This is a genomic window from Luteipulveratus mongoliensis (assembly GCF_001190945.1).
Classification (GTDB): Bacteria; Actinomycetota; Actinomycetes; order Actinomycetales; family Dermatophilaceae; genus Luteipulveratus; species Luteipulveratus mongoliensis.
Map to the genome: position 1 here is coordinate 4538897 of NZ_CP011112.1, position 112164 is coordinate 4651060.

General features: G+C 68.7%; 116 protein-coding genes, 3 tRNA genes, 1 pseudogene and 1 riboswitch (2 of these 121 only partly in view). Of the genes and pseudogenes, 54 read left to right on the top strand and 66 right to left on the bottom strand.

Translation table 11 applies throughout. From position 1 onward, the window contains the following. Both VV02_RS21495 and VV02_RS21500 read left to right on the top strand, forming a co-directional pair. Positions 1-393, top strand: the 3' portion of a protein-coding gene (locus VV02_RS21495) for a DUF5709 domain-containing protein (protein WP_342667851.1). 174 nt of this gene lie to the left of the window's left edge; the window shows 393 of its 567 coding nt (coding positions 175-567); the start codon falls outside the window, past its left edge; it ends in the stop codon at positions 391-393. Next, positions 390-1424 carry an adenosine deaminase gene (locus VV02_RS21500; protein ID WP_052594931.1) on the top strand — a complete coding sequence of 345 codons (1035 nt, stop codon included), beginning with the start codon at positions 390-392 and terminating at the stop codon, positions 1422-1424. The genes VV02_RS21495 and VV02_RS21500 overlap by 4 nt, the downstream gene beginning before the upstream one ends. Positions 1425-1443: 19 nt before the next feature. Here VV02_RS21500 and VV02_RS21505 read toward each other — a convergent pair whose 3' ends face one another. The 10 genes from VV02_RS21505 to VV02_RS21550 form a co-directional block, all read right to left on the bottom strand. Beyond that, entirely contained in the window at positions 1444-2124 is a 681-nt protein-coding gene (locus VV02_RS21505) for a hypothetical protein (RefSeq protein WP_052594933.1), read from the bottom strand. A gap of 170 nt (positions 2125-2294) precedes the next feature. Further along, positions 2295-3371, bottom strand: coding sequence for a UDP-N-acetylmuramate dehydrogenase (locus VV02_RS21510; RefSeq protein WP_052594935.1), 1077 nt, complete (start codon positions 3369-3371; stop codon positions 2295-2297). A gap of 2 nt (positions 3372-3373) precedes the next feature. Beyond that, positions 3374-3793, bottom strand: a complete 420-nt coding sequence (locus VV02_RS21515) for a MaoC family dehydratase (protein ID WP_052594937.1) — start codon at positions 3791-3793, stop codon at positions 3374-3376. Further along, complete coding sequence (locus VV02_RS21520) at positions 3793-4239, bottom strand: MaoC family dehydratase N-terminal domain-containing protein (protein WP_052594939.1); 447 nt, start codon at positions 4237-4239, stop codon at positions 3793-3795. Before VV02_RS21520 ends, VV02_RS21515 begins: the two co-directional genes overlap by 1 nt. 96 nt (positions 4240-4335) lie before the next feature. Then, positions 4336-4506, bottom strand: coding sequence for a 50S ribosomal protein L33 (gene rpmG, locus VV02_RS21525; protein WP_050668591.1), 171 nt, complete (start codon positions 4504-4506; stop codon positions 4336-4338). A 77-nt stretch (positions 4507-4583) separates the two neighbouring features. Further along, positions 4584-4660: transfer RNA gene (locus VV02_RS21530), tRNA-Met, on the bottom strand. Positions 4661-4726: 66 nt separating this feature from the next. Next, a tRNA-Thr gene (locus VV02_RS21535) sits at positions 4727-4799 on the bottom strand. A 102-nt stretch (positions 4800-4901) separates the two neighbouring features. Continuing rightward, positions 4902-5771, bottom strand: coding sequence for a MaoC/PaaZ C-terminal domain-containing protein (locus VV02_RS21540; RefSeq protein ID WP_052594941.1), 870 nt, complete (start codon positions 5769-5771; stop codon positions 4902-4904). Continuing rightward, on the bottom strand, positions 5771-7135 hold the full coding sequence (locus tag VV02_RS21545) for a 3-oxoacyl-ACP reductase (protein ID WP_052594944.1): 1365 nt from the start codon (positions 7133-7135) through the stop codon (positions 5771-5773). Before VV02_RS21545 ends, VV02_RS21540 begins: the two co-directional genes overlap by 1 nt. Further along, entirely contained in the window at positions 7132-8415 is a 1284-nt protein-coding gene (locus tag VV02_RS21550) for an acetyl-CoA C-acetyltransferase (protein ID WP_052594945.1), read from the bottom strand. Before VV02_RS21550 ends, VV02_RS21545 begins: the two co-directional genes overlap by 4 nt. 112 nt (positions 8416-8527) lie before the next feature. Here VV02_RS21550 and VV02_RS21555 point away from each other — a divergent pair, with 112 nt between their 5' ends. Continuing rightward, a complete protein-coding gene (locus VV02_RS21555) occupies positions 8528-9208 on the top strand; it encodes a TetR/AcrR family transcriptional regulator (RefSeq protein WP_052594948.1) in 681 nt (226 codons plus the stop codon). A gap of 4 nt (positions 9209-9212) precedes the next feature. Here the strand turns inward: VV02_RS21555 and VV02_RS21560 are convergent, their stop codons facing one another. Further along, positions 9213-11846 (bottom strand): glycoside hydrolase family 31 protein, encoded by a 2634-nt coding sequence (locus tag VV02_RS21560; RefSeq protein WP_218917452.1) that lies wholly within the window; start codon positions 11844-11846, stop codon positions 9213-9215. A 156-nt stretch (positions 11847-12002) separates the two neighbouring features. Between VV02_RS21560 and VV02_RS21565 the strand changes: the two genes are divergently transcribed. Then, a complete protein-coding gene (locus VV02_RS21565) occupies positions 12003-13922 on the top strand; it encodes an acyl-CoA dehydrogenase family protein (protein WP_052594952.1) in 1920 nt (639 codons plus the stop codon). Here VV02_RS21565 and VV02_RS26535 read toward each other — a convergent pair. The 4 genes from VV02_RS26535 to VV02_RS21580 form a co-directional block, all read right to left on the bottom strand. After that, positions 13888-14064 (bottom strand): hypothetical protein, encoded by a 177-nt coding sequence (locus VV02_RS26535; RefSeq protein WP_157063496.1) that lies wholly within the window; start codon positions 14062-14064, stop codon positions 13888-13890. The genes VV02_RS21565 and VV02_RS26535 overlap by 35 nt on opposite strands. Positions 14065-14099: 35 nt before the next feature. After that, positions 14100-14921: a DUF4097 family beta strand repeat-containing protein gene (locus VV02_RS21570; RefSeq protein WP_052594954.1), complete on the bottom strand. Its 822-nt coding sequence runs from the start codon at positions 14919-14921 to the stop codon at positions 14100-14102. An 81-nt stretch (positions 14922-15002) separates the two neighbouring features. Then, entirely contained in the window at positions 15003-15524 is a 522-nt protein-coding gene (locus tag VV02_RS21575) for a hypothetical protein (protein WP_052594956.1), read from the bottom strand. A 49-nt stretch (positions 15525-15573) separates the two neighbouring features. Beyond that, on the bottom strand, positions 15574-17013 hold the full coding sequence (locus VV02_RS21580; protein ID WP_245633159.1) for an MFS transporter: 1440 nt from the start codon (positions 17011-17013) through the stop codon (positions 15574-15576). Between the two features lie 65 nt (positions 17014-17078). Here VV02_RS21580 and VV02_RS21585 point away from each other — a divergent pair, with 65 nt between their 5' ends. Both VV02_RS21585 and VV02_RS21590 read left to right on the top strand, forming a co-directional pair. Then, complete coding sequence (locus VV02_RS21585; RefSeq protein WP_052594958.1) at positions 17079-17942, top strand: EamA family transporter; 864 nt, start codon at positions 17079-17081, stop codon at positions 17940-17942. 85 nt (positions 17943-18027) lie between these two features. Further along, entirely contained in the window at positions 18028-18465 is a 438-nt protein-coding gene (locus tag VV02_RS21590; protein ID WP_052594960.1) for an SPW repeat protein, read from the top strand. A gap of 54 nt (positions 18466-18519) precedes the next feature. Here the strand turns inward: VV02_RS21590 and VV02_RS21595 are convergent, their stop codons facing one another. After that, entirely contained in the window at positions 18520-20304 is a 1785-nt protein-coding gene (locus VV02_RS21595) for a CocE/NonD family hydrolase (protein WP_052594962.1), read from the bottom strand. Between the two features lie 97 nt (positions 20305-20401). Then, a tRNA-Tyr gene (locus VV02_RS21600) sits at positions 20402-20482 on the bottom strand. 127 nt (positions 20483-20609) lie between these two features. Between VV02_RS21600 and VV02_RS21605 the strand changes: the two genes are divergently transcribed. Then, complete coding sequence (locus VV02_RS21605) at positions 20610-21107, top strand: YajQ family cyclic di-GMP-binding protein (protein ID WP_052594964.1); 498 nt, start codon at positions 20610-20612, stop codon at positions 21105-21107. A gap of 14 nt (positions 21108-21121) precedes the next feature. Here VV02_RS21605 and VV02_RS21610 read toward each other — a convergent pair whose 3' ends face one another. Next, on the bottom strand, positions 21122-21889 hold the full coding sequence (locus VV02_RS21610) for a GAF and ANTAR domain-containing protein (RefSeq protein WP_052594966.1): 768 nt from the start codon (positions 21887-21889) through the stop codon (positions 21122-21124). A gap of 60 nt (positions 21890-21949) precedes the next feature. Continuing rightward, entirely contained in the window at positions 21950-22684 is a 735-nt protein-coding gene (locus VV02_RS21615; RefSeq protein ID WP_052594968.1) for a GAF and ANTAR domain-containing protein, read from the bottom strand. Between the two features lie 382 nt (positions 22685-23066). On the opposite strand from VV02_RS21615, the gene VV02_RS21620 reads away from it, so the two are divergent. Continuing rightward, complete coding sequence (locus tag VV02_RS21620) at positions 23067-23447, top strand: response regulator transcription factor (RefSeq protein WP_052594970.1); 381 nt, start codon at positions 23067-23069, stop codon at positions 23445-23447. Positions 23448-23458: 11 nt separating this feature from the next. After that, on the top strand, positions 23459-23899 hold the full coding sequence (locus VV02_RS21625; protein ID WP_052594972.1) for a nuclear transport factor 2 family protein: 441 nt from the start codon (positions 23459-23461) through the stop codon (positions 23897-23899). A gap of 6 nt (positions 23900-23905) precedes the next feature. Here VV02_RS21625 and VV02_RS21630 read toward each other — a convergent pair whose 3' ends face one another. Together VV02_RS21630 and VV02_RS21635 are read right to left on the bottom strand one after the other, a co-directional pair. Next, positions 23906-24490 (bottom strand): helix-turn-helix domain-containing protein, encoded by a 585-nt coding sequence (locus VV02_RS21630; RefSeq protein ID WP_052594974.1) that lies wholly within the window; start codon positions 24488-24490, stop codon positions 23906-23908. Between the two features lie 2 nt (positions 24491-24492). Next, positions 24493-25386: a DsbA family oxidoreductase gene (locus tag VV02_RS21635; protein WP_245633160.1), complete on the bottom strand. Its 894-nt coding sequence runs from the start codon at positions 25384-25386 to the stop codon at positions 24493-24495. On the opposite strand from VV02_RS21635, the gene VV02_RS21640 reads away from it, so the two are divergent. Next, positions 25361-25672: a VOC family protein gene (locus tag VV02_RS21640; RefSeq protein ID WP_052597385.1), complete on the top strand. Its 312-nt coding sequence runs from the start codon at positions 25361-25363 to the stop codon at positions 25670-25672. The two genes, VV02_RS21635 and VV02_RS21640, sit on opposite strands and share 26 nt — an antisense overlap. Here VV02_RS21640 and VV02_RS21645 read toward each other — a convergent pair. Beyond that, the gene (locus tag VV02_RS21645; RefSeq protein ID WP_083450342.1) at positions 25669-26289 is read right to left on the bottom strand and encodes a TetR/AcrR family transcriptional regulator; all 621 of its coding nucleotides are present in this window, start codon (positions 26287-26289) and stop codon (positions 25669-25671) included. The two genes, VV02_RS21640 and VV02_RS21645, sit on opposite strands and share 4 nt — an antisense overlap. Before the next feature lie 153 nt (positions 26290-26442). Between VV02_RS21645 and VV02_RS21650 the strand changes: the two genes are divergently transcribed. From VV02_RS21650 to VV02_RS21670, 5 genes are read left to right on the top strand one after another with little or no spacing between them, the layout of a single operon-like run. Continuing rightward, positions 26443-27588, top strand: coding sequence for an acyl-CoA dehydrogenase family protein (locus VV02_RS21650; RefSeq protein WP_052594978.1), 1146 nt, complete (start codon positions 26443-26445; stop codon positions 27586-27588). Continuing rightward, positions 27585-28337, top strand: coding sequence for an SDR family oxidoreductase (locus VV02_RS21655; protein ID WP_052594981.1), 753 nt, complete (start codon positions 27585-27587; stop codon positions 28335-28337). Before VV02_RS21650 ends, VV02_RS21655 begins: the two co-directional genes overlap by 4 nt. Before the next feature lies 1 nt (position 28338). Then, a complete protein-coding gene (locus VV02_RS21660; RefSeq protein WP_052594983.1) occupies positions 28339-29157 on the top strand; it encodes an SDR family oxidoreductase in 819 nt (272 codons plus the stop codon). Next, on the top strand, positions 29158-29913 hold the full coding sequence (fabG, locus tag VV02_RS21665) for a 3-oxoacyl-ACP reductase FabG (RefSeq protein WP_052594985.1): 756 nt from the start codon (positions 29158-29160) through the stop codon (positions 29911-29913). A gap of 8 nt (positions 29914-29921) precedes the next feature. Next, positions 29922-30377 carry a MaoC family dehydratase gene (locus VV02_RS21670; protein ID WP_342667854.1) on the top strand — a complete coding sequence of 152 codons (456 nt, stop codon included), beginning with the start codon at positions 29922-29924 and terminating at the stop codon, positions 30375-30377. Positions 30378-30442: 65 nt separating this feature from the next. Here the strand turns inward: VV02_RS21670 and VV02_RS21675 are convergent, their stop codons facing one another. From VV02_RS21675 to VV02_RS21725, 11 genes are all read right to left on the bottom strand, one after another. Further along, positions 30443-30925: an HIT family protein gene (locus tag VV02_RS21675; protein WP_245633161.1), complete on the bottom strand. Its 483-nt coding sequence runs from the start codon at positions 30923-30925 to the stop codon at positions 30443-30445. Positions 30926-30929: 4 nt separating this feature from the next. Further along, positions 30930-31784, bottom strand: coding sequence for a serine hydrolase (locus tag VV02_RS21680; protein ID WP_083450343.1), 855 nt, complete (start codon positions 31782-31784; stop codon positions 30930-30932). Next, a complete protein-coding gene (gene pepN, locus VV02_RS21685; protein WP_052594989.1) occupies positions 31781-34273 on the bottom strand; it encodes an aminopeptidase N in 2493 nt (830 codons plus the stop codon). The genes VV02_RS21680 and pepN (VV02_RS21685) overlap by 4 nt, the downstream gene beginning before the upstream one ends. Positions 34274-34277: 4 nt before the next feature. Beyond that, positions 34278-36800, bottom strand: a complete 2523-nt coding sequence (gene pepN / locus VV02_RS21690; RefSeq protein ID WP_052594992.1) for an aminopeptidase N — start codon at positions 36798-36800, stop codon at positions 34278-34280. Positions 36801-36862: 62 nt separating this feature from the next. After that, positions 36863-37732: a zinc metalloprotease HtpX gene (gene htpX / locus VV02_RS21695; protein WP_052594994.1), complete on the bottom strand. Its 870-nt coding sequence runs from the start codon at positions 37730-37732 to the stop codon at positions 36863-36865. A 75-nt stretch (positions 37733-37807) separates the two neighbouring features. Next, entirely contained in the window at positions 37808-39253 is a 1446-nt protein-coding gene (locus tag VV02_RS21700; RefSeq protein WP_052594996.1) for an NADH-quinone oxidoreductase subunit N, read from the bottom strand. Further along, complete coding sequence (locus tag VV02_RS21705) at positions 39250-40806, bottom strand: complex I subunit 4 family protein (RefSeq protein WP_052594998.1); 1557 nt, start codon at positions 40804-40806, stop codon at positions 39250-39252. Before VV02_RS21705 ends, VV02_RS21700 begins: the two co-directional genes overlap by 4 nt. Beyond that, positions 40800-42815, bottom strand: a complete 2016-nt coding sequence (locus VV02_RS21710) for an NADH-quinone oxidoreductase subunit 5 family protein (RefSeq protein WP_052594999.1) — start codon at positions 42813-42815, stop codon at positions 40800-40802. Before VV02_RS21710 ends, VV02_RS21705 begins: the two co-directional genes overlap by 7 nt. Beyond that, on the bottom strand, positions 42812-43120 hold the full coding sequence (nuoK, locus tag VV02_RS21715; RefSeq protein ID WP_052595001.1) for an NADH-quinone oxidoreductase subunit NuoK: 309 nt from the start codon (positions 43118-43120) through the stop codon (positions 42812-42814). Before nuoK (VV02_RS21715) ends, VV02_RS21710 begins: the two co-directional genes overlap by 4 nt. Then, complete coding sequence (locus VV02_RS21720; RefSeq protein ID WP_052595003.1) at positions 43117-43668, bottom strand: NADH-quinone oxidoreductase subunit J family protein; 552 nt, start codon at positions 43666-43668, stop codon at positions 43117-43119. The genes nuoK (VV02_RS21715) and VV02_RS21720 overlap by 4 nt, the downstream gene beginning before the upstream one ends. After that, positions 43665-44258: a NuoI/complex I 23 kDa subunit family protein gene (locus VV02_RS21725; RefSeq protein ID WP_052595006.1), complete on the bottom strand. Its 594-nt coding sequence runs from the start codon at positions 44256-44258 to the stop codon at positions 43665-43667. Before VV02_RS21725 ends, VV02_RS21720 begins: the two co-directional genes overlap by 4 nt. A gap of 130 nt (positions 44259-44388) precedes the next feature. Between VV02_RS21725 and VV02_RS21730 the strand changes: the two genes are divergently transcribed. The 12 genes from VV02_RS21730 (at position 44389) to VV02_RS21785 (ending at position 53390) form a co-directional block, all read left to right on the top strand. Then, positions 44389-45135: a dienelactone hydrolase family protein gene (locus VV02_RS21730; RefSeq protein ID WP_169787733.1), complete on the top strand. Its 747-nt coding sequence runs from the start codon at positions 44389-44391 to the stop codon at positions 45133-45135. Positions 45136-45266: 131 nt separating this feature from the next. Beyond that, a complete protein-coding gene (locus VV02_RS21735; protein WP_052595010.1) occupies positions 45267-46817 on the top strand; it encodes an alkaline phosphatase family protein in 1551 nt (516 codons plus the stop codon). 85 nt (positions 46818-46902) lie between these two features. Next, positions 46903-47292 (top strand): nuclear transport factor 2 family protein, encoded by a 390-nt coding sequence (locus VV02_RS21740; RefSeq protein ID WP_052595012.1) that lies wholly within the window; start codon positions 46903-46905, stop codon positions 47290-47292. A gap of 22 nt (positions 47293-47314) precedes the next feature. Continuing rightward, complete coding sequence (locus tag VV02_RS21745) at positions 47315-47683, top strand: nuclear transport factor 2 family protein (RefSeq protein ID WP_052595015.1); 369 nt, start codon at positions 47315-47317, stop codon at positions 47681-47683. Between the two features lie 180 nt (positions 47684-47863). Next, positions 47864-49642, top strand: a complete 1779-nt coding sequence (locus tag VV02_RS21750) for an HNH endonuclease signature motif containing protein (RefSeq protein ID WP_052595017.1) — start codon at positions 47864-47866, stop codon at positions 49640-49642. 19 nt (positions 49643-49661) lie between these two features. Continuing rightward, entirely contained in the window at positions 49662-50186 is a 525-nt protein-coding gene (locus VV02_RS21755) for a ribonuclease FAU-1 family protein (RefSeq protein ID WP_083450345.1), read from the top strand. A 28-nt stretch (positions 50187-50214) separates the two neighbouring features. Further along, on the top strand, positions 50215-50838 hold the full coding sequence (locus tag VV02_RS21760; protein ID WP_052595020.1) for a histidine phosphatase family protein: 624 nt from the start codon (positions 50215-50217) through the stop codon (positions 50836-50838). 60 nt (positions 50839-50898) lie between these two features. Then, positions 50899-51456, top strand: a complete 558-nt coding sequence (locus tag VV02_RS21765; protein ID WP_052595022.1) for an isochorismatase family protein — start codon at positions 50899-50901, stop codon at positions 51454-51456. A gap of 9 nt (positions 51457-51465) precedes the next feature. Beyond that, positions 51466-51693, top strand: coding sequence for a hypothetical protein (locus VV02_RS21770; protein WP_157063498.1), 228 nt, complete (start codon positions 51466-51468; stop codon positions 51691-51693). After that, positions 51666-52163, top strand: a complete 498-nt coding sequence (locus VV02_RS21775; protein ID WP_083450346.1) for a GNAT family N-acetyltransferase — start codon at positions 51666-51668, stop codon at positions 52161-52163. Before VV02_RS21770 ends, VV02_RS21775 begins: the two co-directional genes overlap by 28 nt. Positions 52164-52252: 89 nt before the next feature. Beyond that, positions 52253-53020, top strand: a complete 768-nt coding sequence (locus VV02_RS21780) for a class I SAM-dependent DNA methyltransferase (protein ID WP_052595026.1) — start codon at positions 52253-52255, stop codon at positions 53018-53020. Positions 53021-53024: 4 nt separating this feature from the next. Beyond that, positions 53025-53390 carry an MmcQ/YjbR family DNA-binding protein gene (locus VV02_RS21785; protein WP_052595029.1) on the top strand — a complete coding sequence of 122 codons (366 nt, stop codon included), beginning with the start codon at positions 53025-53027 and terminating at the stop codon, positions 53388-53390. 12 nt (positions 53391-53402) lie between these two features. Here VV02_RS21785 and nuoH (VV02_RS21790) read toward each other — a convergent pair whose 3' ends face one another. The 5 genes and pseudogenes from nuoH (VV02_RS21790) to VV02_RS21810 form a co-directional block, all read right to left on the bottom strand. Further along, positions 53403-54404, bottom strand: coding sequence for an NADH-quinone oxidoreductase subunit NuoH (gene nuoH / locus VV02_RS21790; protein WP_052595031.1), 1002 nt, complete (start codon positions 54402-54404; stop codon positions 53403-53405). Next, entirely contained in the window at positions 54389-54916 is a 528-nt protein-coding gene (locus tag VV02_RS21795; RefSeq protein WP_052595033.1) for an NADH-quinone oxidoreductase subunit C, read from the bottom strand. Before VV02_RS21795 ends, nuoH (VV02_RS21790) begins: the two co-directional genes overlap by 16 nt. Further along, positions 54913-55471: pseudogene (locus tag VV02_RS21800) on the bottom strand (NADH-quinone oxidoreductase subunit B). The gene VV02_RS21795 and the pseudogene VV02_RS21800 overlap by 4 nt, the downstream one beginning before the upstream one ends. Next, positions 55468-55842 (bottom strand): NADH-quinone oxidoreductase subunit A, encoded by a 375-nt coding sequence (locus tag VV02_RS21805; RefSeq protein ID WP_245633162.1) that lies wholly within the window; start codon positions 55840-55842, stop codon positions 55468-55470. Before VV02_RS21805 ends, VV02_RS21800 begins: the two are co-directional and overlap by 4 nt. After that, complete coding sequence (locus VV02_RS21810) at positions 55809-57131, bottom strand: glycosyltransferase 87 family protein (protein ID WP_169787734.1); 1323 nt, start codon at positions 57129-57131, stop codon at positions 55809-55811. The genes VV02_RS21805 and VV02_RS21810 overlap by 34 nt, the downstream gene beginning before the upstream one ends. Positions 57132-57232: 101 nt before the next feature. Here VV02_RS21810 and VV02_RS21815 point away from each other — a divergent pair, with 101 nt between their 5' ends. Together VV02_RS21815 and VV02_RS21820 are read left to right on the top strand one after the other, a co-directional pair. Further along, complete coding sequence (locus VV02_RS21815) at positions 57233-58381, top strand: molybdopterin-dependent oxidoreductase (RefSeq protein WP_218917454.1); 1149 nt, start codon at positions 57233-57235, stop codon at positions 58379-58381. After that, positions 58378-58797, top strand: coding sequence for a hypothetical protein (locus tag VV02_RS21820; protein ID WP_157063499.1), 420 nt, complete (start codon positions 58378-58380; stop codon positions 58795-58797). Before VV02_RS21815 ends, VV02_RS21820 begins: the two co-directional genes overlap by 4 nt. Here VV02_RS21820 and VV02_RS21825 read toward each other — a convergent pair. Genes VV02_RS21825 through VV02_RS21835 form a run of 3 tightly spaced genes read right to left on the bottom strand, consistent with a single transcriptional unit; the run spans position 58778 to position 60674 of the window. Continuing rightward, positions 58778-59419 carry a class I SAM-dependent methyltransferase gene (locus VV02_RS21825; protein WP_157063500.1) on the bottom strand — a complete coding sequence of 214 codons (642 nt, stop codon included), beginning with the start codon at positions 59417-59419 and terminating at the stop codon, positions 58778-58780. The two genes, VV02_RS21820 and VV02_RS21825, sit on opposite strands and share 20 nt — an antisense overlap. After that, the gene (locus tag VV02_RS21830) at positions 59416-60033 is read right to left on the bottom strand and encodes a TIGR04282 family arsenosugar biosynthesis glycosyltransferase (RefSeq protein ID WP_245633163.1); all 618 of its coding nucleotides are present in this window, start codon (positions 60031-60033) and stop codon (positions 59416-59418) included. Before VV02_RS21830 ends, VV02_RS21825 begins: the two co-directional genes overlap by 4 nt. After that, entirely contained in the window at positions 60027-60674 is a 648-nt protein-coding gene (locus VV02_RS21835) for a glycosyltransferase family 2 protein (RefSeq protein ID WP_218917455.1), read from the bottom strand. Before VV02_RS21835 ends, VV02_RS21830 begins: the two co-directional genes overlap by 7 nt. Positions 60675-60786: 112 nt before the next feature. Between VV02_RS21835 and VV02_RS21840 the strand changes: the two genes are divergently transcribed. Together VV02_RS21840 and VV02_RS21845 are read left to right on the top strand one after the other, a co-directional pair. After that, positions 60787-61497 (top strand): response regulator transcription factor, encoded by a 711-nt coding sequence (locus VV02_RS21840; protein WP_052595046.1) that lies wholly within the window; start codon positions 60787-60789, stop codon positions 61495-61497. After that, positions 61494-62621, top strand: a complete 1128-nt coding sequence (locus VV02_RS21845; RefSeq protein WP_052595048.1) for a sensor histidine kinase — start codon at positions 61494-61496, stop codon at positions 62619-62621. Before VV02_RS21840 ends, VV02_RS21845 begins: the two co-directional genes overlap by 4 nt. Here VV02_RS21845 and VV02_RS21850 read toward each other — a convergent pair. Continuing rightward, the gene (locus VV02_RS21850) at positions 62593-63654 is read right to left on the bottom strand and encodes an NAD-dependent epimerase/dehydratase family protein (protein ID WP_052595050.1); all 1062 of its coding nucleotides are present in this window, start codon (positions 63652-63654) and stop codon (positions 62593-62595) included. The two genes, VV02_RS21845 and VV02_RS21850, sit on opposite strands and share 29 nt — an antisense overlap. Positions 63655-63882: 228 nt before the next feature. Next, positions 63883-63994, top strand: a riboswitch (SAM riboswitch). A gap of 207 nt (positions 63995-64201) precedes the next feature. On the opposite strand from VV02_RS21850, the gene VV02_RS21855 reads away from it, so the two are divergent. Genes VV02_RS21855 through VV02_RS21865 form a run of 3 tightly spaced genes read left to right on the top strand, consistent with a single transcriptional unit; the run spans position 64202 to position 66839 of the window. Further along, positions 64202-65158 carry a MetQ/NlpA family ABC transporter substrate-binding protein gene (locus VV02_RS21855; RefSeq protein WP_052595052.1) on the top strand — a complete coding sequence of 319 codons (957 nt, stop codon included), beginning with the start codon at positions 64202-64204 and terminating at the stop codon, positions 65156-65158. After that, a complete protein-coding gene (locus tag VV02_RS21860; RefSeq protein ID WP_052595054.1) occupies positions 65155-66180 on the top strand; it encodes a methionine ABC transporter ATP-binding protein in 1026 nt (341 codons plus the stop codon). The genes VV02_RS21855 and VV02_RS21860 overlap by 4 nt, the downstream gene beginning before the upstream one ends. Positions 66181-66239: 59 nt before the next feature. After that, positions 66240-66839, top strand: coding sequence for a methionine ABC transporter permease (locus tag VV02_RS21865; RefSeq protein WP_179945388.1), 600 nt, complete (start codon positions 66240-66242; stop codon positions 66837-66839). Here the strand turns inward: VV02_RS21865 and VV02_RS21870 are convergent. Beyond that, entirely contained in the window at positions 66836-67024 is a 189-nt protein-coding gene (locus VV02_RS21870) for a hypothetical protein (RefSeq protein WP_052595058.1), read from the bottom strand. The genes VV02_RS21865 and VV02_RS21870 overlap by 4 nt on opposite strands. 149 nt (positions 67025-67173) lie before the next feature. Between VV02_RS21870 and VV02_RS21875 the strand changes: the two genes are divergently transcribed. Next, the gene (locus VV02_RS21875) at positions 67174-67920 is read left to right on the top strand and encodes an SDR family oxidoreductase (RefSeq protein WP_052595059.1); all 747 of its coding nucleotides are present in this window, start codon (positions 67174-67176) and stop codon (positions 67918-67920) included. A gap of 44 nt (positions 67921-67964) precedes the next feature. Continuing rightward, positions 67965-68471 (top strand): mycothiol transferase, encoded by a 507-nt coding sequence (locus tag VV02_RS21880; RefSeq protein ID WP_052595061.1) that lies wholly within the window; start codon positions 67965-67967, stop codon positions 68469-68471. 5 nt (positions 68472-68476) lie between these two features. On the opposite strand, the gene VV02_RS21885 is transcribed toward VV02_RS21880, so the two are convergent. Both VV02_RS21885 and VV02_RS21890 read right to left on the bottom strand, forming a co-directional pair. Further along, the gene (locus tag VV02_RS21885; RefSeq protein ID WP_052595063.1) at positions 68477-68779 is read right to left on the bottom strand and encodes a type II toxin-antitoxin system PemK/MazF family toxin; all 303 of its coding nucleotides are present in this window, start codon (positions 68777-68779) and stop codon (positions 68477-68479) included. Further along, entirely contained in the window at positions 68779-69021 is a 243-nt protein-coding gene (locus VV02_RS21890) for a ribbon-helix-helix domain-containing protein (protein WP_052595065.1), read from the bottom strand. The genes VV02_RS21885 and VV02_RS21890 overlap by 1 nt, the downstream gene beginning before the upstream one ends. 106 nt (positions 69022-69127) lie before the next feature. Here VV02_RS21890 and VV02_RS21895 point away from each other — a divergent pair, with 106 nt between their 5' ends. The 12 genes from VV02_RS21895 (at position 69128) to VV02_RS21950 (ending at position 80715) form a co-directional block, all read left to right on the top strand. Next, on the top strand, positions 69128-69430 hold the full coding sequence (locus VV02_RS21895) for an urease subunit gamma (RefSeq protein WP_052595066.1): 303 nt from the start codon (positions 69128-69130) through the stop codon (positions 69428-69430). Positions 69431-69441: 11 nt separating this feature from the next. Next, the gene (gene ureB, locus VV02_RS21900) at positions 69442-69768 is read left to right on the top strand and encodes an urease subunit beta (protein ID WP_052595069.1); all 327 of its coding nucleotides are present in this window, start codon (positions 69442-69444) and stop codon (positions 69766-69768) included. Continuing rightward, positions 69761-71464: an urease subunit alpha gene (locus tag VV02_RS21905; RefSeq protein ID WP_052595071.1), complete on the top strand. Its 1704-nt coding sequence runs from the start codon at positions 69761-69763 to the stop codon at positions 71462-71464. The genes ureB and VV02_RS21905 overlap by 8 nt, the downstream gene beginning before the upstream one ends. 1 nt (position 71465) lies before the next feature. Further along, positions 71466-72116, top strand: a complete 651-nt coding sequence (locus VV02_RS21910) for an urease accessory protein UreF (protein ID WP_052595073.1) — start codon at positions 71466-71468, stop codon at positions 72114-72116. Further along, positions 72082-72810: an urease accessory protein UreG gene (ureG, locus tag VV02_RS21915; protein ID WP_083450349.1), complete on the top strand. Its 729-nt coding sequence runs from the start codon at positions 72082-72084 to the stop codon at positions 72808-72810. Before VV02_RS21910 ends, ureG begins: the two co-directional genes overlap by 35 nt. Beyond that, positions 72807-73508: an urease accessory protein UreD gene (locus VV02_RS21920; protein WP_169787735.1), complete on the top strand. Its 702-nt coding sequence runs from the start codon at positions 72807-72809 to the stop codon at positions 73506-73508. Before ureG ends, VV02_RS21920 begins: the two co-directional genes overlap by 4 nt. Before the next feature lie 99 nt (positions 73509-73607). Continuing rightward, on the top strand, positions 73608-73817 hold the full coding sequence (locus VV02_RS21925) for a hypothetical protein (protein ID WP_052595079.1): 210 nt from the start codon (positions 73608-73610) through the stop codon (positions 73815-73817). Between the two features lie 96 nt (positions 73818-73913). After that, on the top strand, positions 73914-75776 hold the full coding sequence (locus VV02_RS21930) for a 2-oxoacid:acceptor oxidoreductase subunit alpha (protein ID WP_052595081.1): 1863 nt from the start codon (positions 73914-73916) through the stop codon (positions 75774-75776). Then, positions 75773-76855 carry a 2-oxoacid:ferredoxin oxidoreductase subunit beta gene (locus VV02_RS21935; RefSeq protein WP_052595083.1) on the top strand — a complete coding sequence of 361 codons (1083 nt, stop codon included), beginning with the start codon at positions 75773-75775 and terminating at the stop codon, positions 76853-76855. The genes VV02_RS21930 and VV02_RS21935 overlap by 4 nt, the downstream gene beginning before the upstream one ends. A 107-nt stretch (positions 76856-76962) precedes the next feature. Next, complete coding sequence (locus VV02_RS21940; RefSeq protein ID WP_052595085.1) at positions 76963-78483, top strand: M1 family metallopeptidase; 1521 nt, start codon at positions 76963-76965, stop codon at positions 78481-78483. 65 nt (positions 78484-78548) lie between these two features. Continuing rightward, positions 78549-79505, top strand: coding sequence for an EamA family transporter RarD (gene rarD, locus VV02_RS21945; RefSeq protein WP_052595087.1), 957 nt, complete (start codon positions 78549-78551; stop codon positions 79503-79505). A 49-nt stretch (positions 79506-79554) separates the two neighbouring features. Further along, positions 79555-80715: an acyl-CoA dehydrogenase family protein gene (locus tag VV02_RS21950; protein ID WP_052595089.1), complete on the top strand. Its 1161-nt coding sequence runs from the start codon at positions 79555-79557 to the stop codon at positions 80713-80715. On the opposite strand, the gene VV02_RS21955 is transcribed toward VV02_RS21950, so the two are convergent. Further along, entirely contained in the window at positions 80694-82046 is a 1353-nt protein-coding gene (locus tag VV02_RS21955; RefSeq protein WP_218917456.1) for an MFS transporter, read from the bottom strand. The two genes, VV02_RS21950 and VV02_RS21955, sit on opposite strands and share 22 nt — an antisense overlap. Positions 82047-82129: 83 nt before the next feature. Here VV02_RS21955 and VV02_RS21960 point away from each other — a divergent pair, with 83 nt between their 5' ends. Beyond that, entirely contained in the window at positions 82130-82672 is a 543-nt protein-coding gene (locus tag VV02_RS21960; protein WP_052595094.1) for a TetR/AcrR family transcriptional regulator, read from the top strand. On the opposite strand, the gene VV02_RS21965 is transcribed toward VV02_RS21960, so the two are convergent. Together VV02_RS21965 and VV02_RS21970 are read right to left on the bottom strand one after the other, a co-directional pair. Next, the gene (locus VV02_RS21965) at positions 82669-84015 is read right to left on the bottom strand and encodes a D-arabinono-1,4-lactone oxidase (protein WP_052595096.1); all 1347 of its coding nucleotides are present in this window, start codon (positions 84013-84015) and stop codon (positions 82669-82671) included. The two genes, VV02_RS21960 and VV02_RS21965, sit on opposite strands and share 4 nt — an antisense overlap. Next, positions 84008-85189: an alanine racemase gene (locus VV02_RS21970; protein ID WP_157063502.1), complete on the bottom strand. Its 1182-nt coding sequence runs from the start codon at positions 85187-85189 to the stop codon at positions 84008-84010. Before VV02_RS21970 ends, VV02_RS21965 begins: the two co-directional genes overlap by 8 nt. A gap of 277 nt (positions 85190-85466) precedes the next feature. On the opposite strand from VV02_RS21970, the gene VV02_RS21975 reads away from it, so the two are divergent. Continuing rightward, positions 85467-87389 (top strand): PhoX family protein, encoded by a 1923-nt coding sequence (locus VV02_RS21975; RefSeq protein WP_083450598.1) that lies wholly within the window; start codon positions 85467-85469, stop codon positions 87387-87389. Between the two features lie 104 nt (positions 87390-87493). Here VV02_RS21975 and VV02_RS21980 read toward each other — a convergent pair whose 3' ends face one another. The 17 genes from VV02_RS21980 to VV02_RS22060 form a co-directional block, all read right to left on the bottom strand. Next, positions 87494-88489 carry a polyprenyl synthetase family protein gene (locus tag VV02_RS21980; RefSeq protein ID WP_052595098.1) on the bottom strand — a complete coding sequence of 332 codons (996 nt, stop codon included), beginning with the start codon at positions 88487-88489 and terminating at the stop codon, positions 87494-87496. Continuing rightward, entirely contained in the window at positions 88486-90048 is a 1563-nt protein-coding gene (nuoN, locus tag VV02_RS21985) for an NADH-quinone oxidoreductase subunit NuoN (protein WP_052595100.1), read from the bottom strand. Before nuoN ends, VV02_RS21980 begins: the two co-directional genes overlap by 4 nt. Continuing rightward, entirely contained in the window at positions 90045-91604 is a 1560-nt protein-coding gene (locus tag VV02_RS21990; RefSeq protein WP_052595102.1) for an NADH-quinone oxidoreductase subunit M, read from the bottom strand. Before VV02_RS21990 ends, nuoN begins: the two co-directional genes overlap by 4 nt. Then, the gene (gene nuoL / locus VV02_RS21995; protein WP_083450599.1) at positions 91604-93481 is read right to left on the bottom strand and encodes an NADH-quinone oxidoreductase subunit L; all 1878 of its coding nucleotides are present in this window, start codon (positions 93479-93481) and stop codon (positions 91604-91606) included. Before nuoL ends, VV02_RS21990 begins: the two co-directional genes overlap by 1 nt. A 79-nt stretch (positions 93482-93560) precedes the next feature. After that, the gene (gene nuoK, locus VV02_RS22000) at positions 93561-93860 is read right to left on the bottom strand and encodes an NADH-quinone oxidoreductase subunit NuoK (protein WP_052595104.1); all 300 of its coding nucleotides are present in this window, start codon (positions 93858-93860) and stop codon (positions 93561-93563) included. Further along, complete coding sequence (locus VV02_RS22005; protein WP_052595106.1) at positions 93857-94657, bottom strand: NADH-quinone oxidoreductase subunit J; 801 nt, start codon at positions 94655-94657, stop codon at positions 93857-93859. The genes nuoK (VV02_RS22000) and VV02_RS22005 overlap by 4 nt, the downstream gene beginning before the upstream one ends. Next, a complete protein-coding gene (gene nuoI, locus VV02_RS22010) occupies positions 94654-95280 on the bottom strand; it encodes an NADH-quinone oxidoreductase subunit NuoI (protein ID WP_052595108.1) in 627 nt (208 codons plus the stop codon). Before nuoI ends, VV02_RS22005 begins: the two co-directional genes overlap by 4 nt. After that, complete coding sequence (gene nuoH, locus VV02_RS22015) at positions 95273-96658, bottom strand: NADH-quinone oxidoreductase subunit NuoH (protein ID WP_052595110.1); 1386 nt, start codon at positions 96656-96658, stop codon at positions 95273-95275. Before nuoH (VV02_RS22015) ends, nuoI begins: the two co-directional genes overlap by 8 nt. Beyond that, positions 96655-99147, bottom strand: a complete 2493-nt coding sequence (locus VV02_RS22020) for an NADH-quinone oxidoreductase subunit G (protein ID WP_052595111.1) — start codon at positions 99145-99147, stop codon at positions 96655-96657. Before VV02_RS22020 ends, nuoH (VV02_RS22015) begins: the two co-directional genes overlap by 4 nt. Beyond that, a complete protein-coding gene (gene nuoF, locus VV02_RS22025) occupies positions 99144-100463 on the bottom strand; it encodes an NADH-quinone oxidoreductase subunit NuoF (protein WP_052595114.1) in 1320 nt (439 codons plus the stop codon). Before nuoF ends, VV02_RS22020 begins: the two co-directional genes overlap by 4 nt. Further along, positions 100460-101215 (bottom strand): NADH-quinone oxidoreductase subunit NuoE, encoded by a 756-nt coding sequence (gene nuoE / locus VV02_RS22030; protein WP_083450351.1) that lies wholly within the window; start codon positions 101213-101215, stop codon positions 100460-100462. Before nuoE ends, nuoF begins: the two co-directional genes overlap by 4 nt. Continuing rightward, the gene (locus tag VV02_RS22035; protein WP_052595116.1) at positions 101212-102567 is read right to left on the bottom strand and encodes an NADH-quinone oxidoreductase subunit D; all 1356 of its coding nucleotides are present in this window, start codon (positions 102565-102567) and stop codon (positions 101212-101214) included. Before VV02_RS22035 ends, nuoE begins: the two co-directional genes overlap by 4 nt. Next, the gene (locus tag VV02_RS22040; RefSeq protein WP_083450352.1) at positions 102567-103376 is read right to left on the bottom strand and encodes an NADH-quinone oxidoreductase subunit C; all 810 of its coding nucleotides are present in this window, start codon (positions 103374-103376) and stop codon (positions 102567-102569) included. Before VV02_RS22040 ends, VV02_RS22035 begins: the two co-directional genes overlap by 1 nt. Then, positions 103376-103930 (bottom strand): NuoB/complex I 20 kDa subunit family protein, encoded by a 555-nt coding sequence (locus VV02_RS22045; RefSeq protein ID WP_052595118.1) that lies wholly within the window; start codon positions 103928-103930, stop codon positions 103376-103378. The genes VV02_RS22040 and VV02_RS22045 overlap by 1 nt, the downstream gene beginning before the upstream one ends. 135 nt (positions 103931-104065) lie before the next feature. Then, complete coding sequence (locus VV02_RS22050; protein ID WP_052595120.1) at positions 104066-104434, bottom strand: NADH-quinone oxidoreductase subunit A; 369 nt, start codon at positions 104432-104434, stop codon at positions 104066-104068. A gap of 71 nt (positions 104435-104505) precedes the next feature. Then, a complete protein-coding gene (locus VV02_RS22055) occupies positions 104506-105825 on the bottom strand; it encodes a geranylgeranyl reductase family protein (RefSeq protein WP_052595122.1) in 1320 nt (439 codons plus the stop codon). A gap of 127 nt (positions 105826-105952) precedes the next feature. Next, complete coding sequence (locus VV02_RS22060; protein WP_052597409.1) at positions 105953-106645, bottom strand: demethylmenaquinone methyltransferase; 693 nt, start codon at positions 106643-106645, stop codon at positions 105953-105955. A gap of 135 nt (positions 106646-106780) precedes the next feature. On the opposite strand from VV02_RS22060, the gene VV02_RS22065 reads away from it, so the two are divergent. The 3 genes from VV02_RS22065 (at position 106781) to VV02_RS22075 (ending at position 109864) form a co-directional block, all read left to right on the top strand. After that, complete coding sequence (locus VV02_RS22065) at positions 106781-108064, top strand: isochorismate synthase (protein ID WP_052595124.1); 1284 nt, start codon at positions 106781-106783, stop codon at positions 108062-108064. A gap of 13 nt (positions 108065-108077) precedes the next feature. Then, complete coding sequence (locus VV02_RS22070; protein ID WP_052595126.1) at positions 108078-108527, top strand: flavodoxin family protein; 450 nt, start codon at positions 108078-108080, stop codon at positions 108525-108527. 74 nt (positions 108528-108601) lie between these two features. Continuing rightward, the gene (locus VV02_RS22075) at positions 108602-109864 is read left to right on the top strand and encodes a GNAT family N-acetyltransferase (RefSeq protein ID WP_052595128.1); all 1263 of its coding nucleotides are present in this window, start codon (positions 108602-108604) and stop codon (positions 109862-109864) included. Here the strand turns inward: VV02_RS22075 and menD are convergent. Further along, a complete protein-coding gene (menD, locus tag VV02_RS22080) occupies positions 109861-111594 on the bottom strand; it encodes a 2-succinyl-5-enolpyruvyl-6-hydroxy-3-cyclohexene-1-carboxylic-acid synthase (protein WP_052595130.1) in 1734 nt (577 codons plus the stop codon). The two genes, VV02_RS22075 and menD, sit on opposite strands and share 4 nt — an antisense overlap. An 11-nt stretch (positions 111595-111605) precedes the next feature. Between menD and nagA the strand changes: the two genes are divergently transcribed. Beyond that, positions 111606-112164: the start of an N-acetylglucosamine-6-phosphate deacetylase gene (gene nagA / locus VV02_RS22085; protein WP_052595133.1), read on the top strand. The gene runs 599 nt beyond the window's last position; the window shows 559 of its 1158 coding nt (coding positions 1-559); its start codon is at positions 111606-111608; the stop codon falls past the right edge of the window.

Sequence of the window (112164 nt, forward strand, 5' to 3'; positions counted from 1 at the left end):
GTCGAGGACGCGCTCGACGAGGGCTACGCCGCGGCCGACCGTCCCAGCCCGAGCTACGGCAACACCGCCGCCGAGCAGGCTCAGGGCGAGACCATCGAGCAGCGGATCGGCCAGGAAGAGTCTGACCCGAGCTCGGCGTACGGCGCCCCGGACAACGAGAGCGGGCTCGACGAGCCCCGCATCGGCGGCGACGACCCGGACTCCATTGATGCCGACAGCGACTTCCTGGGTGATCCGGAGGTCGGCGACCAGCGCGCCGGCCGACTGGTCGCGAGCGATGAAGGCGCCCACGAGGACACCGAGAAGGACCTGATCGCCAGCGACGCCGGGATCGACGGCGCGGGCGCGTCCGCCGAGGAAGCCGCCGTTCACGTCGTCCCTGATCAGGAGTGAGCGGCCCCGACGAGCCTCGCTCGACCACGACTCTCCCCAAGGCGCACCTGCACCTTCACTTCACCGGCTCCATGCGCATCAGCACGCTGCGCGACCTGGCCGACAAGCACGGGCTGCGGCTGCCTGAGGCGCTGCTCGCCGCCTGGCCACCTCACCTGTCGGGCATGGACGAGCGCGGGTGGTTCAGGTTCCAGCGGCTGTACGACGCCGCCCGCGCCTGCGTGCGCGACGAGGACGACATGCGTCGCATCGTCCGGGAAGCCGCCGAGGACGACGCGGCTGAGGGCTCGCGGTGGCTGGAGATCCAGGTCGACCCGACGTCGTACGCACCGCACCTGGGCGGGCTCACGCCCACCTTGGAGATCGTGCTCGACGAGGCGGAGCAGGCCAGCAAGGACACCGGCACGGGAGTCGGGGTCGTGGTCGCCGCGTCGCGGCTGCGCCACCCGCTCGACGCCCGCGTGCTGGCCCGGCTCGCGGTCAAGCACGCCGGCGAGGCCCCTGGCTCGGTCGTCGGCTTCGGTCTCAGCAATGACGAACGCCGAGGGATCACCGAGGAGTTCGGCAAGGCGTTCGACATCGCGCGGCATGGCGGACTCGCCTCGGTGCCGCACGCGGGTGAGCTGCTCGGCCCGGCGGCTGTGAGCGGCACGCTGGACTCCTTGGCGCCCGACCGGATCGGTCACGGCGTCCGCAGTGTCGAGTCGGACGTCGTACTGCAGCGCGTCGTCGACTCCGGCGTCGCCCTTGAGGTCTGCCCTGGCAGCAACGTTGCGCTCGGCGTCTACCGCGAGCCCGACGAAGTGCCGCTGGAGCGTCTGCTCGACGCGGGCGCCCAGATCGCGCTCGGCGCCGACGACCCCTTGCTGTTCGGGTCCCGCCTGGTCGCCCAGTACGACTCCGCGCGCGACGATCACGGGCTGTCCGACCGGCAGCTCGCCGACCTGGCACGATCCTCGATCCGAGCCTCGCGGGCGCCGTCAGACGTCAAGAAGCGGACGCTCGCCGACATCGACGACTGGGCGTCCTGACGCCCAGTCGTCGATGGTCCTACTTGACCGCGCTCGGGCTGGTGGCCGCCCAGATCGTCGGCTGTCCGTCGATCACGACGCGATAGGTCCGCGACGTGGACCGGGTGTAGGACCAGCTGGCCTGGCCCGCGCTGTTGAGCGTGACGCTCCTCAGGTTGGCCCAGGTCCCGTCGGAGTTGCGGTACTGGATCCACCCGGTGGCGCCTTCCCACGCGATGTTGCGGTTCAGCGAGGTCGCGTAGCGGACCGCCTGCGCCGTCAGCGTGACCGTCGAACCGGAGCGGCTCGGGTAGATCCCCGCCCACGATCCGACGCGCACCGCGATCGGGAACTCGTTCTGCGTGAATGTGCTGTTGCCGTCTCCGGACTGGGCGCCGCCCGCCGACCAGGTGAACTCGCCGAGCCGCACACTGTCGGTGATCGACCAGCTGGAGGTCGGGTCGTCCCCGTAGTACATGTGGTTCACGATCGCCTGGCTCGACGTCCGCAGATGCCACGTCGCGAACGAGTTGGCGACGATCACGCAGCCGCCGTCGAAGGTGGTGTAGATGTTCTGCGTGGGCTGCACGACGCGGACCTGGTCGGTCATGTGCATCTTGCAGGTCCCGATGACGCCCGCGCTGGCACTCGGTATCCCGGTGGCCAGGAGCGCTCCTCCGATACCGACTGCGGCCAGGCTCGCGTAAGCACGACGAATCATGATGGTTCCCCCTTGCGATGAGCGGCCCGGGTGGCAGCTCCCCACTGCACAGTCCGCGCCGGCGCGCTCATGCTAGGCAGCACCGTGGTCGTACCGATAGGGGTCTTTCCGAGGTCGATCAGGTTGAGAACAAAGGCAACCCGAGGCATCTCCCAGACGTCAGCGGCGGCTCAGAGGTCGTGGCCGACGAAGATCGGCTCGTTGACCAGCCGTACGCCGAAGGCGGCCTCCACGCCGTCTCGCACCTCGCGCGCCAGCGCGGCCACGTCGGCTGCGGTCGCCGAACCGCGGTTGGTCACCGCGAGCGTGTGCTTGGTGGACAGGGCCGCCGGTCCGGGCAAGCCGTAACCCTTGGTGAAGCCGGCCTTGTCGATCAGCCAGGCCGCGCTGGTCTTGACCAGGCTCGCCGCTCCGCCAGGGAACTCCGGCGGCGTCGGCCCGTCGGCGCCCAGCCGCTCGACGGCGGTCTGGCGCAGCACCGCGAGGTCGGCCACGGTCATGATCGGGTTCTGGAAGAACGAGCCGCACGACCAGGTGTCGTGGTCGGTCGAGTCGAGCACCATCCCGCGCTTGCGACGTTGCGCGAGGACGCCCTCACGCGCCGCTTCCAACGGGACCCGGGCGCCGGCCTCGACGCCGAGCTGCCGGGCCAGGTCGGCGTACGCGATGGGCTGGGAGCGGTCGGACAGGTGCAGCTGGAAGAGCACGTCGAGCACGACGTAGCGGTCGGCGCCCTTGAAGAGTGAGTGGCGGTAGGTGAACCGGCACTCATCGGCCGACAGCGTGTGCACCTGCTGGTCGGTGCGGTCGTACACCCGCACCGACGCGATGGTCTGCGCGACCTCCTGGCCGTACGCGCCGACGTTCTGCACGGGGGTCGCGCCGGCCAGACCGGGGATGCCCGAGAGGCACTCCACTCCGGACCAGCCCTCGAGGACCGTACGTGCCACGAACCCGTCCCAGTCCTCACCGGCCGCGACGCGCACCGAGACGCCCGAGCAGTCGTCCGCGGACTCCACGCTGATGCCGCTGGTCGCGACCCGGACGACCGAGCCCGCGAAGCCTTGGTCGCTGATCACCACGTTGGACCCGCCGGAGAGGATCAGCAGCGGCTCGTCGGCGTCGTCGACCTCTCGTACGGCGTCGACCAGCTCATCCGTCGTCTCGACCTCGACCAGGCGCTCGGCCGGGCCGCCGACCCGCATCGTCGTGAGCGGCGCCAGGGCCGCTTCGGTGGACTCCTTCATGGTCAGTCGAGGGCGACGGTGGCCAGGGCGCGCGTCAGGACCTTCGACCCGTCGTACGTCGCGGTCAGCTCGACCACCGCTCGCTGGGTGTCGGCGTCGACGGACTTCACCACGCCCGAGACCTCGATGTCGGAGCCTCCCTCGTAAGGGACCGGGACCGGAGCACTGAACCGGACGGAGTAGTCCAGCACCTTGCCGGCGTCGCCCGCCCAGTCGACGACGACCTGGACGGCGGCGCCCATCGTGAACATGCCGTGCGCGATGACGTCCGGCAGACCGACGGAGGTGGCGAAGCGCTCGTCCCAGTGGATGGGGTTGAAGTCGCCGCTGGCTCCGGCGTAGCGCACGAGGGTGGCGCGGTCGACGTGCACCGTGCGGCCCGGCAGCTGCTGGCCGACCTCGACCTGGTCCTGCGACACCATCAGTCCTCTCCTCGGATGACCATGAGCGAGGTGGCTGTGCAGATCGCCTCGCCGTGCGCGTCGGTGATGCTGGTCGTCAACGTCACCATCGAGTGACCGCCGGCCTGGCGGATCCGGTCGATCGTGGTTGCGGCGGTGATCTCGTCACCGGCGACGGCTGGACGGTGGTGGATGAACTTCTGCTCGCCGTGCACGAGCCGGCTGAAGTCGATACCGGCCTCAGGGTCGATGATCGCGGCGCCCTCGCCCTGCTGCGCCACGCTGACCAGGAACGTCGGCGGGGCGACGACATCGGCGTAGCCCTTGGCACGGGCCGCGTCGACATCGCGGTGCACGGGATCCTGGGCGCCGACCGCATCGGCGAACTCTCGGATCTTGGCGCGGGAGACGACGTAGGGAGGGGTCGGCGGGTAGGCGCGGCCCTCCACCTCAGCATTCACGGGCATGCGCAGAACACTAGAGGCCCGGGCATGCGAACGGCCGCCCGGATCCGAAGACCTGGGCGGCCGAGGCACAGAGCGGTCGGCTGAGGCCGACTCGGCTCAGCGAGTCTCGCGGTGCTCGGTGTGCTTGCCGCAGCGCGGGCAGAACTTCGCCAGCTCCAACCGGTCAGGGTCGTTGCGGCGGTTCTTCTTGGTGATGTAGTTGCGCTCCTTGCACTCCGTGCACGCCATCGTGATCTTGGGGCGGACGTCTGCGCTCTTGCTGGCCATCGGGGCAACCTGCTCTCGGAAGTACGTGTGCGGTCCTGCTCGGCTGCTGCGGACCGGTCCTGCTCTGGTATCTGACTTGGTAGCGGGAGCGGGGCTCGATCCCGCGACCTCACGATTATGAGTCGTGCGCTCTAACCAGCTGAGCTACCCCGCCTTGGGGCTGAGAGCCGGCTGCACAGTGCCTCGACCTTGAGTCACCGTGCTGCCGGCGGACAACCTGAGCCCCCAAACGGAATCGAACCGTTGACCTTCTCCTTACCATGGAGACGCTCTACCGACTGAGCTATAGGGGCCTGCGACCAGCTGAGAGGGAGCGCGACTCAATGGTCGCGCCTCGCAGCAGCGCAGCGACGAGATTACACGTAGTCCTCGCCGAACACGAAATCGAGACGGACCTAGCCGCCCGACCCCGCGGTGATGCGGCCACGGGCGTGCTCCGTGCCCTTCTTGTTGTTGCGCAGCGCGAGCTCCCAGTCGCCGCTGGAGGCGTCCTGACGAGCCACGAAACGCACCGTGGAAGGGATGAGCACCGGCTTACGGAAGGACACCTCGTAGGTGTACGCCGACGGCAGCCGGTTCTCCAGCGCCGCCAGCATGCGCGCCATGCTCCACGCCCCGTGCGCGATCGTCGTCGGGAAGCCCAACGCCTTGGCCGCGAACGGGTTCATGTGGATCGGGTTGACGTCGCCGCTCACGCCGGCGAACCGGCGACCGAGGTCACCTGACAGTCGCCAGATCGAACCCGTGCCATCGACGGCGTCCGACTCCTCAGCCGGCTCCTCCACCTCGCCGGGAGCCTTCTGGCCCCGGTAGAGGTAGGTGCTGACACCTTCCCAGACGAGCTCCTCGCCGACCCGCGCCTCACCGAGCACGTCCACCATCGCGCCGCGACGATGCGGGCGGGCGTTGGCCGTGCTCACGGTGATCGTGACCGGCTCCCCCAGGAGCACCGGGCGGTGCTGGGTGATCCGGTTGCTCAGGTGCACGCTGCCGGTGAGCGGGTACGGGTAGGACCGGTCGGCGAACAACGTCACCTGCAGGGGGAACGACAGGTTGTGCAGGTAGGTAGACGGCACCTCGTTGCGCAACGGAAAGCCGCTGACCTGGTTGTACGCCGCAAGGTGACTCGGATCCACCTGGATGTCGCGCCGGACGACGTCGAGCACCGGCAGCGCCTTGCCCGACTTCAGCCGGGACGTGGCGACGGCCTTGGCGAAGACCGGCGCGAGGTTCGGGTTGGACGTGACCTCGATCGTCCTGGTCATCAGGCCCCCAGCTGGCTCTGCCCGCAGACCCGCAGGACCTGGCCGGTGACGCCGGCGCTGCCGGGCTCGGCGAAGAACGCGATGGCCTCGCCGACGTCGATCGGCTGACCACCCTGCAGCAGGGAGTTCAACCGGCGGCCGACCTCACGGGTCGCCACGGGGATCTTGGCGGTCATCTCGGTCTCGATGAACCCGGGCGCCACCGCGTTGACCGTGATGCGTCGCGCGGCGAGCTCCTGGGACAGCGAGCGCACCATGCCGATGACACCGGCCTTGGACGCGGCGTAGTTGGACTGGCCGCGGTTGCCACCGATACCGCTGATGGAGGCGACACCGATGATCCGGCCGCCGTCCTTGAGCCCGCCCTTGACCTTCGGGTCCAGCAGCACCTTGTTGATGCGGAACTGCGACTGCAGGTTGACGTTGAGCACGCTGCCCCACCGCGCCTCGTCGGTGTTGACGAAGAGCTTGTCGCGGGTGATGCCGGCGTTGTGCACGATGATGTCGAGCCCGCCGCCCTGCTGCGCGACCGCGGCGGCGATGCGCTCGCCGGCATCCGCAGCCGTGACGTCCAGCTGCAGCGCGGTGGCACCGATGTTGTTGGCGACCTTGCTCAGCGAGTCGCCGGCAGCCGGGATGTCGACCGCGATGACCTTGGCGCCCGCGCGAGCGAACACCTTGGCGATCTCGGCTCCGATGCCGCGGGCAGCACCGGTGATGACAGCCGTCTCGCCGAGCAGTGGCTTGTGCCAGTCGTCGACGTCCGGGACCTCGCCCTCGCGGACCAGCACCGGCTGGCCGGAGACGTAGGCCGACCGGCTGGACAGGAAGAACCGCAGCGGGGCTGCGAGCACGGCCGAGTCACCCTGAGCCTCCAGCGCCACCCACAGGAGGTTGGCCGTGCCACCGGCACGCATCTCCTTGCCGAGCGAGCGAGTGATGCCCTCGAGCGCCTGCTGCGTCGCAGCGGCCTCAGGGTCGGTGAGCTCGGCCGGCGGGGTGCCGATGACGACGAGGCGACCGTTCTTGCCGAGTGCCTTCAGCGCCGGGCCGAGCGCGCCGCGCAGCTGCTCGAGGTCGTCGAGGCCGCGGGCAGCCGAGGCGTCGAAGACGACGGCAGCCAGCTTGTCGGCGTACGTCGAATCAGCCTGTGCTGCAACGACATCCGCGCCCGAGGCCTTGATGATGGCGGTCGCCGACTTGGCGACCATGCCCGAACCGATCGCGCCGACGGCGGCCTGGCCCTCGATGAGGTCCTGGCCGTCCTTGTAGCGACGCAGCAGCGCCGGACGGGGCAGACCGAGCTTGGTGGTGAGGGTCTTGCCGATGCCCTCGTTGGCGAACTTGGTCAGGGCGTCGGTCACTTGGTTGCCTCCAGGATGGCGACGACACCCTGGCCGCCAGCAGCACAGATCGAGATCAGGCCACGGCCCGAGCCCTTCTCGTGCAGCTGCTTGGCCAGGGAGGCGACGATGCGGCCACCAGTGGCCGCGAACGGGTGGCCGGCCGCGAGGGACGAGCCGTTGACGTTGAGCTTGGCGCGGTCGATGGAGCCCAGCGGGGCGTCCAGGCCGAGCTTGCCCTTGCAGAACTCCTCGCTCTCCCACGCGGCGAGCGTGGCGAGCACCGTGGAGGCGAAGGCCTCGTGGATCTCGTAGAAGTCGAAGTCCTGCAGGGTCAGGTTGTTGCGGGCGAGCAGGCGCGGCACGGCGTACGCCGGAGCCATCAGCAGGCCCTCGTCGCCGTTGACGTAGTCGACGGCGGCCGTCTCGGCGTCCACGAAGCGCGCCAGGATCGGCAGGTTGCGCTCGGTCGCCCACTCCTTGGTGCTGAGCAGCACGGCGGCGGCGCCGTCGGTCAGCGGAGTGGAGTTGCCGGCGGTCATCGTCGGGTTGTCGCCGCTCTTGCCGTAGACCGGCTTGAGCTTGGCGAGCTTCTCGAGCGAGGTGTCGCCCCGCATGTTCTGGTCCTTGGTCAGGCCGAGGTAAGGCGTGACCAGGTCATCGAAGAAGCCACGGTCGTACGCCGCGGAGAGGTTCTGGTGGCTGCGCAGGGTGAGCTCGTCCTGCGCCTCACGCGTGATGCCCCACTCGGCGGCGGTCAGGGCCTGGTGCTCACCCATCGACAGGCCGGTACGCGGCTCGGAGTTCTCCGGCTGCTCCGGCGCCAGCTGGGTGGGGCGGATCTTGGTCAGCGCCTTGAGCCGCTGCTGCGGGGTCTTGGCGTAGTTGACCTCCATCAGCGTCTTGCGCAGGTTGTCGTTGAGCGCGAGGGGCGCGTCGCTGGTGGTGTCCGAGCCGGCGGCGATACCGGAGTCGATCTGGCCGAGCGCGATCTTGTTGGCGACCAGGATGGCCGTCTCCAGACCGGTGCCGCAGGCCTGCTGCACGTCATAGGCCGGAGTGGTCGGCGCCAGGTGCGAGCCGAGAACGGCCTCACGGGTCAGGTTGAAGTCACGCGCGTGCTTGATGACAGCACCTGCGGCGACCTCGCCCAGGCGCTCGCCCTGCAGGCCGAAGCGCGAGACCAGACCGTCGATCGCGGCCGTGAGCATGTCCTGGTTGGAGGCCTTGAGGTACTTGCCGCCGGAACGGGCGAAGGGGATGCGGTTGCCCCCGACGATGACGACGTCGCGAGTGGTCATGCGTGCTCCTGCGTGTGCGAGGGAGGACGGCCGCCCGTGTCGAGCGCACCATCAACTAACTTACCGATACGGAGAGTAGCAGGTACGAGCCGTAGCGGGTACTGTCGCCCCTATGACTTCATCCCCACGGACCGGTGCGGCCCGGCCCGACGGCCGACACAGCCGTTGGGAGCAGCACCGTCTGGCCCGCCGACGTGAGCTTGTCGAGGCCGCGATCAAGGCGATCCGACACCACGGCGCGACCATCGGGATGGATGAGATCGCGGCCGAGGCCGGCACCAGCAAGACGGTGATCTACCGCCACCTGGGCGACCGGCTCGGGCTCTATCTCGCGGTGTGCGAGGCCGTCGACAGCCTGATTATCAAGGACTTCAGCAAGGCCCTCGAGTCGTCGGTCGACCGCGACTCCCTCGATGCCCTACGACGCGACCCGCGAGAGGCGCTGGTCGCCGTCATCGACAGCTATCTGAGCCTCGTCGAGCGCGATCCGGAGCTCTACCGGTTCGTCACCCGTCGCCCTCTGCTCGACGTGCCCGTTGAGCAGGACCCGGTCACGGGGCTGTCCGACACCATTGCCACGACGCTCGCCGCGCTGTTCGAGGGACCGGTGGCCGAGTCCGGGCACGACGCCACGGCCGCGCTGACGTGGGCGCACGGCTTGGTGGGGTTCGTCCGCGAGTCAGCCGACCGCTGGCTCGTCGACCCCGACCGGCTGCCTCGCGAAGCCGTCGTCCATCAGCTCGCCGACTTCGCGGCGTACGGCTTGACCGGCGTCCTGGCCAAGGACTCCTGAGCCCTCAGGTGATCCCGCCCGCCCCTGCGAGCACGACCGTGAACGCCTTGGCCGTCGACACCTTCGGTGTGCTCAGGCGTACGACCTTCTTGGCTGCGTCGTAGGTCCAGGCGCCCGCCGCCAGAGGCCTGCCGTCGACCACCACGACCTTCGGCTTGGCCCCCACGTGCACGGTCAGGCCGTAGGACCGGGAGACCGGCTTGCCGGCGTACGTGCCCGTGCTCGCGCCGACCTTGATGACCGTCGCACCGGCACCCTGACCGGCCGCGGTCACCTCGACCTGCTGGGTCGCCGACTTGCCGGCGGCGAACTGCCGCGTCACGCCGTCGTCCTCGTACACCGTGAAGGAGGAGCGCCCGCGGGCGTAGATGTCGTAGTCGAGCGTGGACGTGTCGCGGGTCTTGTACGACAGGGTGCCCTGCGGCCACATGGGTACGACCGCACCCGCCCGGACGAACATCGGCAGCGTGTCGAGCGGCGCCTTGTAGCCGTTGATCGTCGTCGGCCCCTGGAAGGTCTTGCCGCTCCAGTAGTCCACCCACGTGCCCTTCGGCAGGTAGATGCCGTCGCGGACCGAGGTGTCGGAGGAGACCGGCGCCACCAGGAAGTCCTGGCCCACCAGGAACTCCTGCTTGACCGCATCGGTCGCGGTGACCGGATCGTTCGGGTACTCCAGCGCCAGCGGCCGGATCGCGCCGACCCCGGTGCGCGCCGCCTGCGCCGACAGGCTGTACATGAACGGGATCAGCCGTTCCTTCAGCTGCAGGTACTTGCGGTTGATCGAGGTGTAGGGCTCACCGAAGACCCACGGCTGCTTGTCGATCGGCTTGCCGGCCGCGTCGCTGGCCCACCCGTCCATCGTCATGATGGTCGGCGTCATCGACTTCCACTGCAGGTCGCGGGTGTGCATCTTGGGGTCGCTGCCGAAGATCGCGCCGACGTCGCCGGTGTTGTACGCGATACCGGACATCGTCGAGCCGGCGTACGTCGGGATCTGCCAGCGCACGTAGTCCCAGCTCAGCTTCTGGTCGCCACTCCACAGCACGCCGCACCGCTGGATCCCGGCCCACGAGTTGGGCAACCAGACGAAGCCGCGCGCATCACTGTTGTCCTCGATCCCGGACTTGGCCTGCTGGCAGGCGTCCAGGGCGAAGTCGTAGCCGTTGCCGACCCAGGCCACGTCCAGCTTGCGGACCCGGACGCCGGCCTTGACCTCATCGGCTTGGTTGGGCAGCCCGTTCTGGGTCCACAGGCCGAGCTGCATGTTGGTCTTCAGCAGGCCCGTGCCCGTCTGCGGGAGGTTCTCGTAGCCGCAGCCGTAGCCGTCGTTGACGAGCATCCAGCCGTTCGGCATCTGGTGGGTGTTGAAGTTCTCGGCGACCTTGAGTGCGTCCAGGGTGTGCCGCTCGCCCCGGTTGGCGTTGTGCAGGTAGCAGTCGGAGTCACCGGACTCCAGACCGTAGATCGGTGGCATGAACGGCTTGCCGACCAGGGCGGTGTAGTCGCCGATCACCTTCTTGGCGTCGCCGATGAAGTAGTACGCGTCCAGCCGCTTCTCGCGAGCGCCGGTACGCACGGGGTCGCCGAAGTTGTAGAGGCCCGGGGCGAAGGTGTTGCGGAAGGCGCCGTAGCCCGCGGTCGAGAGGTAGAAGGGCTGGGAGTTGTTGTAGCCGCCCTCGTTCCAGTCGAAGCTGTTGGCGACGTTGATCTTCTTGTCGCGGTGGCTGAACGAACCGTTCTGCTCGCCGCCACCGAAGAACTGCTCGGTCGCGCCGCGCTTCAGGCTCTGCCGCAGCCCGCCCTGGGTCCAGCGCAGACCCTTGGACTCTTCCCAGATGACCGTCCGGTTGTCCGCCTTGTAGAGGCCAAAACGCAACGGGGACTTATAGATTCGCAGCACGGCTTGCTTGCTGGCGAGCGCGTAGTAGGTGCCGGCGTCCCAGCTGCGGGTGGCCTTCAACGGCTGCGGTGTCGTACGCACGATCTTGGTGCCCGTGGGTTCGGTGAACTTCCCGTCGGGCGCGAACTGCAGACGGAGCTGGTCCTGCGCGGTGAACGCAGCCTTCCCCTGGGCCGTCCCGGCGGCGAACGACGCGACACCGTCCTTGGCCGAGAAGTGTGTGAGGGCACCGACATCCGTGGGTTCCGGCAGGTAGGCGGTGCCGGTGTAGCTGACGTTCGTGACGGCGTACGGCACGACGACGATCTCGTAGGTGCCGTCCGCGTCGGGGATGACTGTCTGCTCGGGGTTGGCCGTGCCGGCCGACGAGGCGACCTGCTTGCCGCTGGCGTCCAGGATGAACATGTCGAAGTCGTTGTCGTTGCCGACCCAGCCGATCGAGACGGGTACGCCGCCCTCGGGGTTGTCCGCCCAGTAGCCGTCCGGCGCATCGACCGTCAGGAAGAAGTGGTCGCACACCTTGTTCTCGGGGTCGGCATCAGCCTTGGGGCAGTCCTTGAGACCGCCTTCGTTGCCCTTGGGATAGACCGGGCTCTCCCAGGTGACGGACGTGCTGCCGGACACCGACAACGTGCCTTTACCCGGTGTCGCAGCACGCGCCGAGACGGTGTTCAGCCCGAGCCCGAGCGTGACGAGCGCTGCGATCACCATGGCCAGCAGCAGACGAGGACGTGTCACGGCGAACTCCGATCGGCGAGCGGGTACAGCACGGTGGCCCGACATTACTGCGCTTGATCGGTACCTATGACCTTAAACGTCAAAGCAATCACTACTGATCATTAGCCACGGCCCCACCTCGTTGACCTCGCTGCGCCGGGCCGCGAGGCTGTCGCCATGACAGCTGTCAGCGATGAGATCCGGGTTGTACTCGACGGCGCTTGGGGAGACCTACGACAGCGCGTACGGCACGAGCTCAAGCCGGAGCAGATCCTCGGCGAGCCCGGGCAGAGCGTCGCCGAGCAGCGCGCACGGGTGACCCGACAGCTGCTCGCGCTGGCCGACGCCGGCTATGGCCGTATCGGCTTCCCGGCTCAGTACGGCGGCGAGCTCGACTACGGCGCCTCGTGCGTCGCGTTCGAGATGCAGGCGTACGGCGACCTCTCGTTGCTCGTCAAGCTCGGCGTGCAGTTCGGTCTGTTCGGCGGCGCCGTCACGCGACTCGGCACCGAGCGGCACCACTCGGCCTACCTCGCGGACATCATGAGCGGCAAGCTCCTCGGCTCCTTCGGCATGACCGAGGTCGGGCACGGGAGCAACGTGCAACGCCTCGAGACCACCGCGACGTACGACCCTGCCACCAGTGAGATCGTCATCCACACCCCGACGGCGTCGGCCGTCAAGACCTACATCGGCAACGCCGCCCAAGACGCCCAGATGGCAGTCGTTTTCGCGCAGTTGATCACCAACGAGGGCGGGCACGGTGTCCACGCGCTGCTCGTGCCCGTGCGCGATGAGGCGGGCAACGCGTTGCCCGGCGTCACCATCGGCGACAACGGCGTGAAGGCGGGGCTGCCCGGCGTCGACAACGGGACGTTCGCGTTCGACCAGGTGCGAGTGCCAAAAGCCAACCTGCTCAACGCCTTTGGCGACATCGACGACAGCGGCACGTACGTCTCCGACATCGACAACGAGAACCGCCGCTTCTTCACGATGCTCGGCACCCTCGTACGCGGTCGGGTATGTGTCGGCGGCGGGTCCGGCTCGTCCGCCAAGAAGGCTCTCGCCATCGCGATCCGCTACGGCGACCACCGCCGCCAGTTCGAGGCGCCGGGCGACGAGCAGGAGGTCGTCGTCCTGGACTACCTCGCCCACCAGCGCAAGCTGCTCCCCCGGCTGGCGAAGTCGTACGCCCTGTCCCTCGCCCAGAACATCGTGACCGAGCGCCTCGAGGAGCTGCACGGCGCCGGCGCGGCCGGTGGCGAGAAGGATCAGGAGGCCCAGCGCGAGCTCGAGACGCGCGTCGCCGGGCTGAAGGCCGTCACCACCTGGCATGCCCTGGAGACGATTCAGGTCTGCCGTGAAGCGTGTGGTGGAGCGGGTTACATGGCCGAGAACCAGCTGGGTCAGATGCGGGCCGACGTCGACGTCTTCACGACGTTCGAGGGCGACAACACGGTGCTGCTGCAGCTGGTCGCCAAGGGCCTGCTGACCGAGTACAAGGAGTTGTGGGGCGATCTCGACCCGGCCGCGATGGTTGGCATGGTCAGCAAGCAGATCGCCGAAGGTGCAGTGGAGCGGACGACGGGCCGCGCCCGCCTGCAGAAGATGCTCGACCTGGCCAAGGGTCGTGATGACGACTCTGCGCTGGACGACCGAGGCTGGCAGCTCTCGATGTTCGAGCAGCGGGCTGACCACACTCTTGAGACGGTGGCCAAGCGGCTACGAAAAGCCACCAAGGACAATGCTTTTCAGTTGTTCAACGGTGCGCAGGACCATGTGCTGCTCGCGGCCCGGACACACATCGACCGGATCGTCATGGAGGCCTTCGCCGAGGCCGTTGATGCCATGGAGGACGGGCCGGCCAAGGCCCTGATGGACCGGGTCTGCAGCCTGTACGCGCTGGCCTCCATCGAGGAGGACAAGGCGTGGTTCCTGGAGCACGGGCGGCTGACGACGACGCGCTCTCGCGCGGTGACCGCGCAGGTCAACCAGCTGTGCGCCGACCTGCGGCCACATGTGCTGACCCTGGTCGACGCGCTGGGCATCCCGGACGGTTTGATCACCGCGCCGATCGCGGCGTCCCCGGGTGCATGAGCCAGCCGATGATCAGCCGGGGCGAATGGGCTTCGTGCTGTTGACGACTCGGCTTGTCGACCTCGTCGTAGGTCGGCCGTAGGACCTTGGCGTTGCGCTCGGCACAGATCTGGGTGGCGAGCTGCTCCTGGAGGTGTGACATGACGTGTTCCTTTCACGTGGGTGATGCAGTGGGATTCAGAGCTGACGGAGGTGGATGTCACCGCTGACGGTGGTGACGCGGAGCTCGACGAAGGGCTCGCCCTCGGCGGGCTGTCCTGCGCTGGGCAAGTCGTTGTCGACATCGCCGCTGAGCGTGCTGACCTCGGTCCAGACGGGCGTGCCGCTCGGGATCGCGACCTCCACGTCGCCCGAGGCGGCCTTGACCTTCAGGGCGCCGGCGCGCAGGGCCTGGACATCCAGGTCGCCGCTGCCGGTCGTGAGCGAGGTGTCGGCGCCGGCTTCCTTGATCGTGGTGTCGCCGGACCCGGTCTTGAGCGAGGCAGCCTCGCCGACCGAGCCGAGCTCGATGTCACCCGAGCCGGTCGAGATGCTGCATGACGCGGCGACCCGGTCGACCTCGACGTCTCCGGAGCCGCTCTTGATGCGGAGGTCTCCGAGGACTTCCTTGAGCGTGACCTCGCCGGAACCGGTGTTCACGACGACATCACCGGTGAAGGTGCCGCCCTCGACCTGGCCGGACCCGGACTGGATCTGCGCCTGACCGAACCGCCCCTCGGCCGATATGTCGGCGGAGCCGGTCTTGGTGGCCAGGTCACTGCCGGTCGGCACCGTGACGGTGGCGGTGATGCTGTGGCTGCGACCGAAGACGCCGCGCTGCTTGGGGCCGACAATGCTGATGGTCCGGCCCTTCTGCGTCACCATGACGTCATCGGCGTCAGATCCTTCGATCCGGACCTGCGTGGTGGCCACCTCGTCGGCCGTGACGGCGATCTCGCCGCTGCCGATCTCGGCGAACAGCTCGACGGGCTCGGGTGTCTCGAACGTGTACTCCTGCATGACTTCCTGCTTCCTGGTCGAGGGTGTGTGGGATCGCGGGACGTCGGTCGACATCCCTGGTGAGTTGAATCAGATGTGGGTCTAGAGCCAGCCGCTCATCCGGCGATTGCCGCGACGTCCGGCGAAGGGGTCATTGCTGAACGGCTGTGAACCGGGTCCCTCGCCGCTCGTCGCGGCGCGGACGGTGCTCACCAGCCAGGTGTTGAGCGACTGTCCCGCCTGGGCAGCGAGCTCCTCGGCCCGCTTCTTGACCGGCTCAGGCAGCCGCAGTGTCACGCGGGCCAGGTTGGTGTCGTCGCCGTCCTCGGGAGCTGTCGGCGGCGCCGGCGGGAGCGGAGGAGTCGGCGGGGCGGGTACGGCCGCGGGCGCCTCGACGACGAAGTCCAGCTCGCGTCCGTTGAGTCGCACATCGACCGAGCCGGCCGGCATCTCGGAGGTGATCTCGGCCGCCGCCTGTGAGATGGCTTCCATCAGGGCGAGCCGGGCCGACGGGTCGAGCGCGATCAGCAGCCGCTCGGCGGTGGCTCGGCCGCTGGCCTCGCCGACCTCTGCAGCGTTCTGCAGGTCTCGGCGAAGGAGTTCGACGTAGGGCGTGATGTCCATGTGCACCACAATGACATCACTTTGACGTCACGTCAACACTTTGATGACATCACGTGGCGTCAGAGGTGGCTGCAGATGCTCCAGCGGCCACTTCTGGCCGGTTGCAGTGGCGCTGCAGACCGACCGCGGTGAGCAGTGCGCCGACGGCCACGAGACCGACGCACCACCACATCGAGGCCCGGAAGGCATCAGCCACTGCCGCCGGCTGCTCGTACTCCCGACCGGACAGCCCCACCACCAAGGGCAGGCCGGCAATCGCGATCAGGCCGGCGGTGCGAGAGACGGCGTTGTTGATGCCGCTGGCGATCCCGGAGCGCTCCTCGGGAGCCGCGGCCAGCACCGTGCCGGTGAGCGGGGCGACCAGCATGGAGAGTCCGAAGCCCATCAGCGTGATGCCCGGCAGGATCTGGGTGACGTACGACGGCCGGTCCGGCGCCATCGCGAGGAGTGCGAGTCCGAGCCCGAGGACGAGCGAGCCCGACAGCATCGGCAACCGGGCGCCGTACCGCGTCGCGACACCACCGAAGCGGGAGGCGAGGAACAGCATGACGACACTCACCGGCACGGTGGCCGCACCGGCCGCGAGCGGCGACCACCCGGCGCTGACCTGGAGATAGACCGCGAGCAGGAAAAAGCTGCCCGACAGCGCCGCGTAGACCGCCAGCGTGACCAGGTTGATGACGCTGAACGTGCGGTTGGCGAAGAGGCCGAGCGGCACCATCGGCGCGTGCTCACGCCGCTCCGCGACGACGAACGCCACGGCCGCGAGCACGCCGATGACCAGGCTCAGCAACGTCGTACCGGACAGCCCGGTGTCGGGCCAGGCGGTCAGCGCCCAGGTAATGCCGGCGAGCGCGAGGGGTGCGAGCAGCAGGGCAGGTATGTCGACGTGGTGCTCGGCGTGCGGGTCGAGGGTCTCGGGCGCGTACCGCAGCAGGAACAGGATCGCGACGGCGATCGGGACGTTGATCCAGAACGCGAGCCGCCAGTCGATGCCGACGAGCCAGCCGCCGAGCACCGGGCCGCCGGCCGTCGCGATGCCGAGCATGCCGGTCCAGGCGCCGATGGCTCGCATGCGGTCGTCCGGGTGAAAGCTGGCCTGCAGCATCGCCAGGCTGCCGGGCGTCAGCAGGGCGGCGGCGACCCCTTGCAGCAGCCGTGCACCGACCAGGATCTCGATGGTCGGGCTCACCGCGCACAGCACGGATGCAACCGCGAATCCCGCTATGCCCCAGCCATATACGCGTTTGCGACCCAGTCGGTCACCGAGTGAGCCACCGACCAGGATCAGCGCGGCGAGCGTCAGCGTGTAGCCGTTGACGACCCACTGCAGACCGGCGAGATCGGTGTCCAGGTCGCGGCCGATACGCGGCAGCGCGACGTTGACGATCGTGCCGTCCAGGAACGCCATCCCCGACCCGAGAATGGTCGTCAGCAGCAGGAGGCGACCCTGCCGCTCGTTCATCCGCAGTCCCGCTGAGACCTCCACGTTGCTCACCCTGCCGTAACGGGGCCTGCGGCGGGAGCATTCCGCGCCTTGGTTGGATAGGACCAGTGAGTGGCCATGCGTTGATCCTCGTTCTTGTCGCCGCGCTGTGCCATGCCCTGTGGAACATCGCCGCCAAGTACGTCGACGGCGACCGCTTCGTCTTCGTGTGGTCGTACGAGTTCTTGTCCACCGTGCTCTGGCTGCCGGTCGGCCTTGTCGTCCTGGCGCGTGAGGGCTGGCCGATGTCCTGGGGACTCCTGGTCGGACCGCTGGTCTCGGCCGTGCTGCACATTGCCTACAGCCTCACGCTGCAGACGGGGTACGACCGCGCGGCGCTCGGTGTCGTCTATCCCGTCGCCCGCGGCACCGGTCCGCTGCTGAGCATGATCGTCGGCATCTTGGTGCTGCAGGAACGACCCGGTTGGCACGCGGTCATCGGCGGCCTGGTCGTCATCGCCGGAGTGGCGGTCGTAGCCACTCACCGCGTCGCCGACAGCCGCGGGCTGTCGCGAGAGGGGCTGGCGTACGGCGCGGCTACTGGTTTCTGGATCGCCGGCTACACCCTCTGGGACAGTCACGCCGTCGGCGAGCTCTCACTGAACCCGTTGCCGTACTTCGCCCTCACCGTGATGTGGCAGGCCGTGCTGCTCGCTCCCGCTCTGGTCACCAGACGCGCCGCGTTCCGATCGACCGTACGACGGTCGTGGCGGCCGAGCCTGGCCATCGCCGTGCTCTCGCCGGTCGCGTACATCCTCGTGCTGGAGGTCATGCAGACCACCCCGGTCTCCCTGGTTGCACCTGCGCGGGAGTCGAGCATCATCGTCGGTTCGCTGCTCGCGTGGTGGTTGTTCCGCGAGCCCGGACCGGTGCGCAAGGTGGCCGGCTCGATCGTGGTGATCGCAGGGATCACGCTGATCGCGTGGACCTGACGCTGGGCCTGTTCTTCCGGTCAACCGGGGCGCATGATGGAAGCAGACGGGATCGCACTTCTGAGCACGATGAGAGGTGGATGCCATGGCCGCTTCGGCACACGACATCGACAAGCACCCTGACGTTCTTGAGATGCGTCATCGGTACGACGAGATCTCCGAGAAGCCCATCGCACAGTGGGCCGACGGAGTGATGTTCCTGGCCGGGATCTTCCTGGCCATGTCTCCCTGGGTGATCGGTTTCTCCGGTCAGGCCAGCATGACCGCCAGCTGTCTGATCACCGGGCTCGCTGTCGCCCTCCTGGGTGTCGGCTTCTCGGTCGCCTACGGACACTTCCACGGACTCGCGTGGGTGACCGGGGTGCTCGGGCTGTGGGCGATCGTCTCCCCCTGGGCCGTGGACGGCCCGACACCGGACAACAAGGCGATCGTGTGGACCGTGATCGCCGGTGCGTTGTGCGTGCTGTGCACGCTGGCGCTGATGTCGACCAGCATGGAGCGGCTGCGCATGGGGCGCCGCTGACCCTCACCGGCCGCGGTGGCGTACGCGATCCCGCGCCACTGCGGCCGTGTCATGTCAGGGCCGCAGCGTGAACGTGCCCGGGCCGGGTGTCACCGGCGACGTGGAGGCGTACGAGTCGAGGTACTCATCGAGGTACGGCGCTCGGTCGCCCTGCGTCGCGACATCCGTAGTCGGGTTCTGCAGCGGAAGGGTGAGGCGCGCGGTCCACACCTTCACCGCGGCCTTGCTCGAGCTCGGCTCCCAGTAGCCGTCAGCATGATTGGTGCCGACCCGGACGGCCAGCCGGTGTCCGGGCTGCAGGGTCCAGTCCATCCCTCGCAGGTTGAGGTGCGTGACTCCCACGGCCGGCACGACCGTGATCATGTCGTTCAGCTGCACCGCCGACCCGTCCGCGGCGACGTCCCACAGCTCGGCGACCAGGTTGCCTCGACCCTTGGTGATGAGATCGACCGAGGGCGTACCGGTGAGGCGGACCTTCGCCGTCACGGGCGTCGAGTACGTCGTCAGCGAGCCCGCTGCCGTCTTCGCGAACGAGCGCACCGAGGGCCGCGGCGCGACGCTGCCCAGGTGCTCCATGTCGTACTGACCGGACGCCTGAGCTCGCTTCTCCGGGTTGAACCCACCAGCGGCGCCGGTGTCGACGTACGTGCCCGTGGCGAGCCCGACATTTGTGTGCCGGCTCGTCAGCGGCCAGGTCTTCTGGCCGCGCCAGGTGCCACTGTTGTCCTGCACGGCGAAGGTCGGGTCCTTGACTGTGGGCTTGTCGCCCTTGAGGTAGCGGTCGTAGAACCGCATGACCTCGTCGAACCATCCGGCCCGGCCCATCAGCAGGGTGCCGTCGACGGCGTCGTTGCCGCGGACGTGCGGCCACGGACCGACCCAACCGCGTTGCGGCCCATGGTGATTCGCGAGGAACTGCTGTACGTCCTCGGCCTTGGTGTTGTCCTCGATGGTGCCCTGGGTGACGAAGAGGGGCGTGTGGGAACCGGTCACCTTGGCCGCCAGGTCACGGGCGCGCCAGTACGACGACCGCGGGCTGGGGTTCTGGGTGTCCGTGAGGTTGTCCTTCAGACACTTCGGGTTCTGGGTCTCGTAGTCGGCGGCCTTCTTGTACTGCGCGCTGTCGTCCGACATGCCCGAGATGGTCGCGATCTCGTTGTAGGCCTCGGGCGTGCCGAGGTGGTTGAACCGCGGGACGCCGTTGTTGAAGAGGTAGTTGTACATGTCCCAGACCGGCTCCTGGGCAACCACTGCATCCGGCCCACGCTTCTTGAGCGTCGCACCGACCAGCCCGGTGGAGGCGTCGTACGACTTGCCGTACATGCCGACCTTGCCGGTCGACCAGGGCTGAGTACGCGCCCACGTCACTGCCGCTGCGACGTCGGCCTGCTCGCCCGGACCGACCCAGTCGAGGCAACCCGTGGATCCGCCGAAGCCGCGCAGATCCACCATGACGACGGTGTAGCCGCGCGCCATGAGCTTCGCGCCGTCGACGAAGTCGTTGAACCGTTCGGACGGCCCGGTGTGGGTGAAGCCGTCGTCGCCGGTCTGTCCACGGTGGCTGAAGTAGGGCCCCGCCGACAGGATGACCGGCGTACGGGTCCCGGCGGGCAGGTTGGCCGGGCGAAGCACGTCGGCGTGCAGGGTGACCCCGCCGCTGGAGGGGAAGTAGGACTCCGTCCATGCAGCGCCCTCGGGCACGCGGTCGTTCTGGTCGTGCGTGGTGCCGCCCGCCTTCACGGTGGTCGGCTCCGTGGCATGGGATGGCGGCGCGGGCGCGGCGAGACTGACCGCCGCGGCGGCGACAGCGCCGACAGCAAGAAGGGAACGTCCGGTCATGGTCGGGACGTTAGCCGACAGAACCAGCACGGTGCCCTTCTACGAGGAGCGGGCATGAGTGAGGGCCCCGAGACGATGTCTCGGGGCCCTCGGCACGTGCCAGGTGAAGGATTCGAACCTTCGTAGCTTTCGCGATGGATTTACAGTCCACTCCCATTGGCCGCTCGGGCAACCTGGCGCGAGTGCATGAGGAGGATAGCAACGAGAACCGGTGCGCTCCAATCCGAGTCGCGCGCGCCCGTCGTACCGGCGGCCCGGCATACTCGGACGTCGGACCGCACCACACGCAACCCGCAGGAGAAGCCATGGCCGACTCATCGTTCGACGTCGTCAGCAAGACGGACAAGCAAGAGGTCAGCAACGCGCTGAACCAGGCGGCCAAGGAGATCTCGACCCGCTTCGACTTCCGCGGCGTGGGTGCGTCGCTGGAGTGGTCCGGCGAGAAGATCCTGATGAAGGCCAATGCGCCTGAGCGGGTGCTCGCCGTGCTGGACGTCTTCCAGACCAAGCTGGTCAAGCGGGGCGTCTCGCTGAAGTCACTCGAGTACTCCGACGACGGCGAGCCACAGCTGTCCGGCAAGGAGTACCGCCTGGAGGCCACGCTGAAGGACGGCATCGCTCAGGAGGACGCCAAGAAGATCTCCAAGCTGATCCGCGACGAGGGGCCCAAGTCGGTCAAGGCGCGCATCGAGGGCGACGAGCTGCGAGTGAGCTCCAAGTCACGCGATGACCTGCAGGCCGTCCAGGCGCTGCTCAAAGGTGCGGACCTCGACGTGGCGCTCCAGTTCACCAACCGCCGCTAGAGCGGGAGCTCGTCTCAGGGCGTACGGCCGCGATACGGGCGGTGGGCCAGGACCGTGCTGACCCTCAGGTCACTGGTGGTCAGGCGGGCGGCCACCTCGGAGAGCCGCAGCTGGTGGTAGCGGCTGTAGGTGCGCAGCACGGTGAAGGCCTGGTCCATCGGCAGGTGGCCCGCATGGGCGATCATGCCCTTGGCCTGCTCGATCGTGACGCGGTTGTTGAGCGCGGTCTGCAGCTGCTCGGTGAGGACCTCGTGGTTGCGGACGGTGCGTTCGTGCAGGATCCCGATCGTGGCGGTGTGCGCCAGTGACTGGGCGACTTTGAGATCGGGTGCGGGCAGTACGCCCGGCTGCTCGCCGAACATGTTGAGCGCGCCGATGACCTCATGGCGCAGTCGCATGGGTATGGCGTGGACCGACGCAAAACCGGCTTGAGTCGCTTGGGGCGCGAAGAGCGGCCATCGCTCCGTCTGCGCGGTCAGGTCATCGACCAGGACCGGCTCTCCGGTGTGGAACGCGTCCAGGCAGGGACCCTGGTCGGCCTGCAGCTCGATGAGCTCCAGGACCCGGACGTGCTCCGACGAAGCGGCCACGACCTGAATACCGCCCCGCTGGTCCGCCAGCATCAGACCTGCAGCAGCCAACCCGAGCAGGTCGACGCAGCGTTCGACCAGGCGATGCAACAGCTCGACCATGTCGTAGTCGTCGACGAGGGTGTCTGCGAGATCGGCGAACGCATCGATGAGGGCGGACTCACGCGTGGACGCCGAGGAAGAGTCATCCATCGGTAGACCTCTCTCTGGACGTGTGTTCAGGATATCGAGGCAGGGTGTTCGGTCGGCTCGTCATCGGGCGAGCTCCCGAGGATAGAGGCGCCGTTCGACCAGGTCGGCGGCGACCTGGTCCACCAAACGGCCGGTGGCGAAGGCATGGCCACGAAGGCGCGCCAGCGCCTGGTCGGCCGGGATCGCGAACTCGGCCATCACCATCCCCGTCGCCTGGTGGACTCGCGTCCGCGCCTGCGGCAGGGACCACCAGTCGTCAGGCCCGTACCCGTCCTGTCCGTCGGGCGGCCCGATGAGCAGCGCCGTCGCCAGGTCCACGATCTGGAGGGCCATCCTCAGCTGGTCAGGGGTGAGCCCACCGGAGGTCGTGCGATAGAGAGTCAGCGTGCCCGTACGCAGCTGGCCGTACTGCAGAGGGAAGGCGAAGATCGCCGAGATGGGTTCATCCGCCAGCTGAGCTGCCAGGAAGGGCCAGTTCACCGCGGGGTGCGCGGCCAGGTCCGGTATCAGCACCGGCCTCCCGGTGCTGTAGGCCTGATGGCCCGGCCCCTCGCCCAGGGTGAACTCGGTGTGCTCGATGTGGGCGATCGTGGCGTCGCTGGCGCAGAGCGTGTCGCGAGCGCCGGTCGGGGTGGAGACGGAGATCGCAGCGCCGCTCACCTGCAGCAGCGAAGGACAACCGCCACAGAGCACGGCCAGCGGTGCCTCTGCGGCCGCGGAGCCGGCGATCGCGGCCGCTTTCACTGCATCGCGCAGCGCGATCATCGTCTGGATCGGTGCCTCGCTGTCGACCATGCGCGGACACCCCTACCTGTGAAGGCCTTCAGCATAGGCCCGGGCAGCCGGGGTCAAACCGGTGAATCGACCCCGGAACACCGACTGTGTATGGAGGACTTCCGCCCGTCACAGTGAGGTGCTATAAAAAGTTGATCGTGTCCAGAACACGGCACCTGCACGGGCCGGTCAGAGACCGGTGAGACACGCCGCCCCTGACCCTGGCCGCACACATTTTGCGCTCTCCGGGAAGGGACTCATGGCACACCTGCAGGCCCCCTCTTCCACGCCCTGGCCAGCTGCCGATGGCCACAGCCGAGCCACGAGCCGCTGACGCGGAGGTTCACTCTTGTCCAGGGGGACAAGAGAGGACCTCCGTGCCAGCCCTCAAGAAGGGACAGCGATGAGCGAGCCGTCCCGGATCCTCCTGGTCGATGACGACCTGACGATCGCCGAGCCACTGTCTCGGGCGTTGCGACGTGAGGGATTCACGGTCGACGCGGCGGGCACCGGCGCCGAGGCGCTGGAGGCGCTCGGCTCTCGACCTCACCTCGTGATCCTGGATCTCGGGCTGCCGGACATGGATGGCCTGGACATCTGCCGACAGCTGCGCCGGGGCGGACATCACATGCCGGTGCTGATCCTGTCCGCCCGGTCTGCGGCCATGGACATCATTGTCGGACTGGATGCCGGGGCCGACGAGTACGTGACCAAGCCGTTCCGGTTCTCCGAGCTCATGGCGCGGGTCCACGGGCTGCTGCACCGACCATCTGCCGCTGGTTAGGGTCCTGTGGCATGACGCCACGACCAGCAGCCGACGTCGCTCAGATCGAGCAGATCGTCGACACCTTCTTCGCCGCCTTCGTCAGCGGCCCGGAGTCCACCGCCCGGCTCGATGCCCTGCGCAGCCTCTTCATCCCCGAGGCCGTGATCGTGGCGACCTGTGGTCAGCCGCCCAGGGTCTACGACGTCGACGGGTTCATCGCGCCGCGAGCCGAGCTGCTCACCAGTGGTGCACTCGAGGACTTCACGGAGTGGAAGGAAGCCGGGCGTACTGACGTCTTCGGTGACATCGCGCACTGGTTCGGCAGCTACGGCAAGGCAGGTACGCACAACGGGGCTGACGCCGGCGGGCGGGGAATGAAGTCGATGCAGCTGATCCGGACACCCGAGGGGTGGCGAATCAGCGCGGCCGCCTGGGACGACGAGCGAGAGGGCCTGACGATCGAGGACTGAGGTCGCTCAGCTCTTCGCCTTGGGGCGGGCGCGCAGGTGCGCGCGCTCTCCCTGCCGCCCGAACAGGCTGAGCAGCTCCGCCGAGCGGCCGTCGGCCGGGCTGAACCAGTGCGGCACCCGGGTGTCGAACTCGGCGGCCTCGCCCGGCTCGAGCACCAGGTCGTGCTCGCCGAGGACGAGACGCAGCCGGCCGTTGAGGACGTACAGCCACTCGTAACCCTCGTGCGTCTGCGGGTCCGGCTCCTGCCGCGCGCCCGCCGGGATGATGAGCTTGTACGCCTGGATCCCGCCTGCGCGTCGGGTGAGCGGCAGCATGGTCATGCCGTTGGCAGAGACCGGCTGAAGGTGCACCCGAGGGTCGCCGGTCGGCGGTGCACCGACGAGCTCATCGAGGGTGACTCCGTGCGCGCGAGCCAGCGGCAGCAACAGCTCCAATGTTGGTCTGCGAGAACCGGATTCGAGCCTTGAGAGAGTGCTGACCGAGATCCCGGTCTCCGTGGAGAGGTCGGCCAGCGTGGTCTCGCGCTGCTTGCGGAGCGCGCGCAGGCGGGGTCCCGCGGCAGCGAGTGCTGCGTCGAGATCGTCGTCCATGGTCAGCCGGCGTCTCGGCCGCAGACGTCGGCGCTGCCGCCTCCGCCGCCGCAGCCGCCACCACCGCAGGCACAGCCCGACTCACGTGGGGTCGGCGCGGTGCCGCGGTCGTCGTACGCCTGCTGCAGGCCGGCGAGGAACGTCTCGACGGGCTGCGCACCGGAGACGAGGTACTTGCGGTCGAGCACGAACGCCGGCACGGCCTGGATGCCGATCTGCCGCGCGGTCGCCTCGTCGGTGCGGACGTCGATGCCGAAGTCATCCGAGTCGAGCATCGCGAGGACCTTGTCGCGGTCGAGGCCGCCGTCTGCTGCGAGGTCGGCCAGCGTCTCGCGGTCACCGATGGCCCTGCCCTCGGAGTACCAGCCACGCATGATCCGCTCGGTCACCGGCCGCTCGAGGTCGAGGCTGCGCGCGTAGTGGATGACGCGGTGCGCGTCGTGCGAGCTGCCGCCGCGCAGTCGCTCCCACTGGAAGTCCAGGCCGACCTCGGCCGCCTGCTCGGCCATCGTGCGGTGCTGCGCCCTGATCTCGTCGAGACCGACGCCGTACTTGCGTCCCACGACTTCGATCACCGGCTCGTCGAGGACGGCCGGCGCCTGCGGGTCGAGCTCGTAGCTGTGCCACGTCACCTCGACCTCGTCGGCGTGCTCGAACTGCTCGAGCGCGAGCTCCAGGTGGCGTCGCCCCACGTGGCAGAACGGGCAGACGAGGTCGCTCCAGGCGTCGATGATCACCGAACCACGATAAGCGTCGGCGCCGGCATCGTTGAAAAGCGCTTGCTGCGCCGCGGCTGCCGCTGCGAGTCTGCGCTGCGTGAGCCGGTCCTCGATCTTGAACGTGACGTTCGACTGCGCGGACTCCGCGTCGATGGCGCGCTTCTGGAGCGCGGTCACGGGTTGGCCGTGCGCCAAGGTGGAGATGCCGGGTAACCCGTTCTGGGTGGTCGCTCCCGACGATGACGCTCCACCGCACCTCGTCTTCGTCGAGGTGCCGGAGTCCAAGCGCAGCAAGAACCGGGTCCACTTCGATCTGCTGCCGGACGGCGCGTCTCAGGATCAGGAAGTTGCCCGGTTCGAGTCGTTGGGCGCCCGCATCGTCGACGACCGCCGGCAAGCCGACCCTGGCGGGTGGGTTGTCATGGCCGATCCCGAAGGCAACGAGTTCTGCCTCGAGGGCTAGCCCGCACCGACCATGCGGAGGGCGGTCTGGGCCTGATGGTCGGCGATCTGCTCGGGTGTCCACGAGCCGGTGTCGTCGTACCAGCGGGCGACATCGACGCCCATGCCAGCGATCGAACGGCCGGCGAGAGCCACGTCGTCGCAGCTGAACTCCCCCGCCGCAATGCCGGCTCGCAGCACGCCGAGCACGACCTCGGAGATCTCGGTCGCCAGCGCGTCGGTCTGGGCACGGTGCTCCGGGGTGAGCGCGGCCGCTTCGTAATAGACGATCCGGGCCGATGTGTGGTGCGCGGCGTGTCGCTGCGCGAACGTCCAGACCAGTGCGCGCAGCTGGTCGGTCGGCGTCTCGTGCTCATCGACAGCCGCGCGGATCGAGTCGAGGATCGCGCGGTGACCGTGCTCGGAGATCTGGAAGAGCAGCGACTCCTTGGTCGGGTGATGGACGTAGACCGCGGCAGGGCTCATACCTGCGGCGGACGCGATGTCTCGCGTCGTCGTACCGTGAAAACCCTTTTCGGCAAAGGCGTTTCGGGCTGCCTCGACCAGTCCGGCACCGGCCGCCCGAGGCTCACCAGAGGGCGTACGACGACCAGCACCTGTCCGTGCGACCTGCGCCACGACGACCCTCCGACACCTTGATGAACCGCGGCCGCCGCATGACGACCATCGGGCAATTCTGCACTGCTCGTTGACGAGGGTGCCCTGGTGAGGGACGCTAAGCAAGCGCTTAGCGCTGAGCGCTTGCTTACCTGCCACGAAGGAGACCGACGTATGCCCCGCAATATCTACTCCGAGGACCACGAGGCGTTCCGCGCATCCGTGCGCGAGTTCGTCGACCGGACCCTGGCTCCGCGAGCCGAGGAGATGATCCGCGAGCACGTCATCCCGCGTGACATCTGGCAGGAAGCCGGCAAGCAAGGCTTCCTCGGCCTGGACATCCCGGAGGAGTATGGCGGCGCCGGCGCGGAGGACTACCGCTTCAACGCGGTCTTCGCCGAGGAGGTCGGCGGGTTCACCGCGGCTGTGTCGAGCTGTTTCGGCATCCACGCCGACGTCTGCCCGCCCTACATCGTCGACCTCGGCACGGACGAGCAGAAGCAGCGCTGGCTGCCGGGCATCGCCTCTGGTGAGCTGATCTGCTCGATCGGTATGACCGAGCCCTCCGGCGGCTCTGACCTCGCAGCCCTCAAGACCACAGCCGTACGCGACGGCGACGACTGGATCATCAACGGCTCCAAGACCTTCATCACCAACGGCCATCAGTGCGACCTCGCGATCGTCGCCACCCGCACCGACCCGAGCAAGGGCGCCAAGGGCATCACGCTGTTCGTGCTGGAGACCGGCACCGACGGCTACTCCAAGGGCAACAAGCTGGACAAGGTCGGCCAGGTCGAGTCCGACACCTCCGAGCTGTTCTTCGACAACGTGCGCGTCCCGGACGCCAACCGGCTCGGCCCCGAGGGCCAGGGCTTCATCGCGATGATGCAGCGCCTGCCGCAGGAGCGCGTCGGTGCGGCTGTCTCCAACGTCGCGCACGCCGCGAAGATCCTCGAGGAGACGATCGACTACACCAAGGAGCGCAAGGCGTTCGGCCAGGCGATCGGTTCCTTCCAGCACAACAAGTTCAAGATCGCCGAGCTGGTGACGAAGATCGAGGTGACTCAGGCGTACGTCGACGACTGCATCACCGCGCACGCCGAGGGCGGGCTCTCCCCCGTGGACGCGGCCAAGGCGAAGTGGTTCTCCGCCCAGGTCCAGAACGACGTGCTCGATGAGTGCGTGCAGCTCTACGGCGGCTACGGATTCATGAACGAGTACCGCGTGGCCCGCGCCTGGCGTGACGCCCGCGTCACCAAGATCTGGGCGGGCTCGAACGAGATCATGAAGGAGCTCATCGGCCGGGACCTCGGCCTGTGACCCGGCTCGCCGGCAAGGTCGCGATCGTCACGGGCGCGAGCCGAGGCATCGGGTACGCCGCCGCCGAGCGGCTCGTGGCCGAGGGCGCCAAGGTGTGCATCACCGCGCGCAAGCAGGAGGCTCTCGACGAGGCCGCGGCTGCGCTCGGCGGCCCGTCGGTCGCCATCGCGGTCGCCGGTCGTGCGGACGATGGAGAGCACCAGGCGGACGCGATCGCCCGCACGCTCGAGGCCTTCGGCAGCGTGGACGTGCTGGTCAACAACACCGGCATCAACCCGGCCTACGGCCCGCTGCTGGAGCTCGACCCGGGCGCTGCGCGCAAGATGTTCGAGGTCAACGTGCTGTCGGCGCTCGCGTGGACCCAGCAGGTTCACCAGGCGTGGATGAAGGCGCACGGCGGCTCGGTCGTCAACGTCGCCTCGATCGCCGGGATCCGGCCGGCGCCGGGCATCGGGATGTACGGCGTGACCAAGGCCGCGCTGATCCACCTCACCGAAGAGCTCGCGATGGAGCTCGGCCCGGACATCCGCGTCAACGCCGTCGCACCGGCTGTCGTGAAGACGAAGTTCGCGACTGCGTTGTACGAGGGCCGCGAGGAGCAGGTGTCCGCGGAGTATCCGTTGAAGCGGCTCGGCGTCCCGGAGGACATCGGCTCGGCCGTCGCCTTCCTCGCTTCCGACGACTCGTCCTGGGTGACCGGACAGACGCTGGTGCTCGACGGCGGCATCACGCTGCGCGGAGGAGTCTGACATGGCGCTTTGGGACGACAAGGGCGTCGTCGTCACGGGTGCGGCTCGCGGCATCGGACGTGCGATCGCGACGCGGTTGCACGCTGAGGGTGCGCGGCTGGTGCTGGCCGACGTCCTCGAGGAGCCGCTCGCCGAGACCGCTGCGTCGCTGAATGCCGTTGCCGTTGCTGGTGATTGCGCATCCGAGGCCGGTGCGGCGCGTCTGGTCGACGCAGCCCGTGCTGAGCTCGGAACGATCGACGTGTGGGTCGGCAACGCCGGCGTGCTGCGCGGTCTTGACCTCGACGGCACGGACGAGGCCGACTGGGCGCTGTCATGGGACGTCAACGTCATGGCTCACGTCCGCGCCGCTCGCCTGCTCCTGCCCGACTGGCTGGAGCGTGGGGAGGGCCGCTATGTGGTGACCGCGTCGGCAGCCGGCCTGCTCACGATGCTGGGCGCACCGGCGTACAGCGTGACCAAGCACGCGACCGAGTCGTTCGCGGAGTGGTTGGCGGCGACGTACGGCCACCGCGGTGTCAAGGTGCACGCGATCTGTCCCCAGGGCGTACGCACCGATATGTACGACCAGCCGGGCAGCACGGTGCTGGCCGACATCGTCGGGCACGACGGGGCGCTGTCGCCGGATGATGTCGCGGATGCGCTCGTGAATGCCGTTGCGGCAGAACAGTTCTTGGTGCTGCCACATGAAGAGGTCGGGGGCTACTTCGCCTTCCGCGCCAACCAGACCGACAAGTGGCTCGCCGGGATGCAGACGCTCCAGGCTCGCGTCGACGACGCATCTGCCACGATCAAGAACCCCGAACAAGGAGCGCACTGAATGTCTGACACCCGTACCGCCGTCGTCACCGGAGCCGCCCGCGGCATCGGCGCGGCCGTTGCCAAGCGTCTGGCCAAGGACGGCCTGCAGGTCGCCGTGCTCGACCTGGACGAGGCTGCCTCGCAAAAGGTCGCCGACGAGATCAACGCCGACGGCGGCAAGGCCATCGGCGTTGGCTGCGACGTCAGCAACGAGGAGGCTGTCGCGACCGCCGTCGAGCGCGTGGCGAACGAGCTCGGTGCGCCGACCGTCCTGGTCAACAACGCCGGCATCCTGCGCGACAACCTCATCTTCAAGATGTCGGCCGACGACTGGGATGCCGTGCTCAACGTGCACCTTCGTGGTGCCTTCCTGATGACGCGCGCCGCACAGGCGTACATGACGAAGGCGAAGTTCGGCCGCATCATCAACCTGTCGTCCACCTCGGCGCAGGGCAACCGCGGTCAGGTGAACTACTCGGCGGCCAAGGCCGGCATGCAGGGCTTCACCAAGACGCTGGCCATCGAGCTCGGCAAGTTCGGTGTGACCGCCAACGCGATCGCACCCGGGTTCATCGCCACCGACATGACCGCTGCGACGGCCGAGCGGGTGGGCATGGAGTTCGAGGCGTTCAAGGCTGCGGCTGCACAGGCCATTCCGGTACAGCGAGTCGGCACTCCCGACGACATCGCCGCGATGGCGTCGTTCTTCGCCAGCGACGAGGCCGGCTTCGTGTCCGGTCAGGTCGTCTACGTCGCCGGTGGACCCGAGGACTGAGAGGCTGAATGATGAGGATCTTCAACGGAATTGAGGAAGCCAAAGCTGCTGTGGGTGAGCACCTCGGCTACAGCGAGTGGCACCAGGTCACGCAGGAGGCGGTCAACCAGTTCGCCGAGGCGACGGGTGACCACCAGTGGATCCACGTCGATGTCGAGAAGGCCAAGTCCGGGCCGTTCGGTGGTCCGATCGCGCACGGCTACCTGACGCTGTCACTGATCCCGATGCTGGTCGGACAGGTCTACACCGTCGAAGGTGTCTCGATGGGCGTCAACTACGGCGCCAACAAGGTGCGCTTCCCCACCCCGGTGCCGGTCGGCTCGAAGGTCCGCGCGGGCGTTGAGCTGCAGTCGATCGACCAGGCGTCGCTGGGCTACCAGGCCACGATCAAGGTCACGGTCGAGCTCGAGGGCGCCGACAAGCCGGCGTGCGTCGCGGAGAACCTCTTCCTGATTGTCCCGTAGCCGCTTGAGCCGCAAGGTCCTGGGCAGCGCGCGCTCCACCGCGCGCCACCCAGGATCTTGCTGTGTCAGACGAGACGGTCGCCGATCGCCGCACGCAGCTGGTCGTGCTGCGGACCGAGCGCCGTGGACGGGTCGCTCCAGCGATCACGCGAGTACCACCACACAGGACCGCCGATGAGATCGGCCGGCTCCCACTCGTACCGCGGAAAGATGTGCGTGTGGAGGTACGGGTCGGTGTTGCCGAGGATCTCAATATTGACCCGGCGAAACCCGGGATCGCTTGCGGCACAGGCTTCTTCGACCGCAGTTGACAATCGCTCGACACTCTCGAGATAGGACAGCCGACGCGCACGCGGCAGATCGGTGAGCCGACCGACGGCCGAATCGTCTGTCAGCAGTACGCAGTAGCCGGGCAGCCACTGCACGTCACCCATCACGGCGAACGCCTCCGGAAGACGCCCGATGACGGTCGGGTTGTCACCACGATGCGCGGCGCCAATGCGATCAGCTCGCCAGTCCACGTCGTCAGCATTGGTCTCGATACGCACCCCGCTAGCGCTCCGTTGCTACTCGACCGGCGGTCAGGCCGGTGCGGATGTCGTCGCCGATCTCGCGCATGCGGGAGAGCACCTCGTCGCGTGAATCGCCTTGCGTTCTGTCCCAGTTGGCGAGAACGGCGTACGCGATCGTGCGGGTGCCGCTGCTCACGAGACCGACGTCGGCACGCACGCTGCTGTCGGTGCCGGTCTTGTTGACCAGCAGCACCCCGCGGTCCTCCTCGGCGTGTGCCAATGGGTCGAGACCGAAGGCTGAAGCGACCATCGACAGGTCGCTGCCGAGAACCAGCCAGTCCTTGACCATAGGGTCGATGGTGCCGTCGTGCAGCAGCTTGAGGTAGCGCACGACCGACGCCGCCGATGCGCGCGACAACGTGTCGGCGACGCCTGCCTGCGACGGGTCGCGCCCGTTGCGGATGCGGTCGAGCAGGACCATCGGCGCCAGCTGGTGCCGATCAGCGTAAGTGTGCACTGCGTCCAGTCCGACGTGCCGCAGGAGGACGTTGGTCGCGAGGTTGTCGCTGACCGCTCCGACGAGCCGGCACGCGTCGACGACCGAGAGGTCACGCTGGCCGAGGGCATGCCAGAGACCGGAGTCCTGCACGAATTCGTCCTGCTCCCAACGGATTCGCTCCGCAGGATCTTGCTCGCCGGACGCGATGCGCTCGGCGACGAGGGCCAGCAGGATGAGCTTGCCGACCGACGCTGTGCGCAGCACCTCGTCGGGAGCCTCACGTGCCCAGACCTCGCCGCTCCCGTCGAGCGGCTCGATGTGGATGCTCCACGTCACCTTGGTCTCGATACGACCTCCGCTAGCGCTCCGGTCTACTCGACCAGCGGTCTGGCTCATCGTGCGTACTTCTCGAGAGAGCGCAGCGCGTTGTCGAGCGTCGACCGCTGGTCGACGATGGCCCGGCGTACGGCGGGGGTCAGGTCTTCGCGCTGCAGTGCGGTGTCCGCAGCCGCCCGCGTCTCAGGCGTGACGACCGGCCACGGGAACGACAGCGTGGCGACCTGCTGCAACGCGTTCTGTCCGACCCAGTCGGCCATCGGCGGGACGTCCTCGAAGTAGCGGTCGACGTAAGGCGTCAGCAGCTCGATCTGGCTCAGCGGCCAGAAGCCTTCGCTCAGGGAGTTGAGCTCGTAGTTGGATCGGCCCGAGCGCGTGGTGAGCTGGGTCCATGCCCACGACTTCGCCGCGGCCGTCGGCTGGGCTGCCTTGGCGCGCAACGCATTCTGGTCGCCTGCCATCGTGCGGTCCTGGACGTGCACGGCGTCGATCTCGGCCTCGCCGGCTGCTCCCAGGACGACCAGGCGAGTCACCGCTGACCAGCGGAACTCGTCGTCGGACTCCAGACCTTGGGGCAGACGCTCGCCACGGGTCCACGCCCGCAACAGGTCCTCGTCCTCGGTCGTCTGCGCGATCAGCCGCGCCGCCACGACCGAGTGGGGCGAGCCCGGCTCGAACGAGTCGGCCGCCTGGCGCGCGGCCGACTCGCGGTCACGGAGCGCGCTCGGTCGCTCGTCCGGCCGCAGCGCCCGGTCGATCAGGGCGCCCAGGATCAGAGGGACTCGCTCGAAGATCGGCAGCGACGTCTCGCTCGGCCACGCCTGCATCATGATTCGGTGCGCGTGACGCGGGTCGACCGTGGCGCTACGAACGCCGTACATGAGAGCCGACCAGGTCACGGCGCGAGCCTGCTCATCAGGCACCGACGCCAGCTGGTCGGGCAGCGCCGCCAGCGTCGCGTCATCGAGCTCGACGGTCGCCCAGGTCAGATCGCCGGCGTTGGGGATCACGAGGTCCGGGACATCACCACCGACCAGGTCAGCGAGATCGGCATGCGCCCCCTCGACGGTGAGCTGCGCTGCGAGCACTCGCTCGCCGGCCCGATAACCCGCCACGTCGAGACGGTGCGGCCGGTCCGCAGGGTGAGCCTCCGGCGTACGCCGCGAGATGCCGGCTCCGCGCACGACACCGTCGGCGGCCTCAAGCTGAACCTTGAAGGTGTCCGCGCCTGCTGTGCGCAGCCAAGCCTCCGCCCACGACTGGAGATCTCGTCCGGACGCCTTCTCCATCGCCGCGAGGAAGTCCGCGAATGTCGCGTTGCCCCAACGGTGCTCGGCCAGGTAGGCGCCGATGCCGGCGAGGAACGCTTCGTCCCCGATGAACGCGATCAGCTGACGCAGCGCTGATGCGCCCTTGGCGTAGGAGATGCCGTCGAAGTTCATCAGGGCGGATGCTGCGTCAACCGCCTCTCCCCCGGCGATCGGATGGGTCGACGGGCTGTGGTCGACGCCGTAGCCCCACACCTTGCGACTCACACCGAAGTCGACCCAGATCTCGTCGAACTCCGTTGCAGCAGAGAGGGTTCGGAAGGACATGTATTCGGCGAACGACTCGTTGAGCCACAGGTCGTCCCACCACTGCAGCGTCACCATGTCGCCGAACCACATGTGCGCCAGCTCGTGCGCGATGGTGTTGCTGCGGGTCATCACGTCGTTGCGGGTGAACGCGCCACGGAAGAGGTACTGGTCGCGGAACGTCACGCAGCCAGGATTTTCCATCGCCCCGGCGTTGAACTCGGGCACGAACACCTGGTGGTACTCCCCGTACTCGTAGGGAACGCCGAACAGCTTGTCGTAGTAGTCGTACGACTGCTTGGTGATCTCGAAGATCTGGCCCACCTGGGCGCGCAGCTCGGGCTCCAACGACGCGCGCGCGTGCACTCCCAGCGGCACGCCTCGGTGCTCGTCGTACGCCGACACGTAGGGCCCGGCGCACACCGTCACGAAGTACGTCGCGAGAGGGCGGGTCGTCGACAGTCGCCACTGCCCAGGTGCCGTGCGCGACGGGTCGCCGTTGCCGAGCACGATCCAGTCCTCAGGCGCGCGGACGGCGACGTCGTAGGGCGCCTTGAGATCGGGCTGGTCGAAGCACGCGAAGACCTTGGGCGCCGCGTCCAGGAACAGGTGGCCGTAGACGTAGTGCTTGCCATCAGCGTGGTCGATCGCGCGGTGCAGCCCTTGGCCGTCGCGGCTGTAGGCCATCGTGGCGCGCACGACGACCTCGTTGTCGGCCCGCAGATCGGCCAGCGTGACCCGACCGTCCAGCACCGCGGACGGCTGGATCTCGTTGCCGTTCAACGTGATCGAGTGCACGGCGGACGCCTGGACGTCGAGGAACGTCTCAGCGCCCGGCTCACGACAGCCGAAGGTGACCGTGCTGGTGGACTCGAATGTCTCGTCGCCGGTGTCGAGGTCGAGCTGGACGTCGTAGTGAGTGACGTCGATGAGCGCGGCTCGCGCCTCGGCTTCGGCGCGCAGGAGGGACGGCATCCGGTCAGCCCGCTGTGGCCGGCTCAGCCGCCGGGAACGCCTCGCGGGAACGCAGCACCTCGCGCTGCCGACCGCTCTGGTCGGTGAAGGCCTTGCGCAGCACCGGGTCGATGGTCTCGTCGGCGATCGCGCGGTCGGCGAGCGCGACCGACTCGGGCTCCGCGACAATCACCGGGTAGGCGCTGTAGGCGAGCGACATGAGCGCGAAGCCGGCCGTGTGGCTCGACATCGCGACCGTGTCCTGGAAGTAGCGCGGGACATAGGGACGGACGAGGGCCGCATCGGGTGCGACCCAGAACGTCGAGGCGAGCGCCGCGCGCTCCTCGGACGACAGGTCGGTCGGCGTCATCATCTGCGTCCAAGCCCATCGCTTGGCGTCCTCGGTGGGGCGAATCGCCTTGGCAGCCAAGGCACTCAGCCGACCAGCAGCAGTGTTGTCGTCCTCGAGCAGCCCGTCGATCTCGTGCTCTTCGAGCTCGCCCTGGCGAGCCAGGTTGGTCGCGACCACCCAGCCGAACTCGGTGTCCCCCGCAAGGCACTCGGGCCGGCCGGTGCCGGACAGCCAGCTGCGCAGCAGCGTGGTGTCGGCCGAGCACTGAGCCACGAGACGCGCCGCGGTGAGTGCTCGGGAGCTGCCGGGCTCGGCGGAGGTGAGAATCGTCGTACCGACCGCGGCCAGTGCGGATGCCCAGCGCTGCTGCTCCTGCGCGGGCAGGAACAGGCGGCAGTAGACGTCGTGCGCCCACTTGGAGACCAGCTCCAGGATCGAGTCGTTCTGCTCCAGCGGGAGGGCCCGCTCGGCGATCGCGAGGGCGGTACGCGGGTCGACCTGAGCGCGCGCGACGGCGTTCTCGAGGGAGGACCACACGGCGGTGCGGGCCAGCGGGTCCGGGATCTGGGCGAGCTGCTCAGGCAGCGCAGCCGTGGTCTGGTCGTCGTAGGTGACCGCCGCGAACGTCAGGTCTGACGCGTTGGGGATCAGCACCTTGGGGACGGGCTGGCCGACCAGATCCGGCAGCTCCTGCATGGCCTGCCCGATCTCGACGTCCAGCGACACGTCCTGCAGGCCGTTGCTGAACCCGCTGATGTCCAGGACGTGCGGCCGCTCCGCCGGGAACTCCTCGGGCGTCGTACGCCGCGCCACGGCTCGCGTGATCAGCCCCGCCTCGGTCTCGAGCTCGATCGCCAACGAGTCGGTGCCGGCGGTCTGCAACCAGGCCCGGGACCAGGCGCTCAGGTCGCGCCCGCTCATCGAGGCCATCGCCTTGAGGAAGTCGGCCAGGTTGGCGTTGCCCCAGGCGTGGTCGCGCAGGTAGCAGCGGACGCCGGACAAGAACGCGTCGTCGCCGAGGTAGGCCGCGAGCTGGCGCAGTGCGCTGGCGCCCTTGGCGTAGGAGATCATGTCGCAGTTCTGCAGCGCCGAGCTGACGTCGGGCGCGGGCATTCCGGCGATCGGGTGGGTGCCCGGCGAGCGGTCCATGACGTAGCCGGTGCTCTTGCGCGCGGCACCGAAGTTGACCCACGCGTCCTCGAACCGAGTGGCCTCGGTCATCGCGCGGTAGGCCATGTACTCGGCGAAGGACTCGTTGAGCCACAGGTCGTCCCACCACTTCATGGTCACCATGTCGCCGAACCACATGTGCGCCATCTCGTGGGCGATGACGTTGGCGCGCTCCAGCAGCTGGCCCTCGCTGATCGAGCCGACGAAGAGGTACTGGTCGCGGAAGGTCACGCAGCCGGGATTCTCCATCGCTCCGACGCCGGGAGGCAGCTCGGGGACGAAGGCCTGGTGGTACTGCGCGTAGGGGTACGCCGACTGGTAGGCCTCCTGGTAGTACCCCATGCACTGCTTGGTGATCTCGAAGATGTCGCTGACCTGCGCGTCGAGCTGCTCAGCCAGGGAGGCTCGGGTGTGCACGGCCAGCGGGATGCCGTCGTACTCATCGGTCGCGGTGATGTAGTGACCGGCGATGATCGTCACGAAGTAGGGGGCGAGCGGCGGCGTGGTCGCCAGCCGGCGCCGGGTCGGGCTCAGCTGCTCAGGCGCGCCGTTGCCGAACAGCACCCAGTCCTGCGGCAGCGTCGCCTCGATGTCGAAGGGCGCCTTGAGGTCGGGCTGGTCGAAGCAGCCGAACCAGCGGGACGCCTCGGACGGCGCGCTCAGGGCCTGGAGGTAGACCTTGCCGTCGGCCGGGTCTACGGCGCGGTGCAGGCCGGATCCGTCGCGGCTGTAGCGCATCGTGGCCTCGACGACGACCTCGTTGTGCTCCTGGAGGCCGGTCAGCGGCACCCGCCCGTCGGACGCGGACGAGGGCTCGACCGGCGTGCCGTTGAGCGTGATCGAGGCGATCGAGTCGGCCTGAAGGTCCAGGAACGTCGCTCGGCCGGGCTCGGCGCAGGTGAACGTGATGGTGGTGGTGGATCCGAAGGTCACAGCGCCCTGATCGAGGTTCAGCTGGACTCGGTACGCGTCGACGCTGAGCAGCGCCGCGCGTTCCTGTGCTTCGTGGAGGGTGAGCGAAGGCATCTTCCCACTCTGTCATCTAGGCCGGGCGCCGTGCTGCGCAGCCGTCGGGCAACGCGTTCACATCAGCCGATCTGGCTGCGGGACATGCCTTCCAGACGGGCGATCCGCTCAGCGGTCGGCGGGTGCGTCGAGAACAGCCTGGAGACGTCCTGGGCGCGGAACGGGTTGGCGATCATCATGTGCGAGGCGTTGACGACCTTGGGCTCGGGAGCCAGGGGCGCGCGGGCGACGCCGGTCTCGAGCTTGTGCAGTGCGGATGCCAGGGCGAGCGGGTCGCCGGTGAGCTTGGCACCGTCCTCGTCTGCGTCGTACTCGCGGGTGCGGCTGATCGCCATCTGGATCAGCATGGCCGCCATCGGCGCCAGGATCGCCATGGCCATCAGGGCCAGCGGGTTGGGACGGTCCTCGTCGTCGCCACCACCGAAGATGTTCATGAACATCAGCATCTGGGCGACGGACGTGATGATGCCGGCGATCGCGGCGGCGACCGACGAGGTCAGGATGTCGCGGTTGTAGACGTGCATCAGCTCGTGGCCGAGGACGCCGCGCAGCTCGCGCTCATCGAGCAGCTCCAGGATGCCCTCGGTGCAGCAGACCGCGGCGTGCTGCGGGTTGCGGCCGGTGGCGAAGGCGTTGGGCGCCTGGGTCGGCGAGATGAAGAGGCGGGGCATCGGCTTGCCGGCCTTGGTCGAGAGCTCGGCGACGATCCGGTACATCGCAGGCGCCTGGGCCTCGCTGACCGGATAGGCACGCATGGCCCGGATGGCGAGCTTGTCGCTGTTCCAGTAGCCGTAGATGGTGGTTGCGACGCCGATGAGAGCGAAGATCCAGATGAACTTGCCCCCACCGACGAGTGCGCCGATACCGAGGAGGAGGGCCCAGATGCCCCCGAAGAGGGCAGCGGTCTTGAGACCGTTGAAATGGCTGTGCATGCCCAGGAAACGTACAGGGTGGTCGGACTGTTCCGCGCTCAGGAGCCGAGCTCGAACGGGCGCTCAGCGACCGGGTCAGCGGCCGGCGAGGCCGAGCAGCAGCTGCGGGGCCAGGCTGGTGACCGCGAGGGCGACCAGCCCGAGGATGACGAGCGTGCTGTGGACCGGGTGCGGCCGTTCGACGACGCCCTCGCGAGGCGAGTGGCCGAGCAGCGACAGCAGCCAGCGCAGGTAGACCGCGACACCCAGCATCGCGTTGATCGCGGCAACGACGGCCAGCCACCAGAGCCCGTCGGCGGCGACCGGCCGCAGGGCCAGCACCTTGGCGACCAGCCCGAGCACGCCGGGCGGCAGGCCGGCCAGCGTCAGCAGGGAGAGCGCGAGCGCGACGGCGGAGAGCGGACGTCGACGGAACAGGCCGGCGTACGACGACAGCCGGGTCGCGTGATCGCGGCCCTCCGCGTGGGCGACCTGGGTGACGACGGCGAAGGCGACGAGGGTGGCGAGGCCATAGACGACGAGGTAGCCGGCCGCGGCCCGGACGGCGTCGCTGGCCACGGTGGCGAGCGGCAGGATCACCCAGCCGGCCTGTGCCACGGTCGACCAGGCGAGCAGTCGCAAGGTGGAGTTCTCACGCAGGGCCATGACGTTGCCGAGCGTCATCGAGATCGCGGCGACGATGCCGATCGCGGTGAGAGCAGGGGCGCCGAGCACGGTGATGCCGCGTAGGACGACCAGCAGGGCACCCAGGGCGGCGAGCTTGGAGGTGACCGCCAGGAAAGCGCCGATCGGGATCGAGGCACCGGCGTAGGCCTCTGGTGTCCAGGCGTGGAAGGGCACGAGCGAGAGCTTGAAGCCGAGACCGGCGACGATGAGGACAACGCTCAGCACGAGTACGCGCTTGGTGTCGGGGTCCGCGGCAGCGGTCAGCACCGCGTCGCCGTCGAGCAGGGCCGACCCCGTGGCTGCGAACCACATCGCCGCGCCGAGAGCGAGGATGGCGAAGGACACCAGCGACGTCGTCAGCAGCGACAGCGCACCGTCGACCGCCGAACGCCGCGCCCCGAACGCCACCAGTGCCACGGTCGGGACGGTCGCGAGCTCGATGAGGACCAGCCAGGACCCGAGATCGCGGGCCGCGGCGACGCCGGCCCCACCGGCCGCTGCGGTGAGGACGAGGCTGGCTGCGACCGGCGTACGCTCACGCGGCGACGGGACCGGGAGCACGAGCAGCGCCACGACCGCAGCGGTGACCAGCGTCGCGACCTGAAGTGTGGTGGCGACGCGATCGGCGACGTAGAGGCACTGAGAACCCTTGAGACACAACGTCGTTCGCGCGTCATTGTCCGAGACGAAACCGGGCACGCAGGCCGCCGCACCCACGAGCAGGATGCCCGCGGTGATCGCCCAGTGCCACTGGCCGAGGCGCGGCACCACGGCGTCGATCAGGAGGATGAGCACGGCACCCAGCGCCGGGATCAGGACCGGCGCGAGTACGCCGTAGTCGAGGCTGACGTTCATCGGCCGGTCACCCCCAGCAGCTGCAGGACGTCGGGTTCGGTGGTCCGCAGCAGGATCGTGGGCAACACGCCGAGGCCGACGGTGCCGAGCACGAGGACACCGACGACGAGCCACTCGATGCCACGAGCGTCGGGTACGACGATCGGCAGTCTCGGGTCGGTCGTGGGCTCCTCGGCGCTCTCGTCCTCGGACTCCTCGGCGGGCTCAGGCGGTGCGAACTCGGCCGGCGAGCCCTCGGCCCACACCACGCGCAGCACCCGCAGGGCGTAGGCCGCCGCCAGGACTGTGCCGAGCGCAGCGACGGCCGCGAGGACTCGGAACAGCGTGAGCGGACGGTCGGAGTCCGGTGACCAGGTCGAGGTGATCGCGAGGAGTTCACCCCAGAACCCGGCCAGACCTGGCAGGCCGAGCGAGGCGGCCATGCCGATGACCAGTGCGAAGCCCAGCCGCGGTGCGGTGTCGCGCAACGAGGCGCGGGCGACCGTGAGGTCGTCACCGTCCCAGCGGTGCTTGAGGCCACCGACCACCACGAACAGCAGCGCCGAGACGACGCCGTGCGCGATGTTGGCGAAGAGCGCGGCCTGCAGTCCGAGACGCGTACCGCTCATCAGGCCGAGCATCACGAAACCCATGTGCGCGATGGACGACCAGGCGATCAACCGCTTCAGCGAGCGCTCGACCAGGCAGACCAGCCCGCCCCAGATGATGCCGATGGCCGCGAGCACCGCGACGTAGGGCGCGACGTTGTCGACGCCGTCGGGGAGGGTGGGTACGACCAGACGTGCGACGCCGTAGGTGCCCATCTTGAGCAGCACCGCGGCGAGCAGGACCGAGCCGGTCGTCGGGGCGGCGGTGTGAGCCGCTGGCAGCCAGGAGTGCAGCGGCCAGATCGGCACCTTGATGCCGAGGCCCACCAGCAGGATCGCCGCGAGGACGGTTTGCTCGCTGGTGCTCATGCCCGCTCCGCCGACGAGCTGATCGATGTCGGACGTGCCCGCGAGGTAGACCATGCCGAGGATGCCGACGAGCATCAAGGTCGAGCCGAGCACGGTGTAGAGGACGAACTTCGCGGCAGCTCCCGCGCGGTGTGCCGGATCGCCGAATCCCTTGATCAGCCACCACATCGGGATGAGGACGACCTCGAACGCCAGGAAGAACAGCACCGCGTCGCGGGCCAGGAACGTCGCGATCGCGCCACCGGTGACGAGCAGCAGGCAGCCGAAGAACGTGCCCTGCCCGACGCGGCTCGGCGGCTCGATGTGACCGTGCAGGACGACCAGGACACCGAGGACGGCGGTGAGGACGAGCAGTGGTGCGCTGATGCCGTCGATCGCCAGGTGCAGACGCATGCCGATGGCCGGGACCCACTCGTGGTCCAGCTCGGGGCGGCGCCACACGGACAGGCCGACGCAGACCGCCGTCGCGACGGCACCCGCCAGGGCGACGAGATAAGACGTACGACGGCCGACCGGTGGCGAGAAGCGGTCACCGGCCAGGAGGGCGACTCCCGTCACCAGAGGGATGACGACCGAGCACAGCAGCACGGCTACCACAGCGTCACCCCCAGGAGTGCGACGACGAGCACGCCGCCGACCACCGCCAGCAGGCCGCTGGTCGGCCGGCGGGTGTGAACCCGATCGGTGTGGTCGCCGAGCGAGCGGATGAGCGCAGGTGCGGCTTCGACTCCCTGCTCGAGCCGGCGGTCGGCTCCGGCGACAAGCTGCGCGAGGGCGAGAACAGGACGCGCCACGACGTTGACGTAGACGGTGTCAGCGCCGAGCCCGCGCGCAGCGAGCGAGCGCCACGACGCAGGCAGCCGGTCGGACGCGTCACCGTAGGTCGTGCGCAGGGAGGCCATCCGCACCAGGAGCGCAGCCGCCGCCATCAGCAGGAGTGCAGCCGCGACGAGCAGCCAGTCCGGGCTCTGCCAGTCGATGTGCAGCAGCGGACTGGCGACGACGGCACCGCCGATGACGCTGAGGAAGGCCAGGCCCGTCAGGCCCGCCATGGCGATCGAGCCAGGCTCCGGAGCGAGGTCCTTGTCCTCCTCGGCGTAGCCGAGGGCGGGGTCCTGGTCGGGCAGCTCGTGGCCGTACTCATCGACCTGGGGTGAGTCGCGCAGCAGCTCCACGATGCCGACGTCGCGCACCTGGTAGCTGTCCTCGAACGTCTCCACCTCGGTCAGCCGCTCGATGACCGTGGTGTGCTGCAGCACCAGCCAGGCGCGCATCGCGTACGCCGCAGTGAGCACCGTGACGGTGCCGAGGAAGACGAGGCCGAGCAGCGCGGGACCGTCGCCGTCGCCGGCCGCGTGCGCGGCGGTGTCGATGACCAGGTCCTTGCTGACAAAGCCGACCAGCGGCGGGACCCCAGCGAGCGCGAGGAAGCCGACCGCCATCATGCGGCGGGTGCTGGGGTAACGGCGGATGACACCGGAGAGCCGTGAGGCGACCGTGCCGCCGACGAGGACCGTGGTCCAGCCGATCATCAGGAACAGCAGCGCCTTGAACATCGCGTGGCCGAGCAGGTGCACGATCGCGGTGTCGGGCGGCGTGCCGGCGGGGAGCACCGCGAGCGCGGTCAGCATGATGCCGACCTGGCTGACGGTCGACCACGCGAGGAGCTTCTTGAGGTCGTGCTGCAGGAACGCCAGAAGCGCCGCAACGACGGTCGTCAGTCCGGCCAGCACGACCAGGACCACGCGCGCGTGCTCGGCGACCTGGACGAGCGGGAGCAGCCGGCCAAGCACGACGGTGCCGGCGGCCACCATGGTCGCGGCGTGGATGAGCGCGGACGCCGGCGTCGGGCCCTCCATCGCGTCCGGCAACCAGTCCTGGAACGGGATCTGCGCGGACTTGCCGAGCACACCGCAGATGATGCCGAGCATCGCCACGGACAGCGTCGCGCCGTGCACGCGCGGCTCCTGCTGCCAGAACTGCAGGACCGTCCCGATGTTGGTGCTGTGCGCGCCGATGGCCAGGGCCGCGATGCCGACGAGCAGTGGCGCATCCGCCAGGCGGGTGACGATGAAGGCCTTGTACGCCGCCCGCCGCGCCTTCTCGCGCTCGGACTCGTGGCCGATCAGCAGGTAGGAGCACCAGCCCATCAGCTCCCAGCCGACCAGCGTCAGCACGAGGTCGCCGGACAGCACGACGAGCTGCATCGCCGCGGTGAACAGGCCTACGGTTGCTGCGAATTGGCGGTATCGGGGGTCGGACCAGAGGTACCAGCGGCCGAAGGCCTGCACCACGAAGGACACGAACGCGACGGCGGCACAGACGAGCACCGACCAGCGGTCGATCATCAGGTGCATCGGGATGCTGATGCCGCCGCCGACCGGGAGTGAGCCGATCGTGTCGGGCGCGGTGTCGGCGTCGCCCTCGATCTGCTGCGCGAGGAGCAGCAGCGCAGCAAGGAGACCGACCAGACCGGCCACGTGGGCGATGACCGAGGTCAGGCGCCCGCTCCGGCGTACGAGCAAGAGAGTGAGGACCGCGCCCAGCGCAGGCAGGGCGATCGCGACGTGGCTCGGCTGGACCGGGCCGTCGATCACCAGATTCATGAGTCGTCCTCGCCGGCGCGCGAGACGTCGATGTTGCCGCGAGCGCGGAAGACGGCGATGACCAGTGCGAGTGCGACGGCGATCTCGGCCGCGGCGATGGTGATCACGAAGATCGTCAGCACATGGCCGGCGCGCAAGGTGTCTTGCAGCGTCGAGCCCATCGTGACCATCAGCAGACCGGCGGAGGCGAGGATCAGCTCGACGCCGATGAGCACGAGCACCGCGTTGCGTCGCGCGAGGATGCCATAGACGCCGGTGCCCGCGAGGATGCCGACCAGCAGCAGGGGCAGCTCGAGGTGGATCACGAGACCTCCGCGGGGGTCTCTTCGGTCTTCACCGGCTCCGCAGCCGCCGGCTTGGTGATGGTCAGCCTGGCCAGTGCAAGGGCCGCGACCAGCGCGATGAGCAGCAGCAGCGACAGCAGCTCGAAGGGCCACACCCAGGTGCCGAACAGCTGGTTGGCCAGCGTCTGGTTCGAACCGCCGCGGACGTCCGTCTTGCCACCGAACGCGCCGATGAGGGTCGCGGACAGCAGCGCGGCCGTCGCTCCCCCGGCGACCAGCGCGGCGACTCGTTGCGTGACGCTCGTGTCGTGCGCGGTGGAGCGACCGATGGGCGCATGAGTGAGCATCAGGGCGAACAGCACGAGCACGACGACCGCGCCGACGTAGACGAGCAGCTGCACCAGAGCGACCAGCTCGGCACCGAGGACGAGGTAACAGCCGCTGAGCGAACCGAGCGCGACCACGAGCCACAGAGCGGCGTGCACCAGGTGCTTGGTCGTGACCGAGAGGACCGCGCTGGCAGCGGTGATGAGCCCGACGAGCACGAACAGGACGTCGTGCGTCGTCACGAGTCCGCCCCGTCGCCAGCGGCAGGTTGGTCGGTGCCCGCCGCGGCGGGCCGGGGACGAGGCGTACGAGCAGGTTTGCTGGCGGCGGCGATCTCACCGGGCTCCGGCGCCCCGGCATCCAGCGCGGGCGGCGGCGGGACGGTGGGCATCCACTCGCCGAGCCGCTCCTTCTCGTGGAGCAGGTCGCGGATGTCGGTCTCGGCGTACTCGAACTCGGGGCTCCAGAACAGCGCGTCGAACGGGCACATCTCGATGCAGATCCCGCAGTACATGCAGAGGCTGAAGTCGATCGCGAAGCGATCGAGGGAGTTCTGCTGGCGGTCGCGGCCACCTTCCGGCCCGGCCGGGATCGTCTCCTTGTGGGAGTCGATGTAGATGCACCAGTCCGGGCACTCGCGGGCGCACAGCATGCAGGACGTGCAGTTCTCGGCGAGGAGGGCGATCACACCACGCGATCGGGGCGGCAGATCGGGCTTCACGTCGGGGTACTGATGCGTGTGGGCAGGCCGAGTCATCGTCCGGGCGGTGGTGGCCATGCCCTTCACCAGGCCCGGAACCAGGCTGCGACTGCGCTTCTTCGCCCCTGTCATCACTTTCCATCCGTGGAGGCCTGCTCTGCTCCGCGCACGCTACCGGGCGGGGCGGGTCAGACCTAGTACCGCCCCAGGCGTGGACGCCCCAGCAGCGCGCCGCGGCGGCACGATGCGGCATGCTCACGCCGTGAGTGACCTACGTCGCGAGACCACCGACCTGACCGTTCCTGACGCACCAGCCATGCGGCTGCTCTCCGTGGCGCCCAGCGGGGCGGGCCCGTTCCCAGCCGTCGTCGTGATCCACGAGCTGTTCGGTGTGAACCCGGACATCGAGGGCGTCCTCGCAGACTTCGCGTCGCGTGGCTTCGTTGCCGTGGCGCCCGAGATCTATCACCGCGGCCTCGAGGCCGGCCAGTGGCTGGAGCGGGACGACGCGGGCCGGAAGGCCGGCTTCGACCAGCTGAACGCGCTGACGCGTACGAACGTCATCGCCGACCTGCAGGCCACGCTCGACCATCTCGCCCAGCGGACCGACGTCGCCGGCGCACCGTCCATCGCCGGCTTCAGCATGGGTGGTCATATCGCCTACCTGGCTGCGACCGCTCTCCCGTTCGCCAAGACCGTCGTGCTGTACGCCGGGTGGCTGGCAGGGACGGACATCCCGCTCAGCCGTCCCGAACCGACGCTCGACCTGACTCCCGGGATCACCGGCGAGCTGCTGATGATTGTGGGAGGCGCTGACACGCTCGTCGGCCCGGAGGAGGCGGCCACGATCGACGCGGCGCTCGCCTCGTCCGGCGTACCGCATGAGGTCGTGGTGCTCCCGGGCGTCGGTCACGCGTTCTTCTGGCCCGAGACCCCGGCGTACGACGCCGCTGCCGTGGCCGAGTCCTGGCGCCGGATCGAGGGCTTCCTGGGCGAGGCGCTCCCGTAGCCGGGCAGTCCCCACACCTGGGCTATCGGAGCCATAAGCGAGAAGGGGGAAAGGTCCTCTCCCGTTCCGGGGTGAAGGCCCCGACGATGACTTGCGTCGCAGCAACTCGCCCTGCTTCCAAGGAGCTCCGCATGAGCATCACGTCCACTGTCCGACGTGGGAGGGCCGCACGCACGGCCCTCCTCGCCACTGCCTCGATCTGTACGACTGCCCTGGTCATCACGCCAGGCGCGCAGGCCAGACCCGCCCCGTCCCCTGGCTCACCGCAGGTGAGTGCCACGACCGAGCACGTGGTCGTGCTCGGCATCGACGGCCTCCTCTTCGACAAGATCGCGCCGGCCGCGGCGCCCAACCTCGACGCGCTGATCGCGACGGGCTACCGCAGCAAGACGACGCTGTACGCACCCCCCCTGTCTCCCACCCTGTCCGGGCCCGGGTGGGCCACCAACCTCACCGGCGTGTGGCCCGACAAGCACAAGGTCCTCGACAACACCTGGCCCTCGAGCAATCTCGCGCAGTATCCCGACTTCCTCACCCGTCTCGAGCAGTTCAACTCCTCCCTGTCGACGTACGCCGCCGTCACCTGGGCGCCCCTGCTCGACGGGTCGGCCGGGCCGGCACCCATCACGTCTGCGGTCGACACGCGCTACGTCTCGACGGGCGATGCCGATACGGCCGCCAACGCGGTCTCCCGGCTTCGGGGCCAGGGGCCGAACGCCACGTTCCTGCACTTCGACGACGTCGACCACGCGGGTCACACGTGCGGTGCGGCCGGTGCGTGCTACCAGAAGGCCATCGAGGACACAGACGTACGCATCGGCCAGGTCGTGGCGGCGGTCAAGGCGCGCGCGACGTACCCGACTGAGAAGTGGACCTTCATCGTGACGGCCGACCACGGGCACACCGACGCCGGCGGGCACGGTGGCAACACCCCGCCGGAACGCTCCTCGTTCGTCATCGAGAGCGGCGCCCACGGAACGCCCGGCGTACCGGCGATCGCGCCCAAGAACGTCGACACTGCCGCGGAGGTGCTCTCGATCTTCGGTGCACCGCGCCCGTCGGTCCTCGACGGCCGGCCCTATGCAACGGCGAGCAGCGACCCGTTCGACAAGCAGGTCTCCTCGCTCAAGGCACGGCAGGACGAGACCGGGATCCCGACGTCGGTGCTGGGCTGGACGAAGTCGTTCCCGAGCGGGTGGAGCGTCGACAACACCGGCCTGGGCACGGGTGGCGTGGCTGAGTGGTCGGGTTGGAGCCTGACCACGGACGACTTCTGGACCCGTGCCGAGCCCGGGCAGTCGCGTGAGGCCAACGTCCGAGCTCGAGGTGTCTTCGCCGTGGCGGACTCCGACGAGTGGTCGGACAAGACGCACACCGGCACGTACAACACGAAGATGAGCACCCCGGCGTACACCGGGATCAGCGGCAAGGCGACGGCCACTCTGCGGTTCGGCTCGCACTACCGCAAGGAGGGCAACGAGGTCGCGGCCGTCTCGGTGTCGTTCAACGGGGGCGCCCCCAAGGAGGTCCTGCGGTACTCCGGCGACGTTGTGGCGAAGAACGAGCAGGTGTCGGTGCCGATCCCGGCCGGCGCGACGACCGTCCGCTTCACCTGGTCGCTCACCAACGGCGACAACGACTGGTACTGGGCGGTTGATGCGCCCTCAGTCAGCGCCGGCTGACGGGCTGTCAGCGTGAGCTGACGGTTGGCTGTTGGGCCGGTGATCTGCGTGAGGCGCAGGTCACCGGCCTGCTAGACACGCGTACGTGACTGACGACGTGGCCGAGGTGCTTCAGCTCGAGAAGCGCCGGCTCCGTGCGCTCGTCGAGCGCGACATGTCGGTCGCCGACCGGATCCATGCAGCTGACTACGAGCTCATCAGCCCTGGCGGCAGGACCCACACCAAGGACGCATATCTGGCGGACGTCGCATCGAAGCGGCTGGAGTATCTCGTCTTCGAGCCGACGACGCCGATCGCGGTGCGGGAAAGTGCCGGGCTCATCGTGCTGCGGTACGCCGCTCGGATCCGTCTCAGTATCGGCGTCGCGGACGAGGTCGAGTTCCGGGCGTGGCACACCGACCACTACGAGAAGCGCGACGGCGAATGGGTTGTCGTGTGGTCTCAGGCAACGCAGATCTCTGACCCCAACCCGTGATCCCAGTGCTAGACACGCGTCCATGACAGACGCCATTGCCACGGTCCTTCAGCTCGAAGAGCGACGGCTTCGTGCGCTCGTGGAGCGCGACATGACCGCGGCGGATGAGATCCATGCCGCCGACTACGAGCTCATCAATCCGGGCGGGATCGTTCGATCGAGGAGCGCGTATCTGGAGGACGTCGCGTCGAAGCGGCTGGACTACGTCGTCTTCGAACCCGTGACTCCGATCGCGGTGCGCGGGAGCGCCGACCTCATCGTGCTGCGATACGTCGCCCGCATCGCCGTCGCTGATGAGGTCGAGTTCAGGGCCTGGCACACCGATCACTACGAGAAGCGCGACGAGCAGTGGGTCGCTGTGTGGTCCCAGGCGACGCGGATCCGCGACTGACTCTCGGCTGGCCAGCGGCTCTTGACCGGCGGGCTCAGGCGGCCTAGCAGGGACCACCGACAGCCGAAATTAGTTGTCCCCATTGATGATTCAGCCTTGCGCGGCGTTGAACTGGTCGACTAGAGTCGAACGTATATTCGAAGTCTGGTGCTGCCCGACGACCACGCGAGAGGAGGCCCGATGTCCGACCAGCCGACGCCCACGGACAAGACTCCCGAGTCGTTGTCGCTGGCTGGGTTGCCCGCGCATCTGGCGTCCTGGCTCGTTGATGTCGTCGGCGCGGCGACCGGTCGTGCACCGGGCTCGCCCGCACCGGTGTCGCCCTTGCTGGGCGGGGCCGTCGATGAGCACGATGCGCACGTGGTGGCGCGTGCGGCGGCGGGTGTGCTGATCACGGCCGCGCAGGGGGTGCAGGCGTGGGCGGAGTCGATCGAGTCCGAAGCGATGGGCCGGCTGGTCACCGCGATCGAGGATGATCCGGGGCTGAATCTTGGCCAGCACGAGGCGCGTTCGACCCGCCGGACCCGGCAGGGGCTGGCGCGGACGGCTGCGACGGTCGAGGTGCAGCTGTTGAGCGGGTTGCCGGTCACGCAGTGCCGCGAGCGGGTCGCGTTCGCGACCGCGACACCTGATCGGGCCGGTTATCTGCGGGCGCGGTTGCGGCAGGGCACCGTGTCCGCCTGGCGGGCGCGCACCCTGTTGAAGGAGACCGCGCACCTGGACCCACTCACCGCGGACCTGGTCGCGAAACGGGTCCTCGCGCCGGTCGGCGCGGCCCCGCTGGGCAGTGATGTGGACCCGGCCGCGCAGGGGGCGGAGCTGGCTGCGGTGCTGGGGTCGGTTCCGTTGTCGCAGGCCACGTTCCGGCGCCGCCTGGCTCGTCAGCTGGTGCTGGCCGGGACCGCCTCCGAGGCCGCAGCGCGCGCCACCCAGGACGCAGTCGCCCGGCGGGATGTCGACACTGTCGCCGGCAGCCACGGGGTTGCGCACACCACGATCACCGCCTCTCGTGAGCGAGCCTTCGCCGCTCAGCAACGGGTGACCGCGCTAGCTCGGCGGGCGCGGGCTGCCGGTGATGGGCGCACGTTGGCTCAGCTGCGCTCGGACATCGCCACCGACCTGCTGATCCGCGGCCAGGTCGCAGGCGACGCACTCCTGGCGGACGCACCCGCGGCGCAGCTGCAGGTCATCGTGCACCTGTCCACCCTGCTGCCCGGGGCCACGGGCGCGTGCTCAGATGCAGACCCGATGCGCCGCGGTGGCCGCCGGTCAGCGCGCAGACGACTCATCAGTGACTGCTCGTCGAGCGGGACCGCACCGCACCCGAGCGGCTACTCGCCACGGGCGGGTCATGGCGTGGCCGAGGTCCCCGGGCACGGGTTCCTGACCGCCGAGCAGGTCCGCGACCTCGCGTTCGCCGAAGGATCGGTATGGCGTCGACTGGTCACCGACCCGATCACCGGCGCGGTGATCGACGCAGCCACCAGCTACCGGCCACCAGCCACGATGCGCCGACAGGTCCAAGCACGCGACCAACGCTGCCGCGCACCCGGGTGTGAGCACCCGGCCACCGAGTGCGACCTCGACCACATCGTGGCCTGGTCCGCCCTGGCCGACACTCCTGCCCAGGGCGCGACGCACCCGGACAACCTGCATGCTCTGCACCGCGGTCACCATGAGCCGAAGACCCGCGGGTGGTGGCAATGCCGACCAGGCACCAGCGGCCAGGTCCACTGGACCACGCTGACCGGCCGACGCATAACCACCCATCCTGCCGACCACCACGACCCGGCCGAGCACGCCCCGCCCGACATCTCCACACTCGAACGGGAGTTGGCCGCCCTCCTCGAACCACACACCGACCCAGCCGCGCTATCACCGCAGATGGCTGCGCTGAGATCTGGGCTCGCCCAGACCAAAGCGCCCGCGGCCGAGGCGTTCGACCCACCGCCGTTCTGAGGGCACCAGACTTGGCCCCATGCGCGGTACACGTCGAATGGTGAAGGAGAAGTGGTCGATCTCGCGTGGATGCACCTACCCCGCCTTCGCCTGGCCAATGACCCACCTCGGAGCGGATCGACACGGCCTCTGGTTCGGCGCGATGGCCGGCAACCTGGTGACTCAGCCGGACGGCGTCACGACCGAGCAGCAGAGGGCCGATGCAGTATGGCTGGTTGCTGATGCCAGGTGGCTCACACACTTCTGCTTCACCGACGCGACAGACCTCACGATCGACATCTGCGGGCGCCCCCGGGTCAGCAAGGACGAGGTGACCTTCCTCGACCTGGAGCTCGATCTGTTCCGAGCGGCGGATGGAACAAGCGCGGTCATCGATCACGACGAGCTCGCAGAGCTCCTCGCCTCTGGCCTCATCACCGCTCAAGAGAGCCGATCGGTAGAGCAAACTGCAGAGGCGCTCCTGCTCGACATTGTCGGTCGCGTCCCCCCGTTCGACAGCACCGGCGAGCAGTGGCTGGCACGGCTTCGCGCCCTGACCGCCTGAGATGACTCGATGGACAAGAAGGTGAGAGATGCGACTGCTACTGATCAGACACGGCGAGTCCGAGCACTCGATCCGGCGACTGGTCGCAGGCGACAACGGATGCCCCGGACTGACAGAGCTTGGACGCGCGCAAGCCCCGAGACTGCGAGATCGGCTCCGCGAGGAGGCCCGCCACTACGACCTGCTGCTCTCCAGCACGGTCCCGCGCGCACAGCAGACCGCGGAGATTCTGGCGCCGGCGCTGAGTGCCGGAGCTCCCCGAATCGATTGCGACCTGTGCGAGATGCACGTCGGCGACGGCGACGGAATGCGTCGCGATGAATTCATCCAGAAGTACGGCTCGTTCGACCCGATCGCGGTTCCGGATCGTCCGCTCTCCCCCGGCAGTGATTCGTGGAACACCTTCAATGCGCGAGTTCGAGCAACCCTGGCGGCGCTCGCCGAACGACACCCCGGCGAGACAGTCGCGGCCGTCACCCACGCGGGCTTCGTCGTACGGACGTTCCTTGAACTCTTCGACGTCCCGCGACCCGGGACGGGTACTCGCTTTGATCCTGACTTCACATCAATCACCGAGTGGGACCACGTCGCGGCCGACGGCACCTGGCGGCTGATCCGCGCCAACGACACCGCGCATCTGCACGCGGGCTGACCGGACATGTGCGTACCATCCGCCCGAGATGAGGCTCAGCCGACATACGTTGTCGTGGTGATGGACCGCTCGCCCGCCCAGGCTCTGATCACGATCGACATGCAGCACGCCTTTCTCACCGGCGTGAGCCCCGTACGCGATGCCGCCCTACTGATGGCAGCTGTCGGCACCCAGCTGCATGCCGCTCGTACGACCGGCTCGCTGGTTGTCCACCTCCAGAACGACGGGGCGTCGGGCAGCCCTGATGAGCCGCACGCTCCCGGGTGGGCGCTGGAGGTACCCGTGCGAAACGGAGAGCCCGTCTTTCGCAAGAGTTCGGATGACGGATTCGCGGGCACGGGCCTCGAGCGGGTTCTTCGCGCCAACGGCGTCACGACGGTCTCCATCTGCGGGCTGTTGTCCGAGATGTGCGTCGCAGCGACGGCGCGAACAGCGCTGGCCGTCGGCTTCGAGGTGATCTTGGCCCAGGATGCGCATCGGACGTTCGACATCCCGGACGAGGGGCCCCATCGTCCGAGCGTGTCGTCGCATCTCGTATCTCGCGTCGCCGAGTGGTCCCTGGGCGACCAACCCAGGTTCGTCGCCTATTCGACGGACGTCGCTTTCGAACGGCCGTAGTGTCCGAACATGAGGCTCGAGCGACGTACCGAACGACGCGTGGTGCGCGGGGTCTTCCTTGCCGCTGCGATCGTCTTCGCCGCGTTCTTCCTGCACACACTGTGGTCACATGACTGGGACAACGCGTCAGGCACGGCTTTCATGTCCGCCGCCATGATGGGCGCTGTGGCGGCCGATGTCAGGGAACAGCGGAAGCTCAACTCCCTTGGATGGCCCCGGAGCTCATGGCCGTCCTGAGGCGCCTACCCGCGCGGAAGATTCGGCGCGGGACCGCGGACGACATCGACGGCCTGGCCAGGCTGCTGTGGCTGGACGCACCCGACGAACAGCTCGATCAGCTGCCACTCGAGGCATTCACGGCCGATCTCGCGCACTGGTGGGCCAACCACCAGGACTCACACCACGCGTTCGTCGCGGACGTCGACGATCACGAAGTCGTGGGCATGGCGTGGGCCGCGCTCCTACCCCGCACTCCACGACCCGGGGCGACGCGTCGACTCGCGGCCGACATCCAGACCGTCTTCGTCATGCCGCAGTACCGCGGCCAAGGCATCGGGTCGGCGCTCGTCGATGCAGCCGCCGCGTACGCGACACAGGCCGGGGCCGCACGCGTGACGGTCCACTCGGGCCGCAAGGCAGTGCCGGTGTACGAACGACTCGGCTTCGCATCGACCCCGCAGCTCCTCCAGCGGCCGCCCGACAGCTGACCCGGTCGCCCGAGAGCGCTGCGGGAAGCGCGCCTGCTCAGCGGATATTCGGTCGACTGGCACCGCATGCCCGCGCGACGATCGCAGTCATGAGCGTGGACGACGTCTGGGACAAGCCACAGGACAAGATCTGGGACGGCGGCGCGGCACAGCGGTACGACTCCCCTGGCACGGGCATGTTCGCACCGGAGGTGCTCGGGCCGACCGTGGACCTGCTGGCCGAGCTGGCAGGTAACGGCGCCGCTCTGGAGCTGGCCATCGGCACAGGCAGGGTGGCCATCCCACTGCGGGAGCGCGGCGTACCCGTCACTGGCATTGAGCTATCGCAACCCATGGTGGACCGTCTCCGCGAAAAGGTCGACGCGGCAACGATTCCCGTGGTTGTCGGCGACATGGCCACGACGCAGGTACCTGGCGACTTCACCCTCGCGTACCTCGTCTTCAACACCATCTCCAACCTGCTGACCCAGGCCGAACAGGTCGAGTGCTTCCGCAACGCAGCCCGCCACCTCTCCCCCGGCGGCCGCTTCGTGATCGAGCTCAGCGTGCACGACCTGCGTGAACTTCCGCCGGGCCAGCAGGGCGCGGTCTTCCATGCGGAGTCGGGCTACATGGGCGTCGACATCTTCGACCCGGTCAACCAGCGCCTGGTCTCGCACCACTTCCACTTCGGTGACGGCGAGGACGCGAAGGTCTACCGGTCACCGCACCGCTACGTCATGCCTGCGGAGATGGACCTGATGGCACAGCTGGCCGGGTTGGAGCTCGAGGCGCGGTACGCCGACTGGTCACGCGGCGAGTTCACGGCCGAGTCCCGCTCGCACGTCTCGGTCTACCATCGACCCGAGACGAGGTGAGCTGATGGCCACCATTGATGACGTCCTGCCGCTCGGAACCGAGCTCGAGCGCTCGTATCCGGTGTCAGTCCATGGCCGGCTGAAGTTTCGCGTCAAGCAGATCGTCTATGTCGCCTTCTCACTGGACGAGTTCGAGATGGAGTTCGCGTTCCCGAAAGAGGAGCGCGAAGCGCTGATCGGCGGTGAGCCGCACAAGTTTCAGCTCCCGGCGCCGTCGGACCTGCGGTTCCACTGGATCCGCTCCGACCTGTCGGCGCTCGACCCGACCGAAGCCCGTGAGCTGGTGGTCGACGCCTGGCGGATGGTGGTGCCACAGAAGGTGGCGCGCGCGTACGACCTCACCCACCCCGACGGACCGGGCCCGCCCTGACCTTCGCTGGACTCAGGCGGTGAGGACGACGCCGACCGCGGTGATCGCGAGCTGAAGCAACGCGATCGGCACCAGGCCGAGCCAGGCGAGCCGCTGCAGCTGGTCCTCGCGCAGTCGCGGCCACGAGACGCGCATCCAGATGATCAGGACCGCGATCAGGAAGCCCTTGAGCAGCGTCCACAGCCAGCCCAGCGCACCGTCGAACGGACCGGTCCAGCCACCGAGGTAGAGCACCGCGAACAGCAGCGACATGACCACGATGCCGGCGTACTCGGCGAGCAGGAAGAACGCGAACCGCAGCCCGGTGTACTCGGTGTAGGGCCCCATCACGACCTCGGAGTCGGCCACGGGCATGTCGAACGGGGGCCGCTGCAGCTCGGCGGTCGCCGCGACCAGGAAGACCAGCGCACCGGGCAGCTGCCAGATCAGCCACAGCGGCGTCCACGCGTGCGCGATGCCGACGAGCGAGAGCGAACCGGCCGCGAGCGCGAAGGACGCGCAGGACAGGATCAACGGCAGCTCGTACGACACCAGCTGGGCCGCCGAGCGCATCGCACCGATGAGGGCGTACTTGTTGCCCGACGACCACCCGGCCATCAGCGTGCCGACGGTCCCGATGCCGGAGACGGCCAGCACCAGCAGCAGCGAGGCCGGCACGTCCGCGCCGACCATGTCGGGCGAGAGCGGCACCGCGGCGAGCGCCAGGAGGTACGACACCAGCGCCACCGCGGGCGCCCACCGGAAGGCGCCACGGTCGGCTGCCGCCGGGACGATGTCCTCCTTCTGAGTGAACTTCACTCCATCGGCGATGAGCTGGGCCCACCCGTGGAAACCACCGGCGTACATCGGGCCGAGGCGACCCTGCATGTGCGCCATGACCTTGTGCTCGGTCTGACCCACAAGCAACGGCAACGTCAGGAACCCGATCAGCACGATCACCGCGCGCAGCACGATCTCGAACCACCAGAGGTCGGTCATCAGCATCGACGAGCCCGACATCAGCGCGGCCCCCATGAAGGATCGGGTACGCCGGGCGGCAGCGTCTTGCGACGACCCGGCGCCTTGCGGGGCGAATCCCCTGACTCACCAGGGTCTTTCGCGCCCGGCCACGGCTTGGAGGCACGTGCGGCCAGCACGAACGACTTGCGCAGGGGCGTGCCGACGAACCCGTCCGGCAGCAGCAACGGCCGCATGCCCAGCCCGGTCCCGTCGTCGAAGTCGGTGAACTCCAGCCCGAACATCTCGTGGGTCTCACGCTCGTGCCACGCCGCACCGCGCCACATGCCCGTGACACTGGGAACGGGCGAGCCGTCCGGCACGCGAGTGCGGACGAGAACGCTGCGCACCGCACCGGGCGTCATGTCGTAGAGGTGGATCACGACGTCGAAGCCGGGCGACTCCTCACGGTCGGTCTCGTCGACGGCGCTGAGCCAGTCGAAGTAGTCGAATCCTTCGCCGCGCTGCACCTGGATGGTCTCGATCCAGTCGCCGAGCTCGCAGTCGTGGCAAGGGGTTTCGGCGCTCATTCCGGCGGCTCCACGAGGTCGCGGGTCACCGCGCCGCGGAAGGTGCGGCGGCTGGCGTACGACCGGGTCGTGAGCTCCTCGGCGGCGATCTTGTCCTGCAGCCGCAGGATGCCCTGCAGCAGCGCCTCGGGCCGCGGCGGGCAGCCGGGGACGTAGACGTCGACGGGGATGAGCTGGTCGACGCCCTTGGTCACGGAGTAGGAGTCCCAGTACGGGCCGCCGGAGTTGGAGCACGCGCCGAACGAGATGACGTACTTGGGCTCGGGCATCTGGTCGTACAGGCGACGGATGGCCGGTGCCATCTTGTCGGTGACGGTGCCGGACACGACCATCAGATCGGCCTGGCGCGGTCCCGGCGCGAACGGGATCACACCGAGCCGGATGAAGTCGTGCCGAGCCATGGACGCCGCGATGAACTCGATCGCGCAGCAGGCGAGGCCGAAGTTGAAGACCCAGAGCGAGTAGCGGCGCCCCCAGTTGAGGACGAGCCGCATCGGCTTGGGCGCGGCGTTCTGCAGCGGCCCGACCTTGGGGGGTCGGCAGATCGACGGTCATGGCAGCCACCTCAGCAGGCCGCGCCGCGCGGCGTGCACGAGTCCAACCAGCAGGACGGCGATGAAGATGCCCATCTCAGCCAGGCTGGCCGCGCCGAGGTCGGCCTTGCGCAGGACCAGCGCCCACGGAAACAGGTAGACCGCGTCGACCGCGAAGATGACGTAGAGGAAGGCGAAGCCCAGATAGCGGACCTGGACCTGGCCCCAGTGCAGACCCACCGGATCGACGCCCGACTCGTAGGTCGTGAGGCGCACGGGGTTGGCCGAGACGGGCGAGAGCATGCGCCGCATGAGCATCGCGGCCAGGAACAGCACGATCCCGGCGATGCCCACCGCTGCTACGACGAGATAGCCCGCCACGTCTGCTTGCACCTGGGCAGCCTAACGAGCAGACACCCGAGGACGAAGCACACCGCCCCGACGTAGCTGACCAGCCGCGTGACCGTCCAGTCCCACGGCAGTGCGGCGGCGAAGTAGGTCAGGGTCGGTGCCACGCACAGCCACAGCCACCGCAGCCGCCCCGTGAGCGCCACCAAGGCGACGAGCAGCAGCGGGTACCAGGAGTAGTTCGGGGTCGTCAGCGCCAGATAGAGCCCCACCGCAGCCACCGCTGTCAGATCCGGGCGGTCCGGGTCCGCACGCCACCACAGCAGCACCAGACCGGCCGCCAGCAGGACCGGAGTGAGGATCGTCGCGATATCCGAGCCGACGAACAGCCCGACGACGAGGTACCGGCCGCCATCGGCGTACTCCTCCTCCCGCAGATAGCCGGGCAGGTAGCCGAGCACCTCCGGCCCGACCGCGAGCACGTGCGGCAGGTAACCAAGCGCCAGCACGGTGACCGCGCCCAGCACCATCCGCCACGGCCGCCGCCCGGCCATCACGAGGAGTAGCCCGGGGAACAGCTTCGTCGCTGCCGCAGCCCCGATGGCGAGACCGGCGGCGTACGGCCGGCGAGACCTCGCAGCGCCGACGGCAGCGAGGCACATCAGCACGGATAGCCAGTCGATGTGCGCGTTGTTGGTCGCCTCGACCGCGACGATCGGGCTCAGCGCCCACACCGCTACCGGCCACAGCGTCCGCCCTCGCCTCAGACGGAGCAGCAGGAGCGTCGAGCCGAGTACGCCGACCGCCGCCGCGATCTGCAACGGCAGGTGACCGTCGTGCCCGGATCCGAGGAGACGCATCCCTACGAAGGCCGCCTGCGCGACCGGCGGGTAGATGGTGTGCACGCTCGAACGGTTGATCTCGGTGCAGATCTCGCCGACCTGGTGCGCCGGGCACGGTCGCTCGGTCGGGAACGTGAAGTCGGTCCGCAGGTGGGCGACCTCGGGGTCGGCCGGCGCGTAGCGGTACGGATCGGTGCCGCTGAGCTGGACGTGCGCGTCCCACACGTAGCGGTAGTCGTCGTCACTGCTGGACGGGCCGGACGCGAGCGCCGCGATCTGGAGGACCGCGCAGCCGCCGAGCAGTACGCCGGTGAGCACCTTCCGCGACAGCGTCACCTTCCGCAGCGCCGCGAGCATCGCCAACGACACTGCGAACCCGGCCAGCTGCGCCCACACCTGGCGCGACGGGTCGTCGCTGGACCGGACGAACAGCAGCACCAGCGCCACTTGCACGACCAGCAGCACCAGCACGGGCAGCAGACGTCGGGTCACCATGCCAGAGTGCCGTGTCCAGGCAGCGAATTCGCCTGCCCGGCAACCTGTTCCGCAGTCTGTAAGGGTCGGATCGGGGGTTCCGGCATGACGATGGTCACGTGTTCGATCCCTTGACCAAGCTCTCCGAGTCGCCACCGCGGTGGTGGCCGTCCGCCGAGGCCGGTCAGCGCAACCCGTCGCTGACCGCGCGTCTCGGACGAGCCGTCGGCATCGCGTTCACGACCTGCTTCGTGACCGGTCTGATCAGCCACTACCACGCGAACGCCTGGGCCTGGCTGCCTCCGCCCGCCACCCCTGCGTGGGGCTATCGGCTCACGCAGGGGCTGCACGTCCTGACCGGAATCGCCACGATCCCACTGCTGCTGGCCAAGCTCTGGTCCGTGCAGCACAAGCTGCGTCAGTGGCCGCCCGCACGATCTGTCGCTCACGCAGTCGAGCGCGCGTCCGTAGGTCTGCTCGTCTCTGCGGCGCTGCTGGAGCTGACCACTGGCTTCCTCAACATCCTCCAGTTCTACCCGTGGCCATGGGATTTCATCGTCGTCCACTACGCCACCGCCTGGTTGCTCATCGGCGCGCTCATCCTGCACATCGCGATCCAGCTGCCGACGATCCGCGCAGGTCTGGCGACGCCGCTGCCGACCGCACGGGTGGCGTACGACGAGCTCACGCGCCGCGGGATCCTCACCACCGTGACGCTGTCTGTCGGGACGGTCGCCGCCACCACAGCCGGACAGGTCATCGGACCCCTCGCTCCGATCGCGGTCCTCGCGCCACGGCGGCCCGACCAGGCGCCCGACCAGGACCTGCCCGTGAACAAGACAGCAGCGGCAGCCGGGGTCGAGACGGCTGCCCGAGCACCGTCGTACGAGCTCAGCCTCGTCGGCGAGACGCAGCGCACCCTGTCCCTGGAACAGCTGGAATCGCTTCCACGACAACGACGTTCGCTGCCGATCGCCTGCGTTGAGGGCTGGAGTCGGCAGGCGGAGTGGGAAGGTCCGAGCCTCCTCGACCTCGTCCGCTCGGTGGGCGGCGACACCGACAGCGTCGTCACGCTCGTCTCGCTCGAGGACGGCGCGTACGCGCGGTCGGAGATCCGCGCCGGTCAGCTGCGCGAGGCGCTGCTGGCCACCCATCTGCACGGCGAGCGACTCAGCCTCGACCACGGCTACCCGGCACGCCTCATCGCACCAGATCGCCCGGGCGAGCAGCAGACCAAGTGGGTCACCAGGATCGAGGTTCAAGCATGAGGACCCGAATTTCATTGGGAGCGTTGGGGATCGGCGTTGCGGCATACGGCGCATGGCTTCTCCTCGACCATGCGGCCCGCACCAAGCCGCTGCTGTTCGTCGTCTGGCTCGCTGGAGCCGTCGTGGTCCACGACTTCGTCATCGCTCCGACGATCGAGGGCGTCGGACGGCTGATCGCACGAGTGCCGTTGGCACGCGGTCACATTCAGGCGGCGGCTGTTGCGGTCGGCCTGATCGGCAGCGTCGGTCTCGTCATCGCCTGCCGCGCACAGAGCGCACACGACCCGGCGCTGACACTCCTCCAGCAGGACTACGCGCGCAACCTCGCGGTGCTACTGGGCCTGGTCGTACTCGTGTCGGCCGCGTCGTACGCCGGCGGCCGCCTCCGCGGTCGCATCACGCGGCGGCGCGGCTGAGCGACAGGAAGTCGCGACCCTCGCTCGACCACTGCTCCTCGACGGTCAAGCCGCACTCGAGTGCCTGCTCGGCGAGCACATCCACGGAAGCCACGGCCCACCGGAACGTAGGGCCCTCCGCGCTGTCGGATGCGAACCGAGCCGTCAGCACCTCGTGCGTCCCCGGCACGTGAGACCCCGCCTCCACCACGATCCGGCCGGTGCTCGAGATCAGAGAGCGCAGCCGCGTCAGCAGTCCGCTCAGGTCGCCTCCGATGCCGGAGTTGCCGTCGAGCACGACGACCGTGCGCCACCGTCCTTCACCGGGCACCCGATCGAAGATGTCACGAGGCAGCGCCAGCGCGCCGCGGCGGACGGTCAGCTCAACCGCAACGTCGGCGATGTCGACCCCGAGCGCCGCAATCCCTTGCGCGGCAAGGGCACTCACGATCCGTCCCGGCCCGCACCCGACGTCGAGAACCGGTCCCACGCACCTGCCCAGCACCGTGCGATCAGCGTCGTCCGCCTCAGCGAGGTAGCGCGCGATGTCCAGCGGGAGCACCCGGCCGTCAGCAGTCGTCAGGCTCAGCGACCGCCGATCCCGCAGCGCACCTTCATAGGGCCCGAGGGCACCGGCGATCATGCGGTCGCCTCGCGCCACGCCCGCGCGAACCGCGTCGTCGGGGCCAGTGCCGCTACAGCGTCCGCGTCCGCAGGGGTGTCGACGTCGCGGATCTCAGACAGGTGCTGGACCCGCAGACCCGCGTCGTTCAGTCGCTCCAGCTGAGCCGCGCCGGTGCGATCGGTCGACATCGGGACGCCCTCCACCAGCTCAGGCGCCAGGCTGGAGTCGCTCAGCCCGAGCGCCCAGAAGCCGCCGTCCGTCGCCCGGCCCAGGCACGCGTCGTACGACGGCATCCCGTTGGCGAGGAGCCCTGCGGTCAGCTGGGGCGTGTCCATCCCGACGAGCAGCGCCGACCCCGTCGGCAGCTTGGCGAGTCCGGTGGCGATGCGGTGGTCGAGCCCTCCGTCGGTCTGCGGCACGACATCCCAACCCGACGGCAGCCACAGCCCAGGTCGGCCGGCGAGCAGCAGCACGTGGCGCTCCGCCGGAACCCGAGCGGCCTCGTCGAGCGTGTCCAGCAGGCTGGCCATCGCGACGCGCGCGGCGGCGTCCGGGGAGACGCGGCTGGTCAGCCGCGTCTTGACCCGACCCGGGACGGGCTCCTTGGCGATCACCACCATCGTCGTCAGCACCGGCCCAGCACCCCGGACATGTCGCGCATCGCCTGGGCGGTGCCGCGGACCGTCCCCGTGACCTTCGAGGTCCCGATGCGCGGGCGATAGGCGATGTCGCGCTCGACGACCCGCCAGCCCGCGCGGCCGGCGAGTACGAGCGTCTCCAGTGGATAGCCGCTGCGTCGGTCCTGCTGGTCGAGTGCGAGGAGGTCGGCGCGGCGGGCGATCCGCAGCGGGCTGACGTCGCGCACCGGGAGTCCGATCCGACGCAGCCGCCAGGCGAGCGCCGCATTGGCGAGGCGGGCGTACGACGGCCACGCACCTCGCGTGGTCGGCACCCGTCTCCCGACGGCCAGGTCGGCGCGGCCGGCCACCACCGGCGCTGCCAGCGTCATCAATCCGGTCAGGTCGATCGAGTCGTCGCAGTCACAGAAGGCCACCACGTCGCTGGTCGCGGCAAGCAGACCGGCATGGCACGCGGCGCCGTAACCCTTTGCGCCGCAATGGATCACGCTCGCGCCGAGCTGCTCCGCAACGAGAGCGCTGCCGTCGGTGCTGCCGTTGTCGACGACCAGTGCGCGAGCGCCTGGCGGGAGGCCCGCCAGGACACGCGGGATGGCCGCCGACTCGTCGAGGCACGGGAGGATCACATCGATCATGTCTCCAGGCTGGCCATCCCGGGTCACGCAGAGAAGGGCTCTGGCCCTTACAGAGTGCGGAACAGCCCTGTCAGCGCGACGAACTCGCCGACACCGGACCTACTCTGGAGACGTGTCCAGTGTGCTTGTCGTCGAGGACGACCCGACCGTTGCCGAGGTCGTCGAGGCCTACCTGACGCGCGCCGGGCATCAGGCGACCTGGCTCGCCGATGGGACGCAAGCGGCGGCGTACCTCAAGGGACCCGAGGCCGCCGAGCTGGACCTCGTGATCCTGGACCTCCTCCTACCCGGTGTACACGGTCTGGAGCTGTGCGCGCAGGTGCGCAGCACCCTGCCCGACCTGCCGGTCATCATGCTGACCGCGCTGAGCGAGGAGGAGGACCGGATCGCCGGTCTGGAGCGCGGCGCCGACGACTACGTGACCAAGCCGTTCTCGCCGCGGGAACTGATCCTGCGGGTCGAGTCGGTGCTGCGGCGGGCCAAGCAGTCCGTGCCTGCGGGACCCGAGATCCTGACCATCGGACCGCTCACGGTCGACGTGGCCGCTCGACGAGCAACGCTGGACGACGCCGCCGGGGAGCCGCGCGAGCTGGCCCTCACCGTGCGCGAGATGGACGTCCTCATCCACTTGATGCGTCATCCGGGCGAGGCCTTCACCCGCGAGCAGCTCATGGAACGCGTCTGGGGCTGGACGTTCGGCGACCAGTCGACCGTGACCGTGCACGTGCGACGCATCCGGCAGAAGATCGAGGTCGACCCGGCCGACCCGCAGCTGCTCCAGACCGTGTGGGGCGTCGGCTACCGGATGCAGCGCGACGCATGAACCACACGCTCAGCATCCTGCTCACCGCGCTCGGGTGGGGTGCGGCCGGCGCGGTCGTCGCGTGGCTGGTCACGTGGCCCGCCCGTCGACTGTGGCACGCCGGCGTACTCGTCTCGATCGCAGCAGTAGCAACGGTTTCCGCGGTCGCGGCCGTCGTGGGCAGCAACCGCGCGATGTTCATCACGATGGACGACGAGTACGTCACGATCATCGCTGCCCTCGTCTCAGGATTGCTCGCCTCCGTCGCGGCCGCGGCCGCTGCGCGCACCTTCCGTCGGGACAGCGCCTCGCTCCGGCTGGCTGTCAGCGCCATCGGTGAGGGCCGCGTCCCGGCGCCCGACCAGCGCGCGGTCTCCGGTGAGCTGCGCACCCTGCGCGACGACCTGCACCGCACCGCACGCACCCTCGCCGAGACCCGTGAGCGCGAGCAAGCTCTCGAGCGCTCCCGCCGCGACCTGGTCACCTGGATCTCGCACGACCTGCGTACGCCGCTCGCCGGGCTCCGCGCGATGGCCGAGTCCCTCGAGGACGGCGTAGCCGCCGACCCCGGTCGCTACCACCACCAGATGCGGGTCGAGGTGGACCGGCTGACCGAGATGGTCGATGACCTGTTCCACCTGAGTCGGCTGCATGCCGGTGCCGTCGTCACCCGTCGCGAACGCGTGGACCTCGCCGACCTGGTCTCTGACGCACTCGCCGGCCTCGAGCCCTTGGCCGCCCTGCAAGGCGTACGACTCGTGGGCTCGTCCCGGGCGATGGCCGAGGTCGAGGGGGACAGCGCGCAGCTCAACCGGGCGCTGACCAACCTGGTGTACAACGCGATTCGGCACACCGCGCCCCAGGGGACGGTCGCGCTCGGCGTGACGGCCGGCTCAGACCCGGCGTACGCGCTGCTCACCGTCACCGACGAGTGCGGTGGCATCCCGGAGTCGGAGGTGCCGCGCTTGTTCGAGGTCGGCTATCGCGGGCAGTCCGCCCGCTCTCCCCACCCGGGTCTCGGCTCGGGTGCGGGGCTCGGACTCGCGATCACTCAGGAGATCGTGACCGCGCACGACGGCGAGGTCGAGGTCGCCAACAGCGGGCCGGGCTGCACCTTCAGCGTGCTGCTACCGCTGGCGCGCTGACCGTCTGCCCGAGACCCGCGAGCTCGGCCATCCCCTTGTCGAAGTCCTCGCGCGCCATCCAGCCCAGCTCGTCCAGGATCCGCGCAGAGTTGGCCGTGATGTGGCGGACGTCGCCGAGTCGGTAGTCGCCGGTGACGACGGGCGTTGGTCCATGGAGCGCGTGAGCGAGGCTGGCCGCCATCTCTCCGACCGTGCGAGGTACGCCGGTGCCCACGTTGAACGCGCGCGCTCCACCCGTGTGGCGCTCGGCCGCCGTCACGGTCGCGGCGGCGATGTCCCGCACGTGCACGAAGTCTCGACGCTGCCCGCCGTCCTCGAAGACGCGCGGAGCCTTCCCGTCGCGCAAGGCGGAGGTGAAGATCGAGGCGACACCGGCGTACGGCGTCCCTTGGGGCATGCCGGGACCGTAGACGTTGTGATACCTCAACAGCGCCGCGCTGCCACCGGTCTCGCGGGCCCAGCTGGTGGCGTAGTGCTCCTGCGCGAGCTTGGATGCGGCATAGGCGTTGCGCGGGTCGGACGGTGCTTCCTCATCGACGAGCGATGGGCTCAGCTGTGCGCCACAGCGGACGCACTCAGGCTCGAACTGGCCTTGAGCCAGGTCATATTCGGATCTCGGCCGTCCGCGGACGGGCCCGTGCTCCGCACACCGACCGAGGCCTTCCCCGTAGACCACCATCGAGCTCGCCAGCACCAACCGGTTGAGGCGATGGCGTGCCATCGCGGCGAGCAGCTCGGCGGTGCCGAGGTCGTTGTTCGACGCGTAGTCGGGCAGGTCCGAGACGTCCACGCCGAGCCCGACCTTGGCAGCGAGATGCACGACGACATCGGCGCCAGGGAGGGCCGCGTCGAGGTCATACGTCTGCCGCACGTCTCCCAGGTGCAGCCGGGCGCCGCTCGGCGGGCACCCGTGCTGACCATGGACGTCCTCTCGCAGCGAGTCCAGGACCAGCACGTCGTGCCCGCGCCGCAGCGTCTCGGCCACGACGTGCTGCCCGATGAATCCTGCACCGCCGGTCACTACGACTCGCATCTTGTCCTCCAGAGCTCGACCATCGTCAGCGTATGGTTCGAGAACGACTGGCGGACAGATGAATTCGCCCGATCGAGCGAGAGTTCCTCAGTTCGTCACAGGATGGATCGCGGCCTCAGCCCAGCTCGTCGCAAGTCCGGATCGAGACCTGACGGTGTGACGCGTGCCATAACACTGAATTGGCTTACTGATTTGACTTGATGATGACGAAGTTCTTACTTTGGACGCGGTCAAGAGTTCCAGCGACAAGCCCTGGCTTGCTGGGCGGCAACCCTCACGGATGTGGCGGGGTGCTCCAGGTGACGACCGGGCGCGACCACCCCTCGCGCAAGCACTCCACTCCCGCAGTGGCTGATTCAAGGACGACTCATGCAGCGCGCACACCACACTCACGTGACTCCTCCCAGGCCGATTCGTCGGTGCTGCTGTCCCAGCTGTCGCTAACCGCAACCCACCGCTGGTCGAGTAGCCGGAGCGCCAGCGGAGGCGTATCGAGACCCCGTGACCGCGGCGGACTCCTCCTCAATGACTTCAGAAAGGCATCACCATGTCTGATGACACCAATACCCCTGAGAACAAAGATGACTCGATCATCGCGCTGCCCGAGCGCCCGGGCGGAGGCCGCGGCAAGCTGATCGGCGCCGTCGCTGCCGGCGTCGTCGTCCTTGTGGCCGCCGGCTTCGTCGTGAAGGCCGTAGCGTCCGGCGACGACGAGAAGAAGACCACGACCGTCAGCATCGGCACCACCGAGGCGAGCGCGCCGTACTGGAAGCCGCTCCAGGACCTCGCCGCCAAGCAGGACATCACCATCAAGGTGGTCAACTTCGGCGACTACACCCAGGCCAACCCGGCCCTGGCGCAGAAGCAGACCGACCTGAACCTGTTCCAGCACCTGCAGTTCCTGGCGACCTACGACGTGAGCGCGAGCCAGGACCTCACCCCGATCGGCTCGACCGTCGTGGTGCCGCTCGGCCTGTACTCCAAGAAGCACACCGCCCTCACCCAGATCCCCAAGGGCGGCAAGGTCGCCATCCCGAACGACCCGACCAACCAGGCACGAGCACTGCTGGTGCTGCAGCAAGCCGGACTGCTGAAGCTCAAGGGTGGCGGCAACACGCTGTCCACTCCGGCTGACGTCGACGCCTCGGCGTCCAAGGTCACGGTCGCGCCGGTCGACGCCGCTCAGACGGTCGCCTCGCTGCCGTCCGTCGACGCCTCGGTCATCAACAACAACTTCGCCCTGGACGCCAAGCTCGACCCGTCCAAGACGCTGTTCAACGACGACCCGAAACGCCCGGAGGCGCTGCCCTACATCAACGCCTTCGTCGCGCGCGCCGAGGACAAGGACAACCCGACCTACCTCAAGATCGCCAAGCTCTACCACGACCCGTCGGTCCTCGCGCAGGTCAAGGCGTACTCCAAGAACACCGCCGTCATCGTCGACAAGCCCCAGGCCGACCTCGTGAAGATCCTGGACGGGCTGAAGGCGGACGCAAAGAAGTGAGCGAGGCACTCATCTCGCTCCGCGGCGTTGGCAAGTCCTTCACCCGGGGCAGCACCAGCGTCACAGCCCTGCGCGACATCGACCTCGATGTCGCGCAGGGCCAGGTGTACGCCGTCATCGGCTACTCCGGTGCCGGCAAGAGCACGCTCGTACGCCTGATCAACGGTCTCGAGCAGCCCACCTCTGGCGCGGTGCTCGTCGAGGGCAAGGATCTGACCTCGTTGAGTGCCAAGGAGATTCGCCAGGTGCGGTCCCGCATCGGCATGGTCTTCCAGCAGTTCAACCTGTTCGGGTCGCGCACGGTCTTCGCCAACATCGCATATCCCCTCCAGCTCGCCGGCTGGTCCAAGGAGCAGCAGCAGAAGCGAGTGGCCGAGCTGCTGACCTTCGTCGGCCTGACCGACAAGGCGTGGGCCTACCCCGAGGAGCTGTCCGGCGGCCAGAAGCAGCGCATCGGCATCGCCCGAGCGCTCGCGACCAACCCGCCGATCCTGCTGGCCGACGAGGCCACCAGCGCGCTCGACCCGGACACCACGCAGGACGTCCTGCGCCTGCTCCGCCGGGTCAACGAGGAGCTCGGCGTCACCATCGTCGTCATCACGCACGAGATGGACGTCGTACGCTCCCTCGCCGACCACGTGGCTGTCCTCGACGACGGCCGTCTTGTCGAGAGCGGACCGGTCCGAGAGATCCTGGCGCAACCGAAGGCCGCGACCACGCGCCGCTTCCTCGACGCCACCCTGCGCACCCGCCCAGGCGACGGCGAGCTCGCCCGCCTGCGTGAGACGTACGACGGCGTGCTCGTCACCGTCGCCGTGCCGGACCAGCACACGATCGGCGGCCTGCTGACCGACGTGGTCCGCGATCACGACGTGAGCTTCGAGATCGTGCACGGCGGCTACACGACTATCAAGGATGAGTCGATCGGCACGTTCACCATTGCACTGCAAGGGGATTCGACTGCTGTGGAGCGCGCCGTCGAGGCGCTGTCCGGCGCGGCGACCGTGGAGGTGGCGGCGTGAACACCGACTGGGACCAGCTGCGTCCGCTGTACTTCGACTCCATCCAGCAGACCCTCACCATGGTGCTACTCACCCTGCTGATCGGCGGTTTGCTCGGCCTCGGGCTCGGCGTGCTGCTGCACGGCACCCGTCGCGGTGGACTCCTGGAGAACGTGCCGGTCTACACCGGGCTCAACCTGCTGGTGAACCTCGTCCGTCCGATCCCGTTCATCATCTTCATCACCGCGATCGGGCCGCTCACGCTGCGCGCGATGGGCACCACGATCGGCATCAAGGCGGCGACCTTTGCGCTGATCATCGCGGCAACGTTCGGGGTGTCCCGGATCGTCGAGCAGAACCTGGTGAGCGTCGACCCCGGCGTCATCGAGGCAGCCCAGTCGATGGGCGCATCCCCCTGGCGGATCATCCGCACGGTCCTCGTCCCGGAGGCGCTCGGCCCGCTGATCCTGGGCTACACGTTCATCTTCGTCGCGGTCGTGGACATGTCCGCGGCGGCGGTCGCGATCAACGGTGGCGGCCTCGGGCAGTTCGCGGTGACGTACGGCTACCAACGGTTCGACTGGACGGTCACCTGGGTGGCGGTGCTGACCATGGTGGTCCTGGTGCAGCTGGCCCAGTTCACCGGCAACTGGTTGGCCCGCCGCGTCATGCGCCGCTAGGTCTTTCGGAGACCAGCACGCGCGACGCAGAACAGCACACAGGATGGAATGGCGAAGACTGCGACGAAGACCGTGTAGTCACCGATCTCGTAGCTGTCTGCAACCGCAAACGGCACCGTGAGCGCCGCCGTCACCACGGCACCCATCAGGAGTCCCTTCGCGACCGCTACCAGAACCTGTCCCACGTCGTACTCCTATCCTCGCCCGCCATGTCTTGTATCCAGGCCCCGAACTCCTAGCGAACTTCAAATTGTCCTTGAAGTTGAAGTTCGGGCTCCTATCCCCGTCGACACCGCGTTGTCGTGCGCCGCTGACCCTCAGGCAGTATGGGTGGGTGAACGCCGACGCGAACGGACGCATGGCCCTGATCACCGGTGGGTCCACCGAGATCGGAGCGGCGTGCGCTCGCGCCCTGGCCGCCTCTGGAGCGCGCGTCGTCGTGGCCGACCAGGACGAGCACCGGGCGGGTCTGATCGCCAGCGCGATCGGCGGGCAGGTCTGGCCGATCAACCTGCAGGACACGGCCGCGCTCGCGAGCCTCACCCTCGACGCCGACATCCTGGTCAACGCCGCGGGCGCCACCGCTGTCGCGCCGCTGCACGAGCTCACGCCGCAGGACTTCGGTCGCGTGCACCGCGTCCTGGTCGAGGCGCCCTACCTGCTGATCCGCGCGGCCCTTCCCCACATGTACGACCGTGGCTGGGGTCGGATCATCAACATCACTTCCGCCTACGGCCGGGCCGGCGCCCGCGAGCAGGCCGCTGCGGTCTCGGCCGCGCACGCCCTCGAGGGTCTGTCCAAGGTCACCGCCCTGGAGGCCGGCCCTCGGGGCGTCACCAGCAACTGCGTCAGCCCCGCCCAGATCCGCACCGCCGAGCTCGATGACGTCATCGCCCGGCTGGCTGCAGAGCGCGAGGTCGGCGAGGATGTCGTGGTCGACGATCTGCTCGCGCGCTCGAGCATCAAGCGGTTCGTCGAGGCACGAGAGGTCGCCGCTCTGGTGACCTGGCTGGCAGGGGACGACGCCGCCATGGTCAACGGGGCGTCGTACGCCATGGACGGTGGCTGGACCGCCGCCTGACCTGCAGGGTTAGCGTGGGGGTCTCGACTCCCAGGAGGTTTGGCGTGAGCGTGGCAACCAAGATCCTGACGGACGGCTTCGAGCGGGTGCGCGAGAACGTCGTGAGCGTGTTGGACGGTCTCAGCGCCGAGCAGCTGCTGACCCGTCCCGGTCCCGACGCCAACTCCATCGCCTGGTTGGTCTGGCACTTGAGCCGTGTCCAGGACTCTCACCTGTCGGAACTCGTGGGCGGCGAACAGGTTTGGGACAGTGAGGGATTCGCGGCCAGGTTCAGCCTCCCTTACGCCGACAGCGCGACCGGCTACGGCCAGTCCAGCGCCGACGTCGGCACCTTTCGTCTCAGCGACCCGAGCCTGCTCGCGGACTACCACGCGGCCGCCCACGAGCTGACGCTCACCGTGCTCAAGGGTCTGTCCGACCAAGACCTCAGCGAGGTCATCGACCGCCGCTGGGATCCGCCGGTGACCCGCGCCGTACGCCTGGTGTCGGTAATCGACGACACCGCCCAGCACGTCGGTCAGGCCGCGTACGTCCGCGGTCTCATCACCTGAGCGAGTCAGAGCTCCAGATCGAAGGCTGCTGCGATCGCGGCGTTCAGCTCGGCTTCCTGCTCTCGAAGTAGATATCCGACCTCGCGGCCGAGGTCCGTGGCCCGAATGGTGCTGATGTTGTCGCAGCTGACGACGCAGTCATGATCGAGTCCGTTGGCCGGGCCGACCCTCACCTCCGTGGAGATGCCTCGGATGGTGCTGGTGATCGGAGCGACCGTGACCCAGTGCAGCAGGGGTCGCGCGAGCTCACGGGTGAGCACGAGCACAGGTCGACTCTTGTCCGTGCGCCCGATGTGGATCGGACGCATCAGTCCAGGTCGTCCATCGGTGTGCCCGCGGCTTCGGTCAGCCAGCCGTCGAGGTCCGGGTAGGGATTGCCACCCGCCGCTCGCAGGATCTCCACATCGCGCAGAGTCTGCTGCCGACGTCGCTCACGGTCGAGGGCGCGCTTCACGACATCGGCGCGACTACTCGCGTCTCCACGTTGGACCATCTCATCGATGAACGCCACCTGGTCGTCGGGAAGACGCACGGCGATCTGAGTACTCATACCTCAACGGTACCCCTATGGGATTCAAAATGGTACCGGCGCATGGCAACGCGCTGCCTACGTCCGTGAAACACCGGGGACACATGCCGTTGCTGTACTGACGAGCGTGCACCTCACACCCGCCGACACCGAGAAGCTGCTCCTGTCGGTCGCCGGCATGGTGGCCCGCGAACGGCTGGGTCGCGGCGTCCGCCTCAACTACCCCGAAGCCGTCGCGCTGCTGTCGACCTGGGTCATCGAGCGCGCCCGTGAGGGAGCGCTCGTCGTCGATCTCATGGAGCAGGGTCGCGCCGTCCTCGCGCGCGACCAGGTCATGGACGGTGTCGCCGAGATGATCACCGATGTCCAGGTCGAGGCGACTTTCCCCGACGGTCGCAAGCTCGTCACCCTCCACCACCCGATCGCTTAGGACGCTGAGTCATGAGTGATACCAACGCCTCTGGGCCCGGCGCGATCCGCGTCCGACCGGGCACGATCACGCTGAACGAGGGCCGTGACCGCATCACCCTCGTCATCGAGAACACCGGTGACCGCCCCATTCAGATCGGCTCGCACCTGCATCTCCCGGACGCGAACTCAGCGTTGGACCTCGACCGGCGGGCGGCGTACGGCTTCCGTCTCGACATCCCGGCCGGCACCTCGGTCCGATTCGAGCCGGGCGTCTCGCGCGAGGTGAGCGCGGTCGCGCTCGGCGGCCGACGGCGCGTCCCCGGCATCCAGATCGGCAAGGGAGACGACCGTGGTTGAGCTGGACCGCGAGGCGTACGCCGCGCTCTACGGGCCGACCGCTGGAGACCAGGTGCGGCTCGGCGACACCGACCTGTGGATCGAGGTCGAGCAGGACCTCACCGCCGGCGGTGACGAAGCGGTGTTCGGCGGCGGCAAGACGATCCGCGAGTCGATGGCTCAGGGGCTACGGAGCAGCGCCGACGGTGCCCTCGACACGGTCATCACCAACGCGATCGTGCTCGACCACTGGGGTGTCGTGCGCGCCGACGTCGGCATCCGCGGCGGACGCATTGTCGCGCTTGGCCGCTCCGGCAACCCGGACATCGCTGACGGCGTACACCCAGAGCTCGAGATCGGGCCGGGCACCGATGTCATCGCCGGCGAGGGCAAGATCCTCACCGCGGGCGGCATCGACATGCACGTGCACCTGCTGTCGACGAGCCAGATCGAGGAGGCTCTCGCGACCGGCATCACCACCATCGGTGGTGGCGGCACCGGCCCGTCCGAGGGTTCGAAGGCCACCACGGTCACTCCTGGACCGTGGCACCTCCGGTCAGTCCTGCGCGGGCTCGACCCGCTGCCGGTCAACGTGCTGCTGATGGGCAAGGGCAACACGGTGAGCGCCGCGGGCCTGCGCGAACAGGCGCTCGGCGGGGCGGCGGCGTACAAGGTGCACGAGGACTGGGGCAGCACCCCGGCGGCGATCGACGCAGCCCTGCGCGCGGCCGACGACCACGGCCTGCAGGTCACGCTGCACAGCGACAGCCTCAACGAGGCCGGCTACGTCGACTCGACGCTGCGCGCGATCGGTGGCCGCAGCATCCACGCCTTCCACACCGAGGGCGCCGGCGGCGGACACGCTCCGGACATCTTGTCGATCGCCGGACAGCCGAATGTCCTTCCAGGCTCGACGAATCCGACGCTTCCGCACACCGTCAACACACTCGCCGAGCATCTCGACATGCTCATCGTCTGCCACCACCTCAACCCGGCGGTACCAGAGGACCTCGCGTTCGCCGAGTCCCGCATCCGGTCGACCACCATCGCGGCCGAGGACCTGCTGCACGACATGGGCGCGCTGTCCATGACGTCCTCGGACGCGCAGGCGATGGGTCGGATCGGCGAGGTCATCACCCGCACCTGGCAGGTCGCGCACGTCATGAAGGCGCGGCTCGGCTCGCTCGGCGAGAGCCTGCCCGCCGACAACGAGCGCGCCCGCCGCTACGTCGCGAAGTACACGATCAACCCCGCCATCGCACACGGCATCGATCACGAGGTCGGCTCGGTCGAGGCCGGCAAGCTCGCCGACCTGGTGCTGTGGGAGCCCAAGCTGTTCGGGTTCCGACCGTCGGTCGTCGTCAAGGGTGGCGCGATCGCCTGGGCCGCTCTCGGCGACGCCAACGCCTCCATCCCGACTCCGCAGCCCGTGCTGATGCGCCCGGCGCTTGTCACCGCCGCGGGTGCCGACCTGTCGTACGCCTTCGTCTCGCCCGCCGCTCTCGACGCCGGGCTGGCCGACCAGCTCGGGCTGCGCCGCTCGCTCGCGGCGGTGAGGCCGACCCGCGACATCACCAAGGCCGACATGGTCAACAACGACGCTCTCCCACAGATCGACATCGACCCGGAGACGTTCGCCATCACGATCGATGGTGAGACGGTCGAGCCGCAACCCGTCAGCGAGCTGCCCCTCGCCCAGCTGTACTCGATGTTCTGAGATGTCCTCCACCACAACGGAACTCGGCGTCCTGCTCCTCGCCGACGCACGCCTGCCGACGGGCGGTCACACCCAGTCTGCGGGACTCGAGCCCGCCCTGCTGGCGGGGATGGCGGAGGCCGACGTGCCGACCTATCTCGTCACCCGGCTGCGCACGACCACCCTTGTCGACGCCGCGACCGCGGTCGTCGCACTGCACGGTACGGGCGCCGACGGAGAGCTGGACGCGGTCACCCGAGCGTGGGCAGCGCGTACGCCCAACGATGTCGTCCGTGCCGCCTCGATCGAGGTCGGGCGCGGCTACCAACGTCTCCTCACCCGGCTCGGTGGCGACGCGACGCACGGGCGGCTCCCCCGGCCCATCGCCCTGGCTCTGCTCGCACTGCACCTCGAGATCGGGCCGGCCGACCTGGCCCGGCTCGTCTGTCACGACGACGTGCAGTCCGTCTGCGCCGCCGCCCTCAAGCTCGCTCCGCTCGATCCCGCAGAGACGGTCACCTGGGCCCTGGACGTCGCCCCCGAGGTCGAGTCCGTCGTACGCCGGGTCGTGCACCTGACCAGTCCCGACGAGATCCCCGCCGCTGCCGCTCCTGCCCTGGAGCTCTGGCAGCACGCTCATGCCCACGCACCCCGGAGGCTGTTCCGTGCCTGAGAACCCCGTCCCCACGCGCGCCTTCCGAGTCGGCGTCGCCGGCCCGGTCGGCACCGGCAAGTCGTCCTTGATCGGGACGCTGTGCCGCGAGCTGTCCGCAGAGCTGCAGATCGGCGTCATCACCAACGACATCTACACCGACGAAGACGCACAGATGCTGCGAGCCGCGGGAGTCCTTGACCCGCAACGGATTCGGGCCGTCGAGACCGGCGCCTGCCCGCACACGGCCATCCGCGACGACATCACGGCCAACGACCTGGCGATCGAGGATCTCGAGGCCGACTTCGCGCCCCTCGACCTCGTGCTGGTGGAGTCCGGCGGCGACAACCTGACCGCGACCTTCTCCCCCGCGCTGGTCGACGCGCAGCTGTTCGTGCTCGACGTCGCCGGTGGCGGAGACGTCGTCCGCAAGGGTGGACCGGGCATCGCTCGCGCCGATCTCCTCGTCGTCAACAAGACCGACCTCGCCCCGCACGTCGGCGTCGACGCAGCGCTCATGGAGCGGCAGGGGCGTGAGGCGCGCGACGGCCGACCGGTGATCGCGCTCTCCCGGTCGGACGCGAATTCCGTTGCAGCACTGTGCGATTGGGTCCGTACGATGCTCGCCGCCTATCGCTCCGGCGTGCATCATCCGCAGGACCCTGGTCCGATGGCCCCCCACAGTCACGCGGACGGCACGGTGCACGCGCATTGACGACCCGGACCACCCGCGTCGGCGTGACCGCCCAGCCGAACGGCCGGGCGCGGGTCGACCTGCGGTCGGGACTGCTCGCGCCACGGCTCTTGTCGAGCGGTCCTGATCAGGCGTCAGTCGCTCTGGTCGCCACAACGGCAACCCTCCTCGCGGGTGACCACGTGCGGCTCGAGGTCGACGTCGGGCCGGGCGTGCGGCTCGAGCTGCGTGACGTCGCAGGCACGGTCGCGTACGACGGCCGAGGCGGCGAAGCCCGGTGGGACATGGCGATCCGGATCGCCTCGGACGCGGCGCTCACGTGGCACGGCGAACCACTCGTGGTCTCCGCCGGAGCGTCAGTGCACCGGTCACTCCATGTCGACATCGCGGCCGGCGGTCGGCTGCTGCTCCGGGACACGGTCGCCCTCGGCAGGTCCGGCGAGCCTCCCGGAGCCCTCACCTGCCGCACCCGCATGACGTACGACGGCCGGCCGGCCCTCGCGGAGGACCTCACCCTCAGTCCGGAGACCGTCGCCCTGCCCGGCCTGCTCGGCGGCAGCCGGGTCATCGACACGGTGACCGCGATCGGCTGGCGGCCGGCCGACGTACCCGACGGGCCGGCAACCCTGCACCTGGCCGAGCCAGGCGTCCTGGCGCGCGAGCTCGTCACGGATGCCCACCAGTCGCGGCTGACCGCGCTCTGGCACACCTGGGCGTGAGATCACGATTCAGAGACGGACGACCTCGGACGCGTTCCCGGAGCCCGTTCACACGGATAGTGGGATGACACGAGCACCACCCGGACAAGGGGAAACGACATGGGTGTACTGATCATCGTCCTGCTCTGCCTTGCCGCGTTCGTCGGCATGGTCGTGCTCATCGGCCGCCGCGGCGGCGCGAGCGGAGGCGAGCCCACGGTGAAGGACGGCATGGCACACGGCGACAACGCGGGCGAGGCAGCACGCCCGGGCGCGCAGAGCCACAGCCGCCACACGCCAGGCAACTTCGGCGGTGGAACCAGCATCTGACGACACTCCGCGGACCGGCCTGCGGTTGTCATAGACCAGGCATAGGCTGTAAGGGACGCCTAACCGCAGCACACATAAGCCTGGTGAGCCAGAACCATGAGTTCCAAGTCCACAGAGCGCCTCGGCCGTGTCATCATCCGATTTGCGGGGGATTCCGGCGACGGAATGCAGCTGACGGGTGACCGATTCACCGCCGAGACCGCGAGCCTGGGCAACGACCTGTCCACGCTGCCCAACTTCCCCGCCGAGATCCGCGCGCCCCAGGGCACCCTGCCCGGAGTCAGCAGCTTCCAGGTGCAGTTCGCCGACCACGACGTGCTGACGCCGGGTGATGCCCCCGACGTGCTCGTCGCGATGAACCCTGCTGCCCTGCGCGCCAACCTCGGCGACCTGCCCCGCGGCGCGACGCTCATCGTCAACGCCGACGAGTTCGGCAAGCGCAACCTCGCCAAGGTCGGCTACACCGCCAACCCCCTCGATGACGACTCCCTCGAGTCCTGGCAGGTCCACAGCGTGCCGCTGACCTCGATCACGGTCGACGCGCTGGAGTCCTTCGACCTGACGCGCAAGGACAAGGAGCGCGCCAAGAACATGTTCGCGCTCGGCCTCCTGTCGTGGATGTACAACCGTCCGACCGACGGCACCGAGAGCTTCCTCAAGACCAAGTTCGCGGCCATGCCCGAGATCCTCGGCGCCAACCTCGCCGCCCTGCACGCGGGTCATGCCTACGGCGAGACCACCGAGTCCTTCGCGGTGTCGTACGCCGTGTCCCCGGCGCCCATGGCCGCCGGCACCTACCGCAACATCACCGGCAACCTCGCGCTCGCGTACGGCTTCGTCGCCGCCTCGCAGCGCACCGGCCTGCCGCTCGTGCTCGGCAGCTATCCGATCACCCCGGCGTCCGACGTCCTGCACACGCTGTCGACGTTGAAACGCTTTGGTGTCACCACGATTCAGGCCGAGGACGAGATCGCCGGGGTCGGTGCGGCACTGGGTGCGTCCTATGGCGGCGCCCTGGGCCTGACCACGACCTCCGGCCCCGGGCTGGCGCTGAAGTCCGAGACCATCGGGCTGGCCGTCTCGCTCGAGCTGCCGCTGGTGATCGTCGACGTGCAGCGTGGCGGCCCCTCGACCGGACTGCCCACCAAGACCGAGCAGGCCGACCTGCTGCAGGCGATGTTCGGACGCAACGGCGAGTCACCGGTCGCGCTGGTCGCGCCGTGCAGCCCGACCGACTGCTTCGACGCGGCGATGGAGGCCGTACGGATCGCGACGACCTACCGCACACCGGTGATTCTCCTCTCCGACGGATACCTCGCGAACGGGTCTGAGCCGTGGCGCATCCCGACCATCGACGACCTGCCCGACATGAAGGTCGAGCTGGCGACGGAGCCGAATGGCGTTGATGACGAAGGCAATCCGGTCTTCCACCCCTATCTCCATGACGACAAGACGCTGGCTCGACCGTGGGCCGTCCCGGGCACACCCGGGCTCGAGCACCGCGTCGGCGGCATCGAGAAGGCCGACGTCACCGGCAACATCAGCTACGACCCGGACAACCACGACCACATGGTTCGGCTACGGCAGCGCAAGATCGACCTGGTCGCCGACTCGATCCCCGAGCTCGAGGTCGACGACCCGTCCGGGGAGGCGCGCGTCCTCGTGCTCGGCTGGGGATCGACGTACGGCCCGATCAAGGCGGCCACTCGACTGGTCCGCGGCACCGGCGCCAAGGTCGCCCAGGCCCACCTGCGCCATCTCAACCCGTTCCCGTCCAACCTCGGCGAGGTGCTGCGCGCGTACGACCGGGTGATCGTCCCCGAGATGAACCTCGGCCAGCTCGCCCTGCTGCTCCGTGCGAAGTATCTCGTCGACGTGCGCAGCCACACCTCAGTCCGCGGACTTCCTTTCATGACATCGGAACTCGCGGATGTCATCTCCCAGGAGGCGACCTCATGAGCATTGATCTCGGCCTGCCGGCCTTCCGCTCCGGCCTTGAGGGCGTACCCACGACGGAGGACAAGGCGACTCGCAAGGAGTTCACCTCCGACCAGGAGGTCCGCTGGTGTCCCGGCTGTGGTGACTACGCGATCCTGGCCGCAGTACAGGGCTTCCTGCCCGACCTCGGGCTCAAGCGCGAGAACATCGTCTTCGTGTCGGGCATCGGCTGCTCCAGCCGATTCCCCTATTACCTCGACACCTACGGCATGCATTCGATCCACGGGCGCGCACCGGCCATCGCGACGGGCCTGGCCACCTCACGTCCCGACCTGTCCGTCTGGGTCGTGACCGGCGACGGCGACGCGTTGTCGATCGGTGGCAACCACCTGATCCACGCGATGCGGCGCAACGTCAACATGACGATCCTGCTGTTCAACAACAAGATCTACGGGCTGACCAAGGGCCAGTACTCCCCCACGTCCGACATCGGCACGGTCACCAAGTCCACGCCGGCCGGCTCGATCGACCAACCGTTCAACCCGGTGTCACTGGCGCTCGGTGCGGAGGCATCGTTCGTGGCCCGCACCATGGACTCCGACCGCAAGCACCTGACCGCGACCCTGCGCGCGGCGGCGGAGCACCGCGGCGCTGCCCTCGTCGAGATCTACCAGAACTGCCCGATCTTCAACGACGGCGCGTTCCAGATGCTCAAGGACCGCGACGAGGCGACCGCCCGCATCCTGCAGCTTGTCGACGGCGAGCCCATCCGAGCCGGCGCCGACGACCACACCCGCGTGGTCGTACGCGACGACGAGGGCCGGCTGCTCGTCGTCCCCGAGGCGGAGGCCGACCCGGCCCGCGTCGTACTCCATCGCGCCGACGACCCCGACCCGAGCCAGGCATTCGCGCTGAGTCGCCTGGACGACCCGTCGTTCGCCCAGGTGCCGATGGGCATCTTCCGCAATGCACCCCGGGCGACCTACGACGACGGCGTCCGCGGGCAGGTCGGCGCGGCCGTCGAGCAGGCCGGTGGCCCGGCCGGCGAGCGCGACCTGGAGCAGCTGCTCCACGGCAAGGACACCTGGTTGGTCAACTGACGGTCAGGATTTCGTGCTGACCTCGCAGTACTGATGCCCTCCCTATGCGATCGGGGTACTAAGAGTCGTCGGTCGTCGCCGACGTCAGTACTCAGGGAGGCATCTTCATGTCACACAACCGCGCCGCGCACCTCGCGCGCACCAGCCTGGCCCTCGCCGCCGTCCTCGGCCTGGCCACCACCGGCACCGCCAGTGCCGCACCCTCGGATGTCGGCTCGCCCGGCATAGGTGACCCGTACTACAAGGACTACGGCAACGGCGGGTACGACGTCGGGCACTACGCCATCGACGTCGACTACGACCCGGCCACCGACCTCATCACCGGCACCACGACCATCACGGCCACCGCGACGCAGAACCTGCGCAAGTTCGACCTCGACCTCGCGCTCAAGGCCACTGCCGTCACGGTCAACGGGGTGCCGGCGAAGTTCAGCAAGCCGACGTCGCACGAGCTGGCCGTCGTCCCCAAGGTCCCCGTCGTCACCGGCGGTCCCCTCAAGATCACCGTGACGTACGCCGGCGTGCCGTCGACGACCAAGGTCAACGGGTTCTCGCCGTGGGTCAAGACGGACGACGGTGCGGTGGCCGTCGGTGAGCCGGAGATCGCCGCCTGGTGGTACCCGAGCAACGACCACCCGCGCGACAAGGCGACGTTCGACGTCAAGGCCACCGTGCCCAAGGGTCTGCAGGCGCTGAGCAACGGCACGCTGAAGAAGACCCAGTACGGCCGCGATGGCGACACCTGGGTGTGGCACTCCGCCAAGCCGCAGGCGACGTACCTGACGTTCCTGGCCATGGGCCACTTCGACATCACCCAGGGCGTCGGCGCCAGCGGTCTGCCCTGGATCAACGCGGTCGCCTCCAACGGTGGCCAGGAGGGTGAGTACGCCAAGAAGGACCTCGCGCGTACGTCGGAGGTCATCGACTTCCACAGCCGCGCCTGGGGCAAGTACCCGTTCGAGATCACCGGTGGCGTCGCCCCTGCCGCGGACTTCGGCTTCGCGCTGGAGAACCAGACGCGGCCGGTCTACACGCGTGGCTTCTGGCGCAACGGCCCCAACATCTACGTGATCGTGCACGAGCAGGCGCACCAGTGGTTCGGCGATGCGGTCAGCGTGCACGACTGGAAGGACATCTGGCTCAACGAGGGCTTCGCGTCGTTCGCCGAGTGGTACTGGTCGGAGATGCACGGCGAGGGCAGCGGCCAGGAGATTCTCGCGTCCTACTACGCCAATCCGGACAGCAGCGCGCTGTGGAAGCTGCCCATCGGCGACCCGGGTGCGGGCAAGGAGTTCTCCGGCCAGGTCTACGACCGTGGTGCGATGACGCTCCAGGCGCTGCGCAACCGGATCGGTGACCCGGCGTTCTTCCAGGTCATGCGCACCTGGGTGCCCAAGCACCGCTACGGCAACGGCGCCATCGCCGAGTTCGTGGCACTGGCCGAGAAGACGTCCGGGGAGGACCTGGGCGGCTTCTTCCGCAACTGGCTGTACACGGCGTCCAAGCCGGCCAAAACCGCTGAGAACGGCCTGGATGGTCTCCCGGCTGCCAAGGTCAAGGCCGCTGCACCCGCGTCGCTGGCCAAGATCAAGGCGGTTCAGCAGGCCGAGCTGCGCTCCGGCCACTGAGCTAGTCACGTACGCCGGGCGGGCCCTCGGGGGGTCCGCCCGGCGTACGCGCCTATCGTGGGCCAGTGACGGTTAGCGGCACATCCGAGACCAACCGGGGCGCGGCGTACGGCTTCCTCGCCTACTTCCTCTGGGGCGCGATGCCCCTCTACTTCGATGCACTGAAACCGGCCGGTGCCTGGGAGATCCTGACTCACCGGGTGCTGTGGACCGTGCTGCTGTGCGGTGCCGGGCTCGCCGTCTGGCGTCGACTCGGCTACCTCCGCGAGCTCATCGCACGGCCGCGACGGCTGGCCACGGTCGCGCTGGCCAGTGTGCTGATCGCCACCAACTGGACGATCTATGTGGCCGCGGTGGTCTCGGGCCACGCGACCGAGGCGGCCCTCGGATACTTCCTCAACCCGCTCGTCACCGTGGCACTCGGCGTCCTCGTGCTCCGCGAGCGGCTGCGTCCGTTGCAGTGGGTGGCCGTTGCTGTCGGCGCTCTTGCCTGCGTCTACCTCGCCATCGACTACGGACAGCCGCCGTGGATCTCGATCGGCCTCGCCTTGTCATTCGCGACGTACGGCCTGCTCAAGAATCGCCTCGGCGGCTCGATGACAGCGGTCGAGAGCCTGACCGCCGAGACCCTCGTCCTCGCTCCCGCAGCGGCCGTCCTGCTGGTCGTGCTCACGGTGCGGGGTGACACCACGTTCACCACCGAGGGCGCCTGGCACACCGCGCTGCTCGTGCTCGCCGGCGTCGTCACCGCAGGTCCGTTGCTGCTCTTCGCGGCCGCTGCACGACGCGTGCCGCTCGTGACGATCGGGCTGCTGCAGTTCGTCGCGCCCGTCCTCCAGCTGCTGTGCGCCGTGCTGCTGCTCGACGAGCAGATGCCCGCCAGCCGCTGGATCGGCTTCGGAATCGTCTGGATTGCGTTGGTACTGCTCACGATCGACACCCTGCGATCTGCAACGCGCAGCCGCCGTGCGCGCGCACTCACGGCGGCTGCCGCGGCGGTGGACGCCGCCCCCTGCGCCTGACCACGACGTAAAACAAGCAGGCGTGCTTGCTTTTGGTTAGAGTCGATCCATGACAAGCCCCTGGGAGACCGATGAGCGACGGGCGCTGCGCGAGACGGTCCGCCGCTTCACCGAGACCGACGTGCTCCCCGACCTCGAGCAGTGGGAGCGCGATGGCGAGCTGCCGCGATCGCTGCATCAGCGGGCCGGCGCGCTCGGTCTCCTCGGCGTCGCGGCGCCGGAAGCCGTCGGTGGCGGCGGTGGCGATGTCATCGACGCCTCGATCATCTGCGAGGAGATGCACTACGCGGGCGGATCCGGTGGCCTCTTCGCCTCACTGTTCACCTCTGGCATCGCCCTCCCCCACGTCATCGCGGCCGGCGACCCGACGCAGATCGACCGCTGGGTCCGGCCCACCCTGGCCGGCGAGCTGATCGGTTCGTTGGCGATCACCGAGCCGGGTGGCGGCTCTGACGTCGGCCACCTGACCACGACGGCCCGTCGCGACGGCAACCACTACGTCGTCAACGGGGCGAAGACGTACATCACCTCGGGGTGCCGGGCCGACTTCGTCGTGACTGCCGTGCGCACGGGTGGACCGGGCGCCGGTGGCGTCTCACTGCTGGTCGTCGAGCGCGGCACACCAGGCTTCGAGGTCTCGCGCAAGCTCGACAAGATGGGCTGGCTGGCCTCGGACACGGCCGAGCTGTCGTTCGTCGATGCGCGCGTCCCGGTCGGCAACCTGGTTGGCCCCGAGAACTCCGGATTCGCCCAGATCGCAGCGGCTTTCGTGACCGAGCGAGCCGCGTTGGCGACCCAGGCGTACGCCTCCGCTCAGCGCTGCCTCGACCTCAGCGTGGCCTGGTGCCGCGATCGGACGACGTTCGGGCGACCGTTGATCAGCCGTCAGAGCGTGCAGCACACCCTGACCGAGATGACGCGCCGCACCGACGTGGCTCGCGTCTACACGCGGTCCGTCGTGGAGCGGTATGCCGCGGGCGAGCAGGACCTCGTCACGGACGTCTGCTTCGCCAAGAACACCGCGGTCGAGACCGGCGAGTGGGTGGCGCACCAGGCGGTCCAGCTGTTCGGCGGCATGGGCTACATGCGCGAGAGCGAGGTCGAGCGGCAGTACCGCGACATGCGCATCCTCGGCATCGGCGGCGGCACCACCGAGATCCTCACCGACCTCGCCGGCAAGCTGCTCGGCTACACCGCGACACGCGACTGACGGACCCCCGCAGCAAGGACGAGCGGTACCCCGATGACCGCCGCCGCAGCCGCGACGGCAAAGCCCAGGTCGTACGCCGACCGTCCCGGTCGTGACTGCCCGCTCAGGACGAGGGCCGCGAGCTGCGAGCCGAACGCGCCACCGACCGTACGAGCGACCGTGTTGACCGCGTTGACCGAGCCCAGCCGTAGCGGTGGGCACTCGCGTGCCACCAGGCGAGGCAGGGCGGCCATCGCGATGCCGTAGCCCAGGCTGACGAGCACGTAGACCGCCGTCACGACCAGTGGACCTCCACGCGCAACGAGCAGTACGCCTGCACCCACACTCGACACCGCGAGGCCAACAGCCAGCAGGCTCCGCGGCTCATCGACCCGGGCCGGCCGCCACCGACCTGCGGGGATGGTGAGCAGAGCGCCCGGCACCAGGAGAGCGGCCGCCGCCGTCGCGCTCAGGCCGAGGCCGGAGGCGCCGCTCCCGGGTGCCTGCGCGAGATGGGGCAGCAGCGTGTAGAGCATGAACTGGTTGACGCCGAGCATGAGCGCACCGAGATGCGCAGCGAGCAGCCCGCCCCGCATCAGGTTCAGGTCGATGAGTGGCGCGGCGACCCGCTCCTCGACGACGACGAGCAGGGCGGCCGAGAGCAGCGCCAGTCCGACCAGACCGAGGACCTGCCACGAGGTCCAGCCCCAGGCCCGGCCTTGAGTCACCGCGAGCAGCAGGGTGGTCAACGCCACCGCCAGCAAGGCGGCTCCCGACCAGTCGATCGGGCTCGCGTCGCGGGCTTCGTCAGCAGGCAGGTCGCGAGAGGTCAGCACCAGAGCGACGACGATGACCGCCGCCCCGATCACGAACAGCCACCGCCAGCTGAAGTGGTCGGCGATCAGGCCGCCCGCCAGCAGACCCGCGCCGGCACTTCCCGTGACCAGCGTGGCCGCAAGAGCGAGCCCACGACCGACGGCAGGGCCGGTCAGGCTGCTCTTGACGAGAGCAAAGCTCAGCGGGACGAGGGTGAGTCCGACACCTTGCAGGACCCGTGCCGCGATCAGCACCTCGATGCTCGGCGCGACCGCGGCCACGAGCGCACCAGCAAGGTAGATCCACAGGCACGCCAGCAGGATCGTCCGCTGCCCGAACCGGTCCGCGAGGCGACCGAGCACCGGCGTGACCGCGGCGCTGCTGAGCAGCATCGCGGACAGCACTGCCCAGGTCGCACCTTGCGACGATGTGTGCAGGTCGGCCTGCACATGGTTCGCGGCAGGGACCAGCATCGTCTGCAGCAGTCCGTACGACAGCACGACAGCTGAGATGGCTGCCAGCACCCGACGTTCCATCACTTCTCCCCTCGACGCGAACGGCGTTCGCATTAGGCGAACCTAACTCGTGCGAACATTGTTCGCAACCGAGAGGAGTGGTCATGGCCCGTCCGGGACTCACCGCCCGAAGGATCGTCGACACCGCGCGCACGGTCGCCGATGAGGATGGTCTCGAGGCCGTCACGTTGCGACGTCTGGCAGACGAGCTCGGGACCGGTGCCGCCTCGCTCTACCGCCACATCGACAACCGCGCCGACCTGCTCACCCTGCTGGCGGCCGACTTCATCGAGGGCTATCCCCTCGTGCCGGCCGGACGCCGCTCACCCCAGGAGGCTGCCGTACGCCAGTGGGTCGCCATGCGCCGCTACGTCGCCGAGCACCCGTGGTCCGCCACCCTCATCGCCAGCGGCGGCTTCCACCTCGAGGATGCCCGCGCCGTAGCCGACCACTGTGTCGAGCTGCTCGAGGCCACCGGACTGAGCCGCACGCGAGCGCTGCGCTGCTACCGGTCCCTTTGGCACCTGCTCCTCGGTGAGGCGCTCAACGCCCACGCGGTCGGGCACCTCCATGACGCCCCGCCGGAAGGAGGCGACTTCGCCTGGGCCGCTCGCGCTCTGATCGCGGGAGCAGCCAGCGTGCGCTAGCCGAGAACCTTTGCCAGATAAGGGTTTTCGAAGACCCTGTTGGGATCCAGCTCGTCGCGCAGCGCGACGAAGTCGTCGAACTTCGGGTAGACCTTGCGCAGGTCACCGGCGTCCAGGTCGTGCATCTTGCCCCAGTGCGGTCGGGCCTCCGGGATCGATCGCAGCAGCGACCAGAACGCGTCGAAGTACGCTGTGTGGTCGCGCCGGTGGTACTGATGGATCGCGACATAGCCGGTCTCGCGCCCGTAGGCCGTCGACATCCAGCGGTCGTCCGCCGCGGTGAACCGCACCTCGACGGGGAAGGCCACCACCTCGTCCTTGCGGTCGCAGTACGCCTTCAGCTCGGCGAGCAGTCCCGGCACCTCGGCGCGGGGCACGGCGAACTCGGACTCCTTGAAACGTACGGTGCGCTGGGTGGCGAAGATCTTGTAGGAAGAGTCGGTGTAGGTGCGCTCCGACAGCACGCGGCTGGACAGCTGGTTGATCCTCGGAATCGCTTGCGGGACAGCGGTGGTCAGCCGATTGACGACCTCGAACAGATTGTTCGACAGGATGCGGTCATCGAGGACCTCGCGCCACCGCGGCAGCGGGTCCCTCAGAGCTGGGTCATCCAGTCGCGTATTGATCTTGGTCAGCACGCGATCTGTGTGCGGGAACCAGTAGAACTCGAAATGGTCTGCGCTATCTACGGTTTCGTCCAGGGCGCCCAGCAGCCGGTCGAGCGTCGACGGCGCCTCGTGCGCCCGGAGCAGGAATGCAGGGACGCATTGCAGCTCGTACTCGGTGATCACGCCGAGCGCACCCAACCCAGGGGCTGCGGCCGGGACGAGGTCCGGTCGGTGACCATCGTCGTACCGCACGATCGAGCCGTCGGCGAGCACCATCTCGACGCCGGTCACAAATCCCGACAATCCGGTGAACCTCAGCCCGGTGCCATGGGTGCCGGTCGATAGGGCACCGGAGATGGTCTGCCGGTCGATGTCGCCCAGGTTCGGCATCGCGAGGCCAAGCGCCTCAAGCGCAGGGTTGAGGACGTGCAGAGGCGTGCCGGCGCGTACGCGGACCCGACCGGTCGCGGCATCGTGGCTCACGATCCCGCTGAGGCCATGCAGCTGCAGCTGGAGATCGACCGGCTCACCGATCGCGGTGAAGGAGTGGCCGGACCCGATCGGCTTGACCTTGCGGCCGGTCCGCGCGGCGAGCGCGACAGCACTGGCGACGTCCGCGGTGTCGCGCGGCGCGTACACGTCGACCGGCCCGGTGCGGACGGTCTGGGCCCAGTTGGTCCAGGGAGTGCCCGCTCCGCGCTCGCCTGCCGCGCGGACGGATTGTGGGTCAGCCAAAGTTCTTGCCCTCGCCTCGATAGGTGGGCAGTCGCTCGACGACCTGCCCGTCCTCGACCAGCAAGACCTGGTCGAACCGCTCACACATCTCACCGGCCTTGGCATGCCGGAACCAGACCAGGTCACCAACCTTCATGCCATGGGCGGCGTCGCCGCGCAGCGGAGTCTGCACCTCACCGTAGCCTTCCTGCGCGAAGGGCTCGAGGCCCTCGGGGAACGCTACCTCCGGCACCCGCGCCGCGCCTGCCGGCCCACTGGCGATGTAGCCACCCGAGAAGGCGACCACCACATCGTCGGTGGGCTTGCGAACCACCGGCGAGACGAAGTAGGCCGCCGGCCGCAGTGCGGTGTTGTCGTAGTGGTCGAACAGCCGCGGGGTGAAGAGCCCCGATCCGGCGGCGAGGTCGGTGATCGCGGGGTCGTCGTGCATCAGGTGCAAGCTCCCCGTGCCGCCCGCGTTGACGAAGTCGAGCGTCACGTGACGGGTGACCGTGGCGATCACCTGTTGGCGACGGCGGCGCAGCTCCCGGAGTGAAGCCTTCTTCATCAGCCGGATCGCAGAGCTCGTATCGGCGACACCGGCGATCTGTGCGTCATAGAACATCAGCCCAGCGATCCGTACGCCGGACAGCGAGCGCGCTTGCAGCACAAGCCTTTCCGCGTCCTTGGCGGAGTGCACACTGGACCGGTGTGCGCCGATGGTCACCGGCCCCACCCGCATCGAGCAATCGACATCGATTGCGGCCCTGAGGGGGTGCGCACCCGCAGACTCGTCCAGTATGGCCAGGTGCTCGGGGAGGTCGACCATGAAGGCGATCTCGGCCGCGGCGACGTCATCCGCGCTGACCTTGGCCAGCGTGTCACGGTCGACGGTCGGATAGGCGACGAGCACGTCACGCGCACCGTGCTCGACCAACCACAAGGCCTCGGCCGCGGAGTAGGCCAGGACGCCGGCGTAACCCTCCTCGCGCAGCAGGCGCTCGATCAGGCCACGCACGCGGATCGACTTCGAGGCGACACGGATGGGTACGCCCGCCGCTCGCTCGCGCATCTCGCCGATGTTGGCCGTGAAGGCCGCGAGGTCGATGACCGCGGTCGGTGCGGCGACCCCATCGAGCGCGATGCGGCCGACACCCGTCGGCGCGGGCGAAGTTGGTCGCTTGTCCAAGTCCATGAATGCGAGTGTAGCCATCAGGGCGATGAGCGCAAGGCGCTGAGGCAATTCGGCACCAGGTGAGGGCTACCTACGTCGCCTCCCGGTCACCGAGGCTTCCCCCAGCCTTCGCCTGAATCGCCGATGCCGCGACAACGCCTTCCGTAGCGTGCAAAGAGGCCCGTCACCTCTCTCGAAGGACGACCCCGTGACCTCCGAACTCCGCGCCGACACCACCGGCGAAGGCCGCACGATGCTCCCTCTGGCCACCGTCACCCATCCCGGCGGCCGCAGCCCCATGACCTGCCACTACCGCTGCGACGACGCCTGCTCCAAGCCGGTCCCCAACACCTCAGGCAGCGCCTACTTCGGTGACATCTTCACGGCCGGCATCAGCCGTCGTACGGCCCTGAAGGCCACCGGCGTCACCGCCGCCGCAGCCGGTCTGTACGCCGTCGCCGGCACCCAGCCCGCGGCCGCCGCAACCGCCGGTCGGGGCGGGCGCAGCTCGTACGTGTACGACTTCGAGGGCACCGCGCCGCAGCCGTTCGAGACCGACAAGGTCATCACGCCCAAGGGCTTCACCTGGAAGCCGCTGGTCAAGTGGGGCGACCCGATCGTCAAGGGCGCACCGAAGTTCGACTTCGACAAGCAGACGGCCGCCGCGCAGGCGAAGCAGTTCGGCTACAACTGCGACTACGTCGGACTGGTCCGCGCGCGGGGCTGCCACGACAAGGGTCTGCTCGTCGTCAACAACGAGTACACCAACGACGAGCTGATGTTCCGCGGCTACACCGGTGCGGCCGCTCTCACCCCGGAGCAGATCAAGATCACGATGGCCGCGCACGGCATGTCCGTCGTCGAGGTCAGCAAGAAGGGCCGTGAGTGGAAGGCCCGCCTCGGAGCCCGCCAGAACCGCCGCATCACGACCACGACGCCGTTCGCCTTCGACGGTCCGGCGGCGGGTTCGGAGCTGCTGCAGACCAAGGCCGACCCGACCGGCCGCCGGGTGCTCGGGACGTTCGGCAACTGCTCGGGCGGCGTAACCCCTTGGGGCACAGTGCTTTCGGGCGAAGAGAACTTCAACGGCTACTTCAAGGTCGACGCCGCTCCGGCCGGCCAGGAGGACGCGTTCAAGCGCTACGGCCTCACCGGCTCCAAGGGTCGCTCGTGGGAGAAGGTCGACCCGCGCTTCGACGCTGCGCAGGACCCCAACGAGTCCAACCGGTTCGGCTACGTCATCGAGGTCGACCCATCCGACCCGCGCTCCACACCGCGCAAGCACACCGCCATGGGTCGTCTGAAGCACGAGGGCGCCAACGTCACGATCGCTCCGGACGGCCGCGCGGTGGCGGTCATGGGTGATGACGAGAAGTTCGACTACATGTACAAGTTTGTCTCGTCCGGGAAGTACGTCGAGGGCAACAAGCGGCACAACATGTCGCTGCTCACGGAGGGCGACCTGTACGTCGCGAAGTTCACCGGCGACGGCGCGCAGGACGGCGTCAGCGACGGCACCGGCGAGTGGCTGCCGCTCGTCCTCGACGGGAAGTCCAAGGTCCCCGGCTTCACCGTCGCGCAGGTCCTGGTCCACACGCGCCTGGCCGCCGACAAGGTCGGCCCGACCAAGATGGACCGTCCTGAGGACGTCGACATCAACCCGGTCAACAAGCGGGTCTATGCCGCGCTGACCAACAACGACAAGCGGGTGCCGAGCCAGATCGACGAGGCCAACCCGCGCGCCACCAACAAGCACGGCCAGGTCATCGAGATCACCGCGCCCAAGAACGATCACACGAAGACGACCTTCACCTGGAAGCTCGTCCTCATCTGCGGTGACCCCAACGACCCGGCGACCTACTTCAACGGGTACGACCGCACCCAGGTCAGCCCGATCTCCTGCCCCGACAACGTGGCCTTCGACTCCAAGGGCAACCTGTGGATCTCCACTGATGGCAACGCTCTTGGCAACGCGGACGCGTTCTTCATGATGCCGCTGAGCGGTCCGTACCAGGGTCACCTGCAGCAGTTCCAGACGATGCCGCACGGTGCGGAGTCGGCGGGGCCGCTGATCGTCGACGACACCACAGTGCTGTGCTCGGTCCAGCACCCGGGCGAGGTCGAGGGCGCATCACCCGATGCGCCGGTCAGCCAGTTCCCGTACGACGGCACGGGCCAGCCGCGACCTTCGGTCATCCAGGTCTTCGCGACCAAGCACTGACGGCCGCCCCACCCGACTACCCCGCCGTTCTCGCCACTCCTCGGGTGAAATGACGAGTCATCTCACCCGGGGAAGTGGCCGGGACGGCGGGGTAGTCGGTCTGGCTAGGTGGTGCGGTGGGCGACGGCGAGCGGGAGGCCGCGGAGTGCGTCCTGGGCGTCGCCGGCACCGAGCGTGCCGATGAGGTCGGCCGCGCGCTGGGCCAGACCGATGGTGTGCTCGCGCGCCTGGTCGATCGCCTCGTGCTGGCGTAGCAGCCCCAGAGTCTCGGCATGCAGCGCGTCGTCGGTGAGCTCGCCGGCCAACAGCTCCTGCAGCCGTGCGTCCGCGGGGTCCTGCGAGGCGCGGGCGTAGAGCACCGGCAGCGTTGCGACGCCCTCGCGCAGGTCAGTGCCGGGGGTCTTGCCCGACTGCTCCTGGTCGGAGGTGATGTCGAGGATGTCGTCGGACAGCTGGAAGACCATGCCGACCAGCTCGCCGTACTCGCGCATGAGGTCGACCGTGGACTCCGGGCAGCGTCCGAACTTCGCGCCATAACGTGCCGCCGTGGCGATCAGCACACCGGTCTTGTCGGCCAGCACCTGCAGGTAGTGCTGCATCGGGTCGGCGCCGGCCGGCGCCTGCCGGTCGTCCTGGATCTGACCCGCGCACAGGCGTACGAACGTCTGTGCCTGGATCAGCACCGCCTCCGAGCCGAGGCCGGCGACGATCTCCGAGGCCTTCCCGAACAACAGGTCGCCGACGAGGATCGCGGTCGAGTTGTCGTAGGTGGCGTTGGCGCTGGGTATGCCGTGGCGTACGTCGGCCTCGTCCATCACGTCGTCGTGGTAGAGCGAGGCCATGTGCGTGAGCTCGACCCCGGTCGCGGCATCGACGACGTCGTCACTGCGACCCTCGCCGAGCTCGGCAGCCAGCAACGTCAGCATCGGCCGGAATCGCTTGCCACCCTCGATCAGGTGGCTCGAGGCACGCGCGATGAACGGGTCGTCGTGGTCGACGACCTGACGCAGTCGTACCTCGACCGCCGAAAGCCCCTCCTGCAGACGCGAGGTCAGCTCGGCCGAGGCGCCCGGCAGGGCCGTCAGAGCAGCTGCGGTCATGGGATGAACAGCGACGAGTCGTTGGCCAGGTCGAGCAGCGGTGACGGCACGACGCCGAGCAGCAGGGTCACGGCGAGACCCACCGTCACAGCCGCAGCGGTCAAGATCGACGGCGCGAGGACGATCGTGTCGCCGGTCGGCTCGGAGAAGTACATGAGCACGATGACCCGGACGTAGACGAATGCCGTGATGGCAGAGGCGAGTACGCCGATCACGGCCAGCCAGGTGCCGTCGTGACCGACCGCAGCGCCGAACACCGCGAACTTCGCCGTGAAACCGGAGGTGAGCGGGATACCGGCGAAGGCGAGCATCAAGAACGTGAACGAGCCCGCGACCACCGGACTGGTCTTGCCCAGCCCGGCCCACTGCGACAGGTGCGTCGCCTCGGAGCCCGATGACCGGACCAGCGCGATCAGGGCGAACGCCGCGATGGTGCTGAAGCCGTACGCGACGAGGTAGAACATCGTGGCCGAGACGCCGGCGCGGTCCATCGCGAGCACACCCACCAGCACGAAGCCGGCGTGAGTGATCGAGGAGTACGCGAGCAGCCGCTTGATGTCGGTCTGCGTGACGGACAGGACGGCGCCGACGATCATGGTGAGCACGGCGACGACCGCGATGACGGGCTGCCAGTTCCAGCGCAGACCCTCGAATGCGACGTACAGCACGCGCAGCAGCGCCCCGAAGGCGGCGACCTTGGTGCACGCGGCCATGAAGCCGGTGACCGGGGTCGGCGCGCCCTGGTAGACGTCCGGGGTCCAGGAGTGGAACGGCACCGCGCCGACCTTGAACAGGAGGCCGACCGCGATGAGGAGGACACCCGGCACGGCGATGCTGTCCATGCCGTTGGTGGCTGGGACGGCGGCCGCGATCTTGGTGAAGTTGACCGAACCGGCGAAGCCGTAGATCAGGGCCGAGCCGAACAGGAAGAACGCCGAGGAGAACGCGCCCAGCAGGAAGTACTTCAGCGAGGCCTCCTGCGACAGCAGGCGGCGCCGGCGAGCCAGGCCCGTCAGGATGTAGAGCGGCAGGGAGAGAACCTCGAGGGCGATGAACATCGTCAGCAGGTCGCCCGCGGCCGGGAACATCATCATGCCGCTCAGGGCGAAGAGCGTCAGCGGGAAGAACTCCGTGGTGGTCGCTCCCAGGCGTACGGCAGTGGCTTCCTGGGGCGAGCCCGGCACCGCGGAGCCGGACTGGGTGAACGTGTCTGCCTGTGAGGTGTCGAGCCGCTCGGCCATGGCCAGCAGGCCGATCGCGCCGAGCGCCAGGACGGTGCCCTGCAGGAACAGCGCCGGGCCGTCGATCACGATGGCACCGGCCGCGGTCTTGGCCTGGTGGTCGCGGGAGTAGAGCACCAGGACCAGGAACGCCGCAATGATGGCGGCCAGCGTGAAGCCCAGCTGGATGACGTAGCGGCTGCGCCGAGGCGCGAACGCCTCGATGAGCACGCCCACGAGGGCCGCACCGAAGATGATGAAGATCGGCAGGACCGCGGCGTACTCGACCTTGGCCTGGACGAACTCAGCGGCGGGCACGCTGCTCAGCGCGGCGGTCACTTGGCAATCCCTTCAGCGGAGCCGATCGGTGCTGCATCGGCGGGTGCGACGTCAGGCTTGGGGTCGGTGACCCCGACGTGCTGCAACGTGGTCGTGACCGCGGGACGCAGCAGGTCCAGGGCGGGCTTCGGGAAGAACCCGAGGAACAGGAAGATCCCGATCAACGGTGCGGCGACGAGCTTCTCGCGGACGCTGAGGTCCTTGACGTCGCCACGGTCCTCCGGCTTGGGCCCGGTCATGACGTTCTTGTACATGAGCAGGACGTAGAGCGCGGCGAGGATCACGCCGGTCACCGCGATGACTGTGGCGACCTTGTACTTGTCGAACGAGCCTGCCATCACAAGGAACTCGGAGATGAAGGAGTTCAGACCGGGCAGCGACAGCGCAGACAGACCGGCGATGAGGAAGACCCCAGCCAGTGCCGGCGTGACCCGCTGCCAGCCGCCGAAGTCGGAGATGTTCTTGCTCCCCCGACGTGCGATCAGCATCCCGGCGAACAAGAACAGCGCTGCGGTGGTGAACCCGTGGTTGACCATGTAGAGCGTCGAGCCCAGGTGAGAGGTGCTGGTCATCGCGAAGATGCCCAGCACGATGAAGCCGAAGTGGCTGATCGAGGTGTAGGCGATCAGTCGCATCATGTCGGTCTGGCCGATGGCGACCAGCGCGGCGTACAGGATCGAGATCACCGCCAGCACGATGACCGCCGGTGTCGCCCACTTGCTGGCCTCGGGGAACATCTGTAGGCAGAAGCGGATCATCCCGAAGGTGCCGACCTTGTCGAGCACACCGACCAGGAGGACGGCCGTCGCCGGCCGGGCCTCGGTCGCGGCATCGGGCAGCCAGGTGTGCACCGGCCACATCGGCGCCTTGACCGCGAACGCGAAGAAGAAGCCGAGGAACAGCAGCCGCTCGGTGTTGGTGGAGATGTCCAGCCCGGTCAGCTTGCTGATCAGGAAGCCGTCGTCGCCACCGGGGCCCTGGATGTAGAGCGCGATGACCGCGACCAGCATGACCAGTCCGCCCAGGAGGGAGAACAGCAGGAACTTCACCGCGGCGTACTGCCGGTTGGCACCACCGAACGAGCCGATCAGGAAGTAGATCGGGATCAGCATCGCCTCGAAGAAGACGTAGAACAAGAAGACGTCGGTGGCGGAGAAGACGCCGATCATGAAGGTCAGCAGGACCAGCATGAGCGCGTAGTAGGTCTGCTGGCGCCGACCCACCTCCGGCACGTCGTCCCAGGCAGCGACCAGGCAGATGGGCACGAGCACGAGGCTCATCAGGATCAGGCTGAGCGCGATGCCATCGACACCGAGGGCGTACGAGACGCCGAACTGCTTGATCCACGAGTGGGTCTCGGTCAGCTGGAACTGCTGGCCGCCACCGTCCCAGTCGAACTGGAACGCCGCGAGCAGGCCGACGACGAGCGTCACCAGGGAGAACCCGAGCGCGATCGGACGGGCCAGCCGCGCGGAGCCCGAGGGCAGCAGCGCCACCACGAGAGCACCGAGCAGCGGGATGACACCCAGCGTCGTCAGCCAGGGAAAGTCGGACATCACTGCACCACCCAGACGGCACCGAGGATTGCGACGACGCCCACGAGCATCGTCAGGGCGTAGGACCGGACGTAGCCGTTCTGCACCTTCTTGAGGCGGGCTGAGGTGCCGCCGATGAGCGCTGCGGTGCCACCCACGGCGCCGTCGACGCCCTTGTTGTCGGCGAACACGAGCGCGCGGGTGAGGTGCAGACCGGGCCGCTGGAAGACGGCCTCGTTGATGTCGTCCTGGAACAGGTCACGGCGTGCGGACCGGGTGGCCACGGAGCCGACCGGCGGGGTCACCGGCACCTCGTCGCGCCAGTAGCGCAACCAGGCGAGCGCGGCGCCGAGGACGATGAGCACGAACGTGAGGCCGGTGATCAGCGGCACCGACATCACCGGATCGTGCTCCTCGTGATGGCCGACGATGGGTTCGAGCCAGTCGGTGATGACACCGGTCGGGCCGAGCGCGAGACCGAGGAACGCCGAGCCGATCGCCAGGATCATCATCGGGATGGTCATCGTCAGCGGCGACTCGTGCGGGTGCACGTCGTCAGTCCAGCGGCGCTTGCCGTGGAAGGTCATGAAGAACAGCCGCGACATGTAGAACGCCGTGATGCCGGCGCCGAAGAGCGCGGCCAGGCCGAAGACCCACGGCCGCCAGCCGTCGCCGACGAACGCCGACTCGATGATCTTGTCCTTGGACCAGAAGCCCGACAGACCCGGGAAGCCGATGATCGCCAGCCAGCCGAGGCCGAAGGTGATCCACGTAATCTTCATCACCGCGGACAGCCCACCGAAGCGGCGCATGTTGACCTGGTCGTTCATGCCGTGCATGACAGAACCGGCGCCGAGGAACATGCCGGCCTTGAAGAAGCCGTGCGTGAGCAGGTGGAAGATCGCGAACGCGTAACCGACCGGACCGAGCCCAGCGGCCAGCACCATGTAGCCGATCTGCGACATCGTCGAGGCGGCCAGCGCCTTCTTCATATCGTCCTTGGCGCAACCGACGATGGCACCGAAGAGCAAGGTGATCGCACCGACGATGGTGACGACCAGTCGCGCATCGGGCGCTCCGTCGAAGATCGCGCTGCTGCGCACGATCAGGTAGACACCGGCGGTGACCATCGTCGCCGCGTGGATCAGGGCGGACACCGGAGTCGGGCCGGCCATGGCGTCACCGAGCCAGCTCTGCAGCGGGAACTGCGCCGACTTGCCGCAGGCACCGACGAGCAGCAGCAGGCCGATGACCGTGAGCGCTCCCTCGGAGGCGCCGCCGACCGCGGCGTTGACGCCCGCGAAGTCGACCCGACCGAAGGTGGCGAACATCGCGAAGATCGCCAGCAGCATCCCGGCGTCACCGACACGGTTGACGACGAACGCCTTGTTGGCCGCGGTGGCGTACGCCGGGTTGTGGTTCCAGAAGCCGATGAGCAGGTACGACGCCAGACCGACGCCCTCCCAGCCGACGAACAGCAGGAGGTAGGAGTCGGCCAGAACCAGCAGCAGCATCGCTGCGATGAACAGGTTGAGGTAGGCGAAGAACCGGCGCTTGTCCGGGTCGTGCTCCATGTAGCCCAGGGAGTAGACGTGGATCAGCGAGCCGACGAAGGTGATCAGCATGACGAACGTCAGCGCCAGCTGGTCGATCTGCAGGCCGGCGTCGAGGTTGAAGCCGCCCGCGGGGATCCACGAGTAGAGGTGCAGGTGCTGGGCACGCTCCTCCGTGTCGCGGCCCAGCATTTCCACGATCGTGGCGACGCCGACGCCGAAGCTGGCCCAGGCCAGGCCGGTCGCCAGCGGCGGTCCGATCTTGTCGAGGGCCTTCCCGCCGAGCAGCAGGATCGCGGCACCGGCGAGTGGCAGGGCCACCAGCAGCCAGGCGTACGACGCCATCCCGGTGGCGTCATGCGCTCCGCCGGTGGACTCAGCCACCAGCGAAGCAGCGGTACTCAGGTGAGACACGCCGGCTCCTTTACAGCTTCAACAGGTTGGCGTCATCGACCGAGGCCGACCGACGCGCACGGAAGATGGCCATGATGATGGCCAGGCCGACAACGACCTCAGCCGCAGCAACGACCATCACGAAGAGTGCGATGACCTGGCCGTCGAGCTGCCCGTGCATACGGGAGAAGGTGACGAAGGCCAGGTTGGCGGCGTTGAGCATCAGCTCCACGCCCATGAAGACGATGATCGCGTTGCGGCGCAGCAGCACCGTCGCCGCGCCGATCGAGAAGAGGATCGCCGACAGATAGACGTAGTTGGTCAGACTCATGCGTCCTCCCCCTTCTCCTCGCTCGTGTGCTCGGTGATCACGTCACCGGTCTCGCGCTCGATCTCGGCCGTCGCCTCGGTGTAGGGCGTCGAGCCGCCGATCTGGCCACGCGCTCGCAGCACACGCGAGATGGACAGCTCGGCCGGCGAACCATCCGGCAGCAGAGCCGGGGTGTCGACCGCGTTGTGCCGGGCGTAGACACCGGGGGCTGGCAGACCGGCGACGTTCTCGCCACTGCGGATGCGGTGACGGGACCAGTCGGCCTGGCTCGGCTTGCTGGTGAGCCGCTCGCGGTGCGCGAGCAGCATGGCGCCGATGGCCGCGGTGATGAGCAGCGCGCTGGTCGCCTCGAAAGCCCAGACGTAGTCGCCGAAGATCAGTCGCGCGGCACCACTGACGTTGCCGTCCTGGTTGGCCTCATCGAGCCCGCGCGGGGCTCCGAAGGTGGCCTTGCCGATCGCGCCGAGGGCGAGCGCGGCCAGGGCCGCCGCGAGCAGCAGGCCCGCCCAGCGCTGTCCTCGGATCGTCTCGACCAGGGAGTCGGAGGAGTCGACGCCGACGAGCATGATGACGAACAGGAACAGCATCATCACGGCGCCGGAGTAGACGAAGATCTGGATGACGCCAAGGAATTCGGCCTGCTGGGTGATGTAGAAGACACCCAGGATGATCATGGTCGAGGCCATGCCGACCGCCGCGTGCACCGCCTTGCGAGCGAACAGCAGCGCCAAGGCACCGGCGACCGCGAGCGGAGCCGCGATCCAGAAGAGTGCGGACTCCGCACCGCCGACGGTCATACGCCCTCGCCTTTCTCGGCGGCCGCCATCGCGGCCTCGGACTGCTCCTTCGCCTGGACCCAGCGCTCCTGCTCAGGCGTCGCGCCCGACACCTTGCCCTGGTAGTAGTCGCGCTCCTCCATGCCCTCGACCATCGGGTGCGGCGCGGGCAGCATGCCGCTCTGCACCGGAGCCAACAGCTGGTCCTTGGTGAAGATGAGGTCGGCGCGGTTGTCGTCCGCGAGCTCGTACTCGTTGGTCATCGTCAGCGCGCGCGTCGGGCAGGCCTCGATGCACAGTCCGCAGAAGATGCAGCGCAGATAGTTGATCTGGTAGACGCGGCCGTAGCGCTCACCCGGGGAGAAACGCTCGCCGTCGGCGTCGTTGTTGTCCGCACCCTCGACGAGGATCGCGTCGGCCGGGCAGGCCCAGGCGCACAGCTCGCAGCCGACGCACTTCTCGAGGCCGTCCGGGTGCCGGTTGAGCTGGTGGCGACCGTGGAAGCGCAGCTGGGTCGGCCGCTTGTCCTCGGGGTACTGCTCGGTCTCGATCTTGCGGAACATCGTCGCGAAGGTCACGCCGAAGCCGGCGACCTTGGCGCCGAGCCCCGGCTCTTTAGCCTTCTTGGCCTTGTGGTCAGCCACGGTTGTCCTCCGAAACAGGGTCGGTGGTGTGTGCGGCGGCCAGGGCCGGCACCGGCTCGACCAGTCGCTGGCCGGGCAGCGGCGGCACAGGGTGGCCGCCGGCGAACGGGTCGATCTCCTCGGGCGGACGATCGGCTTCCTTCAAAGCCTGCTTCTTGACCTGCTGGTTGTCGTAGATCCACGCCGCGGCGAGGACCAGCAAGGCGATGCAGGCGATCACGAAGAGCGTCGCCCGTGGGAAGTCGCGCCCCAGCACACTGACCCGGCTGTCACCGAGGAAGCCCAGCTCGGCCGCGCGGATGAACGCCACCATGACGACCCAGACCAGCGTGGTCGGGATGAGGACCTTCCAGCCCAGCCGCATGAACTGGTCGTAGCGGACACGAGGCAGCGAGCCGCGCAGCCACACGAAGAAGAACATGAACAGCCACAGCTTGATGAAGAACCACAGCAGGCCCCACCAGCCGCCGTTGAGCATGCCGTCACCGATGGCCGCGATGCCGGGAGGTGCCGCGGGTCCGCCGAGGAACAGCGTCGTGGCGAGCGCCGAGACGGTGAACATGTTGACGTACTCACCGAGGAAGAACATCGCGAACTTCAGCGAGGAGTACTCGGTGTGGAAGCCACCGGTCAGCTCGCCCTCGCCCTCGGCAAGGTCGAACGGCAGACGGTTGGTCTCGCCGACCATCGTGATGACGTAGACGACGAATGAGAAGAACGCCGGGATGATGTACCAGAGGTCGTTCTGCGCGAGCACGATCTGCGAGGTCGACATCGAGCCGGCGTAGAGGAAGACGGCGACGAGCGCGAGACCCATCGCGATCTCGTACGAGATCACCTGAGCCGAGCTGCGCAGCCCACCGAGCAGCGGGTAGGTCGAGCCCGAGGACCAGCCGGCCAGCACGATGCCGTAGACACCGACGCCGGCGACCGCGAGCACCAGCAACGTGGCGACCGGGGTGTCGGTCAGCTGCAGCGGCGTCTTGTGGCCGAACATCCAGACGGTGCCGCCCATCGGGATGATCGCGAACGACACGAACGCCATCGCGCCGGCGAGCGCCGGGGCCACCCAGAACATGATCTTGTCGGCGGCTTTGGGGACGATGTCCTCCTTGAGCGCCAGCTTCACACCGTCGGCGAGCGTCTGCAGCAGACCGAACGGACCCGTCCGGTTGGGGCCGGGACGCTGCTGCATGCGGCCGATCACCCGCCGCTCGAACCAGATCACGATCAGCGTGTTGACCAGGAGCACGACGAAGACGAGCAGCGCCTTGATCAGCGACAGCCACCACGGGGTGTCGCTGAAGTCGGCCGTCGGGTTGTCGGCAGGCTGCGGCAGGGCGGTGGAGTACGCCGCCAGCTGGGTCAGCGTGCTCATGCGGCACCTCCGCCGGTCGAGTAGGGCGGAGCGCTAGCGGAGTCCGTATCGAGACCAGGTGACGCGGACGCCAGCTGGACGATGGATCCGGCGTCAGCGCTGAGTGTCGTACGCACCGTAGAGCCTTCGGAGTTGGTCGGCAGCCAGACCACGTGGTCGGGCATCTCAGTCACCTCGACCGGCACGGTGATGGTGCCCGTGCGGGTCGACACGGAGATCGCGCCGCCGTCGGTCACACCGGCACCCTCCGCGGTCGCGGCCGAGACCCGCGCCACCGCGGCGCGCGCGGTGCCGGCCAGGAACGGCTCGTTGTCCTGCAGCCGTCCCTTGTCGAGCATCAGCGGCCAGGTCGCGAGGACGGCTTCGCCGACCAGCGGTCGCGGCACACCGTTGCTCTTGGCGCGCGGCTTGGGAGCGCGGTCGCCCGTCCAGGGACCCAGCTCGTCCATCTCGGTGTGGATCTGGTCCAGCGAACGCGTCCCGAGGAACTCGCCCATCTCGCCGGCCAGCAGATCCAGCACCCGGAAGTCGGACATCGCGTTGGACTCCAGCGCCTTGTCGAAGGGCCGTACGCGACCCTCCCAGTCCACGAACATGCCCGCCTTCTCCTGGTGCGGAGCCACGGGAAGGACGACATCGGCGTACGCCGGCACGAGACCCTTGCGGATCTCGAGGGAGACGATGAACGCCCGCTCCAGCGCTGCGGTCGCGACCTTCTGGTCGACCAGGTCGTCCGGGTCGACACCACCGATGACGAGCGCGTCGAGCTCGCCCGTGCTGGCGGCCTCCAGGATGGCGGCGGTGTCGCGACCGACGTCGGCGGGCAGGTCCGAGGCGCCCCAGACGGTGCCCACCTCGGTACGTGCCGCGGCGTCCGCGACCGGACGACCGCCGGGCAGGAGGTTGGGCAGCGCGCCGACCTCGAGCGCACCACGCTCACCGGCGCGACGCGGGACCCAGGCCACGCGAGCGCCCTTGCTCTCGGCCAGTGCGAGCACGGCGGACAGGCCGCCGGGCACGGTGGCCAGGCGGCTGCCGACGAGGATCAGGCTGTCCTTGCCGATGGCCTTGCCGGCCTCGGCCAGCTGGCCCTGACCGTCATCCAGGGCGGCCAGCACCTCGGCCTCGGTGCCCGGAGCCGTCGGGATGAGCGTGCCGCCCATCTTCTCCAGGCCACGAGTGGCGTACGGAGAGAGCGAGAAGATCTTGGACTTGTTCGTGCGCCATGCCTTGCGCAGCCGCAGGAACAAGATCGCGGCCTCGTCCTCGGGCTCCAGCCCGACGAGCAGGGTCGCCGCGGACTTCTCAACATCGGCGTACGTCACCGACCCGCCCTCGGGGCCGGTGGCGACGACCGCATGCGCGAGGAACTCCGCCTCCTCGGTGGAGTGCGGGCGGGCGCGGAAGTCGATGTCGTTGGTGCCGAGCACGAGGCGCGCGAACTTGCTGTACGCGTACGCGTCCTCAGCGCTGATGCGACCACCCGTCAGCACGCCGACGCCCTTGGCGCGAGCCTTCGCCAGGCCCTCGGCGGCAGCGGCCAGAGCCTCGGGCCAGCCCGAGACCTGCAGCTTGCCGTCGGCGTCGCGCACGAGCGGGGTGTCCAAGCGGTCCTTGGCCGTGGCGTAAGTGAACGCCCAGCGGCCCTTGTCGCAGTTCCACTCCTCGTTGACGTCCGGGTTGTCCAGCGCCATGCGGCGCAGCACGACACCACGACGGTGGTCCACGCGCAGCGAGCAGCCACCGGCGCAGTGCTCACACACGCTCGGCGTGGACACCAGGTCGAACGGGCGCGACCGGAAGCGGTAGGCCGCACCGGTCAGTGCACCCACCGGGCAGATCTGCACGGTGTTGCCGGAGAAGTAGGAGTCGAACGGCTTCTCCTCGTAGATGCCGACCTGCTGCAGCGCACCACGCTCGATGAGCGCGATGAACGGGTCGCCGGCGATCTGATCGGAGAAGCGGGTGCAGCGTGCACACAGCACGCAGCGCTCGCGGTCCAGCAGGACCTGCGAGGAGATGTTGATCGGCTTGGGGAAGGTGCGCTTGATGTCCTCGAAGCGCGACACCTCACGCCCGTTGGACATCGCCTGGTTCTGCAGGGGGCACTCGCCGCCCTTGTCGCAGACCGGGCAGTCCAGCGGGTGGTTGATGAGCAACAGCTCCATGACGCCGTGCTGCGCCTTGTCGGCGACCTTGGAGGTCTGCTGGGTCTTGACCTCCATACCGTCGCCGACCTCCATGGTGCAGGAGGCCTGGGGCTTGGGCATCGGCCGCAGCGAGCCGTCCGGTCCCTTGGTCGAGACCTCGACCAGGCACTGACGGCAGGCGCCGACCGGCTCCAGCAGCGGGTGGTCGCAGAAGCGCGGGATCTGGATGCCGACCTGCTCGGCCGCGCGAATGATCAGCGTGCCCTTGGGGACGCTGACCTCGACGCCGTCGACAGTGAGCGAGACCTGATCGGTCTTCTGCTCCGAGGTGACAGTCATGCGTGCACGGTCTCCTTAGCGGACTGCGGGAACAGCACCGACTTCTCCGGCGGGAACAGCTCCCACCAGGGCTGGCTCATGCCGGCCTCGAACTCGGGGCGGAAGTACTGCACCGCTGACGTGATGGGCGAGGTCGCGCCGTCGCCGAGGGCGCAGAACGACCGGCCGAGGATGTTGTCGCAGACGTCGACCAGCTTGTCGATGTCGTCCTGGGTGCCCTGGCCGTGCTCGAGCCGGGTCATGATCTGCTTCAACCAGAACGTGCCCTCACGGCAGGGCGTGCACTTGCCGCAGGACTCGTGCGCGTAGAAGTCGGTCCAGCGCGAGACCGCGCGGACGACCGAGACGGTCTCGTCGAAGATCTGCAGTGCTCGGGTGCCGAGCATGGAGCCGGCCGCGGCGACGGACTCGAAGTCCAACGGCACGTCCCAGTGCGCGTCGGTGAAGATTGGCGTCGAGGAGCCACCCGGCGTCCAGAACTTCAGCTGGTGACCGTTCCTGATGCCGCCGGCCATGTCGACGAGCTCGCGCAGCGTGATGCCGAGCGGCGCTTCGTACTGGCCCGGCCGCGTGACGTGACCGGACAGGCTGAAGATGCCGAAGCCCTTGGACTTCTCGGTGCCCATGTCGCCGAACCAGTCGGCGCCGTGCAGGACGATCGGCGGGATCGAGGCGATCGACTCAACGTTGTTGACCACAGTCGGCCGGGCGTACAGACCGGCGACGGCGGGGAACGGTGGCTTGAGGCGCGGCTGCCCGCGGCGTCCCTCGAGGGAGTCCAGCAGTGCCGTCTCCTCACCGCAGATGTAGGCGCCTGCGCCGGCGTGGACGGTGACCTCCAGGTCGAAGCCGGAGCCGTGGATGTTCGTGCCGAGGTGACCGGCGGCGTACGCCTCCTCGACCGCGCGCAGCAGCCGACGGTAGACGTGCACGGTCTCACCACGCAGGTAGATGAATGCGTGGTTGCAGCCGATGGCGTACGACGTGATCGCGACACCCTCGATGAGGAACTGCGGCGCCGCCATCATCAGCGGGATGTCCTTGCAGGTGCCCGGCTCGGACTCGTCCGCGTTGACCACCAGGTAGCGGGGGCCGCCGTCCGGAGCAGGCAGGAAGCCCCACTTCATACCGGTCGGGAAGCCTGCGCCGCCACGACCGCGCAAGCCCGAGTCCTTGGACAGCTGGACGAGGTCCTCGGGCTTCATCGCCAGGGACTTCTTGAGCGCCTGGTAGCCCTCGTTGCGTTCGTACGTCGCCAGCGTCCAGCTCTGCGGGTCGTCCCAGAACTTGGTGAGGATCGGCGTCAGATCGGTCACGACTGCTGCTCCTTCGGCTCCTCGGCGGCAGGCTCGGGAGCCGGCGTCCGGGTGAACTGCTGCTTGCCCGAGGCGATGCGCAGCCCCTCCAGCGAAGCCGGTCCGGCACCGACGCCCTGGTCGGCGCGACCGTCGTTGAAGCCGGCCAGCACTCGCGACATCTCCTTGAAGGTGCAGACGTTGTCCGCGCCGCGCGTCGGGTGCACCGCCTTGCCGGCCCGCAGGTCGTCCACGAGCTGCTTGGTCGACTCGGGCGTCTGGTTGTCGAAGAACTCCCAGTTGGTCATCACCACGGGCGCGAAGTCACACGCCGCGTTGCACTCGACGCGCTCGAGGGTGACCTTGCCGTCCTCAGTGGTCTCGTCGTGACCGATGCCGAGGTGCTCGGAGACCTCGTCCCAGATCTGGTCGCCGCCCATGATCGCGCAGAGCGTGTTGGTGCAGACGCCGACGGTGTACTCGCCGTTGGGGTGGCGTTTGTACTGGGTGTAGAACGTCGCGACTCCGCTGACCTCGGCCTCGGAAAGGTCGAGCTGCTCGGCGCAGAAGGTCACGCCGCGGCCCGTCACGAAACCGTCGACGCTCTGGATGAGGTGCAGCAGCGGGAGCAGGGCCGACCGCTTCTGCGGATAGCGCGCGATGACCGCCTCGGCGTCGTGCGCCAGGGACGCCAGCGTCTCGTCGTCGTAGGGCTCTTCGCTGGCGTACAGCGGCGTCAGCTCGTGGAGCGGGCCGTCATGGAGCTCGGTCATCGGTCCACGCCTCCCATCACGGGGTCGATGCTCGCGACCGCGACGATGACGTCAGCGACGGCACCGCCCTCGGACATCGCGGCGGTGGCCTGCAGGTTGTTGAAGCTCGGGTCGCGGAAGTGTGCGCGATAAGGGCGCGTCCCGCCGTCGGACACGACGTGACAGCCGAGCTCGCCCTTGGGGCTCTCGATGCCGACGTACGCCTGGCCCGCCGGAACCCGGAAGCCCTCGGTCACCAGCTTGAAGTGATGGATGAGCGACTCCATCGACTCACCCATGATCTTGCGGATGTGATCGAGGCTGTTGCCCTGACCGTCCGAACCGACCGAGAGCTGCGCCGGCCAGGCGATCTTCTTGTCCTCGACCATGACCGGGCCCGGGTTCGCATCCAGGCGGTCCAGCGTCTGCTCGACGATCTTGAGCGACTCGTGCATCTCGTTGATCCGGATGCGCAGTCGGCCGTAGGCGTCGCACGTGTCCTCGACCGGGACATCGAACTCGTAGTTCTCGTAGCCGCAGTAGGGGTCGGACTTGCGCAGGTCGTGCGGCAACCCGGTCGACCGCAGCACGGGGCCGGTCATGCCGAGCGCGATGCAGCCCGTCAGGTCGAGGTAGCCGACATCGACGGTGCGGCCCTTGAGGATCGGGTTCTCGAGCAGCAGTGCCTCGAGCTCGTGAATCCCCTTGCGCAGCAACGGAATCGTCTCGCGGACCTTGTCGATGCAACCGTCGGGCAGGTCCTGCGCCACACCGCCGGGGCGGATGTAGGCGTTGTTCATGCGCAGGCCGGTGACCATCTCGAAGATCGACAGGATCCGCTCGCGCTCGCGGAAGCCGATCGTCATGACAGTCGTCGCGCCCATCTCCATGCCACCGGTCGCGAGGGCGACGAGGTGGGAGGTGATGCGGTTGAGCTCCATCATCATCACGCGGATGGTCGACGCACGCTCCGGGATCTGGTCGGTGATCCCGAGGGCCTTCTCGACCGCGAGGCAGAACGACGCCTCGTTGAAGAGCGGCATGACGTAGTCCATGCGGGTGCAGAAGGTCACGCCCTGGGTCCAGGTGCGGAACTCCATGTTCTTCTCGATGCCGGTGTGCAGGTAGCCGATACCCGCGCGGGCCTCGGTGACCGTCTCGCCGTCCAGCTCGAGGATGAGGCGGAGCACGCCGTGCGTCGACGGGTGCTGCGGGCCCATGTTGACGACGATGCGTTCTTCGTTGAGCGCCGCCGCTTCGCTGACGACGTCGTCCCAGTCGCCGCCGAACGCGTTGAGCACCGGGGCGTCGTCGACACCGTCGGCGTGACGGGCTTCTGCCGTCGAGTACACATCTTCTGCTTGAGTGCTCATCAGGTGTACGACCTCCGCTCGTCCGCGGGCGGGATGGTGGCGCCCTTGTACTCCACCGGAATACCGCCGAGGGGGTAGTCCTTGCGCTGCGGGTGACCCGGCCAGTCGTCGGGCATGAGGATGCGAGTCAGAGCGGGATGCCCGTCGAACTCGATCCCGAACATGTCCCAGGTCTCCCGCTCGTGCCAGTCAATGCCGGGATAGACCGAGACGATCGAGGGGATGTGCCGGTCATCGTCCGGGCACGTCACCTCAAGCCGAATTCGCTTGCTGCCATTGGTGATCGACACGAAGTGGTAGACCGCGTGCAGCTCCGCGCCGGTCTCCTGCGGGTAGTGCACACCGGAGACACCGAGGCACATCTCGAAGCGCAGGCTCGGCTCGTCACGCAGCGCCTGCGCGATCACCGGCAGGTGCTCACGGCGTACGAAGACGGTCAGCTCTCCCCGGTCCACGACCACGCGCTCGACCGCGTCGTCGTACGACGTCGCCCCGGTGCGCTGCAGCGCGCCGCCGATGTCGTCGGTCATCTGGTCGAAGTAGCCGCCGTAGGGCTTGGCCGTCGCACCCGGGAACAGGATCGGCCGCTTGAGGCCGCCGTAACCGCTGGTGTCGTTGCCGAGCGAGGAGCCGAACATGCCCTTGCGCTCGCCGACCTGAACCGGCTGGCCGTCCTCGGGCGCCTGCTCCTGCGGGATCACGGCACCTTCTTGGGCGGCCTCCGTGAGGGCCTTCTCCGGAGCGTCTGCCGGATCCTTCACCGGACCCGTGACCGGATCCCCTGCGGTCGGCTTGTCGTTCTCAGCCATCAGGCGAGGAGTCCCTTCATGGCGTGCGTGGGTGTCGCCTCGAGCGCGGCCTTCTCAGCAGCGCGCGCCGCCTCGACCCGGTTGACGCCGAGCTTGCCGCCCTGGATCTGCTCGTGCAGCTCCAGGATCGCGTTGAGCAGCATCTGCGGTCGCGGCGGACAGCCGGGCAGGTAGACGTCGACCGGGATGATGTGGTCGACGCCCTGGACGATCGCGTAGTTGTTGAACATGCCGCCCGAGCTGGCGCAGACACCCATCGAGATGACCCACTTGGGCTCCGGCATCTGGTCGTAGACCTGGCGGACGACCGGCGCCATCTTCTGGCTCACCCGGCCGGCCACGATCATCAGGTCAGCCTGGCGCGGCGTCGCGCTGAAGCGCTCCATACCGAAGCGGGCGATGTCGTAGTCGGGCGTGCCGACGGCCATCATCTCGATCGCACAGCAGGCCAGACCGAACGTCGCCGGCCAGACCGAGCTCTTGCGCATGTAGCCGGCCAGCTGCTCGACCGTGGTCAGCAGGAAGCCCGCGGGGAGCTTCTCTTCGATACCCACTTCAGTTCCTTCCGACGTGGCCGGTCGAGTAGCCCGGAGCGCTAGCGGAGGGCGTATCGAGACCAGGTGAGAGCGGTCGCGTGGTCTCGATACGGGCTCGGCCAGCGCCTCGCCCTACTCGACCAGCGGAGTTCGTCAGTCCCACTCGAGCCCACCCCTGCGCCACACATAGGCGTACGCGACGAAGACCGTGATGATGAACAGGACCATCTCGACCAGCGCGAACAGACCCATCTGGTCGAACGCGACGGCGAACGGGTAGAGGAAGACCGACTCGATGTCGAAGATGATGAAGAGCATCGCCGTCAGGTAGTACTTGATCGGCACGCGACCGCCGCCGTCGGCGTGCGGGCTCGGCTGGATGCCGCATTCGTACGCCTCGACCTTGGCCCGGTTGTAGCGCTTGGGCCCGGCGAGTGCTCCGGCGACGACCGAGAACACCGCAAAACCGGCGCCGATCGCTGCGAAGAACAGCAACGGGGCGTAGGAGTAGGACCCGTTCACTTCGCAGGCTCCTTCCGTGCGCCCTGGGGGCGGCGCGTCCTCATCGTATTGACGTTGTCCATCACAAACGCTCAGGCAGCGGGTGCGATACGGGACAGCGCGTTGAGCAGGCGGTCCCCGGCTGAACCACCGTGTGGCTCGGACAGGTTGGCCATGACCTTCAGGAGGTACTTCATCATCGTTTCGCGCGGTAGTCCGTACTTCACGGCAAGCTTCATGATCTCGGGGTGCCCGATCATCTTGGCGAAGCCACGGCCGAGTGTGTAGTAGCCACCCAGGGCATCTTTCATGACGCCCGGGTAGGACTGCAGGACGCGCTCGCGACCCGCGTCGTCGGTGCGCGCGAACGCCTGCGCCACGACCTCGGCCGCCAGCCGTCCCGACTCCATCGCGTAGGCGATGCCCTCACCGTTGAACGGGTTGACCATGCCGCCCGCGTCACCGACCAGCAGCAGGCCGTCGGCGTAGTGCGGCTGCCGGTTGAAGCCCATCGGCAGGGCGGCGCCACGGATGTCGCCGACCATCGTCTCGTCGTTGTAGGTCCACTCCTGCGGCATGGTGGCGACCCACCGCTTCATGACGTCCTTGTAGTCCGTCTTGCCGAAGGCGCTGGAGGTGTTGAGGATGCCGAGGCCGATGTTGCTGGTGCCGTCGCCGACACCGAAGATCCAGCCGTAGCCGGGCAGGAGTACGTCCTTGCCCTCGTCATCCTTGGACCACAGCTCCAGCCAGGACTCCAGGTAGTCGTCGTCGTGGCGGGGGCTCGTGTAGTAGGTCCGCACGGCCACACCCATCGGGCGGTCCTCGCGCTTCTGCCGGTCCATCGCCAACGAGAGCCGCGAGGAGTTGCCATCGGCCGCGATGACCAGCGGCGCGTCGAAGCGGAGCTGCTTGCCGGTCGCCCGGCCGGACTCGTCCATCTCCTTGGCGGTGACACCGATGATGTGCCCGGTCGCGTCGCTGCGCACTGCGCCGGTGACGTTGACCCGCTCGTGCAGACGGGCGCCGTGCTTGACCGCGTGCTTGGCCAGGATGTCGTCGAAGTCCTGGCGGGTGCGAACGAGGCCGTAGGGCGGGAAGCTCGACAGGTCGGGCCAGTCCAGCTGCAGCCGCATGCCGCCGCCGATGATGCGCAGGCCCTTGTTCTTGATCCAGCCCTCGTCCTCGGGCGTCGGGATGCCGAGCGTGATGAGCTCGCGCACCGCGCGGGGAGTGAGGCCGTCGCCGCAGACCTTCTCGCGCGGGAAGGACGTCTTCTCCAGCAGGAGGACATCGAGGCCGGCCATCGCCAGGTACGCCGCGGTAGCCGATCCCCCGGGACCGGCACCGACGACGATGACGTCGGCGGACTCCGATGCTGCGGGGCTCGAGGAAAGGTTGTGCTGGCTCACGTCCGCGTCCTTGCGCTTGTGATTCTCTTCACGAACTCCCCCACTGTAGGACTGCTCGCAGAGCCCGACCTAGTGAGGGATACCTAACCTCTCGGCGCCCGCTGCCAGCAACCAGGCGCCGTGCGGGCTAGGGCTTCGTCCCGCGGTGCAAGGCGACGACGCCGCCGCTCAGGTTGCGCCACTCCGGGGCCGACCAGCCGGCCTGGACCATACGGTCCGCGAGCCCCTGCTGATCGGGCCAGGTCTGGATCGACTCGGCGAGGTAGACGTACGACTCGGCGTTGGACCCGACCTTGCTCGCGATCCGCGGCAGGGAGCGCATGAGGTACTCGCTGTAGACCTTGCGGAACGCCGGGTTGGTGGGCGTGGAGAACTCGCAGATCACCACGCGGCCGCCGGGCTTGGTCACCCGCGCGAACTCCGCGAGCGCGGCCACCGGGTCGACGACGTTGCGCAGCCCGAACGACATCGTGACGGCCTCGAACGACGCGTCGGCGAACGGCAGCCGCATCGCGTCAGCCGCGGCGAACGCCAGGTGCGGGTACTGCTTCTTGCCCTGCCGCAGCATGCCGAGCGAGAAGTCCGCGGGGACGACGTTGACGCCCTGCAGCGCGAACGGCTCGCTGCTCGTGCCGGTGCCTGCGGCGATGTCGAGCACGGTGTCGCCGGCCGACGCATCGACGGCCTCGAGCACGAGGCGGCGCCACCGACGGTCCTGCCCCATCGACAGCACATCGTTGGTCAGGTCATAGCGAGCGGCCACGTCGTCGAACATCCGAGCGACGTCCTGAGGGCGCTTGTCGAGGCTGGCGCGGTTCATGCGGTCATCCTGACGCATGCCCTTATGTGTCGCCTGTGCGCTACCCATGAACCACCTTGCTGCGACGAGCGCCACACCGAGGACCACACCTTCGAGGGAGGGCGCATCCGGCTGAGTCCTTTAGTCTGTGCCCTCGTGACCTCTGAACCGGCGGGCCCTCCGTCAACTGTTCCGGTGCTGGTCGCGCGCACCTCACCGGTGCCCGACCCGGGCCGGCTCACCCAGCTGCTGCCCGACCATCTGCCTGCTGGCGACCTGATGTCCTGGCTGCGCGAGGGAGATGGTCTGGTCGGCTGGGGACGCGCCGCCTCCATCGAGACCAAGGGCCCGGACCGGTTCGAGGAAGCCTCGGCCTGGTGGCGTGAGGTCGCGTCGCGCGCCGTGGTGCGCGATGGCGTACGCCGGCCCGGCACCGGCCCTGTCGCCTTCGGCTCGTTCTCCTTCCGCGGTGCGTCGGAGGCCGGCGCGACCCTCGTCGTACCGTCCGTCATCGTCGGCCGCCGCGACGGCGTCACCTGGATGACGACGGTCAGCACGGGCGACAACCTGCCCCAGCCGCCCGATCTGGCTCCGGCGTTGGCGCCAGAAGCACCGCTCAACCCCGTCCTCACCGAGGGCGCTCTCACCGGTGCGCAGTGGGCCGACGCGGTGCACGACGCGGTCGGACAGATCCAGCGTGGCCGGGTCGACAAGGTCGTGCTGGCCCGCGACATCGAGGTCGTCGCTGACCAGCCGGTCGACGTCCGGTGGCTGCTGGAGCGACTCGCGTCGAGCTATGCCAACACGTGGACCTTCAGCGTCGACGGTCTCGTCGGCGCCACGCCGGAGCTGCTCGTACGCCGGGAGAAGGGTCTGGTGCACTCGCGCATCCTGGCGGGCACCATCCGTCGCACGGGCGACGACGAGCACGACCTGGCGCTCGCCGCCGGCCTGGCGCGCTCGTCCAAGGATCTCGAGGAGCACGAGTACGCCGTGCGCTCGGTCGCCGAGGCGCTGAGCCCGCACTGCCAGTCGATGAACGTGCCCGAGGCACCGTTCGTCCTGCACCTGCCCAACGTGATGCACCTCGCGACCGACGTCGCCGGGGTACTCGGTGACGAGGCCTCCTCGTTGACGCTCGCGCAGTCGCTGCACCCGTCGGCCGCGGTGTGCGGCACTCCGACCGCGGAGGCTGCCGAGCTCATCGTCGAGCTGGAGCAGATGGACCGCGCTCGCTACGCCGGCCCGGTCGGCTGGATGGACAGCAAGGGCGACGGCGAGTGGGGCATCGCGCTCCGTTGCGGACAGCTGGACAACGAAAACCCTTCGCGCATGAGGATATTCGCTGGATGCGGCATCGTCGCCGGCTCCGATCCGCAGGCCGAGCTGGCGGAGTCCGAGGCCAAGCTGCTGCCGATGAGGCACGCGCTCGGCTCCTGACCGGGCACCCCCGATGTCGACGCTGCTGGTCCTGCACCACTCGCCGACGCCACTGCTGCGACGACTCCTCGACGCCGTGCTCGACGGTGCCCGGGACGACGCGATCGAAGGCGTCGCCGTCCGAGTGGTGGCCGCGCTGGATGTCACGATCGAGGACTTCCTGACTGCCGACGGCTACCTGCTCGGTACGCCTGCCAACTTCGGCTACATGTCCGGTGCGCTCAAGCACGCCTTCGACTCGACGTACGACGACGTGCGCGGCCGGGTGGGCGGGCGCCCGTTCTCGTTCTGGATCCATGGGCGCTCCGACACGACCGGAGCACGACGGGCCGTGGAGTCGATCACCACGGGACTGGAGTGGCGACTGGTGGCCGAGCCGGTCGAGGTGCTGCGACAGGTCGAGGACCTGGACCCCTTCGTCGAGCTGGGTGGCACGCTCGCTGCTGTGCTCATGGAGAGCTGACCCGAGCTGGTTGTCCGGCTGAGGTCTATCGAAAGTGCCTTGCCGGCCGCCTCGTGCTGGGGTTGGTTGGAGGCATGGCAGACGTACGCGTGGTGCCGGCGCAGGACGCCGAGCGGTTCTTGCAGACGGATCTCCTGGTGTGGTTCGACGAGCCACCCCAGGAGTCCGCCGAGCATGTGCTGTCCGGCATGCCCGAGGACCTGCGCTTCGGTGCGGAGGTCGAAGGCAGCGACTCCCGTTGGTATGCGGGCGTTTACGGCGTCTACCCGCTGACCCTCACGGTGCCCGGGCCGCACCAGAGCCTTCGCCAGCTGCCGGTCGCAGGGCTGACCTTCGTCGGCGTACATCCCGACCAGCGACGGCGAGGCGTCCTGACCGCGATGCTGGGCGACCACTTCGAGCGCACGCGCGAGGGCGACTGGTCGGGTTTGTCCGTGCTGCACGCCAGTGAGCCCGCGATCTACGGGCGGCATGGCTATGGCACGGCCTCCTGGGAGGAGACGATCACGCTCGGACGCGGCGCCAAGCTGACCTCTCCCGGCCTCGACGAGGCGGCCGGCGCAATCCGCACGAGCATGACGAGCACGACGGACGCCGATGTCGCCGAGCGGATCCGGGCCATCGCGCTCGAGGCCGGCGTCCATCAGCTCGGCGCGATCGTGCGCGAGGCTGCGCTCTACGCCCGCTTCAGCCACGACACCCCGCAGACCGTACGAGACCGTGAGCCTCAGCGCGTGCTGTTCGCGCAGCAGGACGGCAAGGACGTCGGCTACGCCTGGATCCGTCGGACTCCTGGCTGGGAGGACGGCGAGCCCAAGGGCACCCTCAGCGTCATGGAGATGACAGGGTCGCCCGCCGCTGAGCTCGCGCTCGCCCGGCGGCTGGTCGACATGGACCTCATCTCGAAGATCACGTTCAGCTGTCGCTCGACCGACGACCCGCTCATCGACTGGGTCGGCAGCCCGCGCTCCGTGCAGGGCCCGGCGCACGACAGCCTGTGGGTGCGGCTGGTCGACCTGCCCAAGGCGTTGACGGCACGCGGCTACGCGACGGCCTGCGATGTCGTACTGCAGGTCGAGGACACCCGCTGCGCGTGGAACGACGGCCGGTGGCGCCTGCGCGTGGACAACGACGGCCAGGCGACCGTCGAACGCACCGATGCGGATGCCGACCTGACGCTGACCACTCAGATGCTGGCGTCTGCCTATCTCGGCGCGAGAAGCCTTGTCACACAACATCGTTCGGGGCTGCTGACCGAGGCACGTGCCGGCGCGGTCGCCGAGCTCGACGCGTCGATGCAGATGAGCATGCCAGCGGTGGGTGCAGTCGGGTTCTAGGCGAGCGCCTTGGCAGCCGCCGCGTAGAGCTGCTCGCGCAGGCCGCGCTGTCCGTCGCGCGCGATCGGGACCTCAACGACGTGAATTCCCTTGCTCGGGTGCGCAACTCGCTCGGCCAGGCGCTCACGGTCGGTGACCAGCTCGTGCTCGATGCCGTGCGCAGCACACAGGTCGGCGATGCGCGTCCGGGTCGGCGTCGAGAAGACGCGCTCCAGCGATGCTGCGAGCTCGGGGCGACCCTGCTCGAGCGTGCCGAAGATGCCGCCACCGTCGTCGTTGACGACCACGATCGTCAGGTCAGGGACGGGCTCGTCCGGTCCGATCAGCAGTCCGTTGGAGTCGTGCAGGAAAGTCAGGTCGCCCATCAGTGCGGCGGTGGTCAGACCGGGCCGTGACAGCGCCAGACCGATCGCCGAGCTGACGGTCCCGTCAATCCCGGCGAGTCCCCGATTGGCAACCAGGACAACGTCTTTCGCGAACCGCTGCGGGTCTCGGCCCAGGTCTAGGTCACGGACGGAGTTGGACGAGCCGACATAGAGTCCACCGGACGCGGGCAGGTGATGGGCGACGGTTGCGGCGACGGCCAGTCCCGACGGCCACGAGCCGTCGATGACCTTGTCCGCCTCCGGACCGACAGCAGCACCGGCCTTGCGCCATGCGGCAGCCCACGCGCGGTCGACACAGCCTGCGACGGCCGAATGGCTGCGCTCGATGTCCGCCCAGTCGTGCACCCGACGTACGACATGGGCGGCATCGGCCCAGGTAGTCAAGGGCGTGACGACCTCGACTGAGACGTCCGGATGGCGTATCAGCCGGCCGATGTCGCGGGAGAGCGTCACACGGCCACCGATCAGGACGCGCTCGGGGCGGTTGGCGTCCAACCAGTCAGCGGCGCTCAGCAGCAGCGGGCCGTGCGGGCTCACCCGACTGCGGTGGTAGCGCCCGAACGGCTCGGCGATCAGCGGCCAACCGGCGGCGGCAGCGAGCTCGGACAGCTCGGACGCCTGGTTGGGGTCGGGCAGGTCGCCCAGCACCACGAGCGTGCGCGGCACCGGCGCGATCCCCGGACCGGTGACGGCCGGCGGGTGGCTGTGCGGTGCGCGCAGACTCAGCCACGGCTGACCCATCTCCCGGCCCTCGAGCGACTCCGGCCACGGCTCGGAGTCGTCCGTCGGGACGAGCGGCTCGCGCAGCGGGATGTTGAGGTGGACCGGGCCCGGGTCGCCGCTCGGCAGACCGCGGCTCTCGGCGATGGCACGACCGACGACGCTGCGCCAGGTGCCGTTCTGGTCCTCGCGCCGCTCCGGAGTGGCGGTCTCGTGGAACCACCGCGTGGTGCGGCCGAAGAGCTTGACCTGGTCCGTGGTCTGGTTGGCGCCCGTCCCTCGCAGCTCAGCCGGGCGATCCGCGGAAATGACGATCATCGGCACACTCGCCTGGCTGGCCTCCAGCACCGCCGGGTAGAGGTTGGCCACCGCTGTACCGCTCGTCGTGATCACCGGCACGGGCACGCGGCTGGCCTTGGCCAGGCCCAGCGCGGTGAAGGCGGCCGACCGCTCATCGACCCGGACGTGCAGCCGGAGTCGGCCCTCCTGGTCGGCGGCATGCACGGCGTACGCGAAGGGAGCCGACCGTGAACCTGGGCACAGGACCACATCGGTCACGCCGTGCCGGATCAGCTCGTCGACGATCACGGTGGCCAGCGCGAGAGAGGGGTTCACCTTAGGCATCCTGCACCAGCATGCGAGAGGATCAGCGCGTGGCTCCTGGCAATGCGTCGACCCTCATCCATGCGCGTCGTGTCCTGACGGGGCTCGCGACCCCGGCCGATCCGGCAGACGGGTGGGTCCTCGTTGAGGCTGGCGTGGTCGCCGATCTCGGCCCAGGCGCTCCCCCAGCCACTCCCGATCTCGAGATCGACGGCTGGCTGGCGCCGGCGTACGTCGACATCCACTGCCACGGCGGCGGGGGCGGTGACTTCACCTCGGCCGACACCGACTCGATCCGCGCGGCGGCGGCGTTCCACGCCGAGCACGGCACCGGCTCTCTGCTGGCATCACTGGTCACCGGACCGATCGACGACCTGTGTCGCCAGCTCTCCGCGATCGCCGACGTGATCGAGGCGGGCGACACGGTGATCCGCGGCGCGCACCTCGAGGGCCCGTACCTGTCGGCGGCCCGCTGTGGCGCCCAGAACCCGGCCTACCTGTCCGACCCCGACGTCGGCGACTTCGCCCGCATGGTCGACGCCGCTCGCGGCACGCTGCGGATGATCACCGTCGCGCCGGAGCGCCAGGGTG

Excerpts from the sequence above, each read along its gene's own strand:
- VV02_RS21505 (WP_052594933.1), bottom strand. The coding sequence starts at position 2,124 with ATGATTCGTCGTGCTTACGCGAGCCTGGCCGCAGTCGGTATCGGAGGA.
- VV02_RS21510 (WP_052594935.1), bottom strand. The coding sequence starts at position 3,371 with ATGAAGGAGTCCACCGAAGCGGCCCTGGCGCCGCTCACGACGATGCGG.
- VV02_RS21515 (WP_052594937.1), bottom strand. The coding sequence starts at position 3,793 with ATGGTGTCGCAGGACCAGGTCGAGGTCGGCCAGCAGCTGCCGGGCCGC.
- VV02_RS21520 (WP_052594939.1), bottom strand. The coding sequence starts at position 4,239 with ATGCCCGTGAATGCTGAGGTGGAGGGCCGCGCCTACCCGCCGACCCCT.
- rpmG (WP_050668591.1), bottom strand. The coding sequence starts at position 4,506 with ATGGCCAGCAAGAGCGCAGACGTCCGCCCCAAGATCACGATGGCGTGC.
- VV02_RS21540 (WP_052594941.1), bottom strand. The coding sequence starts at position 5,771 with ATGACCAGGACGATCGAGGTCACGTCCAACCCGAACCTCGCGCCGGTC.
- VV02_RS21550 (WP_052594945.1), bottom strand. The coding sequence starts at position 8,415 with ATGACCACTCGCGACGTCGTCATCGTCGGGGGCAACCGCATCCCCTTC.
- VV02_RS21555 (WP_052594948.1), top strand. The coding sequence starts at position 8,528 with ATGACTTCATCCCCACGGACCGGTGCGGCCCGGCCCGACGGCCGACAC.
- VV02_RS21565 (WP_052594952.1), top strand. The coding sequence starts at position 12,003 with ATGACAGCTGTCAGCGATGAGATCCGGGTTGTACTCGACGGCGCTTGG.
- VV02_RS26535 (WP_157063496.1), bottom strand. The coding sequence starts at position 14,064 with ATGTCACACCTCCAGGAGCAGCTCGCCACCCAGATCTGTGCCGAGCGC.
- VV02_RS21570 (WP_052594954.1), bottom strand. The coding sequence starts at position 14,921 with ATGCAGGAGTACACGTTCGAGACACCCGAGCCCGTCGAGCTGTTCGCC.
- VV02_RS21575 (WP_052594956.1), bottom strand. The coding sequence starts at position 15,524 with ATGGACATCACGCCCTACGTCGAACTCCTTCGCCGAGACCTGCAGAAC.
- VV02_RS21590 (WP_052594960.1), top strand. The coding sequence starts at position 18,028 with ATGGCCGCTTCGGCACACGACATCGACAAGCACCCTGACGTTCTTGAG.
- VV02_RS21595 (WP_052594962.1), bottom strand. The coding sequence starts at position 20,304 with ATGACCGGACGTTCCCTTCTTGCTGTCGGCGCTGTCGCCGCCGCGGCG.
- VV02_RS21605 (WP_052594964.1), top strand. The coding sequence starts at position 20,610 with ATGGCCGACTCATCGTTCGACGTCGTCAGCAAGACGGACAAGCAAGAG.
- VV02_RS21610 (WP_052594966.1), bottom strand. The coding sequence starts at position 21,889 with ATGGATGACTCTTCCTCGGCGTCCACGCGTGAGTCCGCCCTCATCGAT.
- VV02_RS21615 (WP_052594968.1), bottom strand. The coding sequence starts at position 22,684 with ATGGTCGACAGCGAGGCACCGATCCAGACGATGATCGCGCTGCGCGAT.
- VV02_RS21620 (WP_052594970.1), top strand. The coding sequence starts at position 23,067 with ATGAGCGAGCCGTCCCGGATCCTCCTGGTCGATGACGACCTGACGATC.
- VV02_RS21625 (WP_052594972.1), top strand. The coding sequence starts at position 23,459 with ATGACGCCACGACCAGCAGCCGACGTCGCTCAGATCGAGCAGATCGTC.
- VV02_RS21630 (WP_052594974.1), bottom strand. The coding sequence starts at position 24,490 with ATGGACGACGATCTCGACGCAGCACTCGCTGCCGCGGGACCCCGCCTG.
- VV02_RS21640 (WP_052597385.1), top strand. The coding sequence starts at position 25,361 with ATGGCGCGCTTCTGGAGCGCGGTCACGGGTTGGCCGTGCGCCAAGGTG.
- VV02_RS21650 (WP_052594978.1), top strand. The coding sequence starts at position 26,443 with ATGCCCCGCAATATCTACTCCGAGGACCACGAGGCGTTCCGCGCATCC.
- VV02_RS21660 (WP_052594983.1), top strand. The coding sequence starts at position 28,339 with ATGGCGCTTTGGGACGACAAGGGCGTCGTCGTCACGGGTGCGGCTCGC.
- fabG (WP_052594985.1), top strand. The coding sequence starts at position 29,158 with ATGTCTGACACCCGTACCGCCGTCGTCACCGGAGCCGCCCGCGGCATC.
- VV02_RS21670 (WP_342667854.1), top strand. The coding sequence starts at position 29,922 with ATGATGAGGATCTTCAACGGAATTGAGGAAGCCAAAGCTGCTGTGGGT.
- VV02_RS21680 (WP_083450343.1), bottom strand. The coding sequence starts at position 31,784 with ATGAGCCAGACCGCTGGTCGAGTAGACCGGAGCGCTAGCGGAGGTCGT.
- pepN (WP_052594989.1), bottom strand. The coding sequence starts at position 34,273 with ATGCCGTCCCTCCTGCGCGCCGAAGCCGAGGCGCGAGCCGCGCTCATC.
- pepN (WP_052594992.1), bottom strand. The coding sequence starts at position 36,800 with ATGCCTTCGCTCACCCTCCACGAAGCACAGGAACGCGCGGCGCTGCTC.
- htpX (WP_052594994.1), bottom strand. The coding sequence starts at position 37,732 with ATGCACAGCCATTTCAACGGTCTCAAGACCGCTGCCCTCTTCGGGGGC.
- VV02_RS21700 (WP_052594996.1), bottom strand. The coding sequence starts at position 39,253 with ATGAACGTCAGCCTCGACTACGGCGTACTCGCGCCGGTCCTGATCCCG.
- VV02_RS21710 (WP_052594999.1), bottom strand. The coding sequence starts at position 42,815 with ATGAATCTGGTGATCGACGGCCCGGTCCAGCCGAGCCACGTCGCGATC.
- VV02_RS21725 (WP_052595006.1), bottom strand. The coding sequence starts at position 44,258 with ATGACAGGGGCGAAGAAGCGCAGTCGCAGCCTGGTTCCGGGCCTGGTG.
- VV02_RS21735 (WP_052595010.1), top strand. The coding sequence starts at position 45,267 with ATGAGCATCACGTCCACTGTCCGACGTGGGAGGGCCGCACGCACGGCC.
- VV02_RS21745 (WP_052595015.1), top strand. The coding sequence starts at position 47,315 with ATGACAGACGCCATTGCCACGGTCCTTCAGCTCGAAGAGCGACGGCTT.
- VV02_RS21750 (WP_052595017.1), top strand. The coding sequence starts at position 47,864 with ATGTCCGACCAGCCGACGCCCACGGACAAGACTCCCGAGTCGTTGTCG.
- VV02_RS21755 (WP_083450345.1), top strand. The coding sequence starts at position 49,662 with ATGCGCGGTACACGTCGAATGGTGAAGGAGAAGTGGTCGATCTCGCGT.
- VV02_RS21760 (WP_052595020.1), top strand. The coding sequence starts at position 50,215 with ATGCGACTGCTACTGATCAGACACGGCGAGTCCGAGCACTCGATCCGG.
- VV02_RS21765 (WP_052595022.1), top strand. The coding sequence starts at position 50,899 with ATGGACCGCTCGCCCGCCCAGGCTCTGATCACGATCGACATGCAGCAC.
- VV02_RS21770 (WP_157063498.1), top strand. The coding sequence starts at position 51,466 with ATGAGGCTCGAGCGACGTACCGAACGACGCGTGGTGCGCGGGGTCTTC.
- VV02_RS21775 (WP_083450346.1), top strand. The coding sequence starts at position 51,666 with ATGGCCCCGGAGCTCATGGCCGTCCTGAGGCGCCTACCCGCGCGGAAG.
- VV02_RS21780 (WP_052595026.1), top strand. The coding sequence starts at position 52,253 with ATGAGCGTGGACGACGTCTGGGACAAGCCACAGGACAAGATCTGGGAC.
- VV02_RS21785 (WP_052595029.1), top strand. The coding sequence starts at position 53,025 with ATGGCCACCATTGATGACGTCCTGCCGCTCGGAACCGAGCTCGAGCGC.
- nuoH (WP_052595031.1), bottom strand. The coding sequence starts at position 54,404 with ATGGGGGCCGCGCTGATGTCGGGCTCGTCGATGCTGATGACCGACCTC.
- VV02_RS21795 (WP_052595033.1), bottom strand. The coding sequence starts at position 54,916 with ATGAGCGCCGAAACCCCTTGCCACGACTGCGAGCTCGGCGACTGGATC.
- VV02_RS21820 (WP_157063499.1), top strand. The coding sequence starts at position 58,378 with ATGAGGACCCGAATTTCATTGGGAGCGTTGGGGATCGGCGTTGCGGCA.
- VV02_RS21825 (WP_157063500.1), bottom strand. The coding sequence starts at position 59,419 with ATGATCGCCGGTGCCCTCGGGCCCTATGAAGGTGCGCTGCGGGATCGG.
- VV02_RS21835 (WP_218917455.1), bottom strand. The coding sequence starts at position 60,674 with ATGATCGATGTGATCCTCCCGTGCCTCGACGAGTCGGCGGCCATCCCG.
- VV02_RS21845 (WP_052595048.1), top strand. The coding sequence starts at position 61,494 with ATGAACCACACGCTCAGCATCCTGCTCACCGCGCTCGGGTGGGGTGCG.
- VV02_RS21850 (WP_052595050.1), bottom strand. The coding sequence starts at position 63,654 with ATGCGAGTCGTAGTGACCGGCGGTGCAGGATTCATCGGGCAGCACGTC.
- VV02_RS21855 (WP_052595052.1), top strand. The coding sequence starts at position 64,202 with ATGTCTGATGACACCAATACCCCTGAGAACAAAGATGACTCGATCATC.
- VV02_RS21865 (WP_179945388.1), top strand. The coding sequence starts at position 66,240 with ATGGTGCTACTCACCCTGCTGATCGGCGGTTTGCTCGGCCTCGGGCTC.
- VV02_RS21885 (WP_052595063.1), bottom strand. The coding sequence starts at position 68,779 with ATGCGTCCGATCCACATCGGGCGCACGGACAAGAGTCGACCTGTGCTC.
- VV02_RS21890 (WP_052595065.1), bottom strand. The coding sequence starts at position 69,021 with ATGAGTACTCAGATCGCCGTGCGTCTTCCCGACGACCAGGTGGCGTTC.
- ureB (WP_052595069.1), top strand. The coding sequence starts at position 69,442 with ATGAGTGATACCAACGCCTCTGGGCCCGGCGCGATCCGCGTCCGACCG.
- VV02_RS21910 (WP_052595073.1), top strand. The coding sequence starts at position 71,466 with ATGTCCTCCACCACAACGGAACTCGGCGTCCTGCTCCTCGCCGACGCA.
- ureG (WP_083450349.1), top strand. The coding sequence starts at position 72,082 with ATGCCCACGCACCCCGGAGGCTGTTCCGTGCCTGAGAACCCCGTCCCC.
- VV02_RS21925 (WP_052595079.1), top strand. The coding sequence starts at position 73,608 with ATGGGTGTACTGATCATCGTCCTGCTCTGCCTTGCCGCGTTCGTCGGC.
- VV02_RS21930 (WP_052595081.1), top strand. The coding sequence starts at position 73,914 with ATGAGTTCCAAGTCCACAGAGCGCCTCGGCCGTGTCATCATCCGATTT.
- VV02_RS21935 (WP_052595083.1), top strand. The coding sequence starts at position 75,773 with ATGAGCATTGATCTCGGCCTGCCGGCCTTCCGCTCCGGCCTTGAGGGC.
- VV02_RS21940 (WP_052595085.1), top strand. The coding sequence starts at position 76,963 with ATGTCACACAACCGCGCCGCGCACCTCGCGCGCACCAGCCTGGCCCTC.
- VV02_RS21950 (WP_052595089.1), top strand. The coding sequence starts at position 79,555 with ATGACAAGCCCCTGGGAGACCGATGAGCGACGGGCGCTGCGCGAGACG.
- VV02_RS21955 (WP_218917456.1), bottom strand. The coding sequence starts at position 82,046 with ATGGAACGTCGGGTGCTGGCAGCCATCTCAGCTGTCGTGCTGTCGTAC.
- VV02_RS21960 (WP_052595094.1), top strand. The coding sequence starts at position 82,130 with ATGGCCCGTCCGGGACTCACCGCCCGAAGGATCGTCGACACCGCGCGC.
- VV02_RS21970 (WP_157063502.1), bottom strand. The coding sequence starts at position 85,189 with ATGGACTTGGACAAGCGACCAACTTCGCCCGCGCCGACGGGTGTCGGC.
- VV02_RS21975 (WP_083450598.1), top strand. The coding sequence starts at position 85,467 with ATGACCTGCCACTACCGCTGCGACGACGCCTGCTCCAAGCCGGTCCCC.
- VV02_RS21980 (WP_052595098.1), bottom strand. The coding sequence starts at position 88,489 with ATGACCGCAGCTGCTCTGACGGCCCTGCCGGGCGCCTCGGCCGAGCTG.
- VV02_RS21990 (WP_052595102.1), bottom strand. The coding sequence starts at position 91,604 with ATGTCCGACTTTCCCTGGCTGACGACGCTGGGTGTCATCCCGCTGCTC.
- nuoL (WP_083450599.1), bottom strand. The coding sequence starts at position 93,481 with ATGGCGTCGTACGCCTGGCTGCTGGTGGCCCTGCCACTCGCCGGTGCC.
- nuoK (WP_052595104.1), bottom strand. The coding sequence starts at position 93,860 with ATGAGTCTGACCAACTACGTCTATCTGTCGGCGATCCTCTTCTCGATC.
- VV02_RS22005 (WP_052595106.1), bottom strand. The coding sequence starts at position 94,657 with ATGACCGTCGGCGGTGCGGAGTCCGCACTCTTCTGGATCGCGGCTCCG.
- nuoH (WP_052595110.1), bottom strand. The coding sequence starts at position 96,658 with ATGAGCACGCTGACCCAGCTGGCGGCGTACTCCACCGCCCTGCCGCAG.
- VV02_RS22020 (WP_052595111.1), bottom strand. The coding sequence starts at position 99,147 with ATGACTGTCACCTCGGAGCAGAAGACCGATCAGGTCTCGCTCACTGTC.
- nuoE (WP_083450351.1), bottom strand. The coding sequence starts at position 101,215 with ATGACCGAGCTCCATGACGGCCCGCTCCACGAGCTGACGCCGCTGTAC.
- VV02_RS22035 (WP_052595116.1), bottom strand. The coding sequence starts at position 102,567 with ATGAGCACTCAAGCAGAAGATGTGTACTCGACGGCAGAAGCCCGTCAC.
- VV02_RS22040 (WP_083450352.1), bottom strand. The coding sequence starts at position 103,376 with ATGGCTGAGAACGACAAGCCGACCGCAGGGGATCCGGTCACGGGTCCG.
- VV02_RS22060 (WP_052597409.1), bottom strand. The coding sequence starts at position 106,645 with ATGAACCGCGCCAGCCTCGACAAGCGCCCTCAGGACGTCGCTCGGATG.
- VV02_RS22070 (WP_052595126.1), top strand. The coding sequence starts at position 108,078 with ATGTCGACGCTGCTGGTCCTGCACCACTCGCCGACGCCACTGCTGCGA.
- VV02_RS22075 (WP_052595128.1), top strand. The coding sequence starts at position 108,602 with ATGGCAGACGTACGCGTGGTGCCGGCGCAGGACGCCGAGCGGTTCTTG.
- menD (WP_052595130.1), bottom strand. The coding sequence starts at position 111,594 with ATGCCTAAGGTGAACCCCTCTCTCGCGCTGGCCACCGTGATCGTCGAC.